The organism is Rhizobium sp. CCGE 510 (assembly GCF_000292525.1).
In the GTDB taxonomy this organism is placed as follows: domain Bacteria; phylum Pseudomonadota; class Alphaproteobacteria; order Rhizobiales; family Rhizobiaceae; genus Rhizobium.
In genome coordinates, this window is the sequence record NZ_AEYF01000044.1 from 55,573 (window position 1) to 170,915 (window position 115,343).

97 protein-coding genes, 2 tRNA genes and 2 pseudogenes (1 of these 101 running past the window's edge) are annotated in these 115,343 nt (G+C 60.2%); 37 read left to right on the forward strand and 64 right to left on the reverse strand.

The features are described 5' to 3' along the window. The first annotated feature begins 107 nt into the window (after positions 1–107). Positions 108–974, forward strand: coding sequence for a DUF937 domain-containing protein (locus RCCGE510_RS20400; RefSeq protein ID WP_007633093.1), 867 nt, complete (start codon positions 108–110; stop codon positions 972–974). Positions 975–1,062: 88 nt separating this feature from the next. Here RCCGE510_RS20400 and RCCGE510_RS20405 read toward each other — a convergent pair whose 3' ends face one another. Then, positions 1,063–1,362 (reverse strand): DUF1127 domain-containing protein, encoded by a 300-nt coding sequence (locus RCCGE510_RS20405; protein ID WP_007633094.1) that lies wholly within the window; start codon positions 1,360–1,362, stop codon positions 1,063–1,065. A gap of 202 nt (positions 1,363–1,564) precedes the next feature. Between RCCGE510_RS20405 and RCCGE510_RS20410 the strand changes: the two genes are divergently transcribed. Then, the gene (locus RCCGE510_RS20410; protein ID WP_007633095.1) at positions 1,565–2,521 is read left to right on the forward strand and encodes a LysR substrate-binding domain-containing protein; all 957 of its coding nucleotides are present in this window, start codon (positions 1,565–1,567) and stop codon (positions 2,519–2,521) included. 7 nt (positions 2,522–2,528) lie between these two features. Here RCCGE510_RS20410 and RCCGE510_RS20415 read toward each other — a convergent pair whose 3' ends face one another. From RCCGE510_RS20415 to RCCGE510_RS20440, 6 genes are all read right to left on the reverse strand, one after another. Beyond that, positions 2,529–3,170: a TetR family transcriptional regulator gene (locus tag RCCGE510_RS20415; protein WP_007633099.1), complete on the reverse strand. Its 642-nt coding sequence runs from the start codon at positions 3,168–3,170 to the stop codon at positions 2,529–2,531. A 267-nt stretch (positions 3,171–3,437) separates the two neighbouring features. Next, positions 3,438–6,530: an autotransporter domain-containing protein gene (locus RCCGE510_RS20420; RefSeq protein WP_007633100.1), complete on the reverse strand. Its 3,093-nt coding sequence runs from the start codon at positions 6,528–6,530 to the stop codon at positions 3,438–3,440. 282 nt (positions 6,531–6,812) lie between these two features. After that, positions 6,813–7,229 carry an MAPEG family protein gene (locus tag RCCGE510_RS20425; RefSeq protein WP_007633101.1) on the reverse strand — a complete coding sequence of 139 codons (417 nt, stop codon included), beginning with the start codon at positions 7,227–7,229 and terminating at the stop codon, positions 6,813–6,815. A gap of 88 nt (positions 7,230–7,317) precedes the next feature. Continuing rightward, complete coding sequence (locus RCCGE510_RS20430) at positions 7,318–7,872, reverse strand: hypothetical protein (protein ID WP_007633102.1); 555 nt, start codon at positions 7,870–7,872, stop codon at positions 7,318–7,320. Between the two features lie 2 nt (positions 7,873–7,874). Continuing rightward, positions 7,875–9,359 (reverse strand): IMP dehydrogenase, encoded by a 1,485-nt coding sequence (gene guaB, locus RCCGE510_RS20435; protein WP_007633103.1) that lies wholly within the window; start codon positions 9,357–9,359, stop codon positions 7,875–7,877. 280 nt (positions 9,360–9,639) lie between these two features. Beyond that, positions 9,640–10,632 carry an MBL fold metallo-hydrolase gene (locus tag RCCGE510_RS20440; RefSeq protein ID WP_007633105.1) on the reverse strand — a complete coding sequence of 331 codons (993 nt, stop codon included), beginning with the start codon at positions 10,630–10,632 and terminating at the stop codon, positions 9,640–9,642. A gap of 249 nt (positions 10,633–10,881) precedes the next feature. Here RCCGE510_RS20440 and RCCGE510_RS20445 point away from each other — a divergent pair, with 249 nt between their 5' ends. After that, positions 10,882–12,306, forward strand: coding sequence for a DHA2 family efflux MFS transporter permease subunit (locus tag RCCGE510_RS20445; protein ID WP_007633107.1), 1,425 nt, complete (start codon positions 10,882–10,884; stop codon positions 12,304–12,306). Between the two features lie 7 nt (positions 12,307–12,313). On the opposite strand, the gene RCCGE510_RS20450 is transcribed toward RCCGE510_RS20445, so the two are convergent. From RCCGE510_RS20450 to RCCGE510_RS20460, 3 genes are all read right to left on the reverse strand, one after another. Then, positions 12,314–12,697: a VOC family protein gene (locus tag RCCGE510_RS20450; protein ID WP_007633109.1), complete on the reverse strand. Its 384-nt coding sequence runs from the start codon at positions 12,695–12,697 to the stop codon at positions 12,314–12,316. 154 nt (positions 12,698–12,851) lie between these two features. Beyond that, positions 12,852–13,571, reverse strand: coding sequence for an RlmE family RNA methyltransferase (locus tag RCCGE510_RS20455; RefSeq protein ID WP_007633110.1), 720 nt, complete (start codon positions 13,569–13,571; stop codon positions 12,852–12,854). Between the two features lie 107 nt (positions 13,572–13,678). After that, positions 13,679–15,250: a Ppx/GppA phosphatase family protein gene (locus RCCGE510_RS20460; protein ID WP_007633111.1), complete on the reverse strand. Its 1,572-nt coding sequence runs from the start codon at positions 15,248–15,250 to the stop codon at positions 13,679–13,681. Positions 15,251–15,490: 240 nt separating this feature from the next. Here RCCGE510_RS20460 and RCCGE510_RS20465 point away from each other — a divergent pair. Together RCCGE510_RS20465 and RCCGE510_RS34835 are read left to right on the forward strand one after the other, a co-directional pair. Further along, a tRNA-Gln gene (locus tag RCCGE510_RS20465) sits at positions 15,491–15,564 on the forward strand. 134 nt (positions 15,565–15,698) lie between these two features. Continuing rightward, a complete protein-coding gene (locus tag RCCGE510_RS34835) occupies positions 15,699–15,869 on the forward strand; it encodes a hypothetical protein (protein ID WP_157179924.1) in 171 nt (56 codons plus the stop codon). Positions 15,870–16,193: 324 nt separating this feature from the next. Here the strand turns inward: RCCGE510_RS34835 and RCCGE510_RS20470 are convergent, their stop codons facing one another. Genes RCCGE510_RS20470 through RCCGE510_RS20495 form a run of 6 tightly spaced genes read right to left on the reverse strand, consistent with a single transcriptional unit; the run spans position 16,194 to position 22,177 of the window. Next, positions 16,194–16,856, reverse strand: a complete 663-nt coding sequence (locus RCCGE510_RS20470) for a flavin reductase family protein (RefSeq protein ID WP_007633112.1) — start codon at positions 16,854–16,856, stop codon at positions 16,194–16,196. 1 nt (position 16,857) lies between these two features. Beyond that, positions 16,858–18,282 carry a Xaa-Pro peptidase family protein gene (locus tag RCCGE510_RS20475; RefSeq protein WP_007633113.1) on the reverse strand — a complete coding sequence of 475 codons (1,425 nt, stop codon included), beginning with the start codon at positions 18,280–18,282 and terminating at the stop codon, positions 16,858–16,860. Positions 18,283–18,316: 34 nt separating this feature from the next. Continuing rightward, the gene (locus RCCGE510_RS20480) at positions 18,317–19,150 is read right to left on the reverse strand and encodes an ABC transporter permease (RefSeq protein WP_007633114.1); all 834 of its coding nucleotides are present in this window, start codon (positions 19,148–19,150) and stop codon (positions 18,317–18,319) included. After that, a complete protein-coding gene (locus RCCGE510_RS20485) occupies positions 19,143–19,970 on the reverse strand; it encodes an ABC transporter permease (protein WP_007633115.1) in 828 nt (275 codons plus the stop codon). The genes RCCGE510_RS20480 and RCCGE510_RS20485 overlap by 8 nt, the downstream gene beginning before the upstream one ends. A 10-nt stretch (positions 19,971–19,980) precedes the next feature. Then, entirely contained in the window at positions 19,981–21,024 is a 1,044-nt protein-coding gene (locus RCCGE510_RS20490; protein WP_007633116.1) for an extracellular solute-binding protein, read from the reverse strand. A 40-nt stretch (positions 21,025–21,064) separates the two neighbouring features. Continuing rightward, on the reverse strand, positions 21,065–22,177 hold the full coding sequence (locus RCCGE510_RS20495) for an ABC transporter ATP-binding protein (RefSeq protein ID WP_007633117.1): 1,113 nt from the start codon (positions 22,175–22,177) through the stop codon (positions 21,065–21,067). A gap of 576 nt (positions 22,178–22,753) precedes the next feature. Between RCCGE510_RS20495 and RCCGE510_RS20500 the strand changes: the two genes are divergently transcribed. From RCCGE510_RS20500 to RCCGE510_RS20515, 4 genes and pseudogenes are all read left to right on the forward strand, one after another. Further along, on the forward strand, positions 22,754–23,683 hold the full coding sequence (locus RCCGE510_RS20500) for an ABC transporter substrate-binding protein (RefSeq protein ID WP_007633118.1): 930 nt from the start codon (positions 22,754–22,756) through the stop codon (positions 23,681–23,683). 5 nt (positions 23,684–23,688) lie between these two features. After that, on the forward strand, positions 23,689–24,564 hold the full coding sequence (locus tag RCCGE510_RS20505) for an amino acid ABC transporter permease (protein WP_007633119.1): 876 nt from the start codon (positions 23,689–23,691) through the stop codon (positions 24,562–24,564). 67 nt (positions 24,565–24,631) lie between these two features. After that, positions 24,632–25,732: pseudogene (locus RCCGE510_RS20510) on the forward strand (sugar phosphate isomerase/epimerase family protein); the annotation flags it as partial. Between the two features lie 197 nt (positions 25,733–25,929). After that, positions 25,930–26,673 (forward strand): GntR family transcriptional regulator, encoded by a 744-nt coding sequence (locus RCCGE510_RS20515; protein ID WP_007633121.1) that lies wholly within the window; start codon positions 25,930–25,932, stop codon positions 26,671–26,673. A gap of 268 nt (positions 26,674–26,941) precedes the next feature. Here the strand turns inward: RCCGE510_RS20515 and RCCGE510_RS20520 are convergent, their stop codons facing one another. The 9 genes from RCCGE510_RS20520 to RCCGE510_RS20560 form a co-directional block, all read right to left on the reverse strand. Further along, positions 26,942–27,931 (reverse strand): HupE/UreJ family protein, encoded by a 990-nt coding sequence (locus tag RCCGE510_RS20520; RefSeq protein WP_007633122.1) that lies wholly within the window; start codon positions 27,929–27,931, stop codon positions 26,942–26,944. Beyond that, positions 27,928–28,791, reverse strand: coding sequence for a peptidylprolyl isomerase (locus RCCGE510_RS20525; protein WP_240539673.1), 864 nt, complete (start codon positions 28,789–28,791; stop codon positions 27,928–27,930). The genes RCCGE510_RS20520 and RCCGE510_RS20525 overlap by 4 nt, the downstream gene beginning before the upstream one ends. A gap of 17 nt (positions 28,792–28,808) precedes the next feature. Further along, entirely contained in the window at positions 28,809–29,417 is a 609-nt protein-coding gene (locus tag RCCGE510_RS20530; protein WP_007633124.1) for a HupE/UreJ family protein, read from the reverse strand. Next, on the reverse strand, positions 29,414–29,986 hold the full coding sequence (locus RCCGE510_RS20535; protein ID WP_037079341.1) for a HupE/UreJ family protein: 573 nt from the start codon (positions 29,984–29,986) through the stop codon (positions 29,414–29,416). Before RCCGE510_RS20535 ends, RCCGE510_RS20530 begins: the two co-directional genes overlap by 4 nt. Before the next feature lie 47 nt (positions 29,987–30,033). After that, on the reverse strand, positions 30,034–31,929 hold the full coding sequence (locus RCCGE510_RS20540; RefSeq protein WP_007633126.1) for a DUF3604 domain-containing protein: 1,896 nt from the start codon (positions 31,927–31,929) through the stop codon (positions 30,034–30,036). 169 nt (positions 31,930–32,098) lie between these two features. Beyond that, positions 32,099–32,866 carry a hypothetical protein gene (locus RCCGE510_RS20545; RefSeq protein WP_085989773.1) on the reverse strand — a complete coding sequence of 256 codons (768 nt, stop codon included), beginning with the start codon at positions 32,864–32,866 and terminating at the stop codon, positions 32,099–32,101. Positions 32,867–33,409: 543 nt separating this feature from the next. Next, positions 33,410–34,360, reverse strand: a complete 951-nt coding sequence (locus RCCGE510_RS20550; protein WP_007633128.1) for a GDP-L-fucose synthase — start codon at positions 34,358–34,360, stop codon at positions 33,410–33,412. Next, the gene (gene gmd, locus RCCGE510_RS20555; RefSeq protein WP_007633130.1) at positions 34,361–35,422 is read right to left on the reverse strand and encodes a GDP-mannose 4,6-dehydratase; all 1,062 of its coding nucleotides are present in this window, start codon (positions 35,420–35,422) and stop codon (positions 34,361–34,363) included. A gap of 98 nt (positions 35,423–35,520) precedes the next feature. Next, entirely contained in the window at positions 35,521–36,516 is a 996-nt protein-coding gene (locus RCCGE510_RS20560; protein WP_007633132.1) for a KpsF/GutQ family sugar-phosphate isomerase, read from the reverse strand. A 390-nt stretch (positions 36,517–36,906) separates the two neighbouring features. On the opposite strand from RCCGE510_RS20560, the gene RCCGE510_RS20565 reads away from it, so the two are divergent. Beyond that, the gene (locus RCCGE510_RS20565; RefSeq protein ID WP_007633134.1) at positions 36,907–37,875 is read left to right on the forward strand and encodes a rhamnan synthesis F family protein; all 969 of its coding nucleotides are present in this window, start codon (positions 36,907–36,909) and stop codon (positions 37,873–37,875) included. Positions 37,876–37,904: 29 nt separating this feature from the next. Here RCCGE510_RS20565 and RCCGE510_RS20570 read toward each other — a convergent pair whose 3' ends face one another. The 4 genes from RCCGE510_RS20570 to RCCGE510_RS20595 form a co-directional block, all read right to left on the reverse strand. Next, on the reverse strand, positions 37,905–39,740 hold the full coding sequence (locus RCCGE510_RS20570; protein WP_007633135.1) for a hypothetical protein: 1,836 nt from the start codon (positions 39,738–39,740) through the stop codon (positions 37,905–37,907). A gap of 418 nt (positions 39,741–40,158) precedes the next feature. Beyond that, positions 40,159–41,271 (reverse strand): glycosyltransferase, encoded by a 1,113-nt coding sequence (locus RCCGE510_RS20580; RefSeq protein WP_240539680.1) that lies wholly within the window; start codon positions 41,269–41,271, stop codon positions 40,159–40,161. Positions 41,272–41,638: 367 nt separating this feature from the next. Beyond that, positions 41,639–42,556, reverse strand: coding sequence for a methyltransferase domain-containing protein (locus tag RCCGE510_RS20585; RefSeq protein ID WP_240539674.1), 918 nt, complete (start codon positions 42,554–42,556; stop codon positions 41,639–41,641). Positions 42,557–43,046: 490 nt separating this feature from the next. Next, positions 43,047–44,057: a glycosyltransferase gene (locus RCCGE510_RS20595; protein ID WP_037079501.1), complete on the reverse strand. Its 1,011-nt coding sequence runs from the start codon at positions 44,055–44,057 to the stop codon at positions 43,047–43,049. Between the two features lie 236 nt (positions 44,058–44,293). On the opposite strand from RCCGE510_RS20595, the gene RCCGE510_RS20600 reads away from it, so the two are divergent. From RCCGE510_RS20600 to RCCGE510_RS20630, 7 genes are all read left to right on the forward strand, one after another. Then, complete coding sequence (locus RCCGE510_RS20600) at positions 44,294–45,190, forward strand: hypothetical protein (protein WP_007633143.1); 897 nt, start codon at positions 44,294–44,296, stop codon at positions 45,188–45,190. Positions 45,191–45,259: 69 nt separating this feature from the next. Then, positions 45,260–46,060, forward strand: coding sequence for an ABC transporter permease (locus tag RCCGE510_RS20605; protein ID WP_007633144.1), 801 nt, complete (start codon positions 45,260–45,262; stop codon positions 46,058–46,060). Next, positions 46,050–47,285, forward strand: a complete 1,236-nt coding sequence (locus RCCGE510_RS20610; RefSeq protein WP_007633147.1) for an ABC transporter ATP-binding protein — start codon at positions 46,050–46,052, stop codon at positions 47,283–47,285. The genes RCCGE510_RS20605 and RCCGE510_RS20610 overlap by 11 nt, the downstream gene beginning before the upstream one ends. Continuing rightward, on the forward strand, positions 47,282–48,037 hold the full coding sequence (locus RCCGE510_RS20615; protein ID WP_240539675.1) for a TylF/MycF/NovP-related O-methyltransferase: 756 nt from the start codon (positions 47,282–47,284) through the stop codon (positions 48,035–48,037). Before RCCGE510_RS20610 ends, RCCGE510_RS20615 begins: the two co-directional genes overlap by 4 nt. An 18-nt stretch (positions 48,038–48,055) precedes the next feature. Beyond that, positions 48,056–48,553, forward strand: a complete 498-nt coding sequence (locus RCCGE510_RS20620) for an acyltransferase (protein ID WP_007633149.1) — start codon at positions 48,056–48,058, stop codon at positions 48,551–48,553. Between the two features lie 56 nt (positions 48,554–48,609). Beyond that, entirely contained in the window at positions 48,610–50,631 is a 2,022-nt protein-coding gene (locus tag RCCGE510_RS34840) for a hypothetical protein (RefSeq protein WP_157179925.1), read from the forward strand. A gap of 11 nt (positions 50,632–50,642) precedes the next feature. Then, positions 50,643–52,445 (forward strand): glycosyltransferase family 2 protein, encoded by a 1,803-nt coding sequence (locus RCCGE510_RS20630; RefSeq protein ID WP_007633151.1) that lies wholly within the window; start codon positions 50,643–50,645, stop codon positions 52,443–52,445. Positions 52,446–52,641: 196 nt separating this feature from the next. Here the strand turns inward: RCCGE510_RS20630 and RCCGE510_RS20635 are convergent, their stop codons facing one another. After that, on the reverse strand, positions 52,642–53,553 hold the full coding sequence (locus RCCGE510_RS20635; protein ID WP_007633152.1) for a glycosyltransferase family 2 protein: 912 nt from the start codon (positions 53,551–53,553) through the stop codon (positions 52,642–52,644). Positions 53,554–54,169: 616 nt separating this feature from the next. On the opposite strand from RCCGE510_RS20635, the gene rfbC reads away from it, so the two are divergent. From rfbC to rfbA, 4 genes are read left to right on the forward strand one after another with little or no spacing between them, the layout of a single operon-like run. Beyond that, positions 54,170–54,736 carry a dTDP-4-dehydrorhamnose 3,5-epimerase gene (rfbC, locus tag RCCGE510_RS20640; protein WP_007633154.1) on the forward strand — a complete coding sequence of 189 codons (567 nt, stop codon included), beginning with the start codon at positions 54,170–54,172 and terminating at the stop codon, positions 54,734–54,736. A 13-nt stretch (positions 54,737–54,749) separates the two neighbouring features. Next, a complete protein-coding gene (gene rfbB / locus RCCGE510_RS20645) occupies positions 54,750–55,805 on the forward strand; it encodes a dTDP-glucose 4,6-dehydratase (protein WP_007633155.1) in 1,056 nt (351 codons plus the stop codon). A gap of 1 nt (position 55,806) precedes the next feature. Then, positions 55,807–56,700 (forward strand): dTDP-4-dehydrorhamnose reductase, encoded by an 894-nt coding sequence (gene rfbD, locus RCCGE510_RS20650; RefSeq protein WP_007633156.1) that lies wholly within the window; start codon positions 55,807–55,809, stop codon positions 56,698–56,700. Continuing rightward, positions 56,697–57,563, forward strand: a complete 867-nt coding sequence (gene rfbA / locus RCCGE510_RS20655; protein WP_007633157.1) for a glucose-1-phosphate thymidylyltransferase RfbA — start codon at positions 56,697–56,699, stop codon at positions 57,561–57,563. The genes rfbD and rfbA overlap by 4 nt, the downstream gene beginning before the upstream one ends. Positions 57,564–57,623: 60 nt before the next feature. Here rfbA and RCCGE510_RS33625 read toward each other — a convergent pair. The 5 genes and pseudogenes from RCCGE510_RS33625 to RCCGE510_RS20675 form a co-directional block, all read right to left on the reverse strand. After that, a pseudogene (locus RCCGE510_RS33625) lies at positions 57,624–57,844 on the reverse strand (anti-sigma factor); the annotation flags it as partial. Positions 57,845–57,968: 124 nt separating this feature from the next. Further along, positions 57,969–59,528 carry a group II intron reverse transcriptase/maturase gene (gene ltrA / locus RCCGE510_RS20660; RefSeq protein ID WP_240539681.1) on the reverse strand — a complete coding sequence of 520 codons (1,560 nt, stop codon included), beginning with the start codon at positions 59,526–59,528 and terminating at the stop codon, positions 57,969–57,971. Positions 59,529–60,158: 630 nt separating this feature from the next. Further along, entirely contained in the window at positions 60,159–60,962 is an 804-nt protein-coding gene (locus tag RCCGE510_RS20665; protein ID WP_007633160.1) for a hypothetical protein, read from the reverse strand. Beyond that, complete coding sequence (locus tag RCCGE510_RS20670; protein ID WP_037079350.1) at positions 60,959–61,564, reverse strand: RNA polymerase sigma factor; 606 nt, start codon at positions 61,562–61,564, stop codon at positions 60,959–60,961. Before RCCGE510_RS20670 ends, RCCGE510_RS20665 begins: the two co-directional genes overlap by 4 nt. A gap of 44 nt (positions 61,565–61,608) precedes the next feature. Further along, on the reverse strand, positions 61,609–62,145 hold the full coding sequence (locus tag RCCGE510_RS20675) for a tetratricopeptide repeat protein (protein ID WP_007633175.1): 537 nt from the start codon (positions 62,143–62,145) through the stop codon (positions 61,609–61,611). A gap of 169 nt (positions 62,146–62,314) precedes the next feature. Here RCCGE510_RS20675 and RCCGE510_RS20680 point away from each other — a divergent pair, with 169 nt between their 5' ends. From RCCGE510_RS20680 to RCCGE510_RS20690, 3 genes are all read left to right on the forward strand, one after another. After that, on the forward strand, positions 62,315–63,367 hold the full coding sequence (locus RCCGE510_RS20680; protein ID WP_007633177.1) for a type III polyketide synthase: 1,053 nt from the start codon (positions 62,315–62,317) through the stop codon (positions 63,365–63,367). After that, positions 63,364–63,867 carry an isoprenylcysteine carboxylmethyltransferase family protein gene (locus RCCGE510_RS20685; protein ID WP_037079354.1) on the forward strand — a complete coding sequence of 168 codons (504 nt, stop codon included), beginning with the start codon at positions 63,364–63,366 and terminating at the stop codon, positions 63,865–63,867. The genes RCCGE510_RS20680 and RCCGE510_RS20685 overlap by 4 nt, the downstream gene beginning before the upstream one ends. 75 nt (positions 63,868–63,942) lie before the next feature. Beyond that, on the forward strand, positions 63,943–65,190 hold the full coding sequence (locus RCCGE510_RS20690; RefSeq protein WP_007633181.1) for an FAD-binding oxidoreductase: 1,248 nt from the start codon (positions 63,943–63,945) through the stop codon (positions 65,188–65,190). Here the strand turns inward: RCCGE510_RS20690 and RCCGE510_RS20695 are convergent. The 8 genes from RCCGE510_RS20695 to RCCGE510_RS20730 all read right to left on the reverse strand — a co-directional run bounded on the left by RCCGE510_RS20695 (position 65,180) and on the right by RCCGE510_RS20730 (position 73,847). Beyond that, entirely contained in the window at positions 65,180–65,719 is a 540-nt protein-coding gene (locus RCCGE510_RS20695) for a gluconokinase (protein ID WP_007633183.1), read from the reverse strand. The two genes, RCCGE510_RS20690 and RCCGE510_RS20695, sit on opposite strands and share 11 nt — an antisense overlap. Before the next feature lie 28 nt (positions 65,720–65,747). Beyond that, entirely contained in the window at positions 65,748–66,701 is a 954-nt protein-coding gene (locus RCCGE510_RS20700) for a peptide ABC transporter ATP-binding protein (RefSeq protein WP_007633185.1), read from the reverse strand. Continuing rightward, on the reverse strand, positions 66,698–67,714 hold the full coding sequence (locus RCCGE510_RS20705; protein WP_007633187.1) for an ABC transporter ATP-binding protein: 1,017 nt from the start codon (positions 67,712–67,714) through the stop codon (positions 66,698–66,700). Before RCCGE510_RS20705 ends, RCCGE510_RS20700 begins: the two co-directional genes overlap by 4 nt. After that, positions 67,714–68,604, reverse strand: coding sequence for an ABC transporter permease subunit (locus tag RCCGE510_RS20710; protein WP_007633188.1), 891 nt, complete (start codon positions 68,602–68,604; stop codon positions 67,714–67,716). Before RCCGE510_RS20710 ends, RCCGE510_RS20705 begins: the two co-directional genes overlap by 1 nt. Positions 68,605–68,613: 9 nt before the next feature. Further along, positions 68,614–69,618: an ABC transporter permease subunit gene (locus RCCGE510_RS20715; RefSeq protein WP_007633189.1), complete on the reverse strand. Its 1,005-nt coding sequence runs from the start codon at positions 69,616–69,618 to the stop codon at positions 68,614–68,616. Between the two features lie 86 nt (positions 69,619–69,704). Next, entirely contained in the window at positions 69,705–71,300 is a 1,596-nt protein-coding gene (locus RCCGE510_RS20720; protein WP_007633190.1) for an ABC transporter substrate-binding protein, read from the reverse strand. A gap of 360 nt (positions 71,301–71,660) precedes the next feature. Then, on the reverse strand, positions 71,661–72,143 hold the full coding sequence (gene rirA / locus RCCGE510_RS20725) for an iron-responsive transcriptional regulator RirA (RefSeq protein WP_003588420.1): 483 nt from the start codon (positions 72,141–72,143) through the stop codon (positions 71,661–71,663). 207 nt (positions 72,144–72,350) lie between these two features. Next, positions 72,351–73,847 (reverse strand): CoA-acylating methylmalonate-semialdehyde dehydrogenase, encoded by a 1,497-nt coding sequence (locus tag RCCGE510_RS20730; protein ID WP_007633191.1) that lies wholly within the window; start codon positions 73,845–73,847, stop codon positions 72,351–72,353. Between the two features lie 174 nt (positions 73,848–74,021). Here RCCGE510_RS20730 and RCCGE510_RS20735 point away from each other — a divergent pair, with 174 nt between their 5' ends. Both RCCGE510_RS20735 and RCCGE510_RS20740 read left to right on the forward strand, forming a co-directional pair. Further along, positions 74,022–74,336 carry a putative quinol monooxygenase gene (locus RCCGE510_RS20735; RefSeq protein ID WP_007633193.1) on the forward strand — a complete coding sequence of 105 codons (315 nt, stop codon included), beginning with the start codon at positions 74,022–74,024 and terminating at the stop codon, positions 74,334–74,336. Next, a complete protein-coding gene (locus tag RCCGE510_RS20740; RefSeq protein WP_007633194.1) occupies positions 74,333–75,214 on the forward strand; it encodes a LysR family transcriptional regulator in 882 nt (293 codons plus the stop codon). The genes RCCGE510_RS20735 and RCCGE510_RS20740 overlap by 4 nt, the downstream gene beginning before the upstream one ends. Here RCCGE510_RS20740 and RCCGE510_RS35235 read toward each other — a convergent pair. Both RCCGE510_RS35235 and RCCGE510_RS20745 read right to left on the reverse strand, forming a co-directional pair. Next, a complete protein-coding gene (locus RCCGE510_RS35235; protein WP_007633196.1) occupies positions 75,211–75,378 on the reverse strand; it encodes a hypothetical protein in 168 nt (55 codons plus the stop codon). The genes RCCGE510_RS20740 and RCCGE510_RS35235 overlap by 4 nt on opposite strands. 49 nt (positions 75,379–75,427) lie before the next feature. Further along, positions 75,428–75,865 (reverse strand): DUF4174 domain-containing protein, encoded by a 438-nt coding sequence (locus tag RCCGE510_RS20745; RefSeq protein WP_007633197.1) that lies wholly within the window; start codon positions 75,863–75,865, stop codon positions 75,428–75,430. 763 nt (positions 75,866–76,628) lie between these two features. Here RCCGE510_RS20745 and RCCGE510_RS20750 point away from each other — a divergent pair. Further along, positions 76,629–77,945 carry a reverse transcriptase domain-containing protein gene (locus RCCGE510_RS20750; RefSeq protein WP_007633198.1) on the forward strand — a complete coding sequence of 439 codons (1,317 nt, stop codon included), beginning with the start codon at positions 76,629–76,631 and terminating at the stop codon, positions 77,943–77,945. Between the two features lie 189 nt (positions 77,946–78,134). Here the strand turns inward: RCCGE510_RS20750 and RCCGE510_RS20755 are convergent. Further along, positions 78,135–78,211: transfer RNA gene (locus RCCGE510_RS20755), tRNA-His, on the reverse strand. A gap of 130 nt (positions 78,212–78,341) precedes the next feature. Beyond that, positions 78,342–78,791, reverse strand: a complete 450-nt coding sequence (locus RCCGE510_RS20760; protein WP_007633199.1) for a phasin — start codon at positions 78,789–78,791, stop codon at positions 78,342–78,344. A 214-nt stretch (positions 78,792–79,005) separates the two neighbouring features. Here RCCGE510_RS20760 and RCCGE510_RS20765 point away from each other — a divergent pair, with 214 nt between their 5' ends. After that, entirely contained in the window at positions 79,006–82,875 is a 3,870-nt protein-coding gene (locus RCCGE510_RS20765; RefSeq protein WP_007633200.1) for an ATP-binding protein, read from the forward strand. 338 nt (positions 82,876–83,213) lie between these two features. Here RCCGE510_RS20765 and RCCGE510_RS20770 read toward each other — a convergent pair whose 3' ends face one another. Further along, positions 83,214–85,166, reverse strand: coding sequence for an acetoacetate--CoA ligase (locus RCCGE510_RS20770; protein ID WP_007633201.1), 1,953 nt, complete (start codon positions 85,164–85,166; stop codon positions 83,214–83,216). A 229-nt stretch (positions 85,167–85,395) separates the two neighbouring features. On the opposite strand from RCCGE510_RS20770, the gene RCCGE510_RS20775 reads away from it, so the two are divergent. Continuing rightward, entirely contained in the window at positions 85,396–87,288 is a 1,893-nt protein-coding gene (locus tag RCCGE510_RS20775; protein ID WP_007633203.1) for an AsmA-like C-terminal region-containing protein, read from the forward strand. 18 nt (positions 87,289–87,306) lie between these two features. On the opposite strand, the gene RCCGE510_RS20780 is transcribed toward RCCGE510_RS20775, so the two are convergent. The 5 genes from RCCGE510_RS20780 to RCCGE510_RS20800 form a co-directional block, all read right to left on the reverse strand. Then, the gene (locus RCCGE510_RS20780) at positions 87,307–88,125 is read right to left on the reverse strand and encodes an ABC transporter permease subunit (RefSeq protein ID WP_007633204.1); all 819 of its coding nucleotides are present in this window, start codon (positions 88,123–88,125) and stop codon (positions 87,307–87,309) included. A gap of 4 nt (positions 88,126–88,129) precedes the next feature. After that, positions 88,130–89,041 (reverse strand): ABC transporter permease subunit, encoded by a 912-nt coding sequence (locus RCCGE510_RS20785; protein WP_007633205.1) that lies wholly within the window; start codon positions 89,039–89,041, stop codon positions 88,130–88,132. A gap of 4 nt (positions 89,042–89,045) precedes the next feature. Continuing rightward, complete coding sequence (locus tag RCCGE510_RS20790; RefSeq protein WP_007633206.1) at positions 89,046–90,188, reverse strand: ABC transporter ATP-binding protein; 1,143 nt, start codon at positions 90,186–90,188, stop codon at positions 89,046–89,048. Positions 90,189–90,274: 86 nt separating this feature from the next. Continuing rightward, positions 90,275–91,372 (reverse strand): polyamine ABC transporter substrate-binding protein, encoded by a 1,098-nt coding sequence (locus RCCGE510_RS20795; RefSeq protein WP_007633207.1) that lies wholly within the window; start codon positions 91,370–91,372, stop codon positions 90,275–90,277. 126 nt (positions 91,373–91,498) lie between these two features. Further along, positions 91,499–92,908 (reverse strand): XRE family transcriptional regulator, encoded by a 1,410-nt coding sequence (locus RCCGE510_RS20800; protein WP_007633208.1) that lies wholly within the window; start codon positions 92,906–92,908, stop codon positions 91,499–91,501. A 191-nt stretch (positions 92,909–93,099) separates the two neighbouring features. Here RCCGE510_RS20800 and aceA point away from each other — a divergent pair, with 191 nt between their 5' ends. Together aceA and RCCGE510_RS20810 are read left to right on the forward strand one after the other, a co-directional pair. Further along, positions 93,100–94,389 (forward strand): isocitrate lyase, encoded by a 1,290-nt coding sequence (gene aceA, locus RCCGE510_RS20805; protein ID WP_007633214.1) that lies wholly within the window; start codon positions 93,100–93,102, stop codon positions 94,387–94,389. 21 nt (positions 94,390–94,410) lie between these two features. After that, a complete protein-coding gene (locus RCCGE510_RS20810) occupies positions 94,411–94,647 on the forward strand; it encodes a hypothetical protein (protein WP_007633216.1) in 237 nt (78 codons plus the stop codon). A 48-nt stretch (positions 94,648–94,695) separates the two neighbouring features. On the opposite strand, the gene RCCGE510_RS20815 is transcribed toward RCCGE510_RS20810, so the two are convergent. Continuing rightward, on the reverse strand, positions 94,696–95,565 hold the full coding sequence (locus RCCGE510_RS20815) for a LysR family transcriptional regulator (protein ID WP_007633217.1): 870 nt from the start codon (positions 95,563–95,565) through the stop codon (positions 94,696–94,698). 90 nt (positions 95,566–95,655) lie between these two features. On the opposite strand from RCCGE510_RS20815, the gene RCCGE510_RS20820 reads away from it, so the two are divergent. After that, positions 95,656–95,913 carry a hypothetical protein gene (locus tag RCCGE510_RS20820; RefSeq protein ID WP_192815333.1) on the forward strand — a complete coding sequence of 86 codons (258 nt, stop codon included), beginning with the start codon at positions 95,656–95,658 and terminating at the stop codon, positions 95,911–95,913. On the opposite strand, the gene RCCGE510_RS20825 is transcribed toward RCCGE510_RS20820, so the two are convergent. The 4 genes from RCCGE510_RS20825 to RCCGE510_RS20835 all read right to left on the reverse strand — a co-directional run bounded on the left by RCCGE510_RS20825 (position 95,886) and on the right by RCCGE510_RS20835 (position 102,225). Then, on the reverse strand, positions 95,886–97,727 hold the full coding sequence (locus tag RCCGE510_RS20825) for a methyl-accepting chemotaxis protein (protein WP_007633222.1): 1,842 nt from the start codon (positions 97,725–97,727) through the stop codon (positions 95,886–95,888). The two genes, RCCGE510_RS20820 and RCCGE510_RS20825, sit on opposite strands and share 28 nt — an antisense overlap. Before the next feature lie 146 nt (positions 97,728–97,873). Continuing rightward, on the reverse strand, positions 97,874–100,402 hold the full coding sequence (locus tag RCCGE510_RS20830) for a HAMP domain-containing methyl-accepting chemotaxis protein (RefSeq protein ID WP_007633223.1): 2,529 nt from the start codon (positions 100,400–100,402) through the stop codon (positions 97,874–97,876). 313 nt (positions 100,403–100,715) lie between these two features. Further along, positions 100,716–100,859, reverse strand: a complete 144-nt coding sequence (locus tag RCCGE510_RS35240) for a hypothetical protein (protein WP_007633224.1) — start codon at positions 100,857–100,859, stop codon at positions 100,716–100,718. A 145-nt stretch (positions 100,860–101,004) separates the two neighbouring features. Beyond that, positions 101,005–102,225 (reverse strand): NAD(P)/FAD-dependent oxidoreductase, encoded by a 1,221-nt coding sequence (locus tag RCCGE510_RS20835; protein ID WP_007633225.1) that lies wholly within the window; start codon positions 102,223–102,225, stop codon positions 101,005–101,007. An 87-nt stretch (positions 102,226–102,312) separates the two neighbouring features. Here RCCGE510_RS20835 and RCCGE510_RS20840 point away from each other — a divergent pair, with 87 nt between their 5' ends. From RCCGE510_RS20840 to edd, 5 genes are all read left to right on the forward strand, one after another. Then, the gene (locus tag RCCGE510_RS20840) at positions 102,313–103,749 is read left to right on the forward strand and encodes a glutamine synthetase family protein (protein ID WP_007633226.1); all 1,437 of its coding nucleotides are present in this window, start codon (positions 102,313–102,315) and stop codon (positions 103,747–103,749) included. A gap of 9 nt (positions 103,750–103,758) precedes the next feature. Next, entirely contained in the window at positions 103,759–105,057 is a 1,299-nt protein-coding gene (locus RCCGE510_RS20845) for an FAD-binding oxidoreductase (RefSeq protein WP_007633228.1), read from the forward strand. A 134-nt stretch (positions 105,058–105,191) separates the two neighbouring features. Then, positions 105,192–106,667 (forward strand): glucose-6-phosphate dehydrogenase, encoded by a 1,476-nt coding sequence (zwf, locus tag RCCGE510_RS20850; protein ID WP_007633233.1) that lies wholly within the window; start codon positions 105,192–105,194, stop codon positions 106,665–106,667. Between the two features lie 10 nt (positions 106,668–106,677). Next, positions 106,678–107,376 (forward strand): 6-phosphogluconolactonase, encoded by a 699-nt coding sequence (pgl, locus tag RCCGE510_RS20855; protein ID WP_007633235.1) that lies wholly within the window; start codon positions 106,678–106,680, stop codon positions 107,374–107,376. A gap of 78 nt (positions 107,377–107,454) precedes the next feature. After that, positions 107,455–109,278 carry a phosphogluconate dehydratase gene (edd, locus tag RCCGE510_RS20860; RefSeq protein WP_007633236.1) on the forward strand — a complete coding sequence of 608 codons (1,824 nt, stop codon included), beginning with the start codon at positions 107,455–107,457 and terminating at the stop codon, positions 109,276–109,278. An 81-nt stretch (positions 109,279–109,359) separates the two neighbouring features. Here edd and RCCGE510_RS20865 read toward each other — a convergent pair whose 3' ends face one another. From RCCGE510_RS20865 to RCCGE510_RS20890, 6 genes are all read right to left on the reverse strand, one after another. Next, a complete protein-coding gene (locus RCCGE510_RS20865) occupies positions 109,360–109,713 on the reverse strand; it encodes a hypothetical protein (RefSeq protein ID WP_007633240.1) in 354 nt (117 codons plus the stop codon). Positions 109,714–109,889: 176 nt separating this feature from the next. Then, positions 109,890–110,978: a sn-glycerol-3-phosphate ABC transporter ATP-binding protein UgpC gene (gene ugpC / locus RCCGE510_RS20870; protein ID WP_007633241.1), complete on the reverse strand. Its 1,089-nt coding sequence runs from the start codon at positions 110,976–110,978 to the stop codon at positions 109,890–109,892. 24 nt (positions 110,979–111,002) lie between these two features. Beyond that, positions 111,003–112,655, reverse strand: coding sequence for an alpha-glucosidase (locus RCCGE510_RS20875; protein ID WP_007633242.1), 1,653 nt, complete (start codon positions 112,653–112,655; stop codon positions 111,003–111,005). Positions 112,656–112,689: 34 nt separating this feature from the next. Then, positions 112,690–113,853, reverse strand: coding sequence for a carbohydrate ABC transporter permease (locus RCCGE510_RS20880; RefSeq protein WP_007633243.1), 1,164 nt, complete (start codon positions 113,851–113,853; stop codon positions 112,690–112,692). Between the two features lies 1 nt (position 113,854). Continuing rightward, positions 113,855–114,868, reverse strand: coding sequence for a sugar ABC transporter permease (locus tag RCCGE510_RS20885; RefSeq protein ID WP_007633245.1), 1,014 nt, complete (start codon positions 114,866–114,868; stop codon positions 113,855–113,857). A 185-nt stretch (positions 114,869–115,053) separates the two neighbouring features. Then, positions 115,054–115,343, reverse strand: partial view of an ABC transporter substrate-binding protein gene (locus RCCGE510_RS20890; RefSeq protein WP_007633247.1) — the end only. It continues 1,072 nt past the right edge of the window; the window shows 290 of its 1,362 coding nt (coding positions 1,073–1,362); its start codon lies beyond the right edge, outside the window — the gene reads right to left on this strand; its stop codon occupies positions 115,054–115,056.

Here is a 115,343-nt window from a genome sequence, read left to right on the forward strand (position 1 = left end):
GTTTTGCGCGACATGCTCTAAGTTCTTATGGCAAAAAGCGGTTTGCGCTCTGCCATTTCCGGTTATAGTGGCGCTACAATACGCCGCGAACCGGGAAAGGGACTTCCATGCTGCCACTCTTCGACATGATGATGCAGGCGCAGAACGGCGCGGCGATGGAGTCGATCGCCCGGCAGTTCAACCTCGCGCAGGAACAGGCGACCAAGGCGATGGCGGCGCTGATGCCGGCCTTCTCAGCCGGCCTGAAACGCAGCACCAGCAACCCTTATGATTTCGTCGGGCTGATGCAGGCGGTCTCCTCCGGCAATTATGCCCGATATTTCGAGGATATGAGCCGGGCCTTCACGCCGGAGGGCATTTCCGACGGCAACAACATCCTTGCCCAGCTTTTCGGCTCCAAGGAGGTTTCGCGCGCGGTCGCCGCGCAGGCCGCACAGATGACCGGCATCGGCCAGGACATCTACAAGCGGATGCTGCCGGTGCTCGCCGATACGCTGATGGGCGGGCTATTCAAGCAGACGACCGGCCAGATGGCCGCACCGGTCAACCCCTTCGTCAACACGGCGATGAGCGAGACCATCCAGAAATGGCTTGAGAGTACCGGATTCGCGCCGAAACCGAAGACGGCCCCAGAGGCCAGCATCTTCGACAATCCCTTCACGCAGGCGATGCAGCAGATGTTTTCGGTACCGAATGCTCAACCGGCATCTCAGCCGAACCCCTTTCTCGACAATCCCTTCGCCAAGGCCTTTCAGGAGATGATGGGCGGGCTTGGCCAGCCACCGGCGGCCAAACAGCCGGCGGCGAAGACCACAGGGGCGCCGAAGGAAGAGGCGAAGGTCAATGCCGACAGCTATACCGAGATGTTGAACGCCATGTTCGACAGCGGGTTGGAAGTGCAGAAGACCTACCAGAGGAACCTCGAAGCGATCTTCGAGACCTATCGGCCGAAACCCTCTGAAACCAAGGCATAAAAAAACCCGGCGATGGCTTGGGAAAGCCGATCACCGGGTCAAGCAGCAGGGCTATTGGCTATCACCCTGCGGGGAAAACTCGACGCTCCTACTCCTCGTAGGAGCGGAAGAGCGACAGGCGCCAGCGATTGCGCGCTGAGCGCGTCAGATGTTCCGACGGGTCCTCGAAAAAGGTCGAGGCCAGGAACGCAGAGGTCAGGTCGGCCCTGCTAAGGCCGATATCCCTCAGTTGCGTGTCGTTCAGATCATGCAGCGCGTTGATCTCGATGCGATTGCGGAACCCGCGAAAGAGGGAGACCAGCGGAGCGAGGCCTGCCGCCAGACGCTGGGAAAGCGTCGGGGTAAGCTTGCTGCAGTCGAGTTCTAGTGTTCGGTCTGTCATGTGCATCGAACTCTCTCCTTTCTTAGGGCGCGCAACAACCCACCCCTCCCGCGACGTGCTGCGGGAAGGGATAAGGCTGAATTTTGCTTGGACAGCAGTGCCTGTCCTTCACTTTGCTTGATTTGCATCCCGAAGATGCCAAAGACCTATTGATCAGTCCAACGAATGTTTCTAATGATTATCATCAGCAATCTTTATGGGTGACACCATGTCCTCTCCGCTTGATCTCGACCAGTTGCAGACTTTCATCGCCATCGTCGATTCCGGCAGCTTCACCAAAGCCGCCGACAGGGTCTACAAGACCCAATCGGCCGTCTCCATGCAGATGCGCCGTCTCGAAGAGCGCATCGGCAAGCAGCTGTTCATCAAGGACGGCCGCGGCAACCGGCTGACGGTTGAGGGTGAAAAACTGCTCAACTACGCCCGACGCATCATCCGCCTCAACAATGAGGCGATTGCGGCGTTCGACGATAACAGGCTGGAGGGAACGCTGCGTATCGGCACGCCGGACGATTATGCCGACCGCTACATGCCCGAGATCATCGGCCGCTTTGCCAAGACGCATCCGAATGTCGAGCTCTACATCGTCTGCGAGCCCTCGGTCGATCTGGCCGAGCGCATGCACAAGGGCGAGCTCGACATTGCGCTCGTCACCCACAATCCGCGCGAGCGTATGTCCGATGTGGTGAGAACCGAGCCGCTTTGCTGGGTGGGTTCGGCAAACCATCCGATTCGCGACGACGCGCCGGTGCCGCTTGCCGTCGGCCGGCGGGATTGCCAATGGCGTCAGCTCGCCTGTTCGGCGCTCGATGCTGTCGGACGCGAACACCAGATCCTGTTCACCAGCTGGTCATGCACCGTCGTTGCCGCCGCCGTGCTTGCCGGCATGGCGGTCTCGGTGATGCCGGAATCGGCGTTGCGAACCGGCATGAAGGTGCTGAGCCAGGCGGACGGTTTTCCGGCGCTGCCGCCGGTGCAGATCGGCATCATGAAACGGCCGGGCGTTTCGCTCTCGCTGATGAATGCGATCACCGCCCATATCACCGCCTGCCTCGACAACATCACGCCCGCCGTTGTCGACGACAGCCTCGAGGCTGATGTCAAATCAGCCCAGGCACGCCTTTATCCCCGGCTGAAGGCCGCCAATATGGTGCCGAGCTGGTAAGAGGCTATCAGGCGGCGCGCGGCGCGGTCGTGGCGAACAGGGAGGCGCGGATGACGCGTTTCCACTCGTCGAGCATACGCCGCGCCAAAGCCTCATCGCTGACGGCGGCAAGCCGGATGACGGCGCCGATCAGGTGGCTGAACAGGTAAGTACGCGCATAGATCTGCTCGTCGCAAAAGTCGGGAGCCAGCCTGCGCACCGTCTCATGAAAGATGCCGGCGACGCGGCCGCTATGCTCGATATTCAGCTGTAGCAGGTCCTGGTCGGTCTCCGTTCCCATCCAGACGCCGAGGTAGACGGGATCATTGTGGTAGGACTCGTAATACCAGTCGATGATGTCGCAGACGAGGTCGAGCGCCTGGTCGAGCGACCGCACGTCGGCGAACATTGCCACCGTCTTTGCCTGTATCGCCGAGGCGTGCTGGTCGAACAGAGCTTTGACGATCGCCGCCTTCTCGGGAAAATACTGGTAAACCGAGCCAATCGGCACCTTGGCGGCGACGGCAAGCTCCGTCATCCGCATGGCGCTGACGCCCTTTTCGGCGATGATCTTGGCGGCGGCGGCGAGAATGAGGTCCAGCCTCTGGATGCTGCGCTCCTGCTTCGGCTGCCTGCGCAGGCCGATCCGATCCATGCTTTCCGCGCCCATGTCGTTCCCGTTCTTGTCGTTCGCGCGGGCAGGGCATCATGCCAAACCAACGCGTCTGGCGGATATGACATTGCAGGTCTTCATCAGTCGTAAATGAAAACGCTCGTATTTTAACGACCGGCAAAAGCGTATAAAAAACGGGGCTCTAGGCCTGCGCCACTGAGTTGCATTTACGTCCTTGAGCCGTAAATGGTTGCGAAATTCTCGGCTTGAAAGGCGCAGACGTCGCCACCCTTCGTTGCGAAGGAATGACGGGCTCGCCGGATTTTAGAATTTCATCGACAATGTCGCCTTGACGCCATGCTGCTGTTCATTGTCCGCAATCTGGCCGGAATAGCCGATGCCAACGGCGGAGCCTTCACTGAGGTCGAAGTCAAGCCCGGCGTCGAGAACGAAGGCATTCTCCGCCAGCGGCACACCGGCGACGGTGAATGCGTCGCCTCCCGCAAAAGCTTGCGTCGATACCGGAACGATGTCACCGGCGGCGTGTCGCCAGCCGGCCATGCCACGGAGGGTGGCACTCGTCTGGCCGAGGCCGATATCCATTTCGGCCTGCAGGCCAAGCGTTGATATGGTGGTGTTGGTCATACGGCTGGCGCCGTCAAGCGCGGCCGCCCCGCCGTCTTCGGCAAAGCCCGCCGTTCGAATACCCACATGGGCGAGATTGACGAAGGGCTCGAAGGCGGCTGCCGTCGTCTCGAACCGGTAGCCCAGCTCCGCGAAGGCCTGCAGCGTGCGGGCATCGTAGCTCGCATCCAGCCTGTCCTCGAAGCTGCCGATGGCGACCTTGCGGTCGGTTTCGATCTGATGCCAGGTGTGCGCAAGGCCAGAGCGGAAGGCGAGACCGCCCCATTGTGTGCCGGCGTAAAGGCCGAGATGGTAATCGTCGCTCGATCCCGATGAGCCTCGGTGCCGCGGATCGAAGCGGGAATTGCTGTAACCGGCCAGCAGGCCGAACCTGATGTCATCGACCATGGTGTCGACGCCGGCGAGAAAGCCGCCGGTCTGGTGGTTGAGGGTAGCGGCATTGCCATCCGTGCGTATCTCGCTTGCGCCGCCAAAGGCCGTGCTCCAGAAAACCGGCACGTCAGACGGACCGGCAGCGATCGGTTCCGGACCACCCGGCCAGAAAGCCTGGATCGGCATTGCGCCAGGCCCGGCGTCGCCGAAGGCCGAGCGCAAGCGCTGGTTGGCGGCCTCACGGACAAAGAGGCTCTGGTTGATCAGCGCCGTTTTGATCGAGGCATGGATCTCCCCGGAGAGCGCGTCGAAACTCGCCTGGATCAGCGGCTCGTCGTCGGGCAACGTGACGATGGCATCGTAGACGTCATGGCCGACACCGAGCTTCTCGGCGGCATCGGCCGTTGCAATCTGGTTGCGCGTCCGTGCCATGTCGCTGAAACTAACGTCGTTGCGCTCGACCTCCAGATAGACGTTGTTCAAATCATAGGAGAGGTCCGCGGCCAGGAAGGCATAGTTCGACGTGACGGCGCCAAATGTCCCGTTGATCCCGCCGGCAGCGGTGAGGATCGTATAGGTGGAGAAAGGCTTGTAGTGGCCATTCATCCCGACATGGACAACGTTGGCGCCGTTGAGAAACGCGGTACCGCCGACCGAGATCAAATCGCTGGCGGTGCCAGCCGGATCGACCTCGACGTCGTAGGTGGTACCAGGATCGAGAATGAGATTGCCGCCGACGGTCAATGTGCCGATCGAGTTGCCGGGCGCAATGGTGACGCCTGCACCCGTGGTCAGCGCGCCGAGATGACCCGAGCCGCCCAATCTGCCGCCCGTCATCGTGAGGATGCCGCCAAGACTGCCATTGACGATCAGGCGTCCGCCCGAAACCGCGGTCGTCCCGGTAAAGCCCGAACTGTTGCCGGTCAGGCGCAAGGTGCCGCTGCCCGCCATCGTAAAGTCGCCGCTGCCGGAGAGTATGCCGCTATAGGTGCTGTCGCTCGCCTGATCGAGCGTGAGGTCGGCGCCGCCGATGGCGATCTCTCCGCCGCTTCCTGAAAGCTGTCCCATGGTCAGGTCGAAGCCGCCAAGATCGAGGATACCGGCATTGACCGCATAGGCGCCGTTCTGCACGAAGGCGCCGGCGCTGCCCGCCAGCAACGTGCCGGCCTCGACCGTGGTCACGCCGGTATAGCTGTTGGTGCCGGAAAGCGTCAGCGTGCCGGTGCCCTGCTTGGTCAAGCCGCCGGCGCCTTGCAGATCCGTGGCAATGCCGATGGCAAAGCCGTTGGTGTCGATAAAGGCGCCACCCGCATCGAACATGACCTCCCCGGCGTTGAAACCGCCGAGGAAATTTGCCTCATTGCCCGTTGCGCGCAGAATACCGCCGTCGAAGACGAGGTTGGCGTCGCCGGCCCCCCTGTCGAGATAACCGGTCTCCAGGACGCCACGCCCGTTTCCGGCGCTTCCCGCCAGGTAGACCGTTCCCGTGGCGCCGGAAACGTCGGCGATGATGACCCCCGAAGCCGAAATCAAGCCGCCGTTCTCGACCGTCACGCTGCCCGAGCCGAATTCGCCCACATACAGTTCACTGGAATTGATCCAGTTCGATCCCGCGCCGGTCACGCTGACCACGCCGCTGCCGTTCGAACTGAAGCCGACATAACCAAAGCTGCCGGTGACCGAACCGCCGTTCGAGATGGTCAGCGTTCCCGCGCCGGCCTCGCCAACCGCGACATAGGTGGAATTGCTCCAGAGCGAGTTCGCGCCCGTGACGATCACCTCGCCGACAGCGCTGGCATCATTGCTGATATAGCCGGATGCGCTGTTGACCGTTCCGCCATTGGAAATGATCAGAGTGCCGGCGCCACTGTCGCCGATGGTGAGATCCTGGGAATTCGTCCAGGTCGAGCCGCTGCCTGTGACCGTCACCGTGCCGCTGGCGGCGCCGGAGAAATAGCCGATAGAGCCGTTAATATTGTCGACAGCGCCGCCATCGTCGATGCTGAGCGTGCCGGTGCCGTCAAAACCGACGTAGAGGTCGGCGGCATTGCTCCAGGTGGAGCCTGCCCCCGTGACCGTCACCGTGCCACTGGCGCCCAGGTCGAGGCCGAGCACGCCGATGTCATTGCTGACCACGCCGCCATTGCGAATGATAAGGGTTGCATCGTCGCCGGTTTGATCGCCCACGATGAGGTCGTTATTGATCGTCCACGGACTGGGCTGCGTGCCCGGGCCGGTTCCGCCTGGGTCATTGCCGTCGACAATCTCCGTATCGTTGCCGTCGATGACCTGCGCCCATCCAGGCCCCGCGGCCAGCATCAGCACCGCGATGCTCGCCGATCCCGCAAGCCGCAGCTTGGCGATCCCATGGATTGCCACCGAATATTTCTTCTCGCCCATCTTCGCTCGCAAGTCGTCCCCACCGCCGGTCGCTCGCGTAGAAATAGGGCAATTAATTTAAATATTAGTAACCATGTTGCTAAATTTAATCAGCGGCGACGGGAGCAACGGCCATGCCCCGGATTTTTTCACTTTGGTGAAACCAATATCTTTGGGAGTAACACCTTCGCCCGACAAGATCGCTGCGGGTTTCGCTTCGTTCAGCTCTTGAAGATCGACTGGTTTAGTGCGTCGCCCATCCGAGGCGCAGTCATCTGACGCATTCCCTCGGCTGCGCGGGCATCAGCCCATCGCCATCCAAGCGGCGAGCCAGACCCACATGGCGGCGAGTACGAGGTATCCGGCGGCAAAGATCGGGCTGCGGTAGCGCAGATCGTTGCTGGAGACATGGATGGCGGCATGGGCGTAACGCAGGGCGACGAAGGCCCAGGCGAGGCCGACGGCGACGATATTGTCGGCCTCGGTGGTATAGAGAAGAAGACAGCAGGCGTAGAACAGCACCGGCAGTTCGAACTGGTTGGCGAGGCAGTTCTTGACGACGAGGCTTTCGGCCGGCTCGCCGCGATTTTCGCGATAGTCCGATTTGGCGATGCTGCCGGCGCGGACCATTTTTGCGCGCCGCATGCCGAGAAGCGCATAAAGACCATAAACCAGCGCCACGTGAGCAAGGAGTGGCCAGAAGATTTGATAGCCGGTCATATGGGCGCCCTAAGTACTTTTCCGCTTCAGCATTCGCTGCGAGCAGTAGCCGAAAGGCAAGCCGGATACCAGCGCCTGATCAAGGCACTCAGTCATGGCGCGCAGAGAGCCAGCGGAGAATGGCAAGCCGGGCGATAAGGATGAAGCAGATGGCGAGGCTTGCGAATTTAAGCCGTGTCATCCACGGCAGCAGCTCGGCTGCGAGATTTGCAGATCCACTGTCGCCGAAGGCGATCAGGCTGGCAATATTCTCACCATAGTCGGCAATGCCGTAGAGGAACGGCAGCAGGTAGACCGCCTTGGCGACGAGCGGATGGGCCGATCGCCCGAACCACGCGCCGGCGGGACCAAGCTTGGCGAAGGCGAGGAACAGCAGCGCCGTCAGCAATGCCGGGAAAATCAGCTCCGGCCCGAAATACATGGCGCGCAGCAGCCTGGTCGCCGTCTCGTTCTCATCGAGCAGCGCCTGCATGTGGAAGACGACCGATTCGTCGTAGCCGGCGAAATAGGTGTCGAGCATTGCCTGCCCGGTTTCGTGCTTGAAGGGCACGACGAAGCCGAAGGTCGTCCAGGCGAGCACGGCAAGGCAGAGAGCTGCGAGCAGCGCGACGATCCAGAGAGGAATCCCGCTGCCCGCTTTCATGATCAGAGGCCAGCGCCCGGATAGTTCGGGCTTTCGCGGGTGATCGTCACGTCATGGGCGTGGCTCTCGCGAAGACCGGCGCCGGAGATGCGCACGAAAGTGGCCCGGTCCTGGAAGTCTTTCAGGTCCTTGCCGCCGACATAACCCATGGCCGCCTTGAGACCGCCGGCGAGCTGGTGGACGACGGCCGCGACCGGTCCCTTGTACGGCACCTGGCCTTCGATACCCTCGGGCACGAGCTTCAGCGTGTCGCGCACCTCCGCCTGGAAATAACGGTCGGCCGAGCCGCGGGCCATGGCGCCGACGGAGCCCATGCCGCGATAGGCCTTGAAGGAACGGCCCTGGTAGAGATAGACCTCGCCCGGGCTTTCATCGGTGCCGGCCAGCAGCGAGCCGATCATGACGGCGGAAGCGCCGGCGGCGATCGCCTTGGCAAGATCGCCGGAGAATTTGATGCCGCCATCGGCAATAACGGGCACGTCCTGAGCCTGTGCTGCCTGAACGGCCGACATGATGGCGGCGAGCTGCGGAACGCCGACGCCGGCAACGATGCGCGTCGTGCAGATCGAGCCAGGGCCGATACCGACCTTGACGGCATCGGCGCCGGCATCGATCAGCGCCCTGGTGCCGTCATAGGTGGCGACGTTGCCGGCCATGATGCGCACCGAGTTGGACAGCTTCTTGACGCGGGTGACGGCATCGAGCACGCGCTGCGAATGGCCGTGGGCGGTATCGACGACCAGAAGGTCGACGCCAGCCTCGATCAGCCGTTCGGCGCGCTCGAAACCGTCATCGCCGACGCTGATGGCGGCAGCGGCGCGAAGCCTGCCCTGCGCATCCTTGGAGGCGTTCGGGTTCAGCTGCGACTTCTCGATATCCTTGACGGTGATAAGGCCGACACAGCGGCCTTCGGTATCGACGACCAGCAGCTTTTCGATGCGATGCGAATGCAGCAGGCGCTTGGCCTCCTGCTGATCGACGCTTTCCTTGACGGTGACCAGATTGTCCTTGGTCATCAGCTCGTGGATCTTCTGCTCCGGATCGGAGGCAAAGCGGACGTCGCGGTTGGTCAGGATGCCGACAAGGCGGCCGGACTTCTCGACGACGGGAATGCCGGAGATGCTGTGCGATTTCATCAGGCCGAGCGCTTCGGCGAGTTTCTCATCCGGGCCGATGGTGACCGGATTGACGACCATGCCGCTTTCGAACTTCTTCACCTGGCGGACCTCTTCGGCCTGCTCGATCGGCGTCAGGTTGCGGTGGATGACCCCGAGGCCGCCGGCCTGGGCCATGGCGATCGCCAGGCGGCTTTCGGTGACGGTATCCATGGCCGAAGAAAGGATCGGGATGTTGAGATCGAAATCCCGGGCGATGCGGGTCGCGATGTTCGTCTGGCCGGGCATGACCTCGGAGTGGCCGGGCTGCAGCAGCACGTCGTCGAAGGTAAGCGCGTCGGCGCCGGTTGCCGTTTCAATGATGCGTGCCATGGCCAATTTCCTTCATTTAATAGAAATGCAACCTGGCCCGGAAACGAATCGTCCGCCCCGGCAGTGTGCATGGGATTGCTTGGAAGTTGGCGAGGGCTGGTAACACGTCTATGACAGGAAGGAAATAGCAAAAAGCCCGGCCTATCCGCCGGGCTCGGCATGGGTGCCATGCGTCTGGAGCATCCCCTCATTTCCTCAGCTCATGGCGATGCCCTATCTCTTTGTTTTCACAGACTCCGGACGCAAAACCACAGCGCAGTTTTGCTGGAATTGCTGCAGATCAGATGTCGAACTGATAGGTCTTTGGCACGAAGCGATAACCACCATCCTGCCTCTCGACGAAGCCGACCGCGGGGAACGGCATGTGGTAACCGAGGAAGGCGATCTTCTCGGCGGCGATCATCTCGAAAACCTTGCGGCGGGTGGCGGCTGCCTGCGTCTTGTCCATGTCGAAGCGCACTTCCCAATCCGGCCGCAGCAGCGACAGGATATAATGGTTGGCGGTATCGCCTGTGAGAACCAGGCGCTTGCCCTCGGATTCGACGTGGAACACCATATGCCCCGGCGAGTGGCCGGCCGCCAGCATCGCCGTTACGCCGGGGGCGAAACTGTCGCCGTCCTTGATGAACGTGGTCTTTTCGGCAAGCGGTGCGACATTGGCGAGCACCGCCTTGTGGCCGCCTTCGGCCGGCGTGCCCTCGCGTGATTTGTCCGACCAGAAATCATACTCGGTCTGGCCGACGACATAGCGGGCATTCTTGAAGGCGGCCGCGCCGTTTTCCATCAGGCCGCCGATATGATCGCCGTGCAGATGGGTCAGCGCCACCACGGTGACGTCGTCGGCCGAATAGCCCGCGGCCTTCAGGCCTTCGGCAAGCTGGCCGGCGCCCCGTGCGCGACCGCCAGCGCCGAAACCGGTATCGACGAGAATGACCTCCGAACCGGTATCGATGAGAGCCGGCGTATATCCGTTCATGAACTTGTCGGCCGGCAGGAAGTTTGCGGTCAGCAATGCTTTGACGGTTTCGGGATCCTGATTGGTGCCGAAGGTTTCGTGCGGGTTTTCGGAGACATTGGTGCCGTCGCGCACAACGGTGAATTTATAGGAACCGAGTTTGAATTGATTGATCTGCGGCGCAGGCGTTATGTTCATAGTATTGCTTTCTCCAGTTGCGGCCGCTTCGGCCTTTTCTCTAAAAATGGCCGGCGCGGCGAGCAGGCCGAGGCCTGCGGCAAAAAGAGTGCGCCGCTTTATTCCTGCCGAAATTTCCATATGTCCATCCTCTGTGAGATGCGGTGCGTCGCCGCTCGGCCCCCGATGTCGATTCCGGCCGGATTCTTGCCCCGACAGGGTAAACATATGCCAATCTTGGCGGTTGATGTTGTCGGACAAGCCGTCTCACGCAGACGTGAAGCAAACATGTCGTCGAACCGGGTTTGAGCATTGGCAGGCCTCTGAAGTGGGTCTAAACAGCACGGGCCTTCCCAGCCCCCATCCGCAGCCCATCAAGGCCTCCCGCCTATGAACCGCATCGTCCCGTTGATCCTTGCCGTCGCCCTTTTCATGGAACAGATGGACTCCACCGTCATTGCCACGGCGCTGCCGGCGATCGCAGCGGATCTCAATGTCGGGCCGATCACGCTGAAGCTGGCGCTGACCTCCTATATGGTAGCGCTGGCGGTGTTCATCCCGGTCAGCGGCTGGATGGCCGACAGGTTCGGCGCCAAGAAAATCTTCCGCCTTGCCATCTCGGTCTTCGTCATCGGCTCGATTTTCTGCGCCATCTCGTCCAATCTCGTCGAATTCGTCTTCGCCCGCTTCCTGCAGGGCATGGGCGGCGCGATGATGACGCCGGTCGGCCGTCTCGTGCTGGTGCGCACAACGAAGCGCAGCGATCTGGTTTCAGCCATGGCGCTGCTGACCATTCCAGCGCTGGTCGGCCCGCTCACCGGTCCGCCGCTCGGCGGCTTCATCACCACCTATTTCAGCTGGCACTGGATCTTCCTGATCAACGTGCCGGTCGGCATCATCGGCATCTGGCTCGCAACGATCTTCCTGCCGGAGGTCGAGGCGACGGCGCCGCCGAGGCTCGATTTCACCGGTTTCGTGCTGACCTCGCTTTCGGCCGCCGGCGTCGTCTTCGGCCTTTCGGTAGTCAGCCTGCCGGCCCTGCCCCCGGTTATCGGCATTACCGCCACTCTGATCGGCCTCGTCTGCGGCTTCCTCTATATCCGCCATGCCAAACGCCACCCGGCGCCGATCCTCAACCTCAACCTGTTCAAGAACCCGACCTTCCGGGCCTCCACCTTGGGCGGCACGCTCTTCCGTATTTGCGTCGGCGCCATGCCCTTCCTGACACCGCTGATGCTGCAGCTCGGCTTCGGGCTGACGCCGTTCCAATCCGGCCTAATCACCTTTGCCGGAGCGATCGGGGCGATCACCACCAAGTTCATGGCAAAACGCGTCTTCGCGGCCGCCGGCTTCCGGACGACGCTTCTCTGCGCCGCCGTGGTGACGACTGTTGTGACCGTTATTACCGGCCTGTTCACGCCAGCAACGCCGCATCTCGTCATCATCGGCGTGCTGCTGCTCGGCGGCTTCTCCCGCTCCTTCATGTTCACCGGCGTCAATGCGCTTGCCTTCGCCGATATCGAGGATGCCGAAGCCAGCCAGGCGACATCGATGAGTTCGGTGATGCAACAGGTCAGCCTGGCGCTCGGGGTTGCGGTCGCAGCCGCGATCCTGGAAAGCTCGATCTATATCCGGGGCGAAGCCTTGCAGGTCGCCGATTTCCATCTTGCCTTCTATATCATCGCGGGACTGACGGTCATTGCGACCATCCCCTTCATCCGGATGGATCGCAATGCCGGCGCGCTCGTTTCCGGCCACCGCGCAAAGGTGGTGATGCAGTCTCCGATCGACGTCGAGCAGCCGGTGGTGAAATAGGGCGGCCCTATTCGGGGTTTTCACAGACGGCGCTGATTTTGTTGCCGTCGAGATCTCTCACATAGGCGGCATAGAAATGGGCATGATAGGAGCGCAGGCCGGGCTCGCCCTCGTCCACTCCGCCCGCCGCTATCGCCGCCGCATGGAAGGCATCGACATCCGCCCGGCGTTCGGCCGCAAAGGCGACCATGGCGCCATTGCCTGATGTTGCCCGGCGGCGATTGAACGGGGTCACCACCCAGAAGCGGCAGCGCGTATCGCCGTCGGCGGAATAGCCGATTTCCTCCTCCGAATAGTGCTGGCGGCGATAGCCAAGCAGAGGCAGCACGGCATCATAAAAATGCCCTGCGCGATAGAGGTCGTTGGTTCCGAGCGTGACGTAAAGAAGCATGGGGATCCGCGGTTCAAATCCTTATAGCGCCGCGCGTCCTTCGAGAGGCGCGAAGGACGCTGGAACGCTTTCAACTGCTGCAGTTTACCCTAAAATCGATGCCGATTTAAGGATTCATCCAAGAGATCGCCAACATCGGACAGGACCGGGAAGATCAGGGTTGCTCTGCTTCCGCTTCGGCCTTGCGCCCCTTGAAGCCCTTGGCGAGCAGGAACATCTCGACCGATTCGGCGCGCGACGAGTTTGGCTTGACATGGACGACCTGACGGAAGTGCTGCTTCAGCATGGCGAGCAGCTCACGCTCGGTGCCGCCCTGGAAGGACTTGGTGAGGAAATGTCCGCCTTCTCCCAACACCTCGACGGCGAAATGCGCCGCGACTTCGCAGAGATGCATGGTGCGCAGATGGTCGGTGCGGTGGTGGCCGGTGGTCGGCGCAGCCATATCCGATATGACAAGATCAGGCGTGCCGCCAACCGCCTCCAGCAGCTTTTCCGGCGCACTGGGATCGAGGAAATCGAGCTGCAGGATTTTCACCCCGGGCAGCTGGGTCATTTCCAGGAAATCGATCGCCGCCACCCGGATATCCTCATCCGTCGAGCCGGTGACCTTGGCGGCGATCTGCGACCAACTGCCGGGTGCCGCACCCAGATCGATGATGCGCTTGGCGCCGCGCAGGATATGGTGCTTCTCGTCGATCTCCAGCAGCTTGAAGGCGGCGCGGGCACGGTAGCCTTCGAGCTGGGCGCGCTGCACATAGGGGTCATTGATGTGGCGCTGCAGCCATTGGCGCGAGGAGGCCTTCATCTTCTTGTTCTTGACGCGCTGGCCGAGCTTGCGGCCGGTGCGGTTTCCCGCGATCGGTGCCTTGGTCATGCCTTCCCCTTATCCAGAGCATGGTGCCGAAACGTGGGCGCGGTTTTCGGCATCATGCTCTATTTCTTCGATTATATCCGGATTCAGATCTTAGGCGTGGCCGAAAATCATCCGGATCTGGCCCGCTGGCCGCGGCGGTTGCGCTGGCGCCGCCACACGCCGTCATCGGCCATCATGTCGGTGAGCAAGCCTTCCCTCAAGCCGCGATCGGCAACGCGCATGCGCGGACTCGGCCAGCGGCGGCGGATCGCCTCGAGAATGGCGCAGCCGGCGAGCACCAGATCGGCCCGATCAGGCCCGATGCAGGGATTGGCGGCGCGGCTTTCGAAATTCCAGGAGAGCAGCTTTGCCTGCATGGCGGAGACCTCGTCATCGGACAGCCAGATGCCGTCGACCTTGCGCCGGTCATATCGCGGCAGATCGAGATGGACGCCGGCAAGCGTCGTCACCGTCCCCGATGTGCCGATCAGGTGGAAATCGCCGGTCTGGGCGACCTCGATCTCCGGGCAATCGAAGCCTTCGAGCATGCCTCCGACTTCGCGCACCATGCCTTCGAAAGCTTCCGGCGTAACGTCGTGCCCGCCATGACGCTCCGACAGCGTCACGACGCCGACCGGCAGCGAGGTCCAGTGGGTGATGTGATTGGCGAGGCGACTGTAACGATTGTCACCGATGCGAATGACGGCGATCTCCGACGAACCGCCGCCGATATCGAAGAGCACGACGGAGCGTGTCTCACGCCCGACCAGCGACGAGCAGCCGGAAACGGCGAGCCGCGCTTCGGTCTCGCGATCGATGATTTCGAGCGAGAGACCGGTTTCGGCAACGACCCGGGCAAGGAATTCCTCACCATTGACCGCCTGGCGGCAGGCCTCGGTGGCGATCAGCCGCATGCGACGGATCTCCCGGTTCCTGAGCTTCGAGGCGCAGATCTTCAGGGCTTCTACCGCCCTTTCCATCGCCTCGTCGGACAGTCGGCCCCTGGCCGCAAGGCCTTCGCCAAGCCGCACGATACGGGAAAAGGCGTCGACCACCCGGAATTGCCCCGGGCGGGTCGGCTGGGCGATGAGGAGGCGGCAATTGTTGGTGCCAAGGTCGAGAGCGGCATAGAGGTCATCCGGCCATGCATGTTCGCCGGCCTGGCGATCTCCCTGAAAACCGGTATGGCCTTGACTATCCTGGCGGCCCTTGCGGTTGGCAGCTGTGCCGTTCGGCGTATCGCGCGGAATAGCACTGCGCACCGTCTCTTCGGCGCGGCTTTCCTGTTGCGAGGCACCCGATGGTTTTGCCGACGTCAGCGGCCGGCCCTGAAGACCGCGCTTGCCGCGGTGCTTGCGGCGATTGCGCCGGCCCGGCGTCGAATCGCCTTCGGAGTGAGCAGCGTTACCCGCCGCTTCCGTCTGCTCTATCACCTGGGGATGAGATGAGCCGTCCTGCGGCCCACCATGGCCGCCACGGCGGCGACGCTTTCGCTTGCGGGCCGGATTGCCGGCTGCATCTTCCATCGGGCGCGCAGGCTGTCCGGCACCGCCGGTAGGCTCATGCGAAGCGGGATGAGCCGCGCTGCGGGATTGCCCGCCACGCTTGCCCTTGCGGCGCCTGGACTTCTTGCCGTCCTTGCGCCCTGCCGCCGACGCCCCGTCAAATTGCGGCTTTGCGCCGCCTTCGGGGTCTTCCACGTTGTTTTTCCACCGCGCCGCGCAAGTTCTGAGGTATGCAGCAGGCGCTCGTTTGATTTTTGCGTTGCGGCAAGAATATCAGCGCCCGCCGAAATCGCCAAATTCTTTTTTGGACAGGGATTTGCAGCGATATTCCGCCCTTCCCCGCACAGCCGATTTTTTTCAAATCGGGTATTTGCAATCCGAACACTTTTGGTTATAAGCCCGCACAGCAACGAAGCGGCCATTGCGTCGCCTTGTTGGGGAATAGTTCAATGGTAGAACGACGGACTCTGACTCCGTTAATCTTGGTTCGAGTCCAGGTTCCCCAGCCAATTCTCCCTAAATGCCCTTAATTCCTTGGTTTTCCAAGCGTGCCGGATATCGTTTTGGCATTATTGGCGACCTGATGCCCAGAACTGTAGCCCACAGGTGATGCCCACGCGCGACAAGCGCGGCGGCGTCGCCGGTGGCAGGCAAGGGCAACAATCTCATGGCGGTCCGCCACGACGTCGAGAACCTTATTCGCCGCGGCAACATCTTCTACTGGCGCGCACGTGCTCCCGCTCCGCGCGGCGACTGCGGGAACGTAAACTTCAGCCCGAAAGCGGAAATTATTTCCGCTTCAGACCCGTATTGACTGATGCCCAAAGCCAGGGCACAAAGGTGGCATTCACGATCGCTCGCGATAGGAAAACAGAGGGAATTTCAAAACTTTTCTCCTAAGCTATTGAAATCACGTGAGAATCCAAGGTCCCCAGGCACTTTATTTTATGGCGCTGAGATAACTCGAACTTTCTGGCACATGACACACTGAAAATGTCATAATTTTACAGTTAGTTAGCGGCAGAAAGAGACGCGCCGTTCTGAGCTCCCTCATCGTCTAAAACGCCATTTGTCGGCGTGCGAAAACGGGCTGGGGACCCCGTTTTGAAATCTAGGGACGACCTTGTTTCACCGTGGCTTATTCTGCAGCCACTTCCCGGCTTTCCCACTCCTGCGGCGTCAGCGTCTTGATATCGAACTGGTCGCGCGTCCTGCTATAGGTATGGCCACCCATTCGACCGACAGCGTCCATCATCTGCTGGTCGATATGCAGGTTCGACGCATTGACCGCGTCGCTGCGGACGAAAACGCCCACGACCTCGCCGAGGATGATCTCGCGTGCCGGTCCGACCTGCAGCGTCGTGTGGCGACGGCATTCCAAGGCTGCCGGGGCTGCAAGGATTCGCGGACTGCGGACCATCTGTCCGGGCACGGTTGCGAGGCCCGCCTCCTCCATCTCGTTCACCTCAGGGCCGAACTTGATGGCGCAGATCTCCATCTGGTCGACCAGCGCGCTGTCGCAGATGTGGACGGTGAACTCGCCAGTCTCTCGGATGTTGCGGGCGGTATCCTTGAAGCGCATGTCCGAATAGTTTTCGACGCCGATCGCGACGATGGCCGGATCGTGGGTCAGGACATTGAAGAAGCTGAAGGGGCCGGCGTTCGGCTTGCCGTCCTTGTCGACCGTCGTCACCAAGGCAATAGGGCGAGGAATCACCGTACCGATCAGGATCTTGTAGCGCTCGCGCTCGGTCAGCTTCGCGAAGTCGAAATGGGTGTGGCCAAGGGTCGTATCGGTCATGTCAGGCCTCGACTGCTATGCGGTGGGTTTCAAGCGAGGTGTGGCGGGAGAGATTTTCGAAGCCATCCTTGGTGACGACGTACATGTCGCCGACATTGCAGCCGGCCGACAGCGGCTCCAGCCACTGCGTATGCAGCACGAAGACCATGCCCTCCTCCATCCGGTCGTAATTGTGCGACGAGATGTTGAAGCTGTTCTGGCCGCCGGCCATGCCGACGGAATGACCGAGATTGGGGTTATGCGGCCCGTGCGTCGCCGGATAGACGTGCATCAGCTTGCGGCCCTGCGCCTCCCAGTCAATGTTCTTGACATACTGTCGTGGGATCAGGCGCGCGCTGCCATCGTCCATCGGCGCCCAGTTGTATGGCATGGTGCGCGCGTCGGGAGACGTCAGAATGCCGCGCTCGATCATCGGTTCGAAGGCGGCATTGTTGACATCCCGCATCAGAGCACCCGGTCGGATCAGCTTTTCGGCGCGCTTGACGCCCTCGGCGCAGGCCTCGAGCACCTCCTCCTGCCGCCTGGTGATGTCGCCGATTGCGATCATGCGGGCGGTTTGGGCGGTGTAACCGCGATAGGTGACGTTCGAGACATAGAGGTTGATCAGGTCGCCCGGCCGGACGACGTGACCATAGGGCTTGCCGCAATGGGTGCCGAACTCGTTGATGCCGATCTGGTAGCCGTCTCCGGTCTCGCCGCCATAGGAAAGCTGGGCCTGCGTGAAGGCGGCGTAAATCTCATGGTCGGTGACACCGAGTCTGGCGACATGATAGGCCGCTTGCGTGGCGATGCTGATCAACTGGGCTGCGGCGCGAAACATCGTGATCTCGCGCGGCGAACGGACCTTCTGCATCCGGTCGAGAATGGCATTGTCGGCGACGGACTTGACCTTCGGCATGAGTTCGTCGAGGGCTGCCCAGAAGGTGAGCGAGGTGCGGTCACCGATCCGACCGATCTGGGCCCTCGACAGGCCCATGCCACCAAGAAGCTCGGCGCACTTCTCGGCGGTCTTGACGACGCTGTCGCCGGGACGGTCGGCATATTCACGGCCGATCGGTCCGATCTGCCAGATATCCTCGACCAGTACTGGCTCTCCGCCCGGCGGCAGTAGCACCGACTGGGTAAAGAAGGAGAGTAGCGTCAGAGGCTTGTCGCTGTCAGTCGGGATGATGAGAACGCCCTCGCGCATCCAATCGCAGATGTACCGCAGATAGTGATTGGAGGCGTGGAACCAGCCGACGCTGCCGGTGTGGACGATCAGCGCATCGTGCCCGGCTTCCACGGCCTGGCGGCGGATGCGGCGCAGGCGATCCTCAAATTCCTCGACCGGCAGGGGCAGCGGCGCGTCAAAATCGAAGTCCGGCTGAAAATCGGCGAGCCGCGATCCGACGCGATAGGAGCCAGACTTGGTTGCGCTACGGGTCATGGGTGTTTCCTTCCAGATTATTTTTGGAGTTTGATCAGGCTTGCCGCGGCGCGAGAACGCGCCTTGCGACGAGCATGACGATCAGGGTGAGGCCGATGAGGATGCCCGAGATCGCGGCGACTCGAACGTCGAGAGATTCCTCGATCAGTGCAAACATCCGGAGCGGGAGAACTGTCGTTTCGGCATCGGCGAGGAAGAGCGAGATCGAGACATTGTCCAACGACTGGATGAAGACGAGAAAGGCGCCGGCGAGAATGCCCGGCATCAGCAGCGGTAGCGTGACCCGGCGGAGCGTGGTGAACCAGGATGCACCCATGACGGTCGATGCCTCGGCGAGCGAAGGGTTGAGGCCTTGCGCGACGACTGAGGCGGCGCGGTACATCAGCGGTCCGAAGACGACGATATGGCCAGCCACGGTCAGCCAGAGCGACGGCTGGAAGCCGATGAAATTGGCGACGATCAACGCTGCCAGACCGTAGACGAGGCTTGGCAGCACCAGCGGCGACAGCAGCAGCGGCTCGATGGCGCCGACCGTGCCCTTGCGCATCCGGCTCATGCCGATGGTAGCCGGCACGGCAAAGAGCAGCGACCCCAGCACGGCAAGGCCCGCGATCTTCAGCGAGTTGAAGGCGGCCGCATGTTCCGTCGCCGAACGGACGGGATCGAGCAGTGCCTCGTACCAGCGAAGCGAGAAGCCCTCCGGCGGGTATTTGAGCGTCTGGCCCGAAGTGAAGGACATCGTCAGGGCAATGACGATCGGCGCCACGAGATAGATTACCGCGAAGGTGCCGAAACCAAAGACGAAGAGCTTGTAAAGCAGACCGGGAATGGGGTTTTCGCCCCTTCGCTTAACCTTGGGATCAGCCATGGCCGACAAGCCTCCTGTGACGGGAAATCATGGTCATTGCGACAAGCAGGCACCCGGTGGAGAGCAACAGCACGACGGCGATTGCAGAAGCCAGCGGCCAGTCGAAGAGCGTGCCGACCTCGCGGTAGATCAATTGCGGAACGTAGACATTTCGCGCCCCGCCGATGACGGCCTGTGTGACGAAGGAACTGCTGGTGCTGGCAAAGACCAGGATCCAGCCGGCCAGCAGACCCGGCAGCATCAGCGGGATGAGCACGGTCACGAAGATGCGCCATGGACCGGCGCCCGAAACCTGCGCCGCCTCGGTATATTGAACCGGCGTGCGCGACAGAATGGCGACGAGCGGCAAGATGATCAATGGCAGGTCGATCTGGCACATGGCCATGACGAGGCCGAGTTCGGTGAACATCAGGGTCATCGGCCGGCCGATTAGCCCGAGCCCAAGCAGCGCCTCGCTGATCGGCCCCTGCCGCCCGAGAATGACGATCCAGGCGAAGGTCCGCACCACATTGCTGGTCAGCATCGGGACGAGCGTCAGGAAGATGATGACCTGGCGCGCCGTCCTGCCGCTGTGCCAGTAGAGAAGCGCGATCGGGATGCCGAGCAGCGTCGTGGCGGCAACGGTCAACAGACCGAGCCGTGCCGTGTTGAGGAGGACGCGAAAATTGAACGCGTCCCCGAAGAACCTGATGTAGTTGGCCAGCGTGGCCCCATCAGGCCCAGTGAAGCTGAAACCGACGAGAACGGCGAGCGGCGTCGCAAAGAACGCCACTGAAAGCAAAAGCATCGGGATAACGTATGGAAAACCGCCCGCCTTCATCGTGCTCTCCTCAGCCTGCGACGAGGGCGTCGAACTGGCGGATCCAGGCGGCGCGGCTCTTGTTGATGGCGACCCAGTCTGGATAGACCATGTTCTTGAGCTGCTCGCGCGTCACATAGGCTTCGATCTCAGGGGTGAGCGCGACGTCCTTGTTGGTCGGGAACATCTCGGTCGGCGGCAGTTTCAGCTTGTCCTGGGCAGCCTTGGAGATGGCGGCGTCCATATAGGCGTAGGCCGCGTCGAGGTTCTTTGCGCCCTTGGTGAGGTGGATGTTGACAGGCGCTGCCGGCGCGCCGGTTTCCGGGGCGACATACTCAGCCTTCAGACCCATCGACTTCAGGCGGGCGACATTGCCGGTCGAGCACATGAAGACCGCGATCTCGCCCTGCTGGAACAGCGTCATCTGATGGTTGGTGCTGTCGACCACGCCCTTCAACTGTTCCGGATGCTCCTTGAACACCTTGAAGACCGCGTCCATGTCATCAGGGCCGGAGCCGAAGATCTTTGCCATCTCCGTATAGGCCATGACGGCGGTGTTGGAGCCGAAACCGGTCCAGGATACGAGGCCGCTATAGGCCGGGTTCTCGAACAGGTCGCGATAGCCCTTCGGACGCGGCACGAGGTCGGGGTTGTACGCGATGCCGTTGACCTCGATCGTCACCGTCGGGCCGTATTCACCCTGGAAGGCCGGATCGAGCATGCCCCAGTTCTTCAGGCGGCTCGGATCGATCTTCTGGATGATGTCGTTTTCGATGGCGACGGCCATCTGGCCCGGCGACATCAGCAGCGTGTCGTAAGGCGGGTTGCCGGGGCTTGCCATGACCTTGGCAAGCTGGTCCTGCGCCATGGAGGGGGCAATCGTCAGGCCGTAGCCGGCTTCCTTGACGAGCGGGGCCAGAACGCTGCGATAGCCGTCTTCCCAGTTGCCCGGAAAGGTCGCGGCGATCGCGGTTTCGCCTGCTGCCGCACGGGCAGCGAAGGGTACTGCGGAGGCTGCGGCGACGCCGGCAGCGAGAAGGCCGAAATGGCGGCGGGTCATTTTGAAGTCGTTCATGCTGTCACCTCTGTTGGTTATTGTTCGTGGGGGCATTCATTCACTGGATGCTTTCCGGTTCAGCCGGAAATACGTGACACCTGCGGGTGTCGATCTCTGCAAAAAGCTCGGCTCCGATGGCGGGAATGGCGGTTGCGGGACCACGGACCTCGGAGGCGCGCAGGCCGGTGTCATCTGCAAGGACGAGATCATGGATCAGCGTCGGGCCGAGCGGCACGGACACGGTGATCCGCGCGGCAAGCGCGTTCACGCCCGGCTGCGTCATCAGCCGAACCTCTTCGGGCCGGAAGGTGATCGTCACGTCGGAGCCTGTCGTAAAGTTCAGACGGCGCGGCAGGATAAGGCTCTCACCGCTCTTTAGGGCAATGACCGTGTCGTCTTCGCCGAGCGTTTCAACGGTTCCGTGCAGAACATTGGTCTGGCCGATGAAGGTGTTGACGAACAGGGTCTTCGGCCGGTCATAGACCGCCATCGGCGTGTCGATCTGCTCGACATTGCCCTTGTTCATCAGCACCAGCCGGCTCGCGAGGCTCTGTGCCTCTTCCTGATCATGGGTGACGATCAGAGTGGTGATACCCAGCGTCTTCTGAAGGTGAAGCAGTTCGACCTGCAGGTCGAAGCGCAGCGCCCGGTCGAGAGCGCCGAAGGGTTCGTCGAGAAGCAGCAGCGACGGACGGCCGGCGATGGCGCGGGCGACCGCCACACGCTGCTGCTGGCCGCCGGAGAGCTCGCGCGGCAGGCGATTGCCATAGCCATCAAGACGGACAAGCGAGAGCATTTCGGCGACACGCGCGTTTCGCTCCGAGCGCGGGACCTTCTGGCAGGCCAGCGGATATGCGATGTTTTCCGCGACGGTCAGGTGCGGGAAGAGCGCGTAATTCTGGAAGACCATGCCGATGCCGCGCGCGCGGGCGGACACGTTGGCGAGGTCGTCGTCGCCGAGCACGATCCTGCCTGCCTTCGGTTGGATGAGGCCGGCGATGGCCCTGAGCACCGTCGACTTACCACAGCCGCTGGGCCCGAGTAGCGCGACGATCTCGCCGGCGTCTACATCGAAGGAAATGTCACTCACAGCATTCTGGCCGCCATAGCTATGAGTGACGCCCCGGACACTGAGCCGCTTACGATCGGTAGTCTCTGCGATGTCCAGCATGTAGCTTCCCTGATCTTGCGTGGTGGCAGTGATCGCTCCGACGCCGGAGCATGTTTGTGAAAAGGAAACTGCAAGGGCCGTGCCAGATTCGAGACTCGGCGAATGATAGAAGTTCAAGTGCCTGATTAAAGATAGATTTTTATGATTTATAAAGTTTCGAAACTTTCTTATTAATTATTTCCGCCAGTTATTACGGATTTTAACTTGTCTAAAGTTTTGTCAATTAGGTGCGATGTCGTGCAGAATTCTGCTCATTTATCGACCGGGTAACTGGCTCGTCCGGCAGGAAACAAGCCATCTCGCCAAGTGCCCGCCGTCATGCGAGCGTAAGGATTATAGGGAGAGGTGCGGTTTTGGGCGGTTTTCGCTTATAAAACCGACGTGAGGATAACTTTTAATCAGTTATATTTCGAAATATTATGCGAAATAATTTGCGAAACTTTATTCGGAAAAGATCTTTTTCAATTTATTCGATAAGTTTCAATCGTTTGGTGCCGTTGAAATGGAACTGGCATGGTGATTGCTTGGGTATTCCCTGAAAGTCCACGCACAGCAAAAATCGAAAAAGGGGATCCCATGAAAAACGTGCAGACAGTTCTGAAGACCGGCATCGCCACCGCACTCGTCACCCTCATGTCACTCTCAGCCCATGCAGCGGAGAGCGCGGCCGAGAAGATGGAAGTAGCTGAGGTCGGCAAGCTCCCAGGCGTGGTCCTGACCCAGAAGCTGGCAGATGGCCTTCCTGCTTCCATCAAGACAGCAGGCGTGCTGAAGGTGGCAACCGACCTGACCCCTCCGATCAGCTTCCATGACGATGACGGCAAGCTTGTCGGCATCGACGCGGATATCGCCGCGGCGCTTGGCGTCATACTCGGCGTCAACGTGCATATGACAGATGTCGGCGCCGGCGCCGCCATCGTCCCCGCCATTCTGTCCAAGCGCTTCGACATGACGATCTCAGGCATCAACGACGATGTCGAACTGGAAAAGCAGGTCGATGTCATCGACTACATGTACGACGCCACGACGATCATGACGATCAAGGACAACCCTCTCTCCATCAAAAGCATGGAAGACCTCTGCGGCAAGAAGGTCGCCGTGCCCGTCGGTACCTTCCAGGGCAAGATGGTCGAGTCCGCTTCCGCCAAGTGCAAGACGCCGATCGACATCATGGCGATCCCGAAGATGCCCGACGTGCTGCAGGCGGTGCGCACCGGTCGCGCCGACGCCACCGTCAACGGCTATGCGACCAGCGTCTATACGACCGAACACCAGACAGGTAACGGCAAGGGCCTGCAGGCGCTTCCCGACATCCGTCTCGCCGTCGGTTATCTCGGCATGCTGACGACAAAGGACAATCCGGAGCTCCGCGACACCGTCGTCGCCGCGCTACAGCAGATGGTCGACAGCGGCGCATACGAGACGATCATGAAGAAGTGGAGCCTCGGCCCGCTCGCCGTCAAGACCGTCAAGGTCAACGACGCCGCCAGCATGCCCGCAGAGTGAAGCTCATGGCACTGTTCACCACGCAGACAACGACAATGAGCCTGCCGCCACCGGCCATGAGGTCGATGAAGTGGGGACAGTTCGCAACCGGTGCCAGCGCGATCCTCGCGCTGGTGCTTCTTGCAGCCACCGTGGCACAGAGCCAGAGTGTGCAATGGTCGGAGATTCCGCGCTATCTCGTGAATCCCTCGATCCTGCGCGGCGTGCTTCTGACGCTCGAACTGACGGCCGGCGCGATGGTCTTTGGCATCGGCCTCGGCTGCCTTCTCGCCGTCATGGCAACATCGACGAACATTGTTCTGGAGGTGATTGCCGCAGGCTTCGTCTGGTGGTTTCGCGGCGTGCCGCTGATCGTCCAGATCTTCCTCTGGTTCAACATCGCGCTGTTCATTCCGCAGGTCGGAGTGGGACACTACAGTATCTCCATCAACGATCTCGTTACCCCGGCTCTAGCGGGCTTTCTGGCTCTCGGCCTTCATGAGGCTGCCAACATGTCGGAAATCATCCGAAGCGGCCTGCTCGCCATCGACCGCGGACAGCGGGAAGCGGCGACAGCACTCGGACTGAAGCCCCGGCAGACATTCCGGACGATCATCCTGCCGCAGGCAGCGCGCCTCATAGTGCCCCCGACCGGCAACCAGGCGATCGGCATGCTGAAGGCGAGCGCCATCGTTTCCGTCATCGGCATGCAGGACCTGCTGACGCAGGCACAGGTCATCTACGCCCGCAACTTCCTCGTGATCGAACTGCTGTTCGTCGCCTCCATCTGGTACCTCGCGATCACGACGGTGGCGTCGATAGGCCAGCACTATCTCGAAAAGAGCCTCCAGCCGAAATATCGCAACGCCGCCAACAAGTCCCGCACCGCGAAACGCGCCTGAGGGCAAATCAATAAACAGGGCCTTGCCAGAGCAGCGGGGCCTGTCAGGAAACGACAAGGAGCATGACATGAAGCTTGGCATCGACAATATCAAACTGCCGGAATCGAAGAAGCGCGGCCCGCTCGGCAGCCTTGACCACGTCAAGGAACTCGGGCTTTCCGGCATTTTCTTCTCCACCGCGCTGGACATGAGCCCGACCCTCGACATCGGAGAGCTGCGCGAGATCAGGGCGAAGGCCGACGAACTCGGTCTTTACCTTGAGAGCGGCGTCGGCAAGATCAATCCCTATTGCAGCGCCGAGGAACCCGTCCTTCGCGCCGCCGGCGACGGTGACATCATCTTGGGCTTCACGCGGATGATCGAGGCGAGCGCCGCGATCGGCTGCTTCGAGCTCTGGGTCGCACCCGGCAACTTCAAGTCCGAATATCGCGGCCGACTGGCCAACGATCGGTTCCGGACCGACATCACTTGGGAAGACCAGTTGATAGGCATCGAGAAGGTTCTGCAGAAGCTCGCACCGGTCGCCCGCGCGCATGGCGCGCACCTGAACATCGAGACTCATGACGAGATCACCTCATTCGAGATCCTGCGGCTGATAGAGAAAGTCGGGCCAGATTGCGTCGGCGCCGTCTTCGACACCGCCAATGGCCTGCAGCGCGCCGAGCATCCGGTCTTCGCGGCGAAGCGCCTCGCCCCCTTCGTCCGCCAGACGCATATCAAGGATGCCTATGTCGGCCGCGCGCCCGGCGGGCTCGACTTCCAGACCCGCCCCGTCGGTGGCGGCATCGTCGATTTCGCGACGATCCTGCCGATTCTGGCTGACGCCAATCCGGCGCTGAACCTGTCTCTGGAGGTTGCTGCCTCCGTCATCGACAAGCCGCGCAAGGCCAATCCGCGCCAGTGCATCGAAATCGACGATCCGATCTGGCGGGCCGGCCATCCTGATCTCGACGCGGAAGAACTGGACGCCTACATGGCGCTGGTCGATGCCTACGGGACACGCGTCGCATCGGACCACGTACCGGACTGGGAGGCCTATGAGGCCCGTCAGTATGGCTACCCGACCTATGAGCACCAGTCCTACGGCTTTGATGAGGCAATCGCCTTCATCAGGCAGTCGGCAGGTCACATCGAGGCGATCTGCAAGGACAAGGGCATCGCCCTGAACTCGGCAGTGTCGAGCAAAAAAAGCGGCCTGATCGCCCCAGATGATGGTGGCTTCGGCCGCTTGGCATCACCAGCTTTCAGTGGAAATATCGAGTTGCGCACAAACATTCTTATGGAAAAAATTATGGTGCACCGATATCGGATATGCCACGGCGTCCAGCACGTGCCGGACGCCGTGGCAGAGCCTGGAGAGGAATGATGAAGAAGACGCGTCGTCAGAGCCTGAAATCGACCACTACAACCAACGGCGCGGCGGACACCGTTGACAATGACGACGTGTCCGAGCGCATTCGCAACACGCTGGCCGCGGCAATCGGCGAAGGTGCGCTCAAGCCTGGAACCAAGATCCTCGAGGAAGCGATCGCGGAGCATTTCGGGGTCAGCCGCACCGTCGTGCGCGGCGCGCTCGGCGTTCTCGAAAGCGATCACCTGCTGGAACGCAAGAGAAACCGCGGCACCTTCGTCGCCGAGCCGAGCATCGAGCAGGCGAAAAGCCTGTTCGAAGCCCGTCGGAAACTCGAACGGCTGCTGCTCGAACTCGTCGTGACACGCGCAACGCCGGAGCAACTCGATACGCTGGAAAAGCTGACGGACGAGGAAGAACACATCCATCATCACGGCGACGAGAAGTCGAAGACGGTGCTTTCGGGAAAGTTTCACATCGTCCTCGCCGATCTTGCAGGCAATCCCGTGCTGACTGAAATGCTCTCCAAGATCGTCGCGCGCCTCTCCCTCGTCATGTCGCTCTATGAAGAAGACCGCAAGGACGACTGTGGTGCCGACCACCATCGTATGATCGTTACAGCGCTGAAGGCAAAGGATCTCACCAAGGCACAGGATCTGATGGATCACCATCTTGCGGACATCGAGGGGCGGGTGCGGCTGACCGAGGGACAAGGCGATCGGCACACGTTCCTCGCAGTGCTGGAGAACTTTTCTTGAGTTGCCCGAACGAGGTCACCAGCGGAAATAATTACCGCTGGGTCCTCATGTTGACTGAGGCCCAAAGCCAAGGCACAAAGGTGGCATCCACGGTCGCTCGCGGCAGGAAAACATAGGCAATTTCAAGGCTATTTCGTTAAGTCATTGAAATCATGTGAGAATCCAGGCTCCCCAGCCAATCTCTTCCTAAATGCCCTTAATTCCTTGATTTTCCAGTCGTGCCGGATATCGTTTTAGCGTCATTGGCGACTTTGGGCGCGCTGCGCACTCACCCAAATCCAACCACGCGCTGAACGAACCAGAACGCGGAAAGCGTTCCGATCAGGTATGCCAGCCAGAACCGCAGGCGTGAGAAGTCGAAAACCAACAGCAGTCTCATGCTGGCCATCGCCAGGAGCGCGATGGCGACAAACACAAGTTGCCCTGCCTCGACGCCGAGATTGAAGGTTAACAGCGCCAGCGGGACATCTTTCTGAGGCAAGCCGATCTCGCGCAGCGCACCACCAAACCCGAAACCGTGCAGCAGGCCAAACAGGAAGCTGATCAGCCAGGAATAGCGGCGCGAAACACCCGTCCCGCCTTGACCCGAACGGATGATCTCGGAAGCTACGAACATAATGCTGAGCGCCACAAGCGCCTCGACAGGCGGCTGCGGCGCGGACGCGATGCCCAGGGCGGCAAAGGCGAGCGTGATCGAATGCGCCACGGTGAACGAGGTCACGGTGAGCAGCAATTCCTTCGGCTTGCCGATCAGGAGCAGCAGCGCGAAGACGAACAGCAGATGGTCGATACCCAGCATGATGTGCTGAACGCCCAGGAGAAAATAGGTTCTGGCTGTTCCCATGGCGGTGGGAGATGCCGCCACCGTCAGATCTGGAAAGTCAGGCGAAATGCGGCTTGTCTGCGTTGTGCCGTCGAGATTGACGATCTTCGCCAATGCATCGGTGTAAGTCGATGACAGACCCTCGACAGTGACCACCTGTCCTGCAAGCCCGCCAGCGCAATCGGCCTGCCAACGACTTACGTAGGCGGCCTCGATGTAGCCGCCAACGGGCTCGTCCACCTGTCTGCAGGTCGCAGGCAGCCGGACATAGAGCGCCATCTTGTATTCGCCGCGCGCCGGTACCTTCCACGTCATTGCGTACCGGCTCGGCGCGATCTCGATGATTTGCAGGTAGGCCGGACGCAGTTCATGGGCATTGGCGGCGGTCATCGCAAAAACGAAGTAGGCAAGGACGAAGGCCGACAATCGGATCATTTGACACCCGAGGTCTCGATTGGCGGTGCACCCAAGCCCGCCGGCCATGCGATCTTGACGTCGTATTGCTTCTTCATCTCGCTATAGCGGCCGTCGGCGATTTCCCTGCGCCTGGCGGTTTCCCAGTCCAATTGAACTGCCGATCTGACATCTTCGAGTAACGGCGCGTGGGAGGGAACCGCCTTCTCCACGAAGACAAGGTGGACGCCATATTGTGAGCGGATGGGGCCGAACCATTGTCCTATGGGGACGGACTGCAATTCCTTGGCGAACCGCCCGTCGAAAATGGTGGCAATCGTTTCAGGAGCGGCCAAATCCGTACGCTCGGGCAAAAGCGTGGGTTCGCCCATGGTGGAGACATCCGACGTCGGATCGGCCTTAAGGAGAATGAGAGCATGGTTCGCCACCGACTCGCCCTGGTCGCCGGGACGATCACTCCTGAAGAAGACCTGGCGGAAGGCAAGTTGCGGGGGAAGACGATACTCGTCCGCATGGGCGTCGAAATAGGCCTCCAGTTCGCCGGGCACGGGCGTCAGTTGCTCGACACCAGGTTCCAGCAGGAATTCCATCTTCTGCTGAATGCGCCTGCGAACGACTGTGTCGTCCTGCTCCAGGCCCATCTTCTGGCCTTCGCGATAGAATATCTCCTCCTTTACATAGCCATCAACGAGCCCTTTGAATTCGACTTCGGTCGGCGGGCGCTGCCAGGTTTTGGAAAAGGTGTCGAACATCTGGGCGAGCTGGCCATCGCCGATTTCGATCAGATGCTTGCCTGCGGCAGGAGGCGACCTGTCCATCACGAAATACAGGCTGAACACAAGGATGCCCAGAAAGAGGAACTGCAGCAGCGGTTCGGACACGACCTTTCGAAGAAGGCTCATGCGGCTGCACCGCTTTTGGAATACTCAAGAACCAGCACGAGAAGCGCTGAGGCCGATGTCCAGGACCCGACGACGCGCACCGCGATCGGCGGCCATGAAGGGAGGCGGCTAAGCCAGGCCGCCAAGCCGCCGGCGTAAAGAATGCCGAGGAACGCCCCGACAACCGTTCCAGCGAGGGCCACCCCGGCTTGGCCAGAGGGAACACCCTCCGGGCTGCTGTTCAAACCGAGAACGATGCCTGCGGTAACCGCCAGCAAAATCGGCAGAACGACGCCGGGAGCGATTGACGCTGCGACCATCATGCCGGCCAGAAGCGAGACAACGAGCAAGATGGTCTCGGGAAGGACCACGAGCGGCAGCATCGACGCGAGGGCGGCTGACGCGACGAACGCTGCAAGGAATGTCGGCAAGGCAAACCTGCTGCTGCCCGGCGCATGTTGGCCGATCATCAGGCCCAACGCCAACAGCACCAGCAGATGTCCGGGGACAAGGTAGGGATGCAGCATCCCATTGTAGAAAATGCCGATGCCCTTCACCGGACTGTGGGCGGACGCAGGATCCGCGGCCGCGGTGAACAGCAAAGCGGTGGTCAGATGGCGCTTCATGCCACGCCCGTCAGGAACGCCACGCCCGCCATCGCTATCCCTCCGCCCAGTGCGCGAATTGCGATCCGGCCGACATCCCATTTGGTCAGCAGCCCGAGCGCGATACCCGTAAGATGCAGAAGACCTGTCGCCAGTACGAAGCCGCCCGCAAACGCCACGCCGTCGGCTGCGGCGGGCAGTTCGGTGCCATGCGCGTGACCGTGGAATATGGCAAATGCCGCGACCACGAAAGCCGCGACCCATATTGGCGGCCGTGCCGCCAAAGCCACCATCAAGCCGAGCACGATCGCGGACAATGCGATGCCAATCTCAACGCCTGGAAGCGGCACACCAAGAATTCCGAGCGCGCCGCCAAACGCCATCACTATCGGGAACACGACGGGCAAGGCCCATATCGCAGGCAAACCGAGGAATGCTCCCCAGATGCCGACCGCGACCATCGCGGCGATATGATCCCATCCCAGCAACGGATGCATGAAGCCGGAGCTAAACCCACCCGCGACCCCTGCGCCTTCGTGAGCAAATGCGGGAGAAGCAACGGCGAATGCGAGGATGGATACGGCAGCCAATTTGGCTGCCGTATTCCGACAAGGCAATAGCGGCCCGGATCTGCGCGTCATGACGGATTATACCAGATCGGAGACGTATAGGCGCGTTCCTGCAACGTCATAGTGGCACCCGGCGGAGGTTTGACGCCGAAACGGACGGCGTCGTAGGCGGTCCAGCGAGGCGTTGGGATTTCGATCACCCGGCCGTAATAGAACGCCCTCTGCGCCGGATCGAATTCCGGGTCTTTCCAGACCGCAATCAGTTCGGGGTCGCCGATCGAGTTCGTCCATGTCGCGGTCGCCAGATCGACCGTATCGCCGACGGAAGGCAGTTTGCCGTCCGCGCCGGCTTTCCGATCATCCGACCAGGCGACATCATAGACCTTTTCCTGCGCGTTGCCATCCTTGTCCAGCCATCCCTTGACGATCTGGTAGCGGTCGAGGTTCGCGCCGATCGGGTCTTTCAAAGCGGCAACCAGGAATGTCGGGACCTTGCCTGCGGGTGCGGCGGCAAGATCACCACCCATCGGCACGCCCTTTGCATAGCCGATGTCCGCCGGCATACGGCTCTGAGCATCCTTGGCTTCGAAATCCCATCCCCCGAAGAAGCGGACGATCATGCGCGGCCCCGTCGTCGCGTAGGTTTCCTTGCGCTGCATTGCATCCCAGAGCGCTGCCCGCGTGTTTTCGGTGGCCCATACGGCCGCGTATCCCGCAGCAGACACTTCCCAATCCATGATCTTGATGCCCGTCTGCTTGTTATCGATGAAGGCGGCGGTCATCCGATGCGGGCTTGGCTCTTGCGGCGTGGTCTTGCCGAAGAAGTTGTCCTCTTCCATCGCGGTAAGGCCCGTATGCGCGTCACTGCTGCTGATCAGCCCAAACTTGTAGGGATTGGTGCCGAATTCCTTCTCGAGCTTCAGCCCGTTCTTGTAGGCCGACCGTACATATTCGAATTCGAGCATTTCCTTCGTCTTGGCGACGCTGCCGTCGAGATTGCCCTTGTCCCAGATTTCGAAGTCCGCGAATTCGTCGTTTGGAGACAGGAAGGGGTGGGATTCTCCCGCGCCCTTGGTCTGAGCCGCTTCGTAGAGCCGTTCCCATTTTGCGCGTGTCTGGACATATTCCGCGTCGATCTTCTTGCCGAAGGTCTCGACGGTGGGGAACATGGTGCCATTGCTGAGGTTGCCGTTGTGGGCTATGGCCAGCACCCTGCCGCTGGTCTTCTGCTCGTAGGCTGCCATCCATTTCCAGAGATCAGCAGGGTTGTCGCTGCCGAATGGCGGGTAGACCGTGAAGGGTTCGACCTGGCTTGCCTTGTCGGCATTGTCGCGGAAGATGACATTGCGATGAAGGTTGTTGCCGCCTGTATTCGACGTCCATTCATAACCGATAAAGGCAGTGAAGCGGTTCGGTTCGTTGAATTCCTCGGCCGCGGCGATCGTCTCCTGCCACGCGCTTCGATAGGCGTCCGTTCCCGGAAAATACATGAGGTCTCTCGGGAACGTTCCATGGGAAAACGCGACGATGATTTGGATCGCGGCCTCGGCCCCGTCACCGGACTGCATCATGTCATACCATTTGCGGCCGGTCGGGTCGGCGAGCAATGAGGGCTTGCCGGCAAAAAGGTCAGGAAAGAAGCCCATGTTGTCGGAGTGATCAGCGACCACCAGAAAGTCGAGAGGACGAGACAGCTTGGCCGGTTGACCGGAGGACGCCGTGACTTGTTCGCCTCTGGCAAATCGGTAGGCATCCCGAGGGCCTATCCTTGCCCCGAACGCTCCGGCATCCATCGAAAACGAAGTATGGAGATGTGTATCACCGAAGAACGGGCGGGTTGGGAAATTCCGGTCGGCGTAGGGCGAATAGGGTCGCTGCTTTGGAAAAACCTGTCCGGCCGTTTCCTTGTTGATGTCGCCGATATCAGTGTGCACCGCCTCCTGAGCCCAGATGGGATGGCCCATGCACACAAATAGGAGGCTGATAATAAACACCCCTCCCGAAGCGCTGTGTTTTTTGCGACTGCTGCCTAGGTCCTGCATCATCGTCCCTCCTCGAGGAAATACAGTTTCAGCCTTCTAGTCCCGGCATGCCATGATGAAGCTTTTCCGCTTAGTATGATCGACAGAAAATTTAGAAGCGCACGATAAGGCCCAGCATCGGCCCCTGCTGAACGACGTCGAATACAAATCCATCGCTGCTGTAGTCCACGCCCAAAGCGCGGTATCCAGCAACGGCAGAGAAGGTGTCGTTGAAGCGGTAGCCGATCGCCCCAGCGACGTCCCAGTCGAGATCCGCGCCGCCTGCACCGACGAATGCCCAGCCAGTCAAATAGATTTCAGGCGTCAATGAATAGGTGCCGCGAAACCCGACCAATCCGTCGACCCAGACCGCATCATCCGTCCTGGAAACTCCGTCGAGAATACCGCCCTCCAACGAGAGTTCGCTTTCCACGGACCAGACTCGAAAGCCGGCGGAAATATCGATGCGTGCGGTGCTGTCCTCGTAGATTGCGTATCCGGCTCCGAGAAACCCCGCGAACGTTTCGGACGAGACATTGACATTGTCAGCCAGAATACCTTTGGGCGTGCCGCCCTGACCCGAAATCTTGGAATACATCACATCGGCAAAGATGCTGTATGGGCCATAGCGGGCCTCGCCAGTGGCCATAGCGCCGAAATCGAGGTGGTCGAGGATGTCGCCGAAGCTCGCGTCGATATGCGCCTCGGGCAATCCGAATTGTCCGACGTCTCCCGATAGCCCAGCCGCCCAGAAGTAAGGGGCGAATGAAACCGTCCAGCCGCTCTCGGTGGTCGTCTGGTGCACCTCCGGTGTCATCGGCGCCTGGAGTTCCGCTGCTGAAAGGCCGCCCGCGAAAGATATGCAGCAAGTAAGGGTCATAACTGGAAGAAGGCAAGACTTCATGATTTCCTCCAAAAGGTGCGCTGCTACTATCGGATCATCCGCCAACAGGAGAATAAATCCAGAATTATTTTCGGGCGTCGTAGCAACACAACGGCAGTCGCCCGAAGCGAGTCGTAAATTCGGTGGCCAATCAAGGCCCTCTCGTCCTGAAGTGAAATTTATCCGGCAGCCGCAGGTCGATGGTCAGGGACAAAGTCGCAGGACATAGCGAAAGTTCGCTGGGGTTTCCTGCTGCGCATGGAGAGCTTGGGGCGATAGCGACCGCAGTAATTCGAGGCGCATAGATGCGAGGCGGCTTTCAGAACCAGCGATCGGTATTCCAAGCCAGTTCGAATCGAGGCTTTACTCTGAGGGAATTACGTCGCCAATGCCTCGTGCCGGCGCCTTTCGACGACCACCTCACGGCGCGCGCGACCTCCCTCTGGGTAACGGTGCGCGGCTAGGTGCCAGACCGGCGACATCTGCCGTATCGCGAATGCCGACGCGGTTATGAAGAAGGTGGCCCTCGCCGACCTGATATCAGACCGCTGGCTCAGATCTGTTTTCGAACTCCAGGAACCAAGCGTAGGTAGCCCGGATGCCGTCCTCCAGTGAGATGCGCGGCTTCCAGCCCATGTCCTGCAGCTTCTGATTGCTCATCAGCTTTCGCGGCGTGCCATCGGGCTTGGAAAGATCGTGAATAATCTCACCCTCATAACCGACAACGCGGCAGACCAAACGCGTCAATTCGATAATTTCGAGATCCGTGCCCGAGCCGACATTGACGTGCTGGGCGCCCGAATATGTGTTGAGAAGGAATACCAGTGCATCGGCGCAGTCGTCGACGTGAAGAAACTCGCGGCGCGGCGTTCCTGTGCCCCAGACCACCATATGCGGGTCTTTGCGAAGTTTCGCGGCATGCGCCTTGCGGATGAGCGCCGGCAGCACATGGCTGGAGTTCAGGTCGAAATTATCGCCCGGGCCGTATAAATTGGTCGGCATGGCCGAGATATAATCGCGACCGTATTGCTTACGATATGCTTCCGCAAGCTTGATACCGGCGATCTTGGCAATCGCATACCATTCGTTGGTCGGCTCCAGCGCGCCCGTCAACAGAGCCTCTTCGGGAATCGGCTGAGGAGCGAGTTTGGGATAGATGCAGCTTGAACCGAGGAAAAGCAGCCGGTCCACTTCGCCCCGGTGGGCGGCTTCGAAGATGTTCGCTTCAATAATCAGATTGTCATAGATGAATTCAGCGGGATGGCTGTCATTGGCGAGAATGCCGCCAACCTTGGCAGCGGCGAGAATGATCGCGTCTGGTCGGTTTGCTTCAACAAATTTCTCGACCTCGTCCTGCCGCTTCAAATCGACCTCACGGCGGGTGGCCGTGATGACGTTGCAATCTTCAGATTGAAGCCGGCGCACAAGCGCACTGCCGACCATACCGCGATGACCGGCAACCCAGATCTTCTTGTTGGACAAGTCGTACACTCACACCTCTTTCCGGCCGTTCAAAGCCTTCCAGTGCTTGACATCCTCGCGCACCATTTCCGCGGCGAGCTCACGAACCGGAGTTTTGTGCTGCCAGCCCAGCTTCTGACGAGCCTTGGTCGGATCACCCAGCAGAAGGTCGACTTCCGTCGGACGGAAATACCGAGGATCGACTTCCACAAGGCACGCACCAGACGCAGAGTCATAACCCTTTTCGTCAACGCCGGACCCCTTCCATTCCAAAGCAATACCGACGTCGGCAAACGCCCATTCGACAAATTGGCGGACCCTCGTGGTCTCACCCGTCGCCAAGACGTAGTCATCCGGCGTGTCCTGCTGCAGCATGCGCCACATGCCCTCGACATATTCACGGGCATGGCCCCAGTCACGCTGGGCGTCAAGATTGCCGAGAAAGAGCTTGTCCTGCCGACCCAGATGGATGGCAGCCACCGCCATGGTGATCTTGCGCGTGACGAAGGTTTCGCCGCGAAGCGGGCTTTCGTGATTGAAAAGAATGCCGTTGGATGCGTGCATGCCATAGGCCTCGCGATAATTCACGACGATCCAATAGGCATAGAGCTTGGCTGCGGCATAGGGAGAACGCGGATAAAACGGCGTCTTCTCGCTCTGCGGCACTTCCTGCACAAGACCGTAGAGTTCCGACGTCGATGCCTGGTAGAACCGGGTCTTTTGCTCGAGCCCCAGGATACGGATCGCTTCGAGCAGCCGCAACGTCCCGATACCATCGGCATCCGCGGTATATTCGGGCGTTTCGAAGCTGACACCCACATGGCTTTGTGCGGCAAGATTATAGATCTCATCGGGCTGTGTCTGCTGCACGATCCTCAGAAGATTGGTCGAGTCGATCATATCGCCATAGTGGAGGATGAAGCGTGGATGTTCCTCATGCGGATCCTGGTAGATATGCTCGATGCGGCCGGTATTAAAAGACGATGACCGGCGCTTGATACCATGCACCGTATAGCCTTTGCTCAGAAGCAAATCGGCCAGATAGGCACCATCCTGACCCGTCACCCCAGTAATCAGCGCGGTTTTTGTCATTTTTCACATCGTCTTTCGATACAATCTTCGAAGCCGGCAAATGCGCATTATGATTTGCAAACACTCGGCGGAGATCCGGCAGCAACGATGCCACGACCTCAGGCGACGCCGATCCGCAGCAGGTCATGGAAATGCACCAGTCCGACCGGCCTGCGGTCGTCATCGGTGACGATCAGTGCGCCAATGTGATGCTGGTTGAGCAGCGCCAGGGCGGCGGTCGCCAGCACCGTCGACTTCACGGTTTTCGGCGTCCGTGTCATGATGTCGTCGACGGCAAGTTCGGAGAGATTGCGGGTCAGGTTGCGAGCCATGTCGCCTTCAGTGACGATGCCGCAGAGCCGTCCATCCTCGTCAAGCACGCCGACGCAGCCGAAATGCTTGCGCGACAGCACCGTGATCGCCTCCGGCATCGGTGTGCCCTTGGCCACGAGCGGCAGCCGCTCGCCGGTATGCATGATATCGGCGACATGCATCAGGCTCGCGCCTAACTTGCCGCCAGGATGGAACACGTGGAAATCCGTGGCGGTAAAGCCGCGTGCTTCCAATAGCGCCACCGCCAGCGCATCACCCATCGCAAGCTGCATCAGCGTCGAGGTCGTCGGCGCCAGCCCGTTCGGGCAGGCCTCCTGCTCGTTCGGCACGAGAAGGACGATATCGGCGGCTGTTGCAAGCGAGGAACGGTCGCTGCAGGTGATCGCGATCAGCGGAATAGAGAAGCGCCGCGTGAAGGAAATGATGCTCTTGAGTTCGGCGCTCTCGCCGCCTTTGGAAATCGCCAACACGACGTCGTCGCGCGCGATCATGCCGAGATCGCCGTGAGTGGCCTCCGCCGCATGCACGAAAAACGCGGGTGTCCCCGTTGAAGCGAATGTCGCCGCGAGCTTGGCGCCGATATGCCCGCTTTTGCCGACCCCGGTGACAATGACGCGGCCGGAGATGTCGCCGATCACTTCGATGGCGCGCGTGAATGGACCGGCCAATCCGTTGTCAAAGGCCTGCTCAAGCGCTTCAAGACCGCGTCTTTCGGTCTCTATCGTGCGTTTTGCCGATTCGAGCACGCTGTTTTCAACGAGGTTGATCGCTCTTCTGTTCATGAAATTGCGTTAGACCTTTTCACTTTCCAAGTCCACCCCGCACTCTTTCGGTTGGCATCTATGGAATAACCGTAGACGCTGTTTTTCTGCCACTTGGAGGTATCTAATTGTTGATTCCTATTGAGAACTTCTCCGTGGGAATCAACATTCCTTAGTGCCGGACCGTTGACACCCCAGAGAACTTGCTTTCTTTGAGGCCGTTGCACATCAGCATGACCCAGGAAGATTGCTACACGGCAGGATGTGTCCAAAATTCGGCAACGATACGCCAAATATCACGACGCTAATGGAATGCATCGCTCCATGGATTTTTTCATCACAGTTGAATGGCCATCGGCGAGGCGCAGTGGGGATGAACTAAGGCATTTGAAGAGCGCGGAAGCAAATTAGATGAACGAAGCCCGCCACGCAGATTTCACCATCTTCGCCCATGTTTACTACCCTGACACTTGGGAGGAAATGGCCAACGACCTGGACGCAGTCATCCGACAGCCTTTTGACCTGGTTATCACTCGGCCCGCCGGCTCCCGTCCGGTGGCGCGTCCCCAAACTTCCTATCTTCGCTTCGCGACCGAACTGGAGGTCGAAAACCGAGGCCGCGATATTCTGCCGTTCCTGACGGCCTTAAAACAACAAATCGTGCCGCCTTTCGATATCGGCCTGAAGGTCCATACCAAACGGTCGCCTCATCACCGAGACGGGGACGGCTGGCGACAATTTTTAGTCGGTTCATTGCTGAAGACGGAAGATAGCGGACGCTTGTTGGGCCAGAAGTTGCTGGAGTCCGAACCTTATATCGGTCTGGTCGCCGCGCGGGCGCATCTCCTGCCCCTCGATGGCCGCACTTCGATCAACGAGAAGGTCATGATGAAGACCCTGTGGCGGATAGAGCATTTTCGTGACGCGCAGAAAAGTGGAGCTTTGGAGGACAGTATCCATCCATCTGCGCTTAAAGGTAGCCGCTTCCCCGCGGGATCGATGTTCTGGTTTCGCCGCGCCGCGTTGAGAAAGGCGGTCGAGATCGATTTTACCGACCTGTTCGTTCGTGAGAACGGCCAGCTCGACGGGACAGCCGCCCACGCCTTTGAACATCTGTTTGCGCTCATTGCCGAACGAGAAGGTTTAGTCGCGGCCAGCATGGAAAACGTAGCGCCAATCCTTGATCATCGTGGCGCGCCTCTATCGCGACCGGAATTGATGAAGCTGATCGAGGATAGTCTGGCGCACGACAACCCATTCGTACGGCCCTTAGCGGACTTCTGGCGTCGCCACCCTACCCTTCTGAAATGGGCGCTCGGCGTTTATGCTAGCCTACCCCAGAGTTCGGTGCGGCTGTTGCGGAGAAGTATCGGGCGATGATGGTGACTGTCCAAAGCCCGAGTTGGTCATTAGTTTGCAAGAGGCATCTCTTTGCCGTCCAAAACATTGCCATCCGAACCAGACGCCGGATTTGCCGGATGCCGCTTGATTGTTCTGGTTTGCGCGGGGTCATCGAATAACTCCTCAACCAAACCTCTCGCAGTCTGGGCGCTAATCGCCATCGCAGATCCGTTCGTTGACGACAACGATCGAGCGGTGACGCCAGAGCCGTCCACACCCAGTTCTAGCGCAAATGTCCTCACGCCGCGCGCTACGGCAATCTTCGCTACGTAGGCCGCCAAGCCTTCCGGATCGCGTCGGTAACCGCCCGCCGTCAGCAGACAATCTACGGTACGCAGGATTCGATCATCCCCGGAAAGAACCGTCTCTGCCTCGAGCGCATATGGGATTATCTGTCGCTCGATCATGGCGCGCGTCGAAGCGGCCAGTGCATACGGCGTCACTAGGACACGAAGAAGCACGTCACGCCGACGACGCAACTCATCGATCAGTGGCAATAGGAGCTCGAAACTCTCCGGCGCCTCAAGCAAGACGGCGATCTCTCCGGATGGAGCCTCGACATAGCCTGGGCGAAGCCGGGTCGCCGCATCGTCTATGAGAGCGGCCCAGGCCTTGCCGATTACCTTGGAGGAATAAGTCTCTGCCAAAATCGGACGAGCAGCAGCGATTGCGGCAGAGCGTTCGGTAGCGCCGAGCGGCCCAAGGAAGCGGCGCAGACCTGCCTCCCAGTCGTCGAATGCCACCGCTCCCTCCAATGGCTCCATCGAAGAGAGACGGGTTGCCACCACAGGCACGCCTTGCTCAAGCGCGAGTACGGCCCGGTTCGCAGACTTCGTTGCCGAGAACGCATCTATGCCGAATGGTAGTAGGCACACATCGGCTCGCTTGAGCTCTTCGAAAACAGCGTCAGTGGACCAATCGACATAGCGTGTCGGTACGCCGATTTGGGCAATCGCACTATCGAACAGCACTTCATTATTTGAAATGACCGTTAGCTCCAGCGGAATATCATTACAAACCGCCTCAAGAGCCGGCCCTGCAAGCATCAGAGCTAACATACCGAAATCGCTATGTGGCGCGCCATAATTTCCGAACCACAAAACGGACTTAGGGGGCACCTGGGGTATATTTAAGCCTGCAGGTGCTAATCGACCGCTGGCGACACTACGAGAACTTAAAACTTCGTGAGACGCCGGCCTGCGGCCCAATGTGGCAAGGCGCATACCGATAAGCCTGTACGCCAATGAGATCTTGCGTTTGAGGATCACCATCGCGTTCGCAGGATCATGTGCCATATGAAAAATAAACCGCGAGGCGCGTTGCGTGATGGTAAAAGGTCCTTCGCCGGACGGCGCAAGCTCCTCCTGAAGTAGCTTTGCCGCAGCGAAGCTTCCCCTCGTCTCTACCTGATCGACAATGACGACGAAGCGCACGCCAGGTCTCAATAGGGGCTTCAACGTCTCAGCAAGCGCCGGACTGGGGACGACGATTGCATCAGCAAAAGCACCAATGCCGGCCAAACGGAGTGCCGGATGGAAGTCAGGCACCATAGGATAGTTCGCTACAACGACGTTGTCGCATAGATCGACAAACACCTTCACGCCCTGGTCTTTGGCCAGACCTGCCAACCTTAGGCTCTCGCTGTCAAGATGCTTAACAAAGACGATCGCATCGAGTTCCTTTAGGTGCGGGATTGCTTCCTTCGAGGATCCGTAGAATACACTTTCGATCTCAAGCTCGAGCAAGGCAAGCGCAGGATAGTAACAGCGATAGCGCGTGCTTGCCACCGAGTAGCTGAGTTGCGTGCTAACCCAGGCAACACGGGGACGGGGGAGATCTGCCATCAAAATCTCTTTACGCAGTTGAAATCGTTATTCATTAACCACAGGCCTTGTATGCACGCAACAGCTTTAACAGCTTTCGAGCCTGAGCCAAAATGGTCTTATTGATCCAGCACGTTGATATTTCTCCGCAGCATATTTATGGCGCAAAGTTGCCGAAGAAGGCTTTGACTTGCCCCGGACGCATCAATTTCTGCGTGGTAGTCCATGGCTGTCTCTCGTTTGATGCCTGGGCCGATATAATCGGCCCCATTCCAACACGCCTCCTGAGCGGCAGCCACCTTCTTGGCTACGTCAGGGAGCGGCTGCATGGGATGTCATTCCATCTCAGCCGAAACCAACCTCACCTCCGCCGACATGAGACAGGGCGAATTTGACGCTACAAAGGCCCAATTCAGCCGACATGCGAGTTATTTCAGATTCAAGACCGTGGCTTACTTTCCGGCGCATAATGACTTTTAGAAATAGTCTCGGCGCGCTCAGAGGGAAGCCCAGCTAGTTTAAGAACACGCGATAGCTGAATCGCCATGTGACCTAATCCATGATGATTGATCAGCCGTTCGCGCGCAGCGGCGAGCGTTCGTTCTGCCAGTGCGCGGTCAGCGAGAACCTGCGGCAGCACCTCGGCCCACTGCATATCGCCAACCCGCACCGCTGCGCCATTTCGGCTGCAATCCTGATAGATGGCGTGGTCCGAAACGACGGCCGGGATGCCCGCCGCTGAATATTCCACCCATTTTGTATCGGTCTTAGCCTCGTTGAACTGGCCAGGCCGGAGCGGTGCGAGTCCCCAATCCCAACGCATGGCAGCAAGCTGGCTCAGAAAACCATCGTAATCGCCGACCGCCGGCACATGCTCAACGCGTGGACCAAACCCGGCCAGCTCTGGTGGCGGTCGCAATGAGCCGAAGACGGTAAAGTGCAGATCCGGGTTGGCGGTAAGACCAGCGATGACGCCAGGCAAGGCAAGCTGGAGATCGGCGGCATGACTTGAAGAAGCCATGTAGCCAAAGCGAGGTCTGCTCTGCGCGACCGGGCCACCACCTGAGATCGGATCGCTTGCACTGGCAATTTCGCCGGCGAACATACTGGCGGCGAGTTGAGCATGCTTGCGCAATTGTTCACCCAGCCGTTCTGTCGAGAGGTAAACCGTGTTCGCTCTTTCGAGCAGGGCTCGAATTGCCTGCTGGCGCGCCGGCGCACCATACTTCTTAACCTTCTCGATGCCCGCCTCTATCGGCACCTCAAACAGGTTGTCATCGATGTGATAGACAAGCGGAATCCCCTTATCGGCGGACTTTTGCAAAAGCGCCTCGGCCAGCGAGCCGCCATAGCGGCTGACGAACACCAAATGTGGCGCCGCCTGCTGCCAGGCGTCCGCGAGAAGTTGCTGTGCCGACCCGCCCGATTTCACGGCCAGACGCTCGTCCTCCTCAGTCAAGATCACCATCCGCATGTCGCCAGCTGCTATTGCTGCATGGGCAGGACGAAGAAGATTGATCTGAAGGGTTGCCCCAGCGGCGTCGGCGATCACCAGCAACCGAAGCTTTCCCTTGTCGGGATGGGCCGGTCCGAGCAAACGGCCAGCCGGAGCCGACGATCGTTGACCCAACTTGGCCATCGAGATCAGACGAGCATACGAGGCCTCTATCCAACGCGCCATGACTATGTGCTCTTACTGCTCAGATTGACTGCCGCGTTACACCACGGCGTTGATGCGCTCACAGCCTTTGTGAGTCGAGGCAAACAATTGTGGAAGACCCAATATTGCAGACGAGAAACGAAAGCCATGTCACAAAGCCGGTCATTTACCTGTAATTGCGAATTACAACCGTGCCTGATGAACGACTCGGCAACGACTAGACATGCCGATAACGGCCTCTGAACGGTGAAAGCGACCCTCAATTGGATCCCGCCTTGGGATCACGCCACAATACCCAACCGAAGTCCTTGTTGTTTGGAGAAGTGCTCAAGAAGAAATGCGAGAACAATCCCCTCTCGATCGCAATGCGGGCTAGCTGCCGGAACCCGCTCGGCGTGTAATAGTGAGCGTGAATAGAGTAATTTCGTGCCGCGAGGTCCTCAGGAGTATTATAAGGTGCGGTGTAGTGGCACCACTTTTCGTACTTTTCTGGCGTCAGCGACCAGGTGCCTGCTTCATACTCCGAGAGCCAGTCGGCCGGCGTGCTTGCTGGCTGGCGAAGGTCGAAGCAATAGCGCAGATCAGGTACGACACCCACGACGACACCTGTCGGCTTGAGTTTGCCCGACCAGTTTTCCAATACCCCAAGTGGATTCATAAGGTGCTCGAAAACATGGTTTGAAAAAATGAAGTCGAGACTGCCTGCAACACAGGATTCGATGCGTTGAGCATCACCTATGATGTAGCGAGACCACAGTTCCTGCTTTTCCGGGGTAACCTCGATATGTTTTCCGTAATTGCGTAGCCATTCGTCGATGGGTAGTGCCTCCAAGTAGCGCACATCGACATTGCTACCTGGTTTGACGAAAGGATTGCTGCCGGGGCCGACTTCAACTCCGGTCCCCTGCAGATAGCCACGTGCGGCAGCACGCGGGTCGAACACTGGACCTGACCTCAACTCGACAGACTTATTACTCGAATTGGTGATTTCGAGATCATAGCCGCCGACATAACCGATCCAGCTCGGCCACGTGAGCAAGATTGAGCCGTTTGAATCGACAGTTGCGACCGAGGCCGACTGGCGACCATCGGAGGAACGAACCACAATCTCTATAGGCGAGGAAACACCTTGGCTCGCCACGAGGCTCCAGCCCAGGTCGCGCGGAAATGTCTCCATTACAACGAACTCGTCAGCCCGCTTCAACCTCAATCGCGCGCCCGGCTGCAGAACTATTCCGCAGTACCAGTGCGGTTTATCATAACGGAATGGCTCAACGGTCCCGTTAAGAACCTCTACACAGCGATCATTACGTTTGACGATATCGAATAGATTCACAGGAAATACTCAGCTTGTAGAATGGGACCTTACCCGTTACCAAAAAGTCCATGTCGTGTGAACGATCCCATAGCAGAGAACCGCACCACCCTGCCCTCAATGAGACTGGTTTCGCTGCAGGCAATCCCGCAGCTCATCCGATGTAGGCAACGCTCAAATGAATTCTTTTGAGCAGAGCAACATTTATAAACTCAAGCACATCAACGACCTTTACACGTTCAACTGAACGCGCGGACTCGTAGAGCCACCAATGGTGCTGGTGGGCTGCTCGCGCGAAGAGCGAGGCGCTGAACAGCCGTTCGCAGTCCAGCGCATCGAGCCAAAATGGCATTCACCCCCTGATTCGACGCTTCAACGCGCCCAACGCTCCAAGGATGCCACTGCTTGCCGCATGCGCAACGGAAGCAGCCGGCCCTTTCTCCTTAGCCAGCTTAGCCTCGTAGGCCTTTACCGCAGCGGCCCGCTCGCGAGCCGCGCCGAAGACCGCTTTATGTTTGACAAAACCGGCAGCCGCATCGATTGCTTCATAGCGCTTGACCTGCTCCGGCGTTATCCGCCGCACCGGCCCTGCTCCAGCGTCCTTGATTTCTTGGATTATCGACGGACGGACATAGCCGAGGTTAACCTCATCCTCGATCTGGCTTAGCGTCATTGAGCCGTTCTCAAGCATTATCCGAACTTCCTCCAAGAAGAGGTAACCGGTCGGGTTATTGACGTAGACCCAAGGCTGCGTGTTCATGTCTGTCCAATGGATCAGTCCGGTCTTGTTGGCATCGTAATGCTCAAGGCTGTTCCATTCGAACGGCACTCCGTAGTTAATCTCTGACTCATCCAGAATGCACATGTCGTAGAGCAGGTCCTGATAGGTGTACTGCCCATCAAGACCAGCGATGATCTTGACCGGATCCCAATCAGAAAGGGCCTCGCAATCGAGCAGCATCACCGAGCATTGCTTAACGCGCTTCTTGAGCGCGCCCGGCTTGGATTGCTTCTGCGCCTCATCAGGCAATTCCTCCTGAATGATTATCTTGGCGGAATTGAACGGTAGATTCCATAGCTCGCGAAAGTCACGAAACACCAGCATGTCAGCGTCAAGGTAAATGGCGCGGCCCTTATATCCCATCAACTGCGGGATCGCGAAGCGGGCGAACGAGAAACCGGTGCGCTTTCCTTGCCGTATGTCCTTGGGGTCGGGCAGCACCACATCGTCCATCGATCGCAACTTGATGTTCATGCTGGTGTGGCGCCTGATCGAATGCTCCAGAACAGGGACAGCGAGAAGCTGTGATCGGTCCGCGCCTACAAATATGTACGCTGTATCGTTGTCATTCTCGCTCGTCATGCCTGTCTCCAATTTCGACCTGAAATTAATGCCTCGCGCGGGGGCCTGCTTTTTTCTAGGCGGCTTTGGTGTCGTAAGCAAGATATTCAACCTTTCGTCCACCGAGCCGATTTGACTGTCGTGGATTTGTACCCACTGCATCATATTGCTGGAGCCCGATCGAACCTGGCCTAAGCCGGATACTGACTTGAGTAACGGGACCTCATGAGATAGAGAGCGTTCGAAGGAAAATGGAAATGGATGTCTTGAAGAAAATTTTGAGTTCTTTCAGCGGTGCTTCTGTGAAACGCGGGAGCGGAGCGTATTCCGAGGACGCGGCGCCGGCGCTCGCCGCCCCGCCGAACGCCGAGACAACCGCGCATACATTAGGAAATGTTGAGATACCCGGTATCGACAATCTTCCTGACGACGAGCTAGAGCGACTGAACAAGTTGCTGCCATGGGCTGCTTTTGTGTTGGATCGCAAGGGGCGCAAGTTCGGTGTCGCTCACTCCGCCACGAAGCGCAACTTGCCGCAGGCAATGCCCGATCCCCGCATCGTCGAGCTTGATCGGCGCATTCCGCTGCGCGATCTCACCGTCTTTGAGATCGGCTGCTTCGAGGGCATTCACACGGCCGCGCTGGCGATGCATGCCAAGCACGTACTGGCCTGCGACAGTCGGATCGAGAACGTCGTCAAAACGATCGTGCGCTGTGCCATGTACGGCACGTCTGCCCACATATTCCGCTGGGATGCGGAGGGGAATTTGCCAGTTGGCGTGTCGCTTAATTGCGATGTATTGCACCACGTGGGCGTACTCTATCATCTGACAGATCCAGTAGGACATCTGAAGACGCTTTTGCCGCACGTGCGCAAAGGAATCATGCTCGATACACAGATCGCGCCGGAAGATGCCCAGAGCCTGACCTATGAGGCCGGTGGACGGACATACCGATATCATCATTATCGAGAGGCCGGCCGTAATGCGCCCTTCGCTGGTATGCTCGATCACGCCAAATGGATGTTTAAGGACGACTTGCTCGCGCTGTTAAGTGAGGCTGGCTTCGACTCGATTGATGTAGCCAATTTCGAGATACAACGTAACGGCCCACGAATCCTCATATACGCAACCCGTAGCGACAGCGATCGCTGACAACGAGAGCGAAGGGTGCGTGCAACTGGTGCACAGCGTAGATTCAGGCGATGAGAGGTCGTCCGAGCAATGAGACAAACAATCCGCGGGATAACACGCAACGCCCGACTGGCGTGGGATCTCGCATATCGCGATATCGCCGCTCGTTATGGTAATTCCATCGGCGGTCCTTTCTGGCTTATCATCACCCCCGTGAGCTTCGCGGGGATCTATTGGCTTGTGTTCGCATACTTCTTGCGCCTCAAATGGCTGGACCCTGCAACGGGAGCAGAGGTACCTTACCTCGTGCCGCTATTTGCTGGGCTGGCGACTTATCTTCTGCTCAACGACGTAATCATGTCCTCGCTGTCGACTTTCAGGCAAAAAAGAGAATATGTGAGGCGAGCAGCAGTTCCTATATGGGTGCTTTGGCTCTCGATGATCATGAGAGTTGCTGTCAGCTCGACCGTGAATTTCTTGGTGCTGGCTGCAATGGCCCTTATCGCCGGGCTTATTACGGTGAAGTCGCTGGCTGCGATTCCGCAGGCGCTGCTTTTGGTGATGGTCGCAGCTATTGCGATTTCGCTCTTTCTATCGTTGCTCGGTCCGTTTTTCAAAGATCTCGACGAGCTCTCACGTATCCTCTTGCGAGTGTTGTTCTACACCTCGCCGATTACCTATCCGCTGACCACTGTACCGGAGCGTTTCGTTGGTTATCTGTGGGCCAATCCGCTGACTATTCTGGTCGAGGCCGTCCGCAATTCCTTCGTTTTCGGGTTGGCACCATCACCTTTGTCTTACGTCGTCGTGCTTGTTTCTTCTCTGGCACTTTTTGGGGTGGGAATTTGGCTATACTCGCGACTGAAGGGACCGATCGTCGATGTCGTCTGATCTGCTTCTGGAGGCCCGCGGTGTCTCCAAGTCATACTCCATGTCGCTGTCGCCGCGCGAGCGATTCTTCGAGGCAGTGTTTGGCTGGACACCAGACAAGCCGCACCATGTGGTGTTGGACAATATCGACATCGAGGTTCGGCGGGGTGAAACGCTGGGCATTATGGGCCGCAACGGTGCTGGCAAGACGACGCTCCTTGGCATTCTCGGCAACGTTATTGAGCCATCTTCAGGTAGTTCCATCACCCGCCACGGCACTATCGCTGTTCTGCTCGCTGTGGGAGCCGGCTTCAATCCACAATTCACCGGACGCCAGAATGCCGAACTGTTCTGCAGCCTGATGGGTCTCAGCAGCGCCGAGACCGCGGCACGCATGGGCGCCATAATCGCTTTTGCCGAGCTTGATGATTATTTCGACATGCCACTCAGAACGTACTCGTCGGGCATGATGGCGCGCCTCGGCTTTGCTTGTGCGATCCATGTGGACGCCGACATTGTCATCATCGACGAGACGTTGGCGGTTGGTGACGCCAACTTCCGCGTCAGGTGTTACGACCGCATCCAGCAAATGCAGCGCAACGGCCAGACATTCCTGCTCGTCAGCCACAGCCCTAACCTAGTCGCTAACTTCTGCACGCGCACGATTGTTATCGAGAAGGGACGCAAGGTGTTTGATGGGCCTCCCCTGGATGGCCTCAACGTGTACAAGGATATTCGCGAGAACCTCGCAGCCGGCAAGAAGTCGCTCCCGAGCGGTGGCGGCTCTGACCTCGTGGCACCGAAGCTGCGGCTTGAAAATGTACGCTTCAACGAGGTAACAGGCCGAGACGGCGTGAAACGCGGCAGTTTGACCTGTGACCTCCTCTCAGAGGCCACTGTCCCAAATCCGGTGGTTAGCTTCGGCATACGCAATCAGGAAGGGATAGTGATTTGCAGCTACGACAGCGAGCATGACACAACTCAACTGAAACCAATGTCGACCGGCGACCGAACGTCGCTTGTGTTCGAGTTTAAGAACATCCTGCTTGCTGGAGCTTATTTTATCAGTGCCCGCGTGGCTGAGCAGGTGGGCGATGTGACACTAACCCTCGGCACCCACCACAACATCGCTCGTTTCGATATTGTTGGTAAAGGGACGAACTCCGGGCTAGTTGATCTTAGCGCAACACTGACTACGGCCACTCCATCGCTCAATGACAGCGCTCCTGAGGTAGCAATTCGATGACAACGACAACGACTGCTCAACGGCCCCAAAAACGGCCGGCAGTATACAGCGTACGGCAGGAACTTCCCCACAATCGCCCTTACGACCTATACTATGCGGAGAAAGTCCCTCTGCTTCAGGTCTTTGAAAAGGCTGTGCTGGCTTGGGACAACCGCTCACGTTCGGGCATATTGCGAAATCTGGTCCGATCAGTTGGTGTCGGGAAACCAATGCAAGCTGCAGAATGCGGCGTCTACCGTGGGCACTCGCTGGTGGCGTGTCTGCGGATCGCGCGAGATCTGCGCGTGCCGGTCAACTTCATTGGGCTCGATAGCTTTGCAGGCCTACCATCGCTGGTCGAAGAGGACCTCAAGGTGGCGCCTGAAAATGCACCATACCGAAACAAAGTACTATTTGACGATACCTCGTTCGAGGCCGTCAATGAACTCGTCACATCTGCCGGTTTCGCTGACCGTGCCAAGTTGATTCGAGGCTTTTTCGTCGACACCTTGCCGACACTTCCTGAGACCCGTTACGACTTTGTCAATATCGACTGCGATCTGTATGCGCCGCACATCGAGTGCCTAGAATACTTCTACCCTAAGATGAATGCTGGCGGCATTATTTTCTTCGACGACTATCACTCTCGCGATTTTCCGATGGCCAAAAGCGCTATCGATAAATTTCTAGAGGACAAACCAGAAACTCTCCTACATCTGCGGTTCGGGCCAGAGGGTACCAACCACACCAAGTGCTACATCGAGAAGCTGTAGCGGAGGAAGCAAGACCGCATGTCGCAGAGCTTAATTGTTGATCCAACCGCTCGCATTGACGAGCGCGCTGTCATTGACGCGGGCGGCGGTAGTGTTTCAATAGGGCGTAAGACCACAATCGCCTCTTTCGCGATGATCCTCGCACATGGAGGCGACATTGAGATTGGCGAGTTCTGCAGCGTCAACCCATTCTGCGTATTATACGGTCATGGTGGTCTGCGAATTGGGAACTATGTGCGCATCGCCACACATACCGTGATAATTCCGGCAAACCATGTCTTCGACGACCCCGATACTCCCATAACAAATCAGGGATTGACCAAGCTCGGCATCACGATCGGAGATGATGTTTGGATCGGTGCTGGAGCTCGAATTCTCGACGGTGTGACGATTGGGACCGGTGCGGTTATCGGTGCAGGGGCTGTCGTCACACAGAATGTGCCTGAGCGGGCCATTTTCGCCGGTGTTCCCGCTCGCAAGCTCGGAGAACGTGGCACGAAGCCGTCTACGACTTAGCAAGTTACCCAGTGTAGCATCAACGGCAAGTGAGGCCGCAACCTCGGGGAGTATCCATGTGGCCGAAACGATGGAAAAATGGGGTCGCAGAGAAGACGGTGAATGGTGTATCTCGGCAATTGCGCATCGCTGTTTTAGCGCGTGGTATCGAAAAGGGAAGCGTGCGCGTCCTGCGTCGAGCACTCTGGCCCGCCTCAGTATGGCAGGCGGCTGGTTATCGAGTTGACCTCCTTTTAACTCCACCGTCACGAACCCGGCTGAAGCGCTACGCTGCACTCGTCATGATTGATCCCGCTCGCATCGATGAACTAAATTGCTGCGACGAAGCGGTCGAACTCGGCTTGGCGCTCATTGTCGACGTCAGTATGCCTGAAGGGGCCTCACCTGGCAGCCAGAACCGGTCAAGCGCAATTTCAGCGATCACACGCAATTGCTTGGCGCTGGCAACGATCGTGACAACGAGATCGCACGCAGAGGCTGAAGAGCTCGCGAGTCTTGTACCTACTGACGTTCAGACTCTGGCCCTTGCCGATCCGCCGGAGGATACCGTTCCCCAGGCCCAGTTGTTAAACGCTTTCCGAGGCGATCTGCGCCGCGCGAGGGTGCGCGACCTTCTTTCATCTCTGCCACAGCGCTGGCTGTCGCCGCGAAGTCCTCTCGCAGCCCCATGGCGCATGTTCAATATGGCCCGCTCGATTCCACTCTCGTGGTGGCTGACACGCGTACCCCGCGCGGTGGCAGAACGGCTTGCAGCGCGATTTAGGTCCATTGCAGTTAGTCCATCCCGGATATCTCCTAAGAAGGAACCGAGCCAGACATCGAAAGCAGCGCAACATAGTGTCGCGACTATGCCCACCACAGATGCAAGCCGGGAAATCGCGTCACGCACTGACCGGGCGACGAGTGCTCAGCAATGGGCCGGCATTGTCGAACAGGCCCTGCAGCAGGCTGCTAAGGCCAGTCTGAAAGGGACGCCCCTGCGTGTGAACGTCCTGGTTCTGATGGACCTGATCCAGGATCTCGATGTGATCCTGCCAATTGTGGAGCGCATGCGAACCGACCGACGCTTCGCAGTGACAGTCGCAATTACGGACTGGCTCGACAAGGTTTCTCCACGTGTCTCACGCGAATTGCTCGGCCGCTCCATGGTCCCGCTAGTCATAACAAAGAAGGACGCTATCTCGGGGCTAGAGCCTGATCTTACCAGGGTAAATGCGGTGATCACCGCGTGTGAAACCAACCATCCCGCCCATCGCGTACCCCACGCAGTGGTGCGCCGGGCCAACAATCGCGCCATTTCGACTTACACGCTGCAGCACGGGCTGGAGAATGTCGGGCTGACCTATTTCGAGCCCTACCCCGATCACGACGGCCCCATCGAGATAGCCTCCTCGACCATCCTGACCTGGGGTCCGGTCGAAAAGCTACCCGCAGAGGTAAGCCCGACGATGCGGGCACGCTGTTTCGCCGTCGGGACACCAAAGCCGCCGCAATCTCCACGGGTGGAGCTGCCTCTTCATCGCCAAGCCGGTCCCGTGGTGGCCGTGTTTGAGAACCTGCATTGGGAGCGCTATTCCGATAGCTATCGCGAGGCATTCATCCAAGACCTCCGCCAGGTCGCGGCAGCGCGTCCGGCAATGACATTCCTGTTAAAGCCGCACCACGCTGGCAGGTATCTAGCTAAAAACAGCCACCTGCTGGTGGATGCGCCTGCCAACATCGTTTTGGCCGATCCCACAGTGCCGCCCTGGGAGGCCTATACGGCGAGCGCGATTATCGGCTCTGTCGACGCGGTGATCACAACGCCGTCTACGGTAGCGCTCGATGCCGCCCTTGCGGTTCACCCCGTCGCCGTTGCTGGCTATGGCATGACGTTGCCAGTCTATGAACCGTTGCCAATTTTGACGAGCGCTGGTAGCTGGCTGAGCTTCATCGACGGGGTTGGCGCCGCATCAAGTGATCTGCAGTCTCGTCTCAGAGAATTTCGTATGCGACATGTAATCGAGGGCGATGCTGTTGGCCGTATCCTCGACAGAATCGCTTCAGACGTGGGTCGCACTAGCGAGGGGAAAGGGTGAGGGCAAAAGGCATGATGGAGATTAACGACATGCTAACTCTACCTCAGCGCCTCGCAGCGGCTCTGCGCAGGCGACTAGGCGGTGGCGCGAACATCCCTGTCCATGCACCTGCCATAGGCAAGTTGACATATGCAGACTGGGTGAGCCACTACGCGACAATCGGTCAGCCCGAGCGCCGCCGCCTTATTGTCCTGCAGCAGAAGCTTGCCGAGCACCCACTGATAACAGTCCTAATTGACGCAAACGGCACGACCCCCGAGCACATCGAGCTGAGCCTCCGTTCCATCGGTGAGCAAACCTATAATCTGTGGGAGGTAATCCTCGTCGATCCGCCTGCGGACTTCCAGGCCCGAAAGGACGGAATACCAGCCAAAGTTCTTGCGGCCAAGCGCACCGACAGGGCGGTCTTTGAGGAATTGTTAGAGGCCGTCTCGGGGACGCTCATCGTACCAATGGTGGCAGGTGATCAGTTGTCTCCGGCGGCATTGACGACCTTCGTGCTCGGATTTGCAGAAAGACCTGACACAAAGGCGCTTTATGCTGATGAGGACCGCATCGACTCGGCCGGACGACGCTCCGATCCGTGGTTTAAGGGTGCCTGGAGCCCCGATCTAGTGCTGGCCCAAGCCTATACCCTCAGGTCCTGCGCTCTGAGCCGTGAGACCATTCTGGCTGCAACCTCGCAGACCGCGGATAAATCCTCGTTAACGGACGCAGTCTATGCCACCTGGTTGTGGCTCGCCGCGCAGGACGAGCTCCCGATCCAGCACCTACCATTCGTGCTCTATCATCAAAGGGCCGATGCACCTCGCGCGGAGCCCAACGCATTCGCCGAGGCGGTTCAAGCCTCCCCCTTCGCGCATAGGCACGGTCTTGAAATTCGTAGCAATGACAACGGCGAAGCCGGATGGCGCCACGTCGTCTGGCCAACACCTTCGCCGGCGCCGCGCGTATCACTTTGCGTGCCGACGCGCGACCGTCACCAATTGCTCTCAAATTGCGTCGAGGGCCTACGCCAACACACCGACTGGCCCGATCTTGAGATCCTCATCGTTGACAATGGTAGCGTTGAGGCCGAAACCCATGCTTACCTCAACAGCCTTGCCGATGATCCTCGAGTAAGAGTGTTGCGCGATGACGGCCCGTTCAACTTCTCACGGCTCAATAATTTAGGCGCGGCAGCCTCGACTGGCGCGTTGTTCGGTCTCATCAACAACGACCTCGCGGTCAAGGAGCCCGGCTGGTTGCGCGAAATGGCAAGCCATGCCGTGCGCCGGGATGTTGGTGCGGTCGGAGCACTGCTACACTACGGCAACGATACGGTGCAGCATGCCGGCGTCGTGCTGGGAATTGGCGGTGTAGCCTCCCACATCCATAAAGGCCTGCCTGCTGGACAAGCGGGCTATCATGGCCGGGTGATAGTGGCGCAAGATGTAACATGTGTCACAGCGGCGTGCCTCATTACCCGGCGTGAAGTTTATGAGCGCCTCGGGGGGCTCGATGAACAGCGCTTCCCCGTTGCATATAACGATGTAGACTTCTGCTTGCGTGTTCGCAGCGCCGGGCTTAGGGTTATCTATACTCCACACGCACATCTATATCATTTGGAGTCTGCTTCACGCGGTCGCGACGATGGCGGTACCCGCCGGGCCAGGCTGGAGCTCGACAAGGCGGCTATGCGGGAACGGTGGGGCGCGAAAATCGCCGACGACCCGTTCTACAGTCCGAACCTTTCCGATAAGGCCACAGATTGCCGACCAGCATTCCCTCCGCGCATTGCGCTTCCATGGGCAGAGGGACCGCATTACCCCTGACCCGTCGCTGCCGGCTACGGAGTTTCTCGAGCAGACGACTGCCGTCTGAGTAATGGGCGGTCGATCCGATTGTGGCCGCCGGGAATCGCGTTAACGTTGCATAGCCAATTGGCGTGCCTGAGCCGAATTTCTTATAGTCTACAGATCCGCATCGAGAGGCCCGCTTCCTTCCAAACCGCCGATAGGAGCGCAGCGCCTACAGCCTGTTCAGTAGAGCGAGAACGGGAAGAAATCTGGTTTGGAGCGCGCTTTGGCGCTTTATCCCGGTTCGCTTGAGCACGGACAATCTCTCAAAAGGCCAGCCGCCATGGCGAGCCCGCTGAAAGGCATGGAACGCGGCACGATTTTCGGGAGTAAGGCGATCCTCGAAAGTCTCGATTGCGAGCTCGTGGACAGTGTTCCACGCACGCCACTGCCCCCGGAAGGCCATCCACAATCTGGCGACTTGCATTGAGATGCTGTTATTGGCGCCGACCAGGTTGGCGGCGTGCTGGCGGTATTTCAACACCGGTTCCGAATCGTATCTGACCACCCCGCCGCAGCCTGCCACGACAATATAGAACCACCAGTCATGGGAAATGAGCCGTGTTTTCGGCAATGTGCTGACCACAAGATCCCGTGCCGCCTGGTTGAACATCACGGTGTTGCCTCCACCGATGCTCTGGACCAAGGCGTTGCGAAAACTTGGTTCGAGTTTGAAATCTGGCGACATTCCTGCATGATTGAGTTGTTCGTCGACAATTTCAGTCCGAGCGAAATAAACTCCCGGTGCGCCAGGGTCGATCCGCGAGAGCCAGTCAAACGCACGTTCGAGTTTGTCCTGATACCAAATGTCATCCTGGTCGCAAAACGCATAAGCGTCAGCGTTTTTGAGCTTCGAAAGGTTGTTGAGGAAGTTACCGCAAAAGCCGAGATTGACGGGATTCTGTATCAAGCTGAAACGAGCATCATTTACGGCCAGAGCTGCCAGCATTTCTACGGTACCATCCGTCGAGCCGTCGTCGAAAAACGTGACATGCCAGTCCGTGAGCGTCTGCGCCTCAATGGAGGCAATCTGCTCCCGAAGATGGCACATACCATTATAGGTCGCGCAAAGAATCTCTATCAACCGAACATCTCCGAATTTTCAACGGGCGGCGGCGCGCTCGCTAGCATTGGCACGACCCGCGATGTGACAGCCAGAAGGATCCATAACCTTAGCCACCCCCTCCGATCCAGTTCGCACAACGCGGCTCCTGGCGATTTGTCGATCCGTTGTTTCATCACAACATACCGCAACCCCATGCGGCAAATGCCTGTGTCAGCGTGCGCCATAAAGCATGATCGTCATCTCTGCCAAGCGCCAACTGAAATTCCAAGGATGTCGGGTGTGAATTCTCTTTGGCTGCAGCCGTTATGCCACTCCAATGCGCCTTGCGAGAGGCGCCCGGCACATGGGCCTCCCACGCGTCCCGATTGAAGGCAGCCCGTCATGAGACACCAGATGCTCGACATTAACTGTGCATGAAGGCTTTTTGACCGGCATGGATCCGCAATTTTACGCCAGAAGCCAACACTTTACCTTGGCTTCAATCGTTTGCTCCGACGTTTCACGCATCCGGCGGCAGAACTGGATTCTCATCTTGCCGTCCAGGCCTCGCCAAGGTATGTGCTCAGCAGCACAATTGGCTATATTGGCCGGCGTTCGCGGCTGTCACAATCCAGCGATCGAGCCTAATGCAAGGATGTATGCGTTGAATGTACAACAACTGGAGATCGGGGACGTTAAAAAGATCACTCCCGCCAGGTTCGGTGACTTGAGGGGCTATTTCAGCGAAATCTTCAAGGATTCCTGGTTCCGCAGCAACGTGGCCGACGTATCTTTCGTACAGGAGAATGAGTCCCTTTCAGCACAGCCGGGAACCGTCCGGGGACTACATTTTCAGTTGTCTCCCTTTGCGCAAGGCAAACTTGTGCGCTGTCTCCGTGGCGCACTCCTGGATGTGGCCGTCGATATCAGACATGGCTCTCCGACATATGGGAAGTGGGTCTCCGCAGAACTGTCCCCGGAGAATGGCTCACAACTTTGGGTGCCAGCCGGATTTGCGCATGGGTTCGTAACTTTGCAGCCTGATACGATCATAAGCTACAAAGTCACAACTCCCTACAGCGCGGAGCATGACCGTGGCGTACGGTGGAACGACGCCGAGATCGGGATCGAGTGGCCGCAGATGGATGCCTACGTTCTTTCTGATAAGGACAACAAACAGCCGCGGCTTTCCGAACTCCCCGCATATTTTCAATTTTCGTAAAACGGAGGGCCTCATGCGTGTTCTTGTAACAGGTGGCGCTGGCTTCATCGGTTCGGCATTGGTGCGCTATCTCGTCAGCGAGATCGGCGCCGACGTCCTCAATATCGACAAGCTGACCTATGCCGGCAATCTCGCCTCACTGAAGGCAATCGAGAATGCTCCAAACTACAGGTTTCTCAAAGCCGACATTTGCGACAGAAGCGCTGTCAGCAGCGCTTTCGAGGAGTTTCGCCCCGATTACGTCATGCATCTGGCGGCGGAAAGCCACGTCGACCGCTCGATCACCGGGGCCGCAGATTTTATCGAAACGAATATAAACGGCACCTTCAGCATGCTGGAGGCCGCGCGGCAATATTGGCAAGGTCTTCCGGCGGACGAAAAGGCGGCATTCAAGATGCTGCACGTGTCTACCGACGAGGTCTATGGTTCCCTCGGCGAAGACGGGCTGTTTTCCGAGACGACACCTTACGATCCGTCCTCTCCCTACTCCGCGTCCAAGGCAGCAAGCGATCACCTCGCGACGGCATGGGATAGGACTTACGGCCTGCCTGTGATCATTTCCAACTGTTCGAACAATTACGGTCCTTTTCATTTCCCGGAAAAGCTCGTCCCTCTCATCATATTGAACGCGCTGGAACGGAAGCCGTTGCCCGTCTATGGAAGCGGCTCGAACATCCGCGATTGGCTCTATGTCGACGATCACGCACGAGCGCTCTGGCTGATCGTGCAACGAGGCCGTCCCGGCGAGAAATACAATGTCGGCGGGCGCAATGAGCGGCGAAACATCGAGGTTGTCGAGCGCATCTGCGCGATCATGGACGAAGTCCGACCCGGAACCGCGCCGCATAGCCATCTTATACGCTACGTTACCGATCGGCCGGGCCACGATGCTCGCTACGCTATCGATGCGACCAAGCTCGAGACCGAACTCGGCTGGAAAGCACTGGAGAATTTCGACAGCGGTATCCGCAAAACCGTCGATTGGTATCTGGAAAATGCATGGTGGTGGCAGCCGTTGCGTGAGCGTGTGTATTCCGGCGAACGCCTTGGCGTGTTGAAAAAGGTATGAGATGCGCATCGCGGTAACAGGCAAGAGCGGCCAGGTCACGTCTGCGTTGCAAGCGCTGAACGCCGGAGGTATCGAGGTCATCGCCATCGGAAGGCCCGAGCTGGATTTGCTCAAGCCTTCGATGGTGCGTGAAACCATTGCGAAGCTCAAACCCGACATCGTCGTCTCGTCGGCCGCCTACACTGCCGTTGACAAAGCCGAAAGCGATGAGGCGGCGGCTTTCGCCACCAATCGAGACGGCGCAAGAGCCATCGCTGCCGCAGCTGCCGAGCTATCCCTTCCCGTCATCCATCTCTCTACCGATTATGTGTTCGACGGAGACAAGCCCGAACGCTATGTCGAGAGCGACCCGGTCGGACCGGTATCCGTCTATGGCAGATCGAAGCTCGAGGGCGAATATGCGGTCGCCGCAGCCAATGAAAACCATGTCATCCTGCGGACAGCCTGGGCCTATTCAACGTTTGGCCATAACTTTGTGAAAACCATGCTCAGGCTTGCTGAGACGCGGGAAGAGTTGAGCGTTGTCAGCGATCAACTGGGTTGCCCAACCTCCGCCAACGACATCGCCGAGGCTATCGTCAAAATAGCAGACAGGCTAGCAAAGGATTCCAGCCCGGACTTGCGCGGCGTTTTTCATTTGGCCGGCAGCGGCGAAACGAACTGGGCCGAGTTTGCTCGATATATATTATCCATTCTCGAGGAAAAGACCGGCAGGCGTGTCACTGTCAGGGACATTGCGACCGCCGACTACCCGACAGCCGCGAAACGGCCCGCCAATTCCCGATTATGCTGCGATAAGTTGAAGCGCCTCTATGGCGTTAGCATGCCGGAGTGGCAGGTATCAACGCGAGCTGCTGTGATAAAGCTCTTGGAAGAGCCGAAGGAGGCCGTATGAAAGGTATTGTGCTTGCGGGGGGCAGCGGTACCCGCCTGCACCCGATGACTCATTCGGTCTCGAAGCAGTTGCTTCCGATCTACGACAAGCCGATGATCTACTACCCGCTGACCACCTTGATGCTGGCCGGCATCAGGGAGGTTCTGATCATCTCCACCCCGCACGATATGCCGCTTTTCCAGCGGTTGCTGGGTGATGGCAGCGATTGGGGTATGTCTCTGAGCTATGCTGTCCAGCCGAGCCCCGATGGACTGGCCCAAGCCTATATTATCGGTGCAGACTTCGTGGCGGGCGGACCATCCTGTCTTATCCTCGGAGACAATATCTACTTCGGACACGGCCTTCCGGAACTCCTCGAAGAGGGTGTGTCCAAGGATGACGGTGCGACGGTATTTGCCTATCACGTGCACGATCCTGAACGTTACGGCGTCGTCGAATTCGGCAGCGATATGACTGCAATTTCGATTGAAGAAAAGCCGGCGAAGCCGAAATCGCACTGGGCTGTTACCGGCCTTTATTTTTACGATGCCGACGTCGTTGATATCGCAGCCAATCTAAAGCCATCGGCGCGCGGCGAATACGAGATCACCGATGTCAACAAGACATATCTGGAGCGGGGGAAGCTGCGGGTCTCGATGATGGGGCGGGGATATGCCTGGCTCGATACAGGCACGCCCGAAAGCCTGCTCGAGGCCGGCGAGTTCGTTCGCACGCTTGAAAAACGGCAGGGCTTCAAAATCGCTTGCCCGGAGGAAATTGCGCTGGCCAAAGGTTTCATCACGAAGGAGCACTTCGCCCAGATTGCCGCCAAAGCGGGCAAAGGCGATTACGGCCAATACTTGCGTGGCCTGATGATTGAATAGCGACGACGATCGCTGAAGCTAATCAGCCGTACACGAAGGCAACGAAAGCCAGAGCAGCGGTCAGACTGTCACCCTCTCCCGTACCTCGTCGGCAATCGCCGTCATCCGATCCGCCGCCGCATGCCCGATCAGCATGAAGGCATGCGTCGCGTTCGACCAGTAGACGACATTCATGCCCTTGCTGTTTTCGAGGTCGCCTTGGGGCCTGCATTTGATTTGACGATGCAGAGTGCTATCGGGCCGGTTTCCGGGTCGAGGCAAGCGATCTGATCGCGACCGTCAGCACAATCACTTACATATTCATAGAAAAACCGTTTTTCATCGAGTGGGGGCACCACCTCACGGTGGCACCCCCCTCTAAGAACCGTGCAAGCGAGTTTCCCCACACACGGCTCAAGCATCTGGCTACGCAGTAATGCGACTTCGGAGGTGCTTCTCCTTGCGACGCAGCTCCCAGTATACCCTGAGGTCTGGGTCGAAGGGGGAGGCTCGACCTTTCACTTTTACCCAGCGGAGAATCTTGAAGAAGTCGTGCTTGAGCAGCCCGCGTTTTCCGTCATTAAGCTGCCATTGGCGGGAACCAACACCATTTTTGAAATAGTGCCGTGCCACCCACTTGTGCGGCTTTTGAGGGTGTCGGCGCTTGGCCCATTTATAGATCATGGGCCATAGAGCGTTGTCGACTGTTGCAAACGTGCGTTTGGCGACGACGTAGCGATAGTAAAGAGACCAACCCCGTATAACGAGGTTGAGGTTCGTGACCATCGATACTGTCCGGAGCTGCCGATTGCTTCTCAGGTAGGTGGAAATCTGTCTCAGATGATCCGAGACCTTTTCCTTCTGAGGTTTCACTAGCACCTTGCCGGACATCGTTCTGATGTTGAAGCCGAGGAAATTAAAGCCCTCGCTGATATGGACCAGCTTGGTCTTCGCTTCGCTCAGTTCCAGTCCTCTTTTGGCTAGAAATTCCCCCAGCTTTGGGAGGACGTACTGTTCCGCTACTTCCTGCGAAGGGCAAAACACGACAAAGTCGTCGGCGTATCGGATGAGATTAATACCGCGATTGGGACCACTTCGCTTTCTGGGAGGTTTTGGTTTACCGCTAGGGTATTCAGCCCCGAAGAGCCGTTCCATCCCGTTGAGCGCAATGTTTGCCAGCAAGGGAGAGATGATCCCTCCTTGCGGCGTTCCCGATTCGCTGTCCTTTCTCGCCCCGAGTTCCACCACCCCGGCTTTGAGCCACCGGAGAACGATGTCATGGAAGTGTTCAGGGAGGAGCTCTATCAGTGCATCGTGATCGATCATGTCGAAGCACGCACTGATGTCGGCATCCAACACCCACTGACTTGCGCCAGTTTTATTTGCGGCTAGCCAGATAGCTTTGACCGCATCATGGGCCGACCGTCCCCGCCTGAAACCATATGAGTTCGCCTCGAAACGGCTCTCCCATTCTGGTTCCAGAGCGAATTTGACAATCGCCTGCATCACCCGGTCCTTCACCGTTGGTATTCCGAGCGGCCGTAGCTTGCCGTTGCTTTTGGGTATGTAGACCCGTCGCACCGGTGAGGCTCGGTACCCGTCGAAACTCAGACCGTTCTTCAAGAGGTCCATGCGCTCGGCATCTGTGGAACAGACGTAGCCATCCACACCTGCGGTGTGTTTACCCGAGTTGTGTTGCGTGACCTGACGGACCGCCGCAGCTTTCACATGGAAGGATCGCATCATGAGCTTTTGGAGGTTTTTGACCTTCGCGTGCTCACTGTTCTTTGCAGCCCGGAAGATACGCTCTTGCATCCGGCGTACTTCCATATCAACACTGGCCCAATTGATCTGGTTCCAAGTGTTAATAGGTCGTCGGGCTATCCGTTCGGCATTGCCGTCTAACGTCTTAGTCCGTTCTGCCATCGCGTTAGTTTTGCTTCCGTTGACACCAGTCAGAAGTCTGCGTCCTTTGGGACCGGCCACTTCCCGCAAGGGGACCTATCCTCCCTATTAATAGGAGGCATTCGCTTTCTCTGACATCTTTTACCCCCTAGGCCATCCCCCTTCCTTGCGGTCGGGCTACCGCTTGCGCGGGGTCCGTGGGGCTTACCCGGTTCCTCTCTCTCCAGAACACGACGAGGTTAGGTGCCACCCGTAGTCCGGTGGGGGCTACAAGTGCTGGGCAGAAGCTACTCACCTACTACCCTTGCCCCACATACCTTTTGGTCACGGCCTATCAGCCTTATTTGGCCGTTTCGACATGACGGACCTTACGGTAGTTCACTATATGTTCACCATACCCGCCTTCCCTGAGACTGTGGCCAGTCTAGGCTACCAGCCAACCGTCCGGTGTCACCGGGTCTTAGTACGTTGGATTACTCCATCGCACCCCCGGATAGGGACATCTGAGCACTGCAGAGTCTCCGACGGCAGAGGCCGCGGAGCACTAGAAAAAGAGGCCTTCTCCATCTAAAATTATCGAAATTCAATAACTTATCGACAGATCCGGTCGAACGAGTAGTCCGTCGCGGTTCGTTCTCAAAGGTAACGTTGGGTCCGACGATCACTAAGGCGACCTCAAGACCGTAACGCTCTGCGGCGGTTTGATCAAGGTCAGGCCGTCACCCTCCCCCGCACCTCGTCGGCAATCGCCGTCATCCTGTCCGCCGCTGCATGGCCGATCAGCATGAAGGCGTGCGTCGCGTTCGACCAGTAGATGACATTCATGCCCTTGCGGCTTTCCAAATCCGGTGCCTTGGCGCCTGCCTCTGATCTGACGACGCAGAGCGCCATCGGGCCGGTTTCGGGGTCGAGGTAGGCGATCTGGGCGAGCGGTTTGCCGTCATATTGCAGCAGCAAAGCGCGGCTGAAATCGATGCCCGGAAGCGAGACGGCTTCGGGGGAGAGCGATAGGCCGAGCTTTTCGTCGAGTGAGCCGAGCTGGGCGGCCTGGACGTCTCTGGCGGGAACGGGGCCGGCCAGCGTTTCCGGCGTATAGAGGGAGATATAGTCGGCGACCACGGCGCGCCATTCGCTGTTTTCGTCCCTTGCCGAAAAGCCTCTGCCGATGCCGATAAAAGCGCGGTCGATGGCGATGCCGGCAATGAGCGAGGCGGTAAGTGCGCCGAGGAAGCGGCGACGGCTGGCGAATGTGGGTGTGGAGCCGGATTTTGTGCTGTTAGCCGCGGGGATGGCGGCGAGCACCGTCTCCAGCTTCTGGCGTGGGGCTTCGGCGAGCAGCGGGGCGAAGGCCTGCTCGAAGGGCAGGCTGGCGCGCGACAGGAATTCCAGCCGCTCGGCGACGCTCTCGTCTTCCTTCACCATGGTCTCGATGCGCGCGGCCTCTTCGGCCGTCAGTTCGCCGTCGATGAAGGCGGTCAGCTCCTCGTCGGAGGGAATGATTTGCTTGGTGTTCATTGCCGTCCCCCTTCCAGGCCATCGCCGGAGAGCTTGGCGCGGGCAGCCGCCAGCCGGCTCATCACGGTTCCGATCGGAATATCCAGTATGCTTGCCACCTCGCGATAGGAAAGCCCTTCCACATAGGCGAGGAAAACCACCGTTCTCTGTGCTTCGGGCAGCGCATTCACCCGTTTCAGCACCTGACCCGCCATCACCTGCGTTTCGGTGGCATGCGCGCCGTCGAAGGTCAGCGTCTCCCGGGCATCGACGAAACCCTGGCCCTGGCGTACCCGGCGGGAACGGATCTCGTTCAGCCAGATCGAGTGCAGGATCGAAAACAGCCAGCGATCGAGCCGGGTGCCGGCTATGAACTGATCGGCGCGCTCCAGGGCGCGAACGCAGGTCGCCTGCACCAGGTCGTCGGCGACATCACGCTGATGCGAGAGAACAAGACCATAACGCCAGAGCCTTGCCAGATTTTCCGTCAGGCCGCTCCTGATATCCGCTTCGCTGGCGATGGCCGCCTCCGCCGATCCTGCATTTTTCGAAACCGCCGGACGAACCGGCGATTCCATTCTCGCGCGACTATAGGCAGGAAATGCGGTACGCGCGACAGACATTCGGCTCGCCTTTCTTGGTTCCGTTTCCCGCCGGTGCCGGCCAATCAGATCTTCGTCGGGTCGATGATGGCGGCGTTCAGATCCTGATATTCCTCACAAGCGGTGCCGCAGATCGTCTTGATGGTGTTCAACTGATCCTTGGCGAGGTCGAGCTGACCCTTGATGACATAGGCTTCGCCGAGATATTCGCGGACCTTGGCGTATTGCGGGTCCATCTTCACCGACTTGAGGTAATAGGAGATGCCCTCGTCGGTGCGGCCGAGTTTGCGGGTGGCATAACCGCGATAGTTCAGCGCCTCGGCCGTATTCTGGTCCTTGACCGTGTCGAGCATGGCAAGCGCCTCCTCATAGCGGCCGGTCTTGGCCAGCGAATAGGCGTAGTCGGTGCGGTTCTCGTCCGAAACGTTGGCGCTCTGCTGCTTGACGCATTTTTTGGTCTTCTGGTCGTAGATCTCACCCTTCTTGCAGGTCGGCATCGTGCTGCTGTCATTGCCGGCTGCCAAGACCGGGCCGGAGAAAACGGAAGCGGCAAGGCAGCCGCCGAGAATGACGGAAGCAATACGGACTGTCATGATCGTCATGGGAAAACTCCTCGAAAGTGACGTTGCGAGGAGAAAACACCGCTGCCCCGCGCTTTATTCGGCGGCCTCCCTATTTTCTCCATCACGGCTTCGTGAAGCCACCGAGGCCGAATAGATCGTCGAAACCGGGTGTTCTCAGCGTTACGCCGGGAACGACAAGGAGAATTTAGTGACCGATACCGTAAAACTCGTCAGCCTCGCCGTCGCCGCACCCGAACATGTCATTTTCCAGAAAGAGGCGGTCGAAGCCTCCGGCCGGCTGTTTGCCGACCGTTTCGAGGATTTCCGCCATCTTGCCCGCGTCTTCGACAGCGCCGGCATTCAAAAGCGCCATGCGGCACGTCCGCTTGCCTGGTTCGACGAGCCGCATGGCTGGCAGGACCGGATGCAGGCCTATGCGGAGGTAGCGGGCGGACTTTTCGTCGAGGCCGCCACCTCTGCCCTTCGTCAGGCAGGGCTTGATGCCGGTGATGTCGACTGTGTGGTGACTGTCTCCTCCACCGGCTTTACGACGCCGAGCCTCGATGCGCAGATGGCCCGCCGGATGGGCTTCAGAGCCGATATCGAGCGCGTGCCGGTGTTCGGGCTCGGCTGTGCTGCCGGGGTGTCGGGCTTTGCGATCGCCGCGCGGCTGGCGCGAGGCCGGCCGGGCGCCGTCGTGCTTTTCGTCTCGATCGAGCTCTGCACGCTCGCCTTCCGGCTGGACGAGCTGACGCGGCCGAATATCATCGCGACAGCGCTGTTCGGCGACGGTGCTGCCGCCTGCGTGCTCCGGTCAGGCGGAGGCGGGCTGGCGGAAGTGGAATCGACCGGCGAACACCTCTTCCCCGATACGCTCGACATCATGGGCTGGAAGATCGACGACGGTGGCTTCGGCATCGTGCTGGCGCAATCGCTGCCACCCTTCGCCGAGCGCGAGCTTGGCCCGGCGGTGACCGCCATTCTGGCGCGAAACGGGCTTAAGCCTGCAGATATCGACCGTTTCATCTGCCATCCCGGCGGAACGAAAGTGCTGGCGGCGATGGAGAGCGCGCTTTCGCTGGCGCCGGGCTCGCTCGATCACGAGCGTGCGGTGCTTGCCGACTACGGCAACATGTCGTCGCCGACCATCCTGTTCGTGCTGGAACGGGCGATCCGTGCCGGGTTGCCGGCGCGCGCGGCGATGATTGCCATGGGGCCAGGCTTTTCGGCCAGCTGCGTGACGCTGAGGAGGACGGCATGATGTGGCCGTCGATCGCGCTGCTTACCTTCGTAACGGCGCAGCGGCTGGCGGAACTGGCGCTCGCCCGGCGCAACACTGCTGCCCTCATCGCCAGAGGCGCCAGAGAGGTTGCGGCGGAGCACTATCCCGTCATGGTGGCGCTGCATGCCGGCTGGATCATCGGGCTCTGGCTGCTTGCGCCAGGCAGGCCGGTCGAACCCTTCTGGTTTGCCGTGTTCATGGGGCTGCAGGCGCTGCGGCTCTGGGTGCTGGCAACGCTGAGGGGCCGCTGGACGACGCGCATTATCGTCCTGCCCGGCGCGCCGCTCGTGACATCGGGCCCCTATCGCTTCTTCCAGCATCCGAACTACGCGATCGTTGTCGGCGAGATCGCCGCCCTTCCGCTGGCCTTCGGACTGCCGTTTTACGCGATCGGCTTTTCGCTTCTCAACGCGTTGGTCCTCTATATCCGGGTGAAGGCTGAAAATGCCGCACTGAAAGACGCAATGATTTTGAAATGAATGCGATTTTTCGTTTGCGCGGCGGTATCCGCACGGGCATTTTCACCTCGATAGACAAAGCGGAATGCAGGGGTAATGACGAAGAACGCAATCGTGCTCGGCGCCGGCATCGTCGGGGTGTCGGCGGCCATCCATCTCCAGCGGCGCGGCCGGCAGGTGACGCTGATCGACCGCAAGGATCCGGGCAGCGAAACCTCCTTCGGCAATGCCGGCCTGATCCAGCGCGAAGGCGTCATGCCTTACGGCTTTCCTCAGCAGCTCGGGCTTCTCATGCGTTATGCCGCAAATAACCGCATCGACGCGCATTATCACTTGCGCACGCTGCCGAGCCAGTTCGGCTTTCTCGCCCGCTACTGGTGGAATTCCAATGCGCGGCGCCACGCGGTCATCACCCGGGCCTACGCGCCGCTGATCGAAAATTCGATTGCCGAACACAAGGACCTGATCGAGGCGGCGCAGGCCGAAACGCTGATCCGTAGAGATGGCTGGATAAAGATTTTCCGGACTGGGGCCAAGCGTGACCAGGCGTTTGCAGAGGCCGCACTGTGGCAGAATGAATTCGGGGTGGAGTATGACAGCCTGACTTCGGCCGATATCGCCCGCATGGAACCGGATATATCAGCCGATTTCGCCGGCGGCATCCGCTGGCGCGATCCTTGGTCGGTGCTCGATCCGCATGCGCTGACATCGGCCTATCGCCGCTATTTCGAAAGCCTCGGCGGCCGGTTCGTCACAGGCGACGCCGCCTCGCTCGGCCCGTTCGGTTCCGGCTGGAAGATCATGACGGGGGAAGGCGCACTCGAAGCCGACGATGCGGTTCTGGCGCTCGGCCCCTGGGCGGCGGTTGCGACACGCCGGCTCGGCTATTCCTTGCCCCTCGGCGTCAAGCGTGGCTATCACATGCATTATGCCGCCAAGGGCGATGCCGTGCTCAACAACTGGATGCTCGATGCCGAACGCGGCTATCTCATGGCGCCGATGCGGCGCGGCATCCGCCTGACGACAGGCGCGGAGTTCGCAACGCTCGATGCTCCGAAGACGCCGGTCCAGCTCGACCGGGCCGAGGCCGTGGCGCGCACGATTTTCCCGCTCGGAGAGAGGCTCGATCCCGAACCCTGGATGGGCGCCCGGCCCTGCACGCCGGATATGATGCCTGTTATCGGCAAGGCGCCGCGCCATCAGGGCCTGTGGTTCGCCTTCGGCCATGCCCATCACGGGCTGACGCTCGGGCCGGTGACCGGCCGCGTGCTTGCCGAACTCATCACCGGCGAAACGCCGTTCATCGATATCGCCGCCTATTCGCCGCAGCGTTTCAATCCGTGACGCCGAGGGAGGCAAGGTCCTTCAGCGCCGTGACTGCGATGCCGTCGATCGTGTCGTCGATATCAACGGTGACGACACCGGGCTCGCCTGTCGGCGCCTCGAGTGTCGCCAGCTGGCTTTCGAGCAGCGACACCGGCATGAAATGGCCCTTGCGCTCGCCCATCCGTTTCGTCAGCAATTCCCTGGAGCCTTCGAGATAGACGAAGAACAGGTTGCCGCCGGCCGCAGCTCGCAGCCTGTCGCGATAGATGCGTTTCAGCGCCGAGCAGGAGACGATGATGCCCTCGCCTTTCGCAAGCGAGGCCTTCATGTCTTCGCCGATGCGGTCGAGCCAGGGCATCCGGTCCTCATCGGTCAGCGGAATGCCCTTCGACATCTTCTCGACATTGGCGGCGGGATGCAGCGCATCGCCTTCGACGAAGGCCAGGTGCAGAGCCTCAGCGAGCTTTTCGCCGACGGAGGATTTGCCGCAGCCGCTGACCCCCATGACGATGATCGCATGCGGCTCGTTCATCTGCTCACCCTGCATGCTTTCTCCTGGATATTGGCTTTGCCGCTCAATCGAGCGGAAAGTGACAGGCATATTGTTGCGCACCCTCTCCGCTTAATTCGGGAGAGACCTGGCGACAATGCTCCTGCGCCTTCCAGCAGCGCGGATTGAAGTGGCAGCCCGACGGCGGCTTCAGCGGCGAAGGCAGTTCACCCTGCAGGCGGATGCGGTTCTTGGCGCGGTCGGGATCGGCGATCGGCGTCGCCGACAGCAAGGCTGCCGTATAGGGATGGCGCGGCCGGGCGAAGACCTCGGCGGCGGGACCGGTTTCCACCGGCCGGCCGAGATACATCACCATCACCTCGTCGGCGATATGATGAACGACGGACAGGCCATGCGAAATGAACAGATAGGCAAGTCCCATCTCCTTCTGCAGATCCATCAACAGGTTCAGCACCTGCGCCTGGATCGAGAGGTCAAGCGCCGAAACCGGTTCGTCGAGCACCAGCACCTTCGGCCGCAGCATCAAAGCGCGGGCAATGGCGATGCGCTGGCGCTGGCCGCCGGAGAACATATGGGGATAGCGGCCGTGATGCTCCGGACGCAAGCCGACGCGGGCCATCATCTCCTCCACCTTGCGGCGGCGGGCGGCGGCGTTGAGATCGGTGTTGATCTTCAGCGGTTCTTCGAGGATCGAGCCGACCTTCTGGCGCGGGTTGAGCGAGCCGTAGGGATTCTGGAAAACGATCTGCACCTGGCTGCGCAGGCTGCGGTCGCCGACATGGGCGGGCTTGCCGTCGATCAGCAATTCGCCGGACGTCGGGTTCTCGATCATGGTGACCAGGCGAGCGAGCGTCGACTTGCCGCAGCCGGATTCACCGACGACGGCGAGCGTCTTGCCAGAATGGAGGCTGAAGCTGACGCCGTTCAGCGCCCTGACGGTGGCATCGGCTTTGAAGAGCCCGCGATTGACGGTGTAGAAGCGGGCGAGATCCCTGCCCTCGAGAACGGCGCCCGTCATACGAGATCTCCTGCAGTTTCAACGGCCATAATGCCGGGATGGCCGAGCGGCTTGCCGTCCTTCAAAGGATAGTTGCACAGCGCCAGCCCAAGCTCCGGCCCCTGACGGACGACACCGCGATCGCATTCGACCGTGGCGTAGCCGCAGCGCGGGGCGAAAAGACAGCCTGTCGGGCGACCGTGCTGGCCGGGAACGACACCGGCGATCGAGGGAAGACGCTGGCCAACTTCGGCGCGTTCCGGCAGGGCGGCCAGCAGGGCCGCGGTATAGGGATGGTGCGGATCGCGAAACAGCGCCTTCACCGGCTGCTCCTCGACTTTCTGCCCGGCATATTGCACCTGCACACGCTCGGCGGTTTCGGCAACGACACCCATGTCGTGGGTGATCAGCACCAGCGCCATGCCCTGCTCTTTCTGCAGGCGAACGAGCAGATCGAGGATCTGCGCCTGGATCGTCACGTCGAGCGCGGTCGTCGGCTCGTCGGCGATCAGCAGCTTCGGATTGCAGGCGAGCGCCATGGCGATCATGACGCGCTGGCTCATACCGCCCGACATCTGATGCGGGAAGTTCGCCAGCCGGTCTTCCGGCGCCGGAATGCCGACGAGGTTCAGGAGTTCGATCGAGCGTTCGCGGCGCTCCTTGCGGTTGAGGCCCATGTGAACACGCAGGGTCTCGCCGAGCTGGAAGCCGACCGTGAAGCACGGATTGAGGCTCGACATCGGCTCCTGGAAGATCATCGCCATGTCCTTGCCGACGATCCTGCGGCGCTGGCGGCCGGAAATACCGCGCAGATCCTGGCCGTCGAACTGCATGCGGTCGGCGGTGATCTTCGCCGTCCAGGGCAGAAGCCCCATCAGCGCCAGCATGGCGACGGATTTGCCCGAGCCGGATTCACCGACGACCGACAGGATTTCGCCCTTGTCGCAGGCAAGCGAGACGCGGTCGACAGCGCGGAAAAGACCGGAGGATGTCTGGAATTCGACGGTCAGATTTTCAATCTCGAGGAGTGGCATCATGACCTCTTCAGCTTGGGGTCAAGCGCATCGCGCAGGCCGTCCCCCATCAGATTGATGGCGAGAACGGTGATGAGGATGGCAAGACCCGGGAAAGTTACCACCCACCAGGCGCGCGAGATGAACTCACGGGATTCGGCTAGCATGGTTCCCCATTCGGGTGTCGGCGGCTGGGCGCCCATGCCGAGAAAGCCGAGAGCGGCAGCATCGAGGATCGCCGCCGAGAAGGCGAGCGTCGCCTGAACGATCAGCGGCCCGAGACAGTTCGGCAGGATGGTCTTGAACATCAATCGGAAGGTGCCGGCACCGGCAACACGCGAGGCGATGACATATTCCTTCTCGCGCTCCGATATGACCGAGGCGCGCGTCAGCCGCACGAAGTGCGGTTGGTTGACCAGGGAAATCGCGATCATCGCATTGGTAAGGCCAGGCCCGAGCACGGCGACCAGCACGAGGGCGAGCAGCAGCGACGGGAAGGCCAGGATGATATCCATCAGGCGCATGATCGCCGTATCGACCTTGCCGCGGAAATATCCGGCGACGAGGCCGATCAGCACGCCTGAGATGACCGAAAGCGCGACGACGACCACGCCGATGAAGAGCGAGAAGCGCGCGCCGTAGATCAGTCGTGAGAGAATATCGCGGCCGACGGCATCCGTTCCGAGCGGGAACGAGATGCTGCCGCCTTCCATCCAGGATGGCACGGCCAGCAGCACCTGGCGGTTCTGCTCGTTGGGTTCATGCGGCGCAAACAGCGGCGCGAAGACCGCGACGACCAGGATGATGGTGAAAACCACGAGGCCGATGACGGCGCCCTTGTTGCGGGAGAAATAGTGCCAGAATTCCGCGAGAGCGGATGGCTGGCCGGTTTTGACGGTGACCGTGCTCATGGACCGCTCCTAATGACGAATGCGCGGATTGATGAAGCCGTAGAGGACATCAACAATCAGATTGACCATCATGATGACGCCGGCGATCAGCAAAAGACCGCCCTGGACCACGGCATAATCGCGCTTGAAGACTGAATCGACCATCCATTTGCCGATGCCCGGCCAGGAGAAGATCGTCTCGGTGAGGATGGCGCCGGCAAGGAGAACGCCGATCTGCAGACCGATGGTGGTGATGACGGGGATCATCGCATTGCGCAGCGCATGCACGCCGACGACGCGCAGCGGCTTCAGGCCCTTCGAACGCGCGGTGCGGACATAATCCTCACCCAGAACCTCGAGCATCGCCGAGCGCGTCTGGCGGGCGATGACGGCAAGCGGGATGGTCGCCAGCACGATGGTCGGCAGAATGAGATAGCTAACGGCGGAAGAAAACGCCCCCTTTTGGCCGGACAGCAGGCTGTCGATCAGCATGAAGCCGGTGACCGGCTTGAAGAAATACATCAGCGAGATGCGGCCGGAAACAGGCGTCCAGCCGAGATAACCGGAGAAGAAAATGATCAGCAGCAGGCCCCACCAGAAAATCGGCATGGAATAACCGATCAGGGCAACACCCATCACGCTTTGATCGAACCAGGTGCCTCGCTTGACGGCGGCAAAGATGCCGGCGGGCACGCCAAGACAGACGGCGAGGATGATGGCGCAGAGCGAAAGTTCCAGCGTCGCCGGAAACAGCGTCAGGAACTCGCCGAGAACGGGCCGCTTGGTGACGATCGAAGTACCGAGATCGCCATGCAGCAGTTTTCCGAGATAATCGAAATACTGCACATACACAGGCCGGTCGAAGCCGAGATCATGCATGATCTGGGCATGACGCTCCGGCGCCATGACGCGTTCACCCGACAGAAGCATGACGGGATCGCCGGGAAGCATGCGGATGAAGGAGAAGGCAATCAGGGAAACGCCGAGGAATGTCGGGATCAGCACCGCAAAGCGGCCGATGAAAAAACGCAACATGGCAGATGTCCAATAGTTTCCGGCGGTCAGGAGCTCCTGACCGCCGGCTGCGCCCAGCTCTGCCGGGCATTCTTACATTATTCTGGTTATTCGGAAACGTCGACGCCGTCGAAGCGGTGAATGCCGAGCGGATCCATGAAGAAGCCGGTGACCTTCTTGCTCATCGGAACGAAGACGAGCGAGTGATCGAGGGTCGCCCAGGGGGCTTCCTTCTTGAAGATCAGCTGCGCCTGCTCATAGGCCTTGGTGCGCTCGCCGACATCGGCGGTCAGCTTGGCCTTGGTCATCAGTTCGTCGTATTCCTTGTTGCACCACTGAGCGCGGTTGTTGCCGCCGACGGCGTCGCAGCCGAGCAGCGTATCCATGAAGTTATCCGGGTCGCCGTTGTCGCCGGTCCAGCCGAGGATGACGGCGCCGTCGCGCTTCACGTCGGAGGAGAGCTTCAGATATTCGGCCCATTCATGGGTGACGATCTCGACCTTGACGCCAGCCTTGGCGAAGTCGGCCTGCATCAGTTCAGCGGCACGGCGGGCATTCAGCATATACGGACGCGACACCGGCATTGCCCAGATCTTCATGCTGAGATCCTTGACGCCAGCATCGGCAAGAGCCTTCTTGGCGGCATCCGGATCGTACTTGTCGTCCTGAACAGCGTCGTTATAGGACCACATCGTCGGCGGGATCGGGTTCTTGGCAACGGCGGCCGCACCCTGGAAGACGGCGTCGATGATCGCCTGCTTGTTGATCGCCATGTTGAGGGCGCGGCGAACTTCCGGCTTGTCGAACGGAGCCATCTGCGTGTTGTAGGCGAGGAAGCCGACATTGAGACCGGCCTGTTCCATCACCGTCAGTTTGTCATCCTTCTTCAGTTCGGGAACGTCGGCGGCATTCGGATAGGGGATCAGGTGGCATTCGCCGGCCTTCAGCTTCTGGGCGCGGACAGCCGCATCAGAGGTGATGGCGAAAACCAGATCGTCGATCTTTTCCTTGCCCTTGAAATAAGTTTCGTTGGCCTTGTAGCGGATGACGGCATCCGGCTGGTAAGCGACGAAGGTGAAGGGACCGGTGCCGAGCGGCTGCTGGTTGAGCTGCGCCATCTTGCCGTCGGCGGCAAGCTTGTCGGCATATTCCTTGGAAACGATCGAGGCGAAATCCATGGCCAAATCGGCGAGGAACGGCGCTTCGGGATGGTTGAGCGTGAACTTGACGGTGAGGTCGTCGACCTTTTCGACCGACTTGATCAGATCCGGGAAGCCCATGCCGGCGGCGTATTCGTACGAACCGCCCTCGACATACTTGTTCCACGGGTTGTCGGATTTCAGCTGGCGCTCGAAGGAGAACACGACGTCGTCGGCGTTGAAATCGCGCGTCGGCGTGAAGAAGTCGGTGGTCTGGTACTTGACGCCGGGATGAAGCTTGAAGGTGTATTGCGTGCCGTCGGCCGAAACGCTCCAGCTGTCAGCCAGGCCCGGCTCGATCTCGGTGCCGCCATGCTTGAATTCGACGAGGCGGCTATAGACCGTGCGCGACGACGCGTCGAAGGTTGTGCCTGCCGTATAGAGGCTCGGGTCGAAGCCTTCCGGCGAGCCCTCGGAGCAATAAACAAGGGTCTTGGACCAGGCCGACGTCGCCATGACCGAAATCAGGGCCGTCGCTGCCAGCATGACAGAGATCTTTTTCATAATATTGTTTCCCGGTTGTTCTTTTTTGATGTCTGGAGACCGAAGATTGGCATCCCGATCGACGGTCGATGGAACGATATTTATCTACTGAAAGCAACGGGCTACGCAGAAAATTTTTCCACTTGGTCAATTTTAGAAATTTTCCGTCAAAAATCAGCCTCATTCGGACATATTCGGATAAAAACGTCCCGAAATTCGTCGTATTTTGGATAATTGCGCCTCTTAAGCGTGTCGCGATCGATCGGATTCGCCTGCTACGCGTGGATGTTTATCTCTTGCCGAGCCCGCGAGACGCGGCAAAACAAAAACCGCGATTGCCGGGGCAACCGCGGTTTCAAAACTCTGTCCTGCTGTTTAAATTCAGGCGGCGGGCGCAACGATCGCCGGTTTGCGATATGGCTGCTCGCCGGTAATTCCGAGAAGGAAATTGATCTGCGGACGCGCCTTGACCAGGTCGTCGATGGAATATTCCGACAGCACCGCGAAGAAGGCGTTGAGCGCCTTACGCAGCGCCGAATTCAGGCCGCAGCTGTCGACCAGCGGGCATTCGACCACGCCGTCATCCTCGAAGCATTCAGCCATGGCGAAACTGTCTTCCGTCACCCGAACGACGTCGAAGAGCGTGATGTCGGCCGCCGGCTTGCCCAAGCGCACGCCGCCATTGCGACCGCGCACGGTTTCAACCAGGCCTGCCTTGTTCAGCGGCTGAAGGATCTTGAAAAGGAAGAGCTCGGAAACGCCGTAAGCCCTGGCGATTTCTGGAATCCGGCTCAGGTGCCCGTCATTGGCAGCACAATACATCAACATGCGAACCGCATAGTTGGTCTGCTTCGTCAACCGCATGCCGATCTCCTGACTCGTGCCTGTTCGGACCTATATAGGCGGTTTGGTAGTTTTGAACAATTCCAAAATATGAAATTCGCATTCAGCTTATGAGGCCATTTGCCGCGACGTCAAATCCTGCTCCAGGCGCCGAACTTCAGTTCCAACAGATCGAACAAAACGGGGGCCAAAAAGGCCCCCGAATTACAGATCGATCTATCCTTCAGATCACTTCATCGTCGGCATGACGAATTCGGCGCCGCTCTTGATGCCGGAGGGCCAGCGGGCGGTGACGGTCTTGGTCTTCGTCCAGAACTTGATCGAGTCCGTGCCGTGCTGGTTGAGGTCGCCGAAGCTCGAGGCCTTCCAGCCGCCGAAGGAGTGGTAGGCGAGCGGAACCGGGATCGGAACGTTGATACCGATCATGCCGATATTGATGCGCGAGGCGAAATCGCGGGCGGCATCGCCGTCACGGGTGTAGATCGCGACGCCGTTGCCGTATTCGTGCTTCATCGGCAGCGACAGCGCCTCTTCGTAGTTCTCTGCGCGAACGACGGAGAGAACCGGTCCGAAGATCTCGGTCTTGTAGATGTCCATCTCAGGCGTGACGTGATCGAACAGGCAGCCGCCGACAAAGTAGCCGTCTTCATAACCCTGGAGCTTGAAGTCGCGGCCGTCGACGAGGAGCTTGGCGCCTTCCTCGACGCCGCGGTCGATCAGGCCGCGAACACGGTTATAAGCGTCCTTGGTGACGAGCGGGCCGAGGTCGGCCTGGTCGTCGGTGTAGGGGCCGATGCGCAGCGATTCGATCTTCGGGATCAGCTTTTCGACGAGGCGATTGGCGGTGTCCTCGCCGACCGGAACGGCAACCGAGATCGCCATGCAGCGCTCGCCGGCCGAGCCGTAGCCTGCGCCCATCAGCGCGTTGACGGCCTGATCCATATCGGCGTCCGGCATGATGATCATGTGGTTCTTGGCGCCGCCGAAGCACTGGGCGCGCTTGCCGTTCATCGCCGCGGTACCATAGACGTAGCGGGCGATCGGCGTCGAGCCGACGAAGGAGACGGCGCCGATATCCGGATCGGCGAGGATCGCATCGACGGCACCCTTGTCGCCATTGACGACGTTGAGAATGCCGGCGGGAAGACCGGCCTCGATCATCAGTTCGGCAAGACGGATCGGCAGGGAAGGATCACGCTCGGAGGGCTTGAGGATGAAGGCATTGCCGCAAGCGATCGCCGGGGCGAACATCCACATCGGGATCATGCCGGGGAAGTTGAAGGGGGTGATGCCGGCGCCGATGCCGACCGGCTGGCGGATCGAATACATGTCGATCGCCGGCCCGGCGCCCTCGGTGAACTCACCCTTGGACAAATGCGGAATGCCGCAGACGAATTCGCAGACTTCGAGGCCGCGGATGACGTCACCCTTGGCATCCTCGATCGTCTTGCCGTGCTCCTTGGAGAGCATTTCGGCAAGCTCGTCCATGTGCTTGTTCAGGAGTTCGACAAACTTGAAGAAGACGCGGGCGCGGCGCTGCGGATTGGTGGCGGCCCATTTCGGCTGCGCTGCCTTGGCATTTTCGACGGCGGCGCGCAATTCCTCGACGCTTGCGAGCGCGACCGTCGCCTGCACTTCGCCCGTTGCCGGATTATAGACATTGCTGACGCGGCCGCTGGTGCCCGCAACCTGCTTGCCGCCGATGAAATGACCGATCTCATGCATGGGATGTTCCTCCTGTTATTTGATGACCCACAGTCGCACTTCAATTTGCACAAATCAATGCGCTGATATAAGTAACCGTTGTGCGTATATTGTAGCTCTGCCGATGTGCCCGACGCTGCTGCTTCAAATTTGGCACGACATGCAGACAAGTCAAATCCAAGGAGAGGTAAACCGATGCGCTGGGAACCTGTCGTCAGAATGGCGGAGTTGGAGATCGATCCGGACAGGCTTGAAGCCTATCGCGCATTGCTCACCGAAGAAATCGAGGCCTCGGTCGCGCTGGAAGACGGCGTCCTTTCGCTCAGCGCTGTTGCCATCAGGGACAATCCAAACCGGATCCGAATTCTCGAAGTCTATGCCGACCAGCCGGCTTACGAGGCCCATCTGCGGACACCGCATTTCCTCAAATACAAGAGCGAGACGGCCGGCATGGTGACATCGCTGACGCTGATCGAGGTCGATCCGATTGCAATGCGGGCCAAACCATGAATTGGGACGATGTCCGGATTTTCCTCGCCGTCGCCCGCACCGGGCAGATCCTTGCCGCCTCGAAGCGGCTGGGGCTTAATCACGCCACGCTCTCGCGTCGACTGACCTCGCTGGAAGAAGCATTGAAGACGCGGCTTTTCATTCGCCGCACGAATGGCTGCGAGCTGACGGCCGAAGGCGAAGTGTTCCTGGCATCGGCGGAGCGGATGGAAACGGAAATGCTCGCCGCGCAAGCCAAGCTCGGCCACACCGATACGGCGATTGCCGGGACGGTGCGCGTCGGCGCGCCGGATGGGTTCGGTGTTTCCTTTCTTGCGCCGCGCATGGGCCGGCTGATCGAGCGCCATCCGGCGCTGAAGATCCAGCTTGTACCGGTGCCACGCTCCTTCTCGCTGTCGCAGCGCGAGGCCGATATCGCCATCACTTTGGAACGGCCCGAACAGGGCCGGCTCGTCTCGTCCAAGCTCACCGACTACACGCTCGGCCTCTATGCCTCGGGCGATTACCTCGCCTCCCGGGGCACGCCCGGTGATATCGACGCGCTGAAGGCGCATCCACGCATCGGTTATGTCGAAGACCTGATCTTCACCGCCTCGCTGAATTTCTCCGGCGCGGTGATGCGTAGCTGGGATGCGAGCTTCGAGATCTCGACGTCGATCGGGCAGACGGAAGCGGTGCGATCAGGCGCCGGCGTCGGCATCCTCCACGATTATATCGCCCGGCAATATCCCGAACTCCAGCGCATCCTGCCTGAGGTTTCGATAAGGCGGGCCTACTGGACGACCTATCACGAAACGGCGCGCGACCTCGTGCGCGTCAGGAGCGTCGTCGATTTCCTGCAGGAACTCGTCAGCGCCGAACGGCAGATCTTTCTTTAAACGCCGCGGACATGCCTTGCCGGCTCGTCGTTCTCATCGGGATTGGGAACCGGCGCCTCGTCAGGGAGCCTATCCGGCTCGGGTTCGGTGATCGGCGGCACCGGCCTCCAGCCGGGTGCCGGCATCGGCGGCTGATCGGGAATAGGTTCGTTGGGCACGGACATGACCGCCTCCCTTTTCACAATGTTCAATTAAACTGACATTCGGCCGGGATTATCTGTCCGGCTTCAGCGATTCGGCAGCGCGCATCGGCATGCTGTCGATGATGGCGAAAAGCTCGCCATCGGTGATCGGCTCGCTGAGCTTGAGCTTCACCGTGCCGTCCTTGCCGACAAGGAAGGCGGCGAATTCCCCGATCTCCGCCACTTCCAGATCGCGGCGGATGGCTTCGCCGTCGAGACCGTGCGCTGCACCGAAAACCTGCCGGACAGCTGCGCCTGAGATCTTGAGCACCACCATGTCACGCTCGTCGAGGGCCGCGCGGTTGGCCAACAACTGATTTTCCTGGCGGGCGGCGCGGGCATTGTCCTTGTCGGCGAAGATGACGAAGACGCGGTTCTTCCACTGGAAGGCAGCAAGGCTTTCGACCGGCGCATAAGCGCTGTTGGTCTCGTCGATTTTCGTCGCGCCGTAGAGAAGGGTTTTCGACATGCATATTCTCCCGTTAACTTGGAGAACGGCGTGAGGCGGCATGGGTTCCATCGAAAGGTCGGGAACCGGGTTTTCGTTTTGATCGTGTGGGGGAGATGGCACGGCTGGGAGCTCAGACCGATGACTGGCGGCCAACGGAATTAAATGTGGAAGACTGCGCGCAGTCCTTGCTTGAATATTGACGCAGCAATCGCACGTTAATAGTGTACCGAATCTGAGCTTTAGGCAGGACTCGCGGCGGGCGTCATTTCCGTCGGGACCGAGGGTCAATGCCACGGCGATGCGACAACGAGAGTTGCCGTACGCGTCGCGCGGAACGGGCCGAAAGGTCACGCTGCGGGGAACAGGACCGACACGTCCGAGACGATATCTTTAGCTGTAACCTTTACCATCAAGGGTACCTGTTGGGCGGCTAGTAGCATTTATTTCACGGGCGGGCCGGAGCCGGATGCGTCTTCGACCTTGTCAGGCAGGCCAAAAAGCGTAGCCTTGCCGGGAAGAGAGGATGACGAGCATGACATGCAAAAACGTGCCAACTCGGCGCGGGCCGGTCGGCGGAGACGCAAGTCTCTGACTCTGATCGGGCTGTCTCTGGCAGGACTCGCGGCGGGCGTCATTTCCGTCGGGACCGAGGGTCAATGCCACGGCGATGCGACAACGAGAGTTGCCGTACGCGTCGCGCGGAACGGGCCGAAAGGTCACGCTGCGGGGAACAGGAGCCGTCGGACGGGTCAGGCTTACCAACAGGACCCTAAGGACGCCTTTGACGTCATCCCTTCTTAAAGCTGTTTGGAAACAGGATAACATCGAAAATGCGTGGCGCGTTATTCAAGAGAATGCGCGAACGTCACAATCAGATACAGTTCGCAAGGAGATCGCGGACTTTGCGGAGGATTCCGGCGCTAAGATTCGGTCTCTTTGCAATCGGTTGTCGCGCGGTAAGTTCGAGTTCGGGCAATCAAAAGGAATCCCACTCCCGAAGCTGGATTCTCGGGGAGGCAAAACAGGCAAGTTTCGGCCCTTAGTGCTGGCGTCTGTGGAAGCTAGAATTGTTCAGCGCGCTGTCCTCAACGTTCTTCTAACCGTACCCGCGATAAAAGCTTACGTGGAAACGCCCCACAGTTTCGGTGGCCTTAGGCGTAAAATCGTTGCGGACGAGAACAAGCGGGACAATCCAACCGCCGTCCCAGCGGCTATAAAAGAAGCCCTGAAGTCTATAGAGGATGGCGCGCAGTTCTATGTGGCAGCCGATATCAGGTCATTTTTCACAAAGATATCGAAGTCGCGCGTTCTCACCATCATCAGGTCGGCGGTAAACGACGACCTGTTCGTGGACTTCATCGAGAAGGCGATCACCACTGAACTTTCGAACATGGCGATGCTTCGCGAGAAAGCTGAGGACTTCCCGATTCAAGACATCGGCGTCGCGCAGGGGAATTCCCTGTCACCGCTTTTGGGCAATATCATCCTAGCCGATTTTGATCAGCAGATGAACGACGGAGACTGCCGCTGCATCCGGTACATCGACGACTTCATTGTCTTAGCGCCTACCGCTAAAGCCGCCAATGCAAGGCTCAGAAAGGCGACGGCACTTCTCGAGACTCTCGGGATGGAACTGTCTCCTGAAAAGTCTTCAAAAGGCGCGATCTCCCTGAAAGTCGGATTTGTTTTCCTGGGTGTGGAGGTAAAGCCAGGGATTATCCGTCCAAGCACTGCTGCCCAAAGACGCTTCCTCACATCCTTGGAGAGCGCCTTCGTAGAAAGCAAAAAAGCCCTCTTCGCAGTTCAGGATGGCAAGACTCTCAAGAAAACCAATACCGTTATTGGCACCCTCAAAAAAATTGAAGGAGTCATTGACGGATGGGGAAAGCATTATTGGTTTTGCAACGACGTCCCGTTTTTCCAGGAGATCAATCGAAAGGTCGATAAGCTCGTCCGGGACTTTCTAGGCGCTTATCGTAGCACAAGAGAGAAAACACCTCCACGACGACAAAGGTCTCTACTTGGACTCCCCACACTTGAAGAGCAGGACCGAAGCCCGTTTGCATACCCCAAGAGGCTTGCCGTCGAGGGAGCTTAGTAGTCGCTACCTTATGCCATTCCGGGCGAGCCGATTTACATAGTCGGACTCGTACAGAATAAGCTTCCGTCGTCCCTGATTTCGCGCAACCCATGAGCGCGCCAGTCCCTCGTGGATACACCTCCCAAACAGATCCGATGTTCCAGACCCCGCCGTAGCAACTCTAATGATTTCATCGTGTGGGGGAGATGGTACGGTTGGGGGGTCTCGAACCTCCGACCTCAGGTGCCACAAACCTGCGCTCTAACCAACTGAGCTACAACCGCATAAATCGCGCTTGGCGCGACGGGGGTCACATACGAGGACTTGGCGATGAATTCAAGCCCCATTCCTCGTCAATATACAAAAAGGCTGGACGCGAGGTCCAGCCCTTTGTCTTCGATCGGTCAAGACCGATCAGGCAACCTTGAAGGAAGCCATGGCCTTTTCGGCGGCTTCCTTGGAAGGCTTTGCGAGCTTTTCGGCAACCTGCTTGGTGGTTTCCTGTATCGACTTCGCCTGCTCGACGGTCAGCTCGGCCTGCTTACGGATGAACGAGGTCTGCAGCTCAAAGAATTCGGCGGCGGACTTGACGCCGAGCAGCGCTTCGAAGTGCGACAGCGAGTTCTCGGAATTGACGCGCAGGATGTCGATCGCCTTCAGGCCGATCTCGACGGTGCCGGCCTGTGCCGTCTGCACGGTGGCTTCAAGCGTCTTGCCGGCTTCTTCACCAGCGGTCTTCAGCTTGGCATAGGCGTCCTTCGACTGCTGAGCGCCCTTTTCGGCGAAATCACGGAAGGATTCCGAGAACTTGGACGGGTCGAAAGAAGCGATTGAAAAAACGTCGTCGGTCTTTATGGTAGCCATGGGTCGCATCCTTTGGGCTGAGGCAGTCGCTGCCTGCAATAGTTGGGATGGTGCTTATATAAGACATTTCATTGTGCATTGCAACATTTATTGTGCGATGCACAAGACGTTAACCTTGCCGGCCGAAAACCCCCTCCTCTTCTAGACCCGCATGCGCCCCGCAGTTATTAATAAGCCGTTAATTTAAGAAGGCCGACAGCGACAAGGTTCGATCATGCCCGCAGTCCAATATCCGTTCATCGATATCGCCGTGCATGCACGGGTGCGGGAACGTTTTTCACGTGGCGAGGCGATGGTGCTGTTTTCGGCCGATCTTGCCCGTCTGCTCTGGGCAAACGGTGCCGGTGCCGAACTTTTCGGCCATTCGGCCGTCTATGATCTGCTCGACCAGGGCGTCGACCGCACTGACATCACCTTCCGCCAGCTGGAAACAGCCGCGCGCCAGCTGACCGATATCGGTGACACCAGAAGCCTGATGATCCGCGTTGCCAAGGGCTTCCAGCGTGTGCAGGTGCAGGCGGCGGCCGAACTGATCCGGCTTTCCTCTGGCGAAAAGGCCATGTTGTTTTCGGTGCCGGTCTCGGCAAAGCAGCTCACTTCAGGCGCCTCGGCGGCCCAGATGCTGCAGGGGCTTGACGATCCCGACACGCATATGGCGGTGATCGGCGCCAACGGCGACGTTATCGCCGCCTCGCTCGGCTTTGCCGCGCTCGGGATCTCCGAGCAGACCGCAAAGACCTTGATCAATCTTGCCGGCGCGCATCCCGACCGTCTGGTGAAGCGTCCCGTCGCCACCGGCAGAGGCAATCTCCCGGCAGCAGTCGGCAAACTCAGCGACGAGCCGGCGCTCCATCTGCTCTTTGCGGTGGAGACCGCGATCGGCCATCTCGACCCGATAGACGCGCCCGCGCCCGAACTGATCGAGCCGCCCACGCTCGATACGCCCTCGCTCGATGCGCCCGCGCAGGGAGACAGCCTGCCACTCGCCGAACAGCTCGGCGACGAGCCGGTTGCCGCCGCAGGCTTTACCGAAATCATCGAGGCGGTCTCGGGGATCGAGGAACTCGAGGAAACGCTGGAGGAAATCACCGGTGAAGATGAACTGTCGGCGGAGACGGCAGCGGCACCTGCAGACGAGGTGGTTGACGAGACCGATCTCGCCGGGCATGCGGAGCCGGAGAACGACAGCAGCGCGGATGAGGCCAACGAGCCGGCCGCGATCATCGAGGACGACCTGACCTCCGTCACGGAGACGGTGGAAACAGCGGCGACGGCAGAAGCGCCTGTCGAAGCCATCGAAGTGCTTGCCGAAGATGGGCCGGAAGCGGTTCACGAAGAGCCCGCCCTTGCAACGCCTGTGGTCCCCGACCCCTCCCCCATCCCTGAGCTTGCGGCTGAGCCCGGCTTCGTCTTCAGGCCGAACAGCCGCGCCACGCGCTTCGTCTGGAAGATCGATGCAGAGGGCCGTTTCAACGAGGTCAGCCACGAATTTGCAGATGCCGTCGGTCCGCATGCATCCGATATTATCGGTTCTGCCTTCGGCGATATCGCCGCCCTCTTCAATCTCGATCCCGATGGCAAGCTTGCCGAGGCGCTCGCCCGCCGCGACACATGGTCGGGCAAAACGATCCTCTGGCCGGTTGAAGGCACCAGTCTCGTCGTTCCTGTCGATCTGGCGGCGCTGCCGACCTATACCCGCAACCGCGATTTCGACGGTTTCCGCGGCTTCGGCGTCGTCCGGCTTTCCGATGCGCAGGAAGATCCGCTGGCACTCGGCCTGACACTCGGCCCTGACGGTATCGGCCATGATGCGGCCAGCCTCGGCCCGGTGGCCGAGACCATTGCCGAGGCGGAACACGCCGTGCCGGCAGTGCATGAAGAACCTGCAATCGAACCCGTCCTGACTGAGGAGGTCGAGGACCAGGTGTTTGCGGCAAGCGAGCCGCAGACCGAGACGGAGCCAGCAACGGAAGAGATTGCCGCCGGGCAGGCATCCATTGAGCAGGTGTCCGGTGAGCCGGTTTTCCAGGAAGGTGGCGCGGAAGCAGCAGACAATATCGCCGATGCCCGTGATGTCTCCGCCGTAGAGCCGGCAGCGGAACCTTCCGACGAGCCACCGGCGCTTCGCATTTCGGAAACGCCCAATCGCCGTTTCTCCGACAAGATCGTTCAGCTCCACAATAGCGGCGCCGGACTGACGGCCGCCGAGCAGGCTAATTTCCGCGAAATCGCCAAGCGTCTCGAGGCCTTCGGCGCCAGCAAGGACGAACCGGCTGCGCCGGCACCGAGCGAACCTGTGACCGAAACGGCCAGCTTCGAGGAGGCTTCCGGACCAGAAGACCTCACGGCAGAAACGGCCGGTTCCGACACGGTGGAATCACCTTCGCTGGAGGAGATCGCGCCGCAGGAAGCGATTTTCGAGAATGCCGTCGAGGCGCAGAGCGAAGACGATATCGACGCCGAGGAGCCTGATGTTATCGCCGAGGACGAGGCGACGGAGGGGCTGGAGGAGACGGTCAGCCAGATCGAGGTTCTGACAAGCTTCATCCCGCCGCGCATCAAGATGACCGACGGGCTTTCGGTCGGAACCGTCGACCAGCTCCCGGTTGCCGTGCTCATCCATGTCGGCGATGCGCTGCTCCATGCCAATCCGGAATTCATGCGGCTGACCGGTTACACCTCGCTCGACGCGTTGCGCGAAGTTGGCGGCATCGAAGCGCTGCTGCAGCGCCGGGAACTCGAGGAAAAGGCCGCAGGCTCCGGCACCATGATGCTGGTCAAGGCCGACGACAGACTGGTTCCGGTGACAGCGCGGCTGCAATCGGTGCGCTGGGAAGACGCCAACGCCCTGATGCTGGCGCTGATGCCGGTGGAAGGCAAGGATGATAGCCGCAGCGAGACAAATCGCTCGGAAGGCCGGTCCGAAGCGCGTCCCGAGCGGATGGTCGAAAAGGTCGCCAAGCTTCAGGTCGAGGTGGAGGAACTGCGCTCGATCCTGGAAACGGCGACCGACGGCGTCGTCGTCATCGGCACCGAGGGCGACATCCGCTCGATGAACCGGTCGGCCAGCGCGCTTTTCAATTACGATGAGCAGGAGACGCGCGGCAAACCCTTCGTCATGCTGTTTGCCCATGAGAGCCAAAAGGCTGTGCTCGACTATCTACACGGTCTGTCGGGCCATGGCGTTGCCAGTGTGTTGAACGACGGGCGCGAAGTGATCGGCCGCGAGGCCGCCGGCGGCTTCGTGCCGCTGTTCATGACGATGGGCCAGCTCACCTCCTCCAACGGCTATTGCGCCGTTATCCGCGATATCACCCAGTGGAAGCGCACCGAGGACGAACTGCGCAACGCCAAGGGTGCGGCCGAAACCGCCAACGCCCACAAGACCGATTTCCTTGCCCGCGTCAGCCACGAGATCCGCACGCCGCTCAACGCCATCATCGGCTTTTCCGACATGATGGCCGGCGAGCGCTTCGGGCCGATCGGCCATCCGCGTTATATCGAATATGCCAACGACATCGGCCGTTCCGGCAGGCACGTGCTGGATATCGTCAACGACCTGCTCGACATTTCGAAGATCGAGGCAGGCGAGATGGATCTCGATTTTGCCGCCGTCGGTCTTAACGAGGCAGTCTCCGAGGCCGTGGCACTGGTTCAGCCGCAGGCAAACGGCCAGCGCGTCATCATCCGAACGGCGCTGTCGCAGGCGGTGCCAGAGGTCGTGGCGGATCTGCGCTCGATCAAGCAGATCGCCCTCAACATCCTGTCGAACGCCATCCGCTTCACCCCATCAGGTGGGCAGATCGTCGTTTCCACCTCCTATGAGGCGAATGGCAGCGTCGTGCTCAGGGTCCGTGATACCGGCATCGGCATGACGCGCAGCGAACTCGACCAGGCGATGAAGCCGTTCCGGCAGGTTTCCTCGACCCAATCGCGCCATCGCGGCGACGGCACCGGGCTCGGCCTGCCGCTGACAAAGGCGATGGTCGATGCCAACCGGGCGGTGTTCTCGATTAATTCGGCGCCGAACGAAGGTACGCTCGTCGAGATCACCTTCCCGTCGCAGCGGGTGCTGGCCGGCTGATCGCTATCAACAAAAGCGACCGCCATAAAGAAAAGGCAGCCGAGGGCTGCCTTGAATTTGGTGCTGTTCAACAAGAGTTCAGTCGATCACCATCATCGAAAGCCCCGCTGCATAATTCCTTAGATCGGAACCGATTTAAGGACAGATTATGCAGCAACTTAAAGTGCTACAGCGTCCTTTGCGCGTCTGAAAAGACGCGCGGCGCTGTAGGGCTCCAGGCCGCCTCGTTCATATACGGCCCCCAAGTTAGCTTTAGATTTGACAAACCTTTCTTAACGAAAGGTTTCCATGACAGTGCATGAATCAGTGACAAAAGCTTGTAAACGTCCGATCCGCCATCAATCCTTGAGCTCCTCCAGCCCCGCGAAGAGCTGCAACGCTTCGGGATTGGCGAGCGCTTCCTGGTTCTTCACCGGCCTGTTGTGAACGACTTCGCGCACCGCAAGCTCGACGATCTTGCCTGATTTGGTGCGGGGAATATCGGCGACCGCGATGATCTTTGCCGGCACGTGCCGCGGCGAGGCGCCGGTGCGTATCCGCGTCTTGATCGCCTTGACCAGATCCTCGGTCAGCGCCACGCCGGCGGCAAGGCGAACGAAGAGGATGACGCGCACATCGTCGTCCCACTCCTGGCCGATGCAGAGCGCCTCGGCCACCTCGTCCATCTGCTCGACCTGATTGTAGATCTCGGCGGTGCCGATGCGCACGCCGCCGGGATTGAGCGTCGCATCGGAACGGCCGTGAATGATCAGGCCGCCATGCTCCGTCCATTCGGCAAAATCGCCGTGGCACCAGACATTGTCGAACCGGTCGAAATAGGCGGCGCGATATTTGGCGCCATCGGGGTCGTTCCAGAACATCACCGGCATCGACGGGAAGGCTTTGGTGCAGACAAGCTCACCCTTTTCGCCGCGCACCGGCCTGCCGTCATCGTTCCAGACATCGACCGCAAGGCCGAGGCCGGCCCCCTGGATCTCGCCGCGCCAGACCGGCTGCAGCGGATTGCCGAGCACAAAGCAGGAGACGATATCGGTGCCGCCGGATATCGAGGCAAGCTGCACATCTTGCCTGATGCCCTCGTAGACGAAGGTGAAGCCCTCAGGCGACAGCGGCGAACCGGTGGAGGTCATCAGCCGCAGGCTGGAGAGGTCATGGCTTTTGCGCGGCGTCAGCCCGCTCTTGCGCACGGCATCGATATATTTCGCCGAGGTGCCGAAGATGGCAAATTTTTCGGCCGCGGCATAGTCGAACAGCACGTTGCCATCGGGCGCAAACGGCGAGCCGTCGAACAGGCAGAGCGTGGCGCCGCTGGCCAGGCCGCTGACCAGCCAGTTCCACATCATCCAGCCGCAGGTGGTGAAGTAGAACAGCTTCTCGCCCGCCTGCAGGCCGCAATGCAGCCGCTGCTCCTTTAGGTGCTGCAGCAGCGTGCCGCCGGCCGAATGCACGATGCATTTCGGCACGCCTGTCGTGCCTGAGGAAAACAGGATGTAGAGAGGATGGGAAAAGGCAAGCGGCGTGAACTCGACCTCTCTCGCCTCATAGGGCGCGACAAAGGCCTCAAGCGTCGAAGCACCGGGCGTTTTGCCGACGACGGCCTCGGCATCACCGGCGTAGTGGACGACGACCGTGGGTACATCAAGGCTTTTTGCGACCGTGGCGACCTTGGCGCCGACGTCCTGCAGTTTGCCGGAATACCAATAGGCATCGCAGGCGATGAACAGCCTGGGGCCAATCTGGCCGAAGCGGTCGAGCACACCCTGCTCGCCGAAATCGGGGGAGCACGACGACCAGATGGCGCCGATCGAGGCGGCCGCCAGCATGGCGGCGACAGTCTCCGGCATGTTCGGCATCATCGCGGCGATGCGATCGCCTTTGCCGATACCAAGTGCTGCAAAGGCCTGCTGCAACTTCGAGACCCGCGCGCGCAGCCGGTCCCACGACCAGCGATCCTCCGCCTTATCCTCGCCGCGAAAGACGATGGCGTCGCCTTCGCCGCGGCCGGCCAGCAGGTTCTCGGCGAAGTTCAGCGTCGCATCGGGAAAGAAGCGGGCCTCCAGCATGCGGTCGCCATTGGCAAGCACCTCTGCGCCGCGCTCTCCCTTGACGCCGCAAAAATCCCAGACGGTCGACCAGAAATTCTCCCGCTCGGCCACCGACCAGGCATGCAGATCCTCAAAGCCGGAAAGCGAAAGCCCGAAATCGGCGTTGCAGCGCTCCATGAAGGCATGGATCGGGCTTGTTGCAACTGCATCCTCCGAGGGCACCCAAAGTGGTCTATTATTCTGCATTCATTCCTCCTCCCCAATGCCGTCTTTATATCATGCTGCATTGCATTATAAAGTGCGGAACCGACACGATTCAGCCTACGTATTTAGAAGGACGATGCGGGGCTTGCAGCGTCCATTGCGTGTCTGAAAAGACGCGCGGCGTTGCAGGGGATTTGCATATGCCTGATATTTCCTATATCCGCGAAACCAGCGCATAACGGGATAACCGGCTGAATTGCCGGCGGAGATCATGAACACGTCAAGACATCGCAGGTGGCGCAGGAAGATCGGACCCGTTTCGCGCTGGCTTCCGGCCTTCGCCCGTCTGTCGACGGTCTTCCTGCTGATCGCGCTGGCGCTGTTCGTGGCGTTGAGGGTCGCCGCACCCTATCTCATTTCGACCGGTTTCGTGCGCTCGGGCATCGAGGACGCGCTGTCGAAATGGACGGGCTATCACGCCGAGATCAAGGGCAGTCCGGTTCTGGAATTCTGGCCGACGCCGCGCATCACGCTGAACCAGATCACCATCCGCCAGCCGCGCAAAAGCGGCGACAAGCTGCTCGGCAGCATCGACAGCCTGTCGGCCGATTTCAGCCTCATCGATGCGTTGAGAGGTCGGACAAGCTTTCACGAATTCCACCTGTTGCGCCCCAACCTGGCGCTGACGCGCGACGAGAATGGGCTGATCGACTGGAGCTATGCCGGCCTGCTCGCTCGCGCAATCAGCGGCGTGCGCACCGAAAACGGCACTGAGGTGCTCGATCCGGATCTCGATGCCGAGATCGGCGCGGTAACGGTCGAAGACGGCACACTCACGGTGACCGACATCAAGACCGCCAAGGCCTATCATTTCGACAGCGTCACCGCAGATATCGCCTGGCCTCGGCTATCCGGCGCGATTTCGGCGGTTGTCATCGCCCGCATCAATGGCGAGGACCTGAAGGTCGACTTCGCTTCGCGCCAGCCGCTGCTCGCCTTTGCCGGCAGGAATGCCGAGACACGGACGTCGCTCACATCAAACCTGCTGACGGCGCATTTTCAGGGTATTGCCAGTATCGCCAGCCTTTCGGCCCTTTCCGGCAATATCACCGCCAGCATTCCCGATATGCCGGCGCTTCTCATATGGTCGGGCAAATCGATCCCCGGCATCGCAACGCTGAAGAGCGCCTCGCTGGAATCCGACATCATGTCGTCGGGCAACGGGCTGCGCTTCAACAATCTCAGCCTGTCGCTGAACGAAGCGAGTGCCACCGGGGTAATGGATCTTTTCACCCAACCCGGCAAACGACCGAAGATCGGCGGTACGCTCGCCTTCGACGAGATGAACCTCAAGCCGTTCCTCGACGCCTTCGCGCTCAGGCTCGCCGCCGGCGAGGCGGAGGAAATCTCCGCCGGCATCAGCGGGCCGCTGCGGCTGCTCGATGTCGACGTCAGGCTTTCGGCGCGGCGCGCGCAGATGGGTCTCTTCGAGCTCTCCGATGTCGGCGCCAGCATGATCGTTGCCGGCGGCGAAGCGAAATTCGATATCGGCGACAGCCGGTTCGAAGGCGGCGAGATGACCGCGCATCTGGAAGCGACGCAGCGCGACTTCGACGGTGGCGGCAAGCTGCAGCTATCGATTCGCGATGCCGACTTCGCAGCCCTTGCCGAGCGCCTGCAGCTGAAAGGGCCGCTGCCGCTGGCGACGGGATCGCTCGATCTCGACCTGCAGTCGCCGAAGGCGATCTGGACGACCGGCCTTGCCGACGTCACCGGCAGGCTGCGCTTCTGGACAAGGGAAGGCACGATGCCCGGCATCGATTCCGCAGCCCTCAGGACGCAGGCCGCCGAAAAACCGTTCTTCCCGCTGAGCGCGGCAGGAGGCGGTGCCTTTTCTTTCAACCAACTGAACCTTCAGGCCGATTTCGCCAACGGCTCCGCCGAGATGCACGACGTGCATATTGCCGGCACGGCCGAGACGCTGACGCTTTCCGGCGTCATCACCTATCTGTCGAATGGACTGGCGCTTTCCGGATCGCTTGAGTCAACCGACCCGGCCAAGGCGGCAGAGCTACCGCTTCTGCCGTTCTTCATCGGCGGCTCATGGCCCAACCCGGTGATCTCGCCGGTCCCGCTTCTCGGCACCACGCCCCATCCGCAATAATCCGTCTTCTTCGGTCCATCAGGCGCCGGCAGCCGCCGCACGCTCGTCCCGCTGGCGCTGGATTTCCCGGCGCTTAGTAACGATCGAGGCGCAGATGACGCCGACCGCGACGATGGCGATCAGGATCGTGCACACAGCGTTGATCTCCGGCGTCACGCCAAGGCGGACCTGGCTGTAGATTCGCATCGGCAGCGTGGTGGCGCCCGGCCCCGAGGTGAAACTTGCGATCACCAGATCGTCGAGCGACAGGGTGAAGGCAAGGATCCAGCCGGACAGCACCGCCGGCGCGATGATCGGCAAGGTGATCTCAAAAAAGGTGCGCACCGGCGGCGCGCCGAGATCCTGCGCCGCTTCCTCGATCGAATGATCGAAGCTTAAGAGGCGCGACTGCACGACGACGGCGACGAAGCACATGGTGAGCGTCGTGTGCGCCAACGTGATCGTCCAGAAGCCGCGGTCGAAGCCGATCGCGACGAAGAGCAGCAGCAGCGACAGGCCGGTGATGACGTCGGGCATGACGAGAGGCGCGTAGATCATGCCCGAAAACAGCATGCGACCGCGAAAGCGTGTGTAGCGCACCAGCGTCAGCGCCGCCATCGTGCCGAGGATGGTCGCCAACGTCGCCGACAGCAGGCCGACACGGATCGTCACCCAGGCAGCGTCCAGCAGGCCCTGGTTCGAGAGCAGCGAGACATACCATTTGGTTGAGAAACCGCCCCAGACGGTGACGAGCTTCGATTCGTTGAAGGAGAAGATCACCAGAAGCACGATCGGCAGGTAAAGAAAGGCAAAGCCGAGCGTGACGGAGACGATGTTGAAGCGGGTCCATTTCAGCATGACTTTATCTCCCCCGCTCTTCGGCCTTGGCCTGGGCGTTCTGGAAGAAGACGATCGGGATTACCAGGATCATCAGCAGGATCGTTGCGACCGCCGAGGAGACCGGCCAGTCGCGGTTGGCGTTGAACTCGTTCCAGAGCGTCTTGCCGATCATCAGCGTCTGCGAGCCGCCAAGCAGGTCGGGAATGACGAATTCACCGACAGCGGGAATGAAGACCAGCATGCAGCCGGCCACCACACCGGGGATCGACAGCGGAAAGGTGACGCGCCAGAAAGCCCGGATCGGCGTGCACCCAAGATCCTGGGCCGCCTCGATCAGCGTATCGTCCATCTTTTCCAGAGCCGAATAGAGCGGCAACACCATGAAGGGCAGATAGGAATAGACGATGCCGATATAGACGGCGGTAGTGGTGTTGAGGATGATCAGTGGGCTGTCGATGATGTGCAGCGACAGGAGAAGCTGGTTGAAAAGCCCTTCCGGCTTCAGGATCGCGATCCAGGAATAAACGCGAATGAGGAAGCTCGTCCAGAACGGCAGGATCACCAGCATCACCAGCGTCGGGCGAATGGTGCGCGGCGCCTGAGCCATGCCATAGGCAATCGGATAGGCGATCAGCAGTGTTAGGAAAGTGGATATCCCGGCAATCGCCACGCTCGAGACATAAGCGTTGAAATAGAGCGAGTCCTCGGTGAGGTAGGTATAGTTGTCGAAGGAGAGCTCGCCGATCTTGCTCCAGAGCCCGGCCAAGCCGTCGGTAAGCGAGAAGACGGGCACGTAGGGCGGCATGGCGATCGCCGTCGTCGACAGCGAAATGCGGAAGACGATGAAGAAGGGCGCCAGGAAGAAGAGCAGCAGCCAGGCGTAAGGGATGGTGATAACGAGGCGATCGTAGAGGCCGGAGGTGAGCTTGCCCATGATGTCAATCCTTCAAGAGAACGCCGGCGTTCTCGTCGAAGGAGACCCAGACTTCCTGGTCGTAGGTGAAGGGGTCGTCGACGGAGCGCTGCGCATTGAGGGATGAGGCCTTGACGATCTTGCCGCTCTGCAATTTCACATGGAAGACGGTCATGTCGCCGAGATAGGCGATGTCCCAGAGTTCGCCCCTGGCGGCATTGACCGAAGCGTTGGCGGGCGCCTGGCGCGTGACCCGCATCTTTTCCGGCCGGATGGCGAAGCTGACGGCGCTGCCCGCCGACGGTGTCTCGGAAGAGGCGACGCGCACACTGAAGGCGCTGTCGACTGATATCTCGACGGTGCCGTTGCCAGATGAGGCGACTTTGCCGTCGAAGATATTCACGTCGCCGATGAAATCCGCGACGAAGCGGCAATTCGGCGCCTCGTAGATCTCCGCCGGCGTTGCCACCTGCACGACCTTGCCGTGGCTCATGACGGCGATACGATCGGCCATGGTCATCGCCTCTTCCTGGTCGTGGGTGACAACGACGAAGGTGAGGCCGAGGCTCTGCTGCAGGTCCATCAGTTCGAACTGGGTTTCCTCGCGCAGCTTCTTGTCGAGCGCGCCGAGCGGTTCGTCGAGCAGCAGCACCTTCGGGCGCTTGGCGAGCGAGCGGGCCAGCGCCACGCGCTGGCGCTGGCCGCCGGAAAGCTGGTTCGGCTTGCGGGAGGCAAACTGCTCGAGCTTGACGAGCTTCAGCATCTGCGAGACGCGATCCGTCATCTCATCCTTCGCCATACCGTCCTGCTTCAGACCGAAGGCGATATTCTTCTCGACCGTCATGTGCGGGAAAAGCGCATAGGACTGGAACATCATATTGACCGGCCGCTTGTAAGGCGGCGTGCCGGCCATGTCGGTGCCGTCGAGCACGATTTCGCCGGAGGTTGGCTGCTCGAAGCCGGCGAGCATGCGCAGCAGCGTGGACTTGCCGCAACCAGACGCGCCAAGCAGCGCAAAGAACTCGCGGTGATAGATATCAAGCGACAGATCGTCGACGGCGGTAAAATCGCCGAAGCGCTTAGTGACATTCTTGACAGCAATAAAGGGTTTTGCAGAGGGATCGGTCCAAGGCGCAAAAGCGCGGCGGATATTGCCGAGAGACTTCATATTATTCCCCGAGTACACGTTTTCCGGCCTCGACCTGGGCCGGTAATAGAAAGGCCCGGACGTTTCCGTCCAGGCCCAAGGCTGCATTATTGGCCGGTAACGACCTTGGTCCAGAGGCGCGTCCCCAGGCGCTGCGTTTTCGGATCCCACGGCTTGACCGTGAAGAGGTTTTTCATCACCGCCTCGGTCGGATAGACTGCCGGGTCTTCCAGAACGTCCTTGCTGACGAACTGCTGCGAAGCCTTGTTGCCGTTGGCATAGAAGGTGTGGTCGCTTGCCTTGGCAATGACTTCAGGCTTCATCATGTAGTTCAGGAACTCGTGGGCTTCCGCGACGTGGGGCGCATCGGCGGGGATAGCCATCATGTCGAACCACATCTGGGCGCCCTGCGGGGGAATCGAATAATTGACCTCGACGCCGTTCTTGGCTTCGGCCGCACGGTCGCGCGCCTGCAGCATGTCGCCGGAATAGCCGAAGGCGATGCAGATGTCGCCGTTGGCAAGCGCATTGATATATTCGGACGAATGGAATTTGCGGATATTGGGGCGGACCGCCGTCAGCAGTTCTTCGGCCTTCTTGAAATCCTCAGCCTTCGTGGAGTTCGGCTCGAGACCCAGATAACGAAACGCCGTGGTGATGACGTCCTTCGGTGTGTCGAGAACGTAGATGCCGCAATCCTTGAACTTTGCAGCGACCTTCGGATCGAAGATCACTTCGAGACCGGGCTTGACATCGGGACCGAGGATTTCGGCGACCTTCTTGACGTTGTAGCCGATGCCGTCGGTACCCCACATGTAATCGACCGCATGTTCGTTGCCCGGGTCATATTCGCCGGTGCGCTGCTGGATCACATCCCACATGTTGGAAAGGTTCGGCAGCTTCGACTTGTCGAGCTTCTGGAAGACGCCGGCCTGGATCTGGCGCTGCAGGAAGTCGGCGGTGGGAACGACGACGTCATAACCCGTGCCGCCGGCAAGCAGCTTGGTTTCCACGGTCTCGTTGGAATCGAAGGTGTCGTAGACGACTTTGATACCGGTTTCCTTGGTGAAGTCGGTAAGGATGCTGTCGTCGATATAATCCGACCAGTTGTAGACGTTGACCACGCGTTCCTGCGCAAAGGCCGGTGCGGCGGCAAGGAGTGCGGCAACGGCGGCGGCCGTCACGCATAGAATGGTTGACCTCATGACTTCTCCTGTTTGTTCAAAGATTCCGCACCCCCGGACATCTTTTCCCTCTGGTTTTTCACGCAGACTAAGAAGGATTTTAACAGCCCACAAGCGTAAAATCCTGCGCTCTCAATGATTTCACAATCACTGGAAGTCGAAGGCGCTCAGCCCGGCCACCATCTCATCGAGCCCAAGTGGTCTCGTCACCGGCGGCTCGGCGCGGGAAAGACAGCCGCGCCGCTCGCAAAGGCGACAGGCCGGACCGATTTCGACCGGGTCGAGCGCCGTCGCCTGGCCGTAGACAAGCGCCTCGCCAAGGGCGGCGTCGCAGCCGATCAGGATCGCGGTGCGCCGCAGTCTTTCGCCGAATTCGACGCTCGGCCCCTCCAGGGTGCGGGCGACCGTCAGGAAGGATGCGCCGTCCGGCATGACCACCGTTTCGGCGAGAATCTGGCCCGGCTGCAGGAAGGCGGCGTGGATATTCAGCTTCGGACAGCCGCCGCCGAACCGGGCCTGCGGAAAACCCTGGGCGCCTGCCCTGCGCAGCCGGTGGCCCGCGGCATCGATCTCGATCAGGAAGAAGGGGGTGGCGGCCGCGCCGGGTCGCTGCAGCATCGTCAGGCGCGCGGCGGCATGGCCGAAGGAGACGCCGAAGCGGGCGCGCAGAATATCGATATCGTAGCGCGTCGCCTTGGCGGCCGAGAGAAAGGCCTCATAGGGCATGGCGAGCGCCAGGGCGGCGATGCGGGCAAGCTCGAAGCGGGCGATGCGGCGCGCCTCGGCCGAGGAGAAGGAGAGATCGTCGAGCTCGGCATCGATGACCGGCAGCAAAGCGAGGGTGGCGACCTCGACTGATATCTCGTGCGCGCGGTCGGCCGGTGACAGGCGCTCCGAGATGAAAAGCCGCATCGAATGACGGTCGAAGCGGCGGCGCAGATCCGGCATGACATGGACGGGCAGGACACGCACGGCGATGCCGCGCTCGGCGCGCAGCCAATCCTTGAGGCCGGCGGCAAGATCGAGGCCGCCGGGGAGCGTTGCGGCAAAGGCTTCGGCCGCCGTCTCGATCCGCCCGAAATAACCAGACCGGCGCTCCAGCGTCTCGCGCACCTCGTCGAGCGGCAAGCGGCCGGCGGCAATGGGCGCATGGCCCTCAGTGGCCATCAGCGCCGTCAGATCGGACAGCCTTGCCGTCTGCTCGCGATAGGCGCGGTAGAGCTTGATCATGCCGCTGGCGGCATTGGGCGCGGCCTCGGCCACCTCCACCAGTTCCTGGTCGCCGGGCAATTCGCCCGAAAGCAGCGGATCGGCAAAGACTTCCTTGAGCTGGCCGAGACTGCCGCCGGTCTGTCCGCGCAACTCCTCCAGGTCGACCCTATAGACGCTTGCAAGCTTGAGAAGGAGTTGCACCGTCAGCGGCCGCTGGTTGCGCTCGATCAGGTTCAGATAGGACGGGGATATTTCAAGGGCCTCGGCCATGGCGGTCTGGGTCAGCGCCAGCGCATTGCGGATGCGCCTGACTTTCGGGCCTGCGAATATCTTCCGTTCCGCCATGGCACACCCTTTGACAAGGCAGGAGCGCTCTATTTACAATATTTTACAAATTCACAGCGCCGGTCTGTCAATCCTCGTCATCTTAACCTCTTTCCATCCAGGAAATCAAAGGTTTTTCTGGCCATATCGCATCCCGTTGTCAATCTTGTCATCAGCACCCTTTTGTCGGGCTTTTTAGTGAGGAGAGCAGCGTGACGGATTTTTATAAGCTTGTCCCAAACACATCGGCAGGCCGGTTCGACGGCATCGAAAGACCCTATTCGGCAGACGACGTGCAGCGGCTCAGAGGTTCGGTGGCGCTCCGCCATACGCTGGCCGAATTGGGGGCGGACCGGTTGTGGCGGCTCCTGCATCAGGAGGATTTCGTCAATGCGCTCGGCGCGCTTTCCGGCAACCAGGCGATGCAGATGGTGCGCGCCGGGCTGAAGACGATCTATCTCTCCGGCTGGCAGGTGGCGGCAGACGCCAATACGGCATCGGCGATGTATCCGGATCAGTCGCTCTATCCGGCCAATGCCGGGCCGGAGCTTGCCAAGCGCATCAACCGCACGCTGCAGCGCGCCGATCAGATCGAGACCGCGGAAGGCCAAGGGCTCTCGGTCGAGACCTGGTTTGCGCCGATCGTCGCCGACGCGGAAGCCGGCTTCGGCGGACCGCTCAACGCCTTCGAAATCATGAAGGCCTATATCGAGGCGGGTGCTGCCGGCGTTCACTTCGAGGACCAACTCGCCTCGGAGAAGAAATGCGGCCATCTCGGCGGCAAAGTGCTGATCCCGACGGCCGCCCATATCCGCAATCTCGACGCCGCGCGGCTTGCAGCCGACGTGATGGGCGTTGCGACGCTCGTCATCGCCCGCACCGACGCGGAAGCGGCAAAGCTCTTGACGTCAGACATCGACGAGCGCGACCAGCCCTTCGTCGACTATGATGCCGGCCGCACGGTCGAAGGTTTCTATCAGGTGCGAAACGGCATCGAGCCTTGTATCGCACGCGCCGTCGCCTATGCGCCGCATTGCGATCTCATCTGGTGCGAAACCTCGAAGCCGGACCTCGATCAGGCACGGCGCTTTGCCGAAGGCGTGCACAAGGTCCATCCCGGCAAGCTGCTCGCCTATAATTGCTCGCCTTCCTTCAACTGGAAGAAGAACCTCGACGAGGCGACGATCGCAAGGTTCCAGCGCGAACTCGGCGCGATGGGCTACAAGTTCCAGTTCATCACGCTCGCTGGCTTCCACCAACTGAACTACGGCATGTACGAACTGGCGCGCGGCTATCGGCAGCGGCAGATGTCGGCCTATTCCGAGCTGCAGCAGGCGGAATTCGCCGCCGAGGTCAATGGCTATACCGCCACCAAACACCAGCGCGAGGTCGGCACCGGCTATTTCGACGCCGTGTCGCTCGCCATCACCGGCGGCCGGTCTTCGACCACGGCGATGCACGGCTCGACCGAACATGCGCAGTTCAAACCGGCTGCGGAATAAGACAAAGAGGAGGAGAAGATCATGGCATCCATTTCGCGCGTCCGGGAACGGGCCGAGGAACAGTCGACCAGCATGAACGAGGATCAGCAGACGACGATCCGCATGCTCGCCAACGACCTGCATCGGCTGAACCAATCGGTCATGAAAGCCGTCGAGGCCGGCGTCTCGGTCGAGCTGGTGCGCTCGGCCCGCCATCACGGTGGCGACGGCAACTGGGGCGACCTGCTGATCCCCGTCGTCGTCACCAACCGGCATTGAAGAGAACGCCCGCGCATCCCCAAAGATGCGTGGGCCTTCAAAGTTCCGTCAGCCGCGGCTCGGTCGTTTTCCGGCGAAGAGATCGGCATAACTTTTGATGAGTTTGGTCATGCGGTCGGCGACCGTGCGGATCTCCGGGCGATGGCGATCCTCGGCGTTCATGACGATCCATTGGGCGTGGCGCAATTCCGGCAGCTCACCGCCCTGGCGCTGCAATTCAGGGTCGAGATCGCCGACAAAACAGGGAAGCACGGTCTTGCCGGCGCCGGCGCGCACCAGATCCGGCAGCGAACGCGGCCGGTTGACGGTGGCGACGATCCCCGTTGCGGCATGGGCGTGTGGCCAGCGCAGATAGGCCGATATCGCCTCCTCCTCGGCAACACCGATCCAGCGTTCATCGGTCTCGGCGGCGTTGCGTCTGATATAGACGGCATAGGCCACCTCGCCGAGCCGGCGGGCGGCAAGATTGGCCTCCTCCGGCTCGAAGGCGCGGATGCCGATATCGCTTTCGCGATAGGCAAGGCTCGCCCGCGCCTCGCCGATGGTGAGCGAAATGGCAAAGCTGTCGCCCGGCATGCGGATTGCGGCGAAATTCTCCGTCAGCAGCCAGGCGACCCAGGTGCCGGCGGTAATCCGGACGGTCGTGCCGCCCTCGCCCGATTGCCGCCAAGCCTCCACCTTGCGGGCGGCGGCCTCCATCTCCTGAAGGTGATCGAGCAGCGCCTGGCCATCCTGGGTCAGGCGGTAGCCGGTCTGGCTGCGCGAAAACAAGGCGCGACCGACCTCCTGTTCGAGATCAAGCATGCGCCGGCCGACGGTCGCCGGACTTAGCCCGCTTGCCGTGCTTGCTCCCGTTAGGCCGCCGAGACGGGCGACCTGGAGGAAAAGCTGATAGGAATCCCAATTCGCATTTTTCATCGATGAAAAACATAGCGGGATTTTCCCTGTTTATGAAGAGATATTCGATGCCTAAATCATGCGATGTCTCTCACAGGAAAGGACATCGCCATGATCGACATGATCACCATTGGGGGCATCCAGGAATATCGGCACACCCGCAGGCCAAGCGGCGGCAGGGCGGACGAGGATCGATTCTACGCCGAGTTCGGAGACAGCAGCCTCATTCGCTTCGGCACCTGGTTGACCTCGCTGGACATCAGCCTAAAGCGCGTCGCAACAAAAGCACGGCGGCGGCGCATAGCTGCGGCGCAATCCGGCGGCGGCTGCGGCCACGTTTCTCAGGCGACTTTCCTTGCCCCGAGGTGAGCAGGCTCTGCGACGATGCGGAAGCGCTCGATCAGCGCCATCAGCGTATCGGCTTCGCCGGCAAGCAGCCGGCTTGCCTGCGTCGTCTCGGCGACCATCGAGGCATTCTTCTGGGTCATCTGGTCCATGGCGTTGACCGAACCGTTGACCTCCTGCAAGGCGGCCGACTGATCGCGGCTTGCGGTGGCGATGGTTTCGACATGGCCGCTGATCGCGATGATCTCCTGGCTGATCGAGGCAAGGACGCTGCCGGTCTTCTGGACCAGTTCGGAGCCCACCGTCACTTCGCGGCTGGATGTCTCGATCAGCGACTTGATCTCGCGCGCCGCATCGGCCGAACGCTGGGCGAGTTCGCGGACCTCATGGGCAACGACGGCAAACCCCTTGCCTGCCTCGCCGGCCCGGGCCGCCTCGATGCCGGCATTCAGCGCCAGAAGATTGGTCTGGAAGGCGATGTCGTCGATCACCTCGATGATCTGCTCGATGCGCTGCGAAGCCTCTTCGATGCGGTCCATGGCGGCGACGGCATCGCCGACGACGGCGCCGGAATTGTCGGCCGTCTTCTTGGTCGCGGCCACGACATTGTTGGCTTCGCGCGCACGCTCGGCGGAAGAGCGAACCGTGACGGTAATCTCCTCGACAGCCGCGGCGGTCTCCTCAAGGCTTGCCGCCTGTGCTTCGGTACGTTTCGAAAGTTCGCCGGCGGAGGCCGAGACCGCGCCGCTGTTGCGCTGGATGGTCGAGGCGCTGTCGCGGATACCGGACAGCGTGTCCTGGAGCCGCAGGAGGGAGGCGTTGAAATCGACGCGCAGCTGCTCCAACCGGCCGACGAAGGGCGTGCCGATCGTTTGCGAGACATCGCCCTGCGACAGGCGTCCGAGGCCGGCGGCGAGCTGGCTGACGGCAAAGTCGATCTGGCCGTCGAGCGAGCGCTTGTCGGCATCGTTCCTGGCGCGTTCGGCATCGCTCAAAGAGCGCTGTTCGGCAGCCTGCGTTTCCAGGTCGCGCCTGGCGCGAGCGCTGTCGCGGAAAAGCGCCAAGGCCCGGCCGATGTCACCGAACTCGTTCTTCTTGGCGACACAGGGGATCGCTCCATCAAGATCGCCCGAGGAGATCGAGTGAACGCTGGCGGTCAGCGCCTGCAGCGGCTTGACCGACAGGCGGATGGCATAGAAGGCGAGAACACCGACGATGAGCATGACGATGGCGCCGACGCCGAGAACCAGCATCTGCAGCTCATACATGCGCTGATAATAGACCTCCATCGGAATGCCGATGAAGAGAATGCCGACATTGGCGTTCGATGCATTCTTGACGGGGAAGTAACCGGTCATGAATTTGCGGCCAAATAGCTCCGCCTGGCCGTAATAGGCTTCGCCCCTGGCAAGAACCGGCTGGGCGGGGTGCTCAGTGATGAGCTTGGTGCCGACGGCGCGGTCGCCGTTTTCCTTCTTGACGTTGGTGGAGATGCGGACGTAGTCGCCGCCCTGCTTCTGGAAGATGGTGGCAACGCCGGCGATCGATTGCGCGGTGCGGTCGACCAGCGAATGATCGGCAAGGACCGGAATGGCGTCTTCGGTGACGGTCGAGAGCTGGTTGTCCCTCAGGTCGACCTTTGCCGCCAGATCGGCCGCGCCGTAGAGCACGGCCATCGCGCGGGTGGCGTCCTTCGCGTCGGAGACAGCCCCGTCCATGACATAGCGGCTCAGATTGTAATAGGTGACGCCGACAATGGCGGCGGTGCTGATCGCCAGCAGAAACAGCGTGATCGCAACGATCTGACGGACGATCGATGTAGAGAAAAGGCGCAGCATGAAAACCCCCGGCAGAAGACCGCGGCTAAATTAGACGAAAAGCGTTAAGGAAAATTTTCCGTAAATCAGGGCTACGGCTGCCCCTATACGAAACGCAAAAACGGCCCCGGAAGCCAGGGCCGTTCTCGTGTAGATGGGATCGACAATCAGGCGGCGCGGTAGACCGGCGCGGCGGTCTCGCCGTCGATCTTGAACTGCTGGATGAGACGCCGCAGCGAACCCGCCTCGTCGGCGAGTTCGCGGCTGGCAGCTGTCGTCTCTTCCACCATGGCGGCGTTCTGCTGCGTCATCTGGTCCATCTGATTGACCGTCGCGTTGACGCTCTGCAACGCATTGGACTGGTCGTGGCTGGCGCGGGCGATCATCTCGACATGCTGGCTGATCGTGACGATCTGAGCGCTGATCTTGGCGAGCACCGTGCCGGTCTCCTGGACGAATTGCGAGCCGGAACTGACCTCGTTGGTCGACTTGTTGATCAGGCCCTTGATCTCCTGCGCCGCGGCGGCCGAGCGCTGGGCCAGTTCGCGGACTTCCATGGCGACGACTGCAAAGCCCTTGCCGGCCTCGCCGGCGCGGGCCGCCTCGATGCCGGCATTCAGCGCCAGCAGATTGGTCTGGAAGGCGATCTCGTCAATGACGCCGATGATCTGCTCGATCTGGCGCGAGGCATCCTCGATGCGGCCCATCGCATCGATCGCATTGCTGACGACGACGGCGGAATCGTCGGCGCTGCGCTTGGCCTGTCGGACGATCTGGTCGGCGTCCTTGGCGCGTTCGGCCGACGAGCGGACCGTGACGGTGATCTCATCGACGGCGGCCGCGGTCTCTTCGAGCGAGGCAGCCTGCTGCTCGGTGCGCTTGGAGAGATCCTCGGCCGACTGAGCCATCTGGTTGCCATTGCCCTGGATCAGTTCGACATTGTCGCGGATCTGGCTCATCGTCGCCTGCAGGCGCATCATCGAGCCATTGAAATCCTGGCGCAGCTGTTCGAGACGGCCGATGAAGGGCGTCTCGATCGTCGTCGAGATATCGCCCTGCGACATGCGTTCGAGGCCGGCAGCGAGCGCGTTGACGGCGAATTCGATCTGGCGATCCATCTCGCGCTTGTCGGCGTCGTTGCGCTGGCGCTCATGTTCGGCGGCGGCGCGTTCCTCATCGCTCTGCTCTTCGATGCGGATCTTCGAAATGGCATTTTCCTTGAAGATGCCGAGGGCGCGGGCCATGTCGCCGATTTCATCGTGACGCTGCTCGCCGGAGATGCTGGTCTCCAGCGCCCCTTCGGCGATACGGCGCATGGCGGCGGTGATCTGGCTGATCGGGCGCTGCAGCGTCAGAACCAGGGCGATGCCGCCGAGGATCGACAGGAGGATGCCAAGACCGGTGGTGATGACGGAGATGCCGTTTGCCTGGGTGCGCTCGGTACCGGCCGTCTGCTTCTGCAGTTCGGCGAAATCGGTGAGCTTGTTCCAGATCTGGTCGAGCTCCTGGCGAGCAGCGGCATAGGCCGTGACGCGCTCGCCGATCGTATCGACGATCTTCGAGCCGCCGCCGGAGATGGCGTCGAGTGCGGGCTGGATTGCGCCGGATATGCCTTCGGCAAAGCCCATGCCCTTGGCGCTGGTGGTCAGCACCTGCATGTCCTTGCCGAGCGTGCCGGCCTGCTGCTGCAGACGCACGAGATTTTCCTTGCTCGAGCTGGCGAGGAAATCGGAAAGGACGATCTGCAGCGCATAGACGGAATTTTCGAGGCGGCGTGTATCCTGAAGGACAGAGTTGGTCTGGCCGATGCGGCCCTCAAGCTCGGCAAAACGCTGTGTAGCCTCGCGCATTTTCTGCGTCGCGGTCAGCTGCGTATAGGTTGATGTCTGCCGGAAGCGCGACACGAGACGGCCGAGTTCGGCGATATTCTCGTCGGTCGGAGCGGGGATCGCAGTGATTGCCTTGATACTGTCGATGGTCGCGGCCAGCGCGTCGATGACGTTCTTCTGATTGGTCGGAACCGAGATGGCGATCAGGCGCTGCGATTTGACGATCGCAGGCATCTGTTCGTTGATGTAGGCGATCTTTTCCGGCGGCGTCTGCGGCTTGCTGTAGCCGCTGGCGACCGTGCCGAGGAAATCGCCGCCCTTCAGCAGGCGGTCGGCGGTGCGCAGCGTGATGGTCGCCGCACCCTCGTCGTTCTGAAGCGCAGTCTGCAATTCCTCGGCCTGGTAGGAGACCGTGAAGCGGGTGCTGATCAGGCTCTTCTGCGCCGCGTCGATCTGCTCATGCAGCGCCTGCTCCTGCTCATGCAGGCCCCAGAGCTTGCCGACGACGCCTGAAATGTCCTTGGTGCGGCGCGCTGCTTCGGCAAGGCTGTCGCGGCCGGCGGCCTCTTCACCAACCTGGTTCAGCGTCTGTTCTAGCACGCCCTGCTGGGTCGTCAGATCGGTGAGCAGCTTGTCGCGTGCCTGCTGGCTGGTGACGCGCAGGAAGTCGTCCATCGAACCGTAGAGATCCTTGAAGCCGCTCAGCGACTGCAGCACGCTGTTGGATATTTCCATGCGGCCCTGAAGCAGTCCCGAAGCGTAGAGGCCCGTCAGGCCCACCGCCGAAATGGTGACGACGAAAGGCAGAACGAAGATCAGGACCTTCGTCTTGATCCTGAAGCGGGAAAGAATCTTGTCAATCAACATGGCGTTCCGGGCCTTTCATACACCACTCCTCCCGCAGGCGGCCATTGGGCGCCAGCCGGGTGCACATCGAGCTGTTCTTAATTTACATTGGGGAACCTGGAAGCCAGGCGGCAGTCATTGCCAGTTCATGTCCAAACAACTTGGAGATGCCCAAATATTCGCGGGCAATTGTGTCAGATTAGATATTAATTTTCGGATAAGTTGCGACGGCGGGTTAAGCCAAGGCAGTGAAATAGTTGCAATTTTGTAAGCCGTGACGCCGCAGGGCGGCAATCAACATGCCGCAATGTTCTTCCAAGGCCTGAAGACAGGATCAGATGAAGTGCGAGAGCAGCAGCGCGAGGCTTGCGGCGGTGGCGCCGGCTGCCAGCATCAGATAACGCAGGGTGACCATGCGGGCATCAGGCTTTGCCTCGGCAATTGCGATGGCGCGGGCGCGTCGTGTGTTTCTGGTCATGCTGGAAACCTCACTTCTGTCTGACACAACAATCCAACAAAACGGCTTGCTGGTAAAGCTTATTTAGGAACAGCTTTGCAGACCGCCAATTGAGACAGGATGGCGCACCTCTATTAAGAAGTTTTGAATCGGCATCTTCAATACGTTACGCGCATTCGCCGGCGGCAAATCCTGAGGCCCAGGCCCATTGGAAATTATAGCCGCCGAGCCAGCCGGTGACGTCGACGCATTCGCCGACGAAATAGAGCCCGGGCACGGTTTTTGCTTCCATGCTGCGGGAATCGAGCGCTACCGTGTCGATACCACCGAGCGTCACTTCGGCGGTGCGGTAACCTTCCGAGCCGGACGGCTTGACCGCAAAGGTCTGAGCGCTCGCGGCAAGGCGCAGCAGCGCCTTATCAGGCAGATCGGCCATGTTGCCGGAGATTTTCTCGCGCTCGACGAGAAACTGGGCCAGCCGTTTCGGCAGGATGTCGCCAAGCGCCGTCTGCGGCGACTGGCGGCCGTTGCGCTGCTTTGCCGTCTTCAGATGTGCTGCAATGTCGATATCCGGCTCGATCGAAACGACGATCTCGTCGCCTTCGCGCCAGTAGGAGGAGATCTGCAGGATGGCGGGTCCACTGAGGCCCCGATGGGTGAACAGCAGCGCCTCGCGGAAGGCGGTCCGGCCATGGCGGATTTCGGCCGGGGCTGAAATGCCGGCGAGCGGGGCGATGGCCTCGAGCAGGCCTGGATCGAGCGTCAGCGGCACGAGGCCGGGGCGGGTTTCAAGCACGGCCAAGCCGAACTGTTCGGCAAGGCGATAGGCAAAGCCGGTGGCGCCCATCTTCGGGATCGACTTGCCGCCGGTGGCGACGATCAGCGACGATGCTTCAAAGCTATCATCACTGGTCGAGACGCGAAAACCCGCCTCCACCCTTTCGACGGCCGATATCGCGGTGCCAAGATGCAGCTGTACGCCGGCGCTGCGCATTTCAGCGAGCAGCATGCGGATGACGTCTTTGGCACTATCGTCGCAGAAAAGCTGGCCCAACGTCTTTTCGTGCCAGGCAATGCCGTGCCGGTCGATCATGGCGATGAAATCGGCGGGCGTGAAACGAGCAAGCGCCGACTTGCAGAAATGCGGGTTGGCAGAGAGGAAATTCTTCGGTCCGGCATGGATATTGGTGAAATTGCAGCGGCCGCCGCCCGATATGCGGATCTTCTCGCCAGGCGCCCTCGCATGGTCGAGGATCGCGACCGAACGGCCGCGTTTTCCAGCCCGGATAGCGGCCATCATGCCCGCCGCCCCGGCGCCGATGACGATGACGTCGCTTTTGCGCTGCAAACCCGTTTCCCCGATCAAGACAGCGTCTTCTTTTTCCATCAAAGGGCGAAAGTCAACGTTCTCAACCTCTCGCCAATTGTTAAAGTCCGGTTATGATGGCGCCACGATCAACCAGACCGGTGTGTCATGTCCCCAAAAAAGACGACGCTGAAACCTGCCAAAAACGTACCCGCCTCGAAGAAAACTCCCCCGGACCCGGGATCCCTGCGCGGCGTTGCGAACTGGAAGGAAGCAGCGCGGTGGCTGAGGGACAGGGGCATCGAAGACATCGAATGCATCACCCCGGATCTTGCCGGCGTTCCGCGCGGCAAGATGATGCCGAGCTCGAAATTCACCTCGAACACATCGCTGGCGCTGCCTTCGGCGATCTACCGGCACACGATTTCGGGCGAGTACCCGGAGGAGACGGAGAGCTTCCGTTACGAGCCACGCGACAGCGACCTGAAGCTGATGCCCGACCTTTCGACGCTTTCGGTCGTGCCCTGGGAGACCGACCCGACGGCGCAGGTGATCTGCGACATCGTCGATTCCGACGGCGGCGAAGTGCCCTATACGCCGCGCAACGTGCTGAAACGTATTTTGAGCCTCTATCACGACCGCGGCTGGAAGCCGATCGTGGCGCCGGAGATCGAATTCTACCTGGTCGCCAAGAATGACGACCCCGACTATCCGCTGCACCCGCCCAAGGGCCGGTCCGGCCGCTCGATCCTCGGCGGCCAGGGCTATTCGATCGCCGGGATCAACGAATTCGACGAACTGATCGACGACATCTACCATTTCTCGGAGAAGCAGGGCCTCGAGATCGATACGCTGATCCATGAAGAGGGGCCGGCGCAGCTCGAGATCAACCTGCGCCACGGCAATCCGATCGAACTTGCCGACCAGGTGTTCCTGTTCAAACGGACGATCCGCGAGGCGGCGCTGAAGCACGACATCTATGCGACCTTCATGGCCAAGCCGATGCAGGCCCAGCCGGGTTCGGCGATGCATATCCATCAATCGGTGGTCAACATCGAGACGGGCAAGAACGTCTTCTCCAATGCGGACGGATCGGCTTCGAAGGAATTCTTCCATTTCATCGGCGGCATGCAGAAATTCGTGCCGAGCGCGATGGCGATGCTGGCGCCCTATGTGAATTCCTACCGGCGGCTGCAGCCTGACATGTCCTGCCCGGTCAACAATGCCTGGGGTTACGACAACCGGACGACGGCCTTCCGCGTTCCGGTTTCTGATCCGCAGGCGCGGCGCGTCGAAAACCGGCTGCCGAGTTCGGACGCCAATCCCTATCTAGCGCTTGCCGCCTCGCTCGCCGCCGGCCTGCTCGGCATCCAGAAGCAGATCGAGCCGACGGCGCCGACGGAGGATTCGGCCAATGAAGGCTCGATCGATCTGCCGCGTGGCTTGCTGGAAGCCGTGGCGCTGCTCGAGGAGGAACCCGCCTTCGAGGAGATTTTCGGCAAGCAGTTCATCGGCCTCTATGCCGGCGTCAAGCGCGGCGAGTTCGAGACCTTCATGCAGGTGATCAGCCCCTGGGAGCGGGAATTCCTTCTGCTCAACGTGTGAGGGAGCGTCATGGCATCCAAGGAGATGTGGCAGAGCCCGATCTCGCCGGGGCTATCCTGGTATCAGGCAACCATCGGGGAGCGGCCCACCTATGCCGCCCTCGACGGCTCGAGAATAGCAGACGTCGCCGTCATCGGCGGCGGCTATACCGGCCTGCAGGCCGCCTATAATCTTGCCAAGGCAGGCGTTTCGGTGGTGCTGATCGAGGCCTGCCGCTTCGGTGACGGGGCATCCGGACGCAATGGCGGCCAACTTGGCACCGGCCAGCGATGGTGGCCGGAAGAACTCGAGGAGAAAATCGGCTACGAGCGCTCGAAGGCGCTGTTTGATCTTGCCGAGGCGGCCAAGCGCCATCTGATCGATTTCGCCCGCGAGCACCAGATCGAGATCGACTATGTGCCCGGCCAGCTCAACGTCGCGCACAAGGCGAGTTATAAACGCGCCTATTACGAAAATGCCGAGATCGCCGCGCTGCGTTACGACTATCCGCACATCAGCTTCATGGACGAGAAGGAAACGCAGGAGCGGCTCGGCTCGAAGCGTTTTCATTGCGGCGTGCGCGATGTCGGCACCGGCCATATCCATCCGCTGAAGCTGCTGGTCGGTCTGGCGAGGGTCGCCGCCAATGCCGGTGCTTCGATCTACGAGATGACCGCGGCAAAGGCGATCCGCCAGGGCGGCGGCAAGGTGACGATCGAAACCGAACGAGGAACGATCACAGCCGACCGGGCGCTGATCGCCTGCGACGGCCATATCGACGGCCTCGAACCGGTGACGGCAAGGCATGTCATGCCGATCCGCTCCTTCATCGGTGCTACAGCTCCGCTCGATGGGCATCCCGATGTCCTGCCGGGCGGCGAGGCCGTGGCCGATTCGCGCTTCGTCGTGCGCTACTTCCGCAAATTCGGCGACGGCCGGCTGCTGTTTGGCGGACGCGAGGCCTATACGTCGGACAATCCGAAGGACATTTCCGAGCACATCCGCCGGCAGATCGCCGAGATCTATCCCGCCCTGAAGGACATCGACATCACCCATGCCTGGGGCGGCAGCGTCGGCATCACCATGCCGCGCCAGCCCTTCGTGCGCGAGGTCATGCCCGGCGTCATCTCGATTGGCGGTTATTCCGGCCATGGCGTCATGCTGTCAAATTACTGTGGCAAGCTCTATGCGGAAACGGTGCTTGGAAAATCCGGCGATCTCGACCTCTTCACATCGCTCGATATTCCCGCTTTTCCCGGCGGTGCCAGCATGCGGGCGCCGTTGCTTTTCCTCGCCTTGTCGTGGTTTGCGCTTCGCGACAAATTTTAGTCCGATTGCGGATTTCCTCTTGCCGAAATTCGCTCTAAAACCGGTGCCTGAGAAATTCATTGCACCGCACACTGGCTTTTTTAAATCGATTAGATTAAAAGGGCCGCCAACCAGCCTGATTGAGAGACAAGCTCATGAGCAGCCAAATCATTCCCGTTGAGCCTTTTGATTATGTCGTCTTCGGCGGCAGCGGCGACCTTGCCGAACGCAAGCTTCTGCCCGCGCTGTATCATCGCCAGATCGAAGGCCAGTTTACGGAACCGACCCGTGTGATCGGCGCCTCGCGCAGCCCGTTGACACACGAGGAATACCGCAAATTCGCCAAAGACGCGCTGAACGAGCACCTGAAGAAGGGCGAATACGACGAAGCGGAAGTGGAGAAATTCTGTGCCCGCCTCTATTACGTCTCGGTCGACGCCCGCACCGACACCGGCTGGGATCAGCTGAAGAAACTGCTCGACGAGGGCAAGGATCGGGTGCGCGCCTTCTACCTCGCGGTTGCGCCGGGCATCTTCGGCGACATTTCGCAGAAGATCCACGACCACAAGCTGATCACCAAGTCGACCCGCATCGTCGTCGAAAAGCCTATCGGCCGCGACCTCGCCTCGGCGCTGCAGCTCAACGACACGATCGGCCGTGCCTTCAAGGAAGAACAGATCTTCCGCATCGACCACTATCTCGGCAAGGAGACGGTGCAGAACCTGATGGCGCTGCGCTTCGCCAACGCGCTTTATGAGCCGCTGTGGAATGCCAATTACATCGATCACATCCAGATCACCGTGGCTGAAGCGGTCGGCCTCGAGGGTCGCGCCGGCTATTACGATACGGCAGGCGCATTGCGCGACATGGTGCAGAACCACATCCTGCAGCTGCTCTGCCTGACGGCGATGGAAGTGCCATCGTCGATGGATTCGGAAGCCGTTCGTGACGAAAAGCTGAAGGTGCTGCGCGCGCTGAAGCCGCTCAATGCCTCCAATGTCGAGCAGGCAACGGTCCGCGGCCAGTATCGCGCCGGCGCATCGGGCAGCGGCCCGGTCAAGGGCTATCTCGAAGAGCTCGAAGGCGGCGTCTCGAACACCGAGACCTTCGTCGCCATCAAGGCGGAGATCAACAATTGGCGCTGGGCCGGCGTTCCCTTCTATATCAGAACCGGTAAGCGCCTGACCGGGCGCATGTCCGAGATCGTCATCACCTTCAAGCCGATCCCGCATGCGATCTTCGACCAGGCGGCTGGACGCATCGTCGCCAACCAGCTGATTATCCGGCTGCAGCCGGATGAGGGCGTCAAGCAGTCGCTGATGATCAAGGATCCGGGCCCGGGCGGCATGCGCCTGCGCAACGTTTCGCTCGACATGAGCTTCGCCCAGGCCTTCAACGTCCGCAATCCGGATGCCTACGAGCGTCTGCTGATGGACGTGATCCGCTCCAACCAGACATTGTTCATGCGCCGCGACGAAGTCGAAGCCGCATGGAAATGGGTGGATCCGATCCTCAAGGGTTGGGAAACGACCGGCCAGCAGGTACAGGGCTATACGGCCGGCACCTGGGGCCCGAGCCAGGCCATCGCGCTGATCGAGCGCGACGGCCGCACCTGGCACGACGATATCTAGGACGACACCGATGGCATCGACCCTGCATTCCTTCGCCAGTCCTGCGGATCTCGCCGGCAGCCTCGCCGACAAGGTCGCGGATACACTTTCGGCGGCGATCGCCGCCCGCGCAACGGCGTCCATCGCCGTTTCCGGCGGCTCAACCCCGAAGCTGTTCTTCCAGGCCCTGTCGACGCGCGACATCGCCTGGGACAAGGTGACGATCACGCTTGTCGACGAGCGTTTCGTGCCGGCCGACAATGCGCGCTCGAACCATCTGCTGGTCGATGCCAACCTCCTACAGAACAAGGCCAAGGCAGCGCATTTCCTGCCGCTCTATCAGGACACGGCCTCGGCGGAGGAGGCCGCAAAGCTTGCGACCGAGGAGACCAGGGCAATCAGTTCACCCTTCGACATCGTCATCCTCGGCATGGGCGGCGACGGCCATACCGCCTCGTTCTTTCCGGGCGGCAGCAACCTTGCCAAGGCGCTCGATGCATCGACGCCGCGCGGCATCATCACCATGGAAGCGGAAGGGGCCGGCGAGCCGCGCCTGACATTCACCTTCTCCAGTCTTCAGGATGCCGCACTCCTGGTTCTCCATATTGAGGGCGAAGGCAAAAAAGACGTTCTCGCCAAGGCGGAAGGCACGGGTGAAGAGGCAGACATGCCGATCCGCGCCGTTCTGCGCCGGGCCACTTCCCCGGTCGAGATCTACTGGGCTCCCTGATCGGCCGTTAATCCGGATCGAGATTTCAGGCCAGAGCCGCCGAACAGATTAAGACAACGAACAAGGCAGGGATCTTCCATGTCCGCTCACGCACGCATTTCTGCGATCACCAATCGCATTGTCGAACGCTCGAAACCAACCCGCGAGCGCTACCTGGAACGCCTGCGCGCCGCCGCTTCCCAGGGTGTGCAGCGCTCGGTGCTCGGCTGCGCCAACCTTGCCCACGGTTTTGCGGTCTGTTCCCCCGCCGATAAGGATGCGCTCGCCGGCGACCGCATCCCCAATCTCGGCATCATCACCGCCTATAACGACATGCTCTCGGCACATCAGCCGTTCGAGACCTATCCGGCGATCATCCGCGAGGCGGCAGCCCAGGCCGGCGGCGTGGCGCAGGTGGCAGGCGGCGTGCCGGCGATGTGCGACGGCGTCACCCAGGGACAGCCTGGCATGGAGCTTTCGCTGTTCTCGCGCGATCTGATCGCCATGTCGGCGGGCATCGGCCTGTCGCACAACATGTTCGACGCAGCCCTCTTCCTCGGCGTCTGCGACAAGATCGTGCCCGGCCTCGTGATCGCAGCCCTGTCCTTCGGACACCTGCCGTCGATCTTCGTTCCGGCCGGCCCGATGACGACAGGCCTGCCGAACGACGAGAAGTCGCGCGTGCGCCAGCTCTTCGCCGAGGGCAAAGTCGGACGGGCCGAACTGCTGGAGGCGGAATCGAAGTCCTATCACGGCCCCGGCACCTGCACCTTCTACGGCACCGCCAATTCCAACCAGATGCTGATGGAGATCATGGGCTTCCATATGCCCGGCTCCTCCTTCATCAATCCGGGCACACCGCTGCGCGAAGCGCTGACGCGCGAGGCAGCCAAGCGGGCGCTGGCGATCACCGCGCTCGGCAACGAATTCACCCCGGCGGGCGAAATGATCGACGAGCGCTCGGTCGTCAACGGCGTCGTCGGCCTGCATGCCACCGGCGGCTCGACCAATCATACACTGCACCTCGTCGCCATGGCGCGGGCGGCCGGCATCCAGCTCACCTGGCAGGACATCGCCGAGCTTTCGGAAATTGTGCCGCTGCTTGCCCGCGTCTATCCGAACGGGCTTGCCGACGTAAACCATTTCCAGGCGGCCGGCGGTATGGGCTTCCTCATCAAGGAGCTCTTGAAGCACGGGCTGGTGCATGACGACGTGCGCACCGTCTTCGGCCATGGCCTCGAAGCCTACACGGTCGATGCCCGTCTCGGCGAAAACGGCGCCGTCCTGCGCGAGCCGTCGCCTGAGAAAAGCGTCGATCCCAAGGTTCTCTCCAGCATCGAAACGCCGTTCCAGGCGAATGGCGGGCTGAAGATGCTGCGCGGCAATCTCGGCAAGGCGGTCATCAAGATATCCGCCGTCAAGCCGGAACGTCACATCATCGAGGCGCCGGCGATCATCTTCCACAGCCAGCAGGCGCTGCAGGATGCTTTCAAGGAAGGCAAGCTCAACCGCGATTTTATCGCCGTCGTGCGCTTCCAGGGCCCGAAGGCGAATGGCATGCCAGAACTGCACAAGCTGACACCTCCGCTCGGCGTGCTGCAGGACCGCGGCTTCCGCGTCGCGCTGTTGACCGACGGGCGCATGTCCGGCGCCTCCGGCAAGGTGCCGGCTGCGATCCACGTCACCCCGGAAGCGGTCGACGGCGGCCCGATCGCTCGCATTCGCGAGGGCGACATCATTCGCCTGGACGCAATCAAGGGCACGCTCGAGCTGCTTGTCGATGCGGCCGATATGGCCGAGCGCGAGCCGGTGACCGTCGATCTTTCCGACAATGAATTCGGCATGGGCCGTGAACTCTTCGCACCCTTCCGCCGCGCCGTCGGCGCTTCGGATCAAGGTGCGAGCGTGCTCTTCCACAATTAAGCTGGGCCGTTGCAGACAAACGAAACCCGCGGGGAGCGCAAAGCACCCCGCGGGTTTTTGGTATCAGTACAGTGATCTCGCTCAGGCGCGGATATCGAGCACGTAGTCGCGGTGCGCCGGATGGGTGCTGTAGACGAAGATCTTGTTCAGCTCCTTCTGCGTCAGCAGGCGCAGGAAGCGAACTTCGATCGTATTGTTGACGTTGACCTTCATCAGCAGGCAGCCGACCTTGGTGATGCGGGCATCCGGAATATCCAGATAGAACTGCTTCGGCAGGTTGAACTGGGTGAGGATCGCGAGTGTCGCGCTGCTCATCGAGATCCGGACGATATCGCAGCGGCGCGAAGCCGCGTTCATGACGCCCTTTTCCGTATATTCGATGCGCGCGGCATTCATGGTGTCCTCCATCTTGAACCGCTGCTCGCGGTCATACATGAAGGATTCTTCCTTGCTCAGGAAATGAGATTTTGGCTGTGACGGATTGGAAGCGGCCACTTGCTTATCCCCCTCGTAAATCGATGGGGAAAAGGTAACAGCCGATCTTTAACAGAAAGTGAGAATTCGGCCCGTCCCGCACAATTCTTAGGGTTATTACCCCAAAATTGGCCGCCTCATTTCCGGTAGGTATGGCCGGTCGCGTCAAACAGATGTAACTTCTGCCGGTCGGCGGCAAAGCGCATCCTTTGACCCTTCTTCACATCGTAGATGCCGGGCAGCTTGACGACGATCGGCTCGCCCGGGACCAGGCCCTCGATATAGAGCAGCGTCACTTCGCCGAGCGCTTCGACGATCGACACCTCGCCCTCGAAAAGATAGTCGGCGCCATCTGCGACCCGCAGATCCTCGGGACGAACGCCGAAACTTGCCTGTTTGCCCTTTTCCGACGCGTCGGTCGCAACATCGAGGGTCACCGACATGCCGCCGGTCAGCGTCACCGTCGTCTGGCTTCCGGTTCCGGCGACCGTCGCCGGGATAATGTTCATCGCCGGCGAGCCGATGAATTTCGCGACGAAGAGGTTGGCCGGGCGCTCATAGAGATCCAGCGGCGCGCCGACCTGCTCGATATTGCCGGCCGAAAGAACAACAATGCGATCGGCGAGCGTCATCGCCTCGACCTGGTCGTGGGTCACGTAGATCATCGTCGTATCGGCCATCTGTTCATTCAGGCGGGCGATCTCGATGCGGGTCGCGACGCGCAGCGCGGCATCGAGGTTGGAGAGCGGCTCGTCGAACAGAAAGACCTTCGGATCGCGGCAGATGGCGCGGCCGATCGCCACGCGCTGGCGCTGGCCGCCGGAAAGCGCCTTTGGCAGGCGATCGAGATATGCGGTCAGCTGCAGGCTCTCGGCCGCCGCCCGGACGCGGCGCTCGATCTCCTGCTTGCTTTCGCCGGCGATCTTCATGCCGAAAGCCATGTTGTCGAAGACGGTCATGTGCGGGTAGAGCGCATAGGACTGGAAGACCATGGCGATGCCGCGCTTGGAGGGCGGCACGTCATTGACGAGGTGGCCGTCGATATACATCTCGCCGCCGGTGATCGCCTCGAGACCGGCGATCATGCGCAGAAGCGTGGACTTGCCGCAGCCGGACGGACCGACGAAGACGATGAACTCGCCCTGCTTGATATCGAGGTCGATCCCGTGGAGAACGTCCACGGAACCGTAGGATTTGCGGATATCCTTCAGCGTCAGTCCAGTCATGATGTCTCTCTCCCCTGCTGATCCTTAAGCGAGACGGGCGAAATACGCCCCCCAGGCCGGAATATCGATCTTGTCGCCATAGTTGTTGCTGGTAAAGCCGTGCCCCGTCAATGCCTGCCATTCTCCCGCCGGCAGGGCGACGCCGGCTTCGGTCGGGCTCATATTGAAGATGCAGAGCAGCTTCTCATTGCCGTATTCACGGGTAAAGATCAGGCTATCGCCCTGCGGCTCCTCGAATTCGATCTCACCCTTGGCAAAAGCCGGGTGCAATTTGCGGAAGGCGATGAAGCGGCGATAGTGCTCCAGCACCGAAGCCTCGTCGCCCTGCTGGACGCTGACGGCGCGCAGGATATGCTCGACCGGCACCGGCAGCCAGGGCTTGACCGTCGAGAAACCGCCCTGGGCGACCTGGCTGTCCCAGACCATCGGCGTGCGGCAGCCGTCGCGGCCCTTGAATTCCGGCCAAAACTGGATGCCGTAGGGATCCTGCAGATCCTGATAGGCGAGATCGGCCTCGGTCAGCGCCAGCTCCTCACCCTGATAAAGGCAGACCGAGCCGCGCAGCGTCATCAACAGCGACGCATAGAGCTTGGCGAAGGCGTCGTGATCGGCGACCAGCCCGCCCCAGCGGCTGACATGGCGCATGACGTCGTGATTGGAGAAGGCCCAGCAGGCCCAGCCATCGGGTGCTGCAGCTTCGAAATCCTGCATCACCTCTTCGACGCGCTCCGCCGTCAGCGGATCGGGTGCCAGGAACTCGAAGGCATAGCACATATGCATCTTGTCGTTGCCGGAGGTATATTCGCCGACAATTTCAAGGCCACGCTGGCTGTCACCGACCTCACCGACGGCGGCGATTGCCGGAAATTCCTCGAGAACGGCGCGGAAGCGCTTCAGGAAGGCAAGGTTCTCCGGCCGGTTCTTGTCGTAGATATGCTCCTGGAAATTATAGGGATTGACCGCCGGCGCCGTCGAGGCGTTGCGGCGTTCCGGAGCTAGTGCGGGATTGTCGCGCAGTTGCGTATCATGGAAATAGAAATTGATGGTGTCGAGGCGGAAGCCGTCGACGCCGCGATTGAGCCAGAAGCGGACGACATCAAGCAGACGGTCCTGCACCTCGGGATTATGCAGGTTCATATCCGGCTGCGAGGTCAGGAAGTTGTGCAGGTAATATTGCATGCGCGTCGGATCCCACGCCCATGCCGAACCGCCGAAGATCGACAGCCAGTTGTTCGGCGGCGTGCCATCCGGCTTGGCGTCGGCCCAGACATACCAGTCGGCCTTGGCGTTGGTCTTGCTGGAGCGGCTCTGCACGAACCAGGGATGCTGATCCGAGCTGTGGGAGATGACGAGGTCGATCATCACCCGGATGCCGAGACGATGAGCCTCAGCGATCATCGTGTCGAAATCCACCAGCGTGCCGAAGATCGAATCGACATTCTCGTAGTCGGAAACGTCGTAACCGAAATCGCGCATCGGCGAGGTGAAGAAGGGCGAGATCCAGATGGCATCGACGCCGAGACTTGCCACATGCGGCAGGCGGGCGGTGATGCCCTTCAGGTCGCCGATGCCGTCACCGTTCGAATCCTGGTAGGAGCGCGGGTAGATCTGATAGATCACCGCTCCGCGCCACCAGTCCTTATCGGGGGTCGAAATCGATTGGGGAGCCACGTTCATGGAATATCCTGTTTGAAGTCACGGTCGAAAATGGTCAGCCTCCCTTGACCGAACCCGCCAGCAGGCCACGCACCAGATAACGCTGCAGCCCGAAGAAGACGAGCAGCGGCACGATGATGGTGACGAAGGCCGACGCCGTCAAAATCTCCCAATTGCCGCCGCGTGAGCCGAGCAGCGCGTTGAGGCTGCCTGTGAGAACGAGGTGGTCCTTGTCGGTGCCGAGGAATACCATGGCGACGAGCAGGTCGTTCCACACCCACAGGAACTGGAAGATGGCGAAGGAGGCGAGTGCCGGGAAGGACAGAGGCAATACGATGCGGACGAAGATCTCGAAGTCGCTGGCGCCGTCGACGCGGGCGGATTCGATAATCTCCTTCGGCAGGCCGGCGATGTAGGCCCGCAGGAGGTAGATGGCGAGCGGCATGCCGAAAGCGGTGTGAGCCAACCAGATGCCGGGATAGGTCTTGGACGGCTGGCCGAGCATCGTGCCGATCTCGTTGTAGAGGCGCAGCAGCGGGATCAGCGACATCTGCAGCGGCACGACGATGAGGCCGACGACGAGGGCTATCAGCAGCCCGCGGCCGGGAAACTCCATCCAGCTCAGGGCATAAGCGGCGAAAGCGGCAATCAGGATAGGGATGATCGTCGCCGGGATCGTCACGGTCAGTGAATTGATGAAGGACTGGCCGATGCCTTCGCCGGTCAGAACGGTTTTATAGTTCTGCATGGTGAATTCGGGCGGCGCCGAGACGGATGCATAGATGCGCCGCGGGCGTTCGTCGGGCGAAAAGGCGGCGTTCTTCATGTAACGGTAGCTGCCGTCGCCGTTGATCTGCAGGGTTTCGCCGTCGCCGAGATCGGCGGTCTCGCCGGCCTTAAAGGCAGCGGGCTGCTGCACCCGGTTGCCGAAGGCCTTCACCGAGCGGCCGGTCTGGCCTTCCAGCACATTGCCTGAAATGACGTAGGCCGCACCTTCCTGCTGCTGCTGATCGGCTGTGCCGAGGCGGACAGCGACCGTCTGCGTCGAGCCGACGAAGGATGTCCACCAGCCGGAGACGACAATCTGGTCCTTGTCGCGCAGCGCGCTGACGAAGATTCCGAGCGTCGGGATCAGCCAGACGATGACGATCAGCAGAACGGCGGCGTGAACGAAAAGACGGGCGGGGCCGATCTTGAAGTAACTTCCGACAGCGGTCATCTCAGTGGCCCTTCAGTTCGCGATTGGCGCGTCGCACGTTCCAGACCATGATCGGCGTGACGGCGAGCATGATGATGATGGCGATGACGGCGCTTCGGCCGGAATCGCCGCCGCCGCGGAACAGCCAGTCGAACATCAGGTTAGCCAGCACCATCGTCTGCCACTGGCCGTTGGTCATGGTCAGCACGATATCGAAGACCTTGAGGACGAGGATGGTGATCGTCGTCCAGACCACCGCGATCGAGCCCCAGACTTGCGGCACCATGATGCGCCAAAAGATCTGCCAGCCATTGGCGCCGTCGATGACGGCGGCCTCGATCGTCTCCTCGGGAATACCGCGAAGGGCCGCCGACAGGATGACCATGGCAAAACCGGTCTGGATCCAGATCAGGATGATCATCAGGAAGAAATTGTTCCAGAAGGGAACGGAGATCCACACCTCAGGTGTGCCGCCGAACGTCTGGACGATGGCGTTCAACAGGCCGATCTGAACGTCGTTGCCGCCGCGATACTCATAGATGAACTTCCAGATGACCGAGGCGCCGACGAAGGAGATCGCCATCGGCATGAAGACGATGCTCTTGGCGATATTGCCCCACCAGATGCGATCGGTCATCACGGCGATGACAAGGCCGAAGAAGGTGCAGGCGGCCGGCACGACGGCGAGCCAGAGGATGTTGTTGAAGATCGACTGGCGGAATTCGCGGTCGTTAAGCGCCCATTTGTAGTTGGCGACGCCGACGAACTGCTGGCCGGCGCGGTCGTAGAAGGAGAGGATGAAGGTCGCAACGACCGGGTAGACGAGATAGACGACCAGCAGGAAGAGCGCCGGGCCGACGAACAACCACGGCCGGATCAGCGCGCGGCGGTTGAGATTGCGCGATGCGGCGCGGATATCGCCATCCTTCACCGGCAGAGCGAGATCCAGGATCTTGTTCGAAAAATAGAAATAGGCCGAGCACGCGATAACGGCTCCGACCACGACGCCCAAAGCGGACACAATCTGCGACAGCATTTCGTCCCTCCCCTGCTTCCCCTGATCTTATTCCGACCGGTATTATTCTGACGCGTCAGCGCCGGTCATCGTCAATCTATGTGGATTGCCCAATCACAATATATCCCGCAATGGCCGGGCTCTTGGCGAACCCGGCCAGTCATGCAAGCCATGCCGCCGGCAAGCCGGCGGCATAATTTTGAAGATTACTTGATGCCGTCCCAGGCGCTCTGGATTTCGCCCGCTGCCTCTTCAGCCGACTTGCCGCCGACGAAATCGACCATGCCCGTCCAGAAGGCACCGGCGCCGATCTTGCCCGGCATCAGGTCGGAACCGTCGAAGCGGAAGGTGGTGGCGGAGGTCAGGATCTCGCCTTCCTTCTTCATCTGCGGATTGGCATAGGCCTCGGTGCTGACGCTCTTGTACGGCGTCAGGAAGCTCGACTGCGCCATCCAGACCTCATGCGCGATCGGGGTCTTCAGGAAGTCGATGAAGG

Coding starts and splice junctions, on each gene's coding strand:
- rfbA (WP_007633157.1), top strand. CDS start 56,697: ATGAAAGGTATTGTGCTTGCGGGGGGCAGCGGTACCCGCCTGCACCCG.
- RCCGE510_RS20800 (WP_007633208.1), bottom strand. CDS start 92,908: ATGGCGGAACGGAAGATATTCGCAGGCCCGAAAGTCAGGCGCATCCGC.
- RCCGE510_RS20745 (WP_007633197.1), bottom strand. CDS start 75,865: ATGTCGAAAACCCTTCTCTACGGCGCGACGAAAATCGACGAGACCAAC.
- RCCGE510_RS20570 (WP_007633135.1), bottom strand. CDS start 39,740: ATGGCAGATCTCCCCCGTCCCCGTGTTGCCTGGGTTAGCACGCAACTC.
- RCCGE510_RS20675 (WP_007633175.1), bottom strand. CDS start 62,145: ATGACGATCATGACAGTCCGTATTGCTTCCGTCATTCTCGGCGGCTGC.
- RCCGE510_RS20585 (WP_240539674.1), bottom strand. CDS start 42,556: ATGGAGACATTTCCGCGCGACCTGGGCTGGAGCCTCGTGGCGAGCCAA.
- RCCGE510_RS20620 (WP_007633149.1), top strand. CDS start 48,056: ATGTCGCAGAGCTTAATTGTTGATCCAACCGCTCGCATTGACGAGCGC.
- RCCGE510_RS20695 (WP_007633183.1), bottom strand. CDS start 65,719: ATGCAGGGTGAGCAGATGAACGAGCCGCATGCGATCATCGTCATGGGG.
- RCCGE510_RS20515 (WP_007633121.1), top strand. CDS start 25,930: ATGAAGAAGACGCGTCGTCAGAGCCTGAAATCGACCACTACAACCAAC.
- RCCGE510_RS20500 (WP_007633118.1), top strand. CDS start 22,754: ATGAAAAACGTGCAGACAGTTCTGAAGACCGGCATCGCCACCGCACTC.
- RCCGE510_RS20630 (WP_007633151.1), top strand. CDS start 50,643: ATGATGGAGATTAACGACATGCTAACTCTACCTCAGCGCCTCGCAGCG.
- RCCGE510_RS20490 (WP_007633116.1), bottom strand. CDS start 21,024: ATGAACGACTTCAAAATGACCCGCCGCCATTTCGGCCTTCTCGCTGCC.
- RCCGE510_RS20605 (WP_007633144.1), top strand. CDS start 45,260: ATGAGACAAACAATCCGCGGGATAACACGCAACGCCCGACTGGCGTGG.
- RCCGE510_RS35240 (WP_007633224.1), bottom strand. CDS start 100,859: ATGACCAGAAACACACGACGCGCCCGCGCCATCGCAATTGCCGAGGCA.
- RCCGE510_RS20790 (WP_007633206.1), bottom strand. CDS start 90,188: ATGAAGTCTCTCGGCAATATCCGCCGCGCTTTTGCGCCTTGGACCGAT.
- RCCGE510_RS20840 (WP_007633226.1), top strand. CDS start 102,313: ATGTCCCCAAAAAAGACGACGCTGAAACCTGCCAAAAACGTACCCGCC.
- RCCGE510_RS20505 (WP_007633119.1), top strand. CDS start 23,689: ATGGCACTGTTCACCACGCAGACAACGACAATGAGCCTGCCGCCACCG.
- RCCGE510_RS20880 (WP_007633243.1), bottom strand. CDS start 113,853: ATGACCGCTGTCGGAAGTTACTTCAAGATCGGCCCCGCCCGTCTTTTC.
- rirA (WP_003588420.1), bottom strand. CDS start 72,143: ATGCGGTTGACGAAGCAGACCAACTATGCGGTTCGCATGTTGATGTAT.
- RCCGE510_RS20420 (WP_007633100.1), bottom strand. CDS start 6,530: ATGGGCGAGAAGAAATATTCGGTGGCAATCCATGGGATCGCCAAGCTG.
- RCCGE510_RS20720 (WP_007633190.1), bottom strand. CDS start 71,300: ATGAAAAAGATCTCTGTCATGCTGGCAGCGACGGCCCTGATTTCGGTC.
- edd (WP_007633236.1), top strand. CDS start 107,455: ATGTCCGCTCACGCACGCATTTCTGCGATCACCAATCGCATTGTCGAA.
- RCCGE510_RS20520 (WP_007633122.1), bottom strand. CDS start 27,931: ATGATCCGATTGTCGGCCTTCGTCCTTGCCTACTTCGTTTTTGCGATG.
- RCCGE510_RS20885 (WP_007633245.1), bottom strand. CDS start 114,868: ATGCTGTCGCAGATTGTGTCCGCTTTGGGCGTCGTGGTCGGAGCCGTT.
- RCCGE510_RS20830 (WP_007633223.1), bottom strand. CDS start 100,402: ATGTTGATTGACAAGATTCTTTCCCGCTTCAGGATCAAGACGAAGGTC.
- RCCGE510_RS20670 (WP_037079350.1), bottom strand. CDS start 61,564: ATGTCTGTCGCGCGTACCGCATTTCCTGCCTATAGTCGCGCGAGAATG.
- RCCGE510_RS20780 (WP_007633204.1), bottom strand. CDS start 88,125: ATGCTGAAATGGACCCGCTTCAACATCGTCTCCGTCACGCTCGGCTTT.
- RCCGE510_RS20545 (WP_085989773.1), bottom strand. CDS start 32,866: ATGACCCTTACTTGCTGCATATCTTTCGCGGGCGGCCTTTCAGCAGCG.
- RCCGE510_RS35235 (WP_007633196.1), bottom strand. CDS start 75,378: ATGTCCGTGCCCAACGAACCTATTCCCGATCAGCCGCCGATGCCGGCA.
- RCCGE510_RS20865 (WP_007633240.1), bottom strand. CDS start 109,713: ATGTATGACCGCGAGCAGCGGTTCAAGATGGAGGACACCATGAATGCC.
- RCCGE510_RS20825 (WP_007633222.1), bottom strand. CDS start 97,727: ATGCTGCGCCTTTTCTCTACATCGATCGTCCGTCAGATCGTTGCGATC.
- RCCGE510_RS20495 (WP_007633117.1), bottom strand. CDS start 22,177: ATGCTGGACATCGCAGAGACTACCGATCGTAAGCGGCTCAGTGTCCGG.
- ugpC (WP_007633241.1), bottom strand. CDS start 110,978: ATGACTGGACTGACGCTGAAGGATATCCGCAAATCCTACGGTTCCGTG.
- RCCGE510_RS20705 (WP_007633187.1), bottom strand. CDS start 67,714: ATGCCACTCCTCGAGATTGAAAATCTGACCGTCGAATTCCAGACATCC.
- RCCGE510_RS20450 (WP_007633109.1), bottom strand. CDS start 12,697: ATGCTTCTTTACGTCACGCTCGGAACCAACGACCTCTATCGCGCAGGG.
- RCCGE510_RS20765 (WP_007633200.1), top strand. CDS start 79,006: ATGCCCGCAGTCCAATATCCGTTCATCGATATCGCCGTGCATGCACGG.
- RCCGE510_RS20710 (WP_007633188.1), bottom strand. CDS start 68,604: ATGAGCACGGTCACCGTCAAAACCGGCCAGCCATCCGCTCTCGCGGAA.
- RCCGE510_RS20845 (WP_007633228.1), top strand. CDS start 103,759: ATGGCATCCAAGGAGATGTGGCAGAGCCCGATCTCGCCGGGGCTATCC.
- RCCGE510_RS20810 (WP_007633216.1), top strand. CDS start 94,411: ATGGCATCCATTTCGCGCGTCCGGGAACGGGCCGAGGAACAGTCGACC.
- RCCGE510_RS34840 (WP_157179925.1), top strand. CDS start 48,610: ATGTGGCCGAAACGATGGAAAAATGGGGTCGCAGAGAAGACGGTGAAT.
- RCCGE510_RS20665 (WP_007633160.1), bottom strand. CDS start 60,962: ATGAACACCAAGCAAATCATTCCCTCCGACGAGGAGCTGACCGCCTTC.
- RCCGE510_RS20480 (WP_007633114.1), bottom strand. CDS start 19,150: ATGGCTGATCCCAAGGTTAAGCGAAGGGGCGAAAACCCCATTCCCGGT.
- RCCGE510_RS20595 (WP_037079501.1), bottom strand. CDS start 44,057: ATGACGAGCGAGAATGACAACGATACAGCGTACATATTTGTAGGCGCG.
- RCCGE510_RS20425 (WP_007633101.1), bottom strand. CDS start 7,229: ATGACCGGCTATCAAATCTTCTGGCCACTCCTTGCTCACGTGGCGCTG.
- RCCGE510_RS20815 (WP_007633217.1), bottom strand. CDS start 95,565: ATGAAAAATGCGAATTGGGATTCCTATCAGCTTTTCCTCCAGGTCGCC.
- RCCGE510_RS20400 (WP_007633093.1), top strand. CDS start 108: ATGCTGCCACTCTTCGACATGATGATGCAGGCGCAGAACGGCGCGGCG.
- RCCGE510_RS20835 (WP_007633225.1), bottom strand. CDS start 102,225: ATGGAAAAAGAAGACGCTGTCTTGATCGGGGAAACGGGTTTGCAGCGC.
- RCCGE510_RS20430 (WP_007633102.1), bottom strand. CDS start 7,872: ATGAAAGCGGGCAGCGGGATTCCTCTCTGGATCGTCGCGCTGCTCGCA.
- RCCGE510_RS20785 (WP_007633205.1), bottom strand. CDS start 89,041: ATGGGCAAGCTCACCTCCGGCCTCTACGATCGCCTCGTTATCACCATC.
- RCCGE510_RS20405 (WP_007633094.1), bottom strand. CDS start 1,362: ATGCACATGACAGACCGAACACTAGAACTCGACTGCAGCAAGCTTACC.
- RCCGE510_RS20540 (WP_007633126.1), bottom strand. CDS start 31,929: ATGGGCCATCCCATCTGGGCTCAGGAGGCGGTGCACACTGATATCGGC.
- RCCGE510_RS20795 (WP_007633207.1), bottom strand. CDS start 91,372: ATGAGGTCAACCATTCTATGCGTGACGGCCGCCGCCGTTGCCGCACTC.
- RCCGE510_RS20730 (WP_007633191.1), bottom strand. CDS start 73,847: ATGCATGAGATCGGTCATTTCATCGGCGGCAAGCAGGTTGCGGGCACC.
- RCCGE510_RS20470 (WP_007633112.1), bottom strand. CDS start 16,856: ATGACCGATACGACCCTTGGCCACACCCATTTCGACTTCGCGAAGCTG.
- pgl (WP_007633235.1), top strand. CDS start 106,678: ATGGCATCGACCCTGCATTCCTTCGCCAGTCCTGCGGATCTCGCCGGC.
- RCCGE510_RS20770 (WP_007633201.1), bottom strand. CDS start 85,166: ATGCAGAATAATAGACCACTTTGGGTGCCCTCGGAGGATGCAGTTGCA.
- RCCGE510_RS20685 (WP_037079354.1), top strand. CDS start 63,364: ATGATGTGGCCGTCGATCGCGCTGCTTACCTTCGTAACGGCGCAGCGG.
- rfbC (WP_007633154.1), top strand. CDS start 54,170: ATGTATGCGTTGAATGTACAACAACTGGAGATCGGGGACGTTAAAAAG.
- zwf (WP_007633233.1), top strand. CDS start 105,192: ATGAGCAGCCAAATCATTCCCGTTGAGCCTTTTGATTATGTCGTCTTC.
- RCCGE510_RS20610 (WP_007633147.1), top strand. CDS start 46,050: ATGTCGTCTGATCTGCTTCTGGAGGCCCGCGGTGTCTCCAAGTCATAC.
- RCCGE510_RS20410 (WP_007633095.1), top strand. CDS start 1,565: ATGTCCTCTCCGCTTGATCTCGACCAGTTGCAGACTTTCATCGCCATC.
- RCCGE510_RS20455 (WP_007633110.1), bottom strand. CDS start 13,571: ATGACCAAGGCACCGATCGCGGGAAACCGCACCGGCCGCAAGCTCGGC.
- RCCGE510_RS20735 (WP_007633193.1), top strand. CDS start 74,022: ATGCGCTGGGAACCTGTCGTCAGAATGGCGGAGTTGGAGATCGATCCG.
- RCCGE510_RS20740 (WP_007633194.1), top strand. CDS start 74,333: ATGAATTGGGACGATGTCCGGATTTTCCTCGCCGTCGCCCGCACCGGG.
- guaB (WP_007633103.1), bottom strand. CDS start 9,359: ATGGCACGCATCATTGAAACGGCAACCGGCGCCGACGCGCTTACCTTC.
- RCCGE510_RS20560 (WP_007633132.1), bottom strand. CDS start 36,516: ATGAACAGAAGAGCGATCAACCTCGTTGAAAACAGCGTGCTCGAATCG.
- RCCGE510_RS20775 (WP_007633203.1), top strand. CDS start 85,396: ATGAACACGTCAAGACATCGCAGGTGGCGCAGGAAGATCGGACCCGTT.
- rfbB (WP_007633155.1), top strand. CDS start 54,750: ATGCGTGTTCTTGTAACAGGTGGCGCTGGCTTCATCGGTTCGGCATTG.
- RCCGE510_RS20760 (WP_007633199.1), bottom strand. CDS start 78,791: ATGGCTACCATAAAGACCGACGACGTTTTTTCAATCGCTTCTTTCGAC.
- RCCGE510_RS20715 (WP_007633189.1), bottom strand. CDS start 69,618: ATGTTGCGTTTTTTCATCGGCCGCTTTGCGGTGCTGATCCCGACATTC.
- RCCGE510_RS20440 (WP_007633105.1), bottom strand. CDS start 10,632: ATGGAAATTTCGGCAGGAATAAAGCGGCGCACTCTTTTTGCCGCAGGC.
- RCCGE510_RS20530 (WP_007633124.1), bottom strand. CDS start 29,417: ATGAAGCGCCATCTGACCACCGCTTTGCTGTTCACCGCGGCCGCGGAT.
- RCCGE510_RS20600 (WP_007633143.1), top strand. CDS start 44,294: ATGGATGTCTTGAAGAAAATTTTGAGTTCTTTCAGCGGTGCTTCTGTG.
- rfbD (WP_007633156.1), top strand. CDS start 55,807: ATGCGCATCGCGGTAACAGGCAAGAGCGGCCAGGTCACGTCTGCGTTG.
- RCCGE510_RS20485 (WP_007633115.1), bottom strand. CDS start 19,970: ATGAAGGCGGGCGGTTTTCCATACGTTATCCCGATGCTTTTGCTTTCA.
- gmd (WP_007633130.1), bottom strand. CDS start 35,422: ATGACAAAAACCGCGCTGATTACTGGGGTGACGGGTCAGGATGGTGCC.
- RCCGE510_RS20700 (WP_007633185.1), bottom strand. CDS start 66,701: ATGACGGGCGCCGTTCTCGAGGGCAGGGATCTCGCCCGCTTCTACACC.
- RCCGE510_RS20690 (WP_007633181.1), top strand. CDS start 63,943: ATGACGAAGAACGCAATCGTGCTCGGCGCCGGCATCGTCGGGGTGTCG.
- RCCGE510_RS20565 (WP_007633134.1), top strand. CDS start 36,907: ATGAACGAAGCCCGCCACGCAGATTTCACCATCTTCGCCCATGTTTAC.
- RCCGE510_RS20445 (WP_007633107.1), top strand. CDS start 10,882: ATGAACCGCATCGTCCCGTTGATCCTTGCCGTCGCCCTTTTCATGGAA.
- RCCGE510_RS20615 (WP_240539675.1), top strand. CDS start 47,282: ATGACAACGACAACGACTGCTCAACGGCCCCAAAAACGGCCGGCAGTA.
- RCCGE510_RS20475 (WP_007633113.1), bottom strand. CDS start 18,282: ATGACCCGTAGCGCAACCAAGTCTGGCTCCTATCGCGTCGGATCGCGG.
- RCCGE510_RS20415 (WP_007633099.1), bottom strand. CDS start 3,170: ATGGGCGCGGAAAGCATGGATCGGATCGGCCTGCGCAGGCAGCCGAAG.
- RCCGE510_RS20820 (WP_192815333.1), top strand. CDS start 95,656: ATGATCGACATGATCACCATTGGGGGCATCCAGGAATATCGGCACACC.
- RCCGE510_RS20875 (WP_007633242.1), bottom strand. CDS start 112,655: ATGAACGTGGCTCCCCAATCGATTTCGACCCCCGATAAGGACTGGTGG.